Raw genomic sequence first — 114,039 nt, 5'->3', positions numbered from 1 at the left:
CTCAACGGCTGCGCCTTCTGCCTGGACATGCACGGCAGGGACGCGCGTGCCGGCGGCGAAACCGAGCAGCGCCTCTATGTGCTGCCGGCCTGGCGCGAGACGGACCTTTTCAGCGCACGCGAAAAGGCCGCGTTGGCGTGGGTCGAGTCGGTGACACGACTGGACCATGGCGGCATCACCGACGATGTCTATGAAACGGCACGGGCTGAATTCGGCGAGCGCGGCCTGCTCGACCTCAACATGGTGGCGATCCTGATGAATGCGTGGAATCGCATCGCCATCCCCTTCCGCTATTCCCCGGCCGCGGCCTGACGAAAAAAGCCCCGCCATCACTGGCGGGGCTTTCTCTTGTCCACCAACGGCGGATGACCGATCAGGCGGTGACGTGGGCCACCAGCGCGTCGGCGAAGGTTTCGGTCGTGCCCGAGCCGCCCATGTCCGGCGTCACCTTCTCGCGGTTCTGCTCCAGCGTCTCGCGAATGGCGGTGCGGATCTTGGTGCCCTTCTCGGCCATGCCCAGGTGGTCGAGCATGTCGGCGGCAGCCAGCAGCAGCGCGCAGGGGTTGGCCAGGTTCTTGCCGGCAATGTCCGGGGCCGAGCCATGCACGGCCTCGAAGATGGCCGCGTCCTTGCCGATGTTGGCGCCCGGGGCCAGGCCCAGGCCGCCGACCAGACCGGCGCACAGATCGGACAGGATGTCGCCGAACAGGTTGGTGGTGACCATCACGTCGAACTGATGCGGATTCATCACCAGCTGCATGCAGGCGTTGTCCACAATCATTTCGTTGAACTCGATCTCCGGATAGTCCTTGGCCACTTCGCGGGCCACATTCAGGAACAGGCCCGAGGCGGTCTTGATGATGTTGGCCTTGTGCACGGCGGTGACCTTCTTGCGGCCCTTGGCGCGGGCCATCTCGAAGGCGTAGCGCACGATGCGCTCGCTGCCGCTGCGGGTGACCTGGATCAGCGACTGGGCGACCTCGCCGTCCTCGGACAGGGTCTGGCCCTCGGCGCGATAGGCACCCTCGGTGTTCTCGCGCACGGTGATCATGTCGATCCCCTCATAGCGCGACTTGGTACCCGGGAAGCTGATCGCCGGACGCACGTTGGCGTACAGGTCGAAATGGCGACGCAGCGTCACGTTGATGGAGGTGAAGCCACCACCGATCGGCGTGGTCAGCGGGCCCTTGAGCGCCACCTTGTGCTTGCCGATGACATCCAGCGTGGCCTTGGGCAGCAGGTCACCATGCTGCTCAAGCGCGACCATGCCGGCATCGACGAAGTCGTAGGTCAGGTTGCAGTCCAGCGCGTCGAGCACGCGCAGGGTCGCGTTCATGATCTCGGGTCCGATTCCGTCACCCTTGATCACGGCAATGGTCTGGCTCATGGGGTACTCCTTGGGCTACGTGCCGCCGGCACGCGTGGGATGGGTATCAACCGCCCATTATAGCTCAAGCGCCCCGCGCACGCGGAGCGCCGAGCATGACACGTGCCTATTCGGCCGCTTCCGCGCCGGCCGCGTCCTGTTCCAGCCCGTCCAGGAAATCCACGGCGCGACGCATATGCGGAATGACGATGGAGCCACCCACCACCAACCCCACGCTGAAGGCCTCGAACATCTCATCGCGATTGACGCCGGCGCTCTTGCACTGCGCCACGTGGTAGCTGATGCAGTCATCGCAGCGCAACACCATGGACGCGACCAGGCCAAGCAGCTCCTTGGTCTTCACGTCCAGCGCGCCTTCGCGGTAGGTCTGGTTGTCCAGCGCGAAGAAACGACGCACCACCTGGTTGTTCTCGTCCAGGATGCGCTCGTTCATGCGCTTGCGGTAATCGGTGAACGCCTTGCTGGCCTCGCTCATGCGCCTGCATCCAGGATCTTGGCCAGCTCGCCGCTGCGATCGGCTGCGACCAGATCGTCATAGCCGCCAACGTGGGTATCGTTGATGAAGATCTGTGGCACGGTGCGGCGCCCGCCCGAGCGCTCCAGCATCTCGTCGCGACGCGCCGGATCGGTATCGATGCGCACTTCTTCCCACTCCAGCCCCTTGGACTTGAGCAGGTTCTTGGCAGCCACGCAGTAGGGGCACACGGCGGTGGAATACATCTGGACGTTGGCCATCAATGGTCTCCTAGAAAACGGTTTGGCGCGGGCCGCCGGGCAACCCGCTGGCAGGGGCGAAGATGCGGGTAGCTCCCCATTTTCACAAGAGCGGCGCGCGGTGGCCGGTGAACCGGGGCTGGGTTATCGTGGTCGAATCCCGCAGTGACGAAGCTCCGACCCGCCCTTGAAGCTGCCCGCCATGCGCCTTCGCGCCCTGTTCACCGCACTTTTCGCCGCCGGGCTCACCTTCGCCGTGGGCGCGCAGGATACGCGTCTGCCCGATCTTGGCAGTTCCGCCGACGCGCTGCTGTCGCCGGCCGAGGCCAAGGCCTACGGCGCAGCCATGCTGCATCAGATGCGTGCGCTGCACATGGTCATGGACGATCCGCAGATCGACGAGTACATCAACAGCGTCGGCTTTCGACTGGCCGCCGCCAGCGACGATCCCAAGCACCATTTCACCTTCTTCGTCGACTCGGACCAGGACATCAACGCCTTCGCCGCCCCGGGCGGTTACATCGGCGTCAATGCCGGTCTGATTGTCATCGCCCGCGACGAAAGTGAACTGGCAGCGGTGATGGCGCATGAAATCGGCCATATCACCCAGCACCACCTGGAGCGTGCCTTCGAGGCCTCGAAGAAGGATGCGCCGCTGATGGCGCTGGTCGCGCTGGGCGCGATTGCCGCCGGCGCGGCGGGCGGTCACGGCGATGCCGGTGCAGCGGTGATGATGGGCGGCCAGGGCCTGATCGCGCAGCGCCAGATCAATTTCACACGCAAGGACGAAACCGAGGCCGACCGCGTCGGCATCCACACCCTGGCACGCGCCGGTTACCACCCCGAAGCCATGGCGGACTTTTTCCAGCGCATGGAGAGCGTACTGTCGGCGAACGGTTCGGATACCGATGTACCGGAACTGCTGCAGACCCACCCTGTGACCGAGCACCGCATCGCCGACGCCAAGGCCCAGGCCCACGTCATCGAGCAGCAGGAAAAACGCGACCGGCTGAGCCTGAGCCAGAGCGACTGGTCGCATACCACCGCGCCCATTCCTTTCGTGAAGAACAGCAACGACCTGATCGGGCCACCCGACGATGCCAGCCACGGCCCCACCCTGTTCCACCTGATGCGCGAGCGCGTGCGCGTGTTGTCGGGCGATGCGACCCAACTGACCGGCTACTACGCGCGCAATCTGGCCGGCAGTCACGGCTTTGACACGCCCTCCAATCATTACGGTTACGCGCTGGCGCTGATGGGCGCCGGTCGCTTCCAGGCCGCGCGCCAGCAACTGGCGCCGCTGGCCAAGGCCTGGCCCGACTCGGTGCCGATCCAGCTGGCCATGGGCACGGTGCTGGCCCATCAGCACCAGATGGATCAGGCCGATGTCATCTTCGCGCGGCTACACGCCAACGCACCCAACGATCACGCCATCGCCGCCGAATATGCTGAAGCCTTGTTGCTGCAACCGGGCAAGGCCTCTGCGCGCAAGGCGGCCAACTTGCTCAAGCCGCTGCTCGACGACAGCGAGGACCCCTCGCTGTACCAGACCTATGGCCGCGCTACCGACCGTGCCGGACAGCCGGTGGAGTCGGGCATCGCCTTCGCCGACGCGGCCTATCTCACCGGCCGCCCGGTCGATGCCATGGAACAGTTGCGGCGCCTGCTCGATCGCCCCCATCTTGGCTACTATGATCGGGCCAAGGTACAGGCACGCATCGACGACCTGACGCCACTGGTGCTGCGCGAAGAGAAAGAACGCCGCGAACACGGCGCTGACGACGGGACCGATTAGCCATTTCGACACACGAACGTCATTTCGACGCACAGTTGTCACGGTTGCGTAACACTGTCCCGCTGCAATAATTGCGTCACAAGCAACCAACCGAGGCAGGTGGGGCGTGCACAAACGCATCCTGATCGTCGAAGACGAAGACTCGATCCGCGACATGGTGGCCTTTGCCCTGCGCAAGGCCGGCATGGACCCCATGCATGCAGCCGACGCACGCGCCGCGCAGCTGGCCATCGCCGATACCGTGCCGGACCTCATCCTGCTCGACTGGATGCTGCCCGGCACCAGCGGCCTGGAATTGGCCCGTCGCCTGCGTCGCGAGGAGCTGACCAGCGAAGTGCCGATCATCATGCTGACCGCGCGCGGCGAAGAGATGGACCGCGTCAACGGCCTGGAAGCGGGCGTGGACGACTACGTGGTCAAGCCGTTCTCCACGCGCGAGCTGATCGCCCGCGTCAAGGCCGTGCTGCGGCGCAGCCAGGGCGATGACGGCTCCGGCGTGGTCGAGATCGGCGGCCTGAAGATCGATGGCCCCGCGCATCGCGTGTTCGCCGGCGAGGAAGCCGTGCCGATCGGTCCCACCGAATACCGCCTGCTGTATTTCTTCATGACCCATCCCGAGCGCGTCTACTCGCGTGCGCAGCTGCTCGACCATGTCTGGGGCGGCAGCGTGTACGTGGAAGAGCGCACTGTGGATGTGCATATCCGACGCCTGCGCAAGACACTGGAGCCGTGGAACCTGGAAGGCATGGTGCAAACCGTGCGCGGGGCCGGCTACCGCTTCTCCGCCAGCGTCTGAGGGCATGCCGCCAACCGACCCACCGGCCAGCTTCAATCGGCGCCACGAACGTGAAAGACTCCGCTTCATGGACTCTTTGTTTCGCGTTCCCCGCTACCTCTACCCCGCCCTGCTGGCGGCATTTCTTGCCGCCTGCCTGCTGGATGTGTGGCTGGGGCGCGGACCCTGGATCGTGGCCGTGGTCGCCTGCGCGCAAATCGTCTTGCTTGTGTCGTTATTCCGTCATCAGCAGCGCACCATGATCGAAGCCGTGAATCACGCCACACGCCAGCAACACGAACGCTACATGACACGCTCCCGCCGCCTTGCCAATCAGCTGCGTGACCTGCGCAGCGCCGCCGGCTCGCTCCCCGATGCCGTGGTCCTGCTGGACCGCGACGGGCGCGTGCACTGGTTCAATCACGCTTCCGAGCACCTGCTGGGCCTGCGCCGACGCAAGGACCGCGGCGTGGTGCTGTCCGAGCGCCTGTCCGGCAGCGAGCTGGGCCAATGGCTGGCCGACGGCGCACGTGAGCCGCTCAACGAACTGGCCGCACCAGGCGACCCGACGCGCCAGCTCAACGTCATGATGATTCCCTTCGGCGGCCAGCAGCGCCTACTGCAGGCGCGCGACATCAGCAACCTGGCGCGACTGGAAAAAGTGCGCCGCGACTTCGTGGCCAATGTCTCGCACGAGTTGCGCACGCCACTGACGGTGATTCACGGTTACCTGGAGCTGCTCGATCCGGAGGATATTCCGGAGCTGTCCGACGTGCTCAAGGAAATGCGCGCCCAATCCAAGCGCATGGGCCAGATCGTCGAGGACCTGCTCACGCTCTCACGCCTGGAAACCCAGCAGCAGCTGCCCGATGAGCACGTCTCCATGGATGCGCTGATGGCCACCCTGCGCAAGGAGGCCGAGGCGCTCAGCCAGGGCCGCCACACCGTGGTGATGGAAAACGACGCACACGTCGATTTGCGCGGTTCGTCCAAGGAGCTACACAGCGCGTTGTCGAACCTGGTCAGCAACGCGGTGCGCTACACGCCCACCGGCGGCACCATCACCATCCGCTGGCAGCGCAGCGACGAAGGCGCCACCTATTCGGTCACCGATACCGGCTACGGGATTCCGGCCTCGCACCTGGCGCGCCTGACCGAGCGCTTCTACCGCGTCTCTTCCAGCCGCTCGCGCGAAACCGGCGGTACCGGCCTGGGCCTGTCCATCGTCAAGCACGTGCTGAACCTGCACCAGGCGCACATGACGGTGCAAAGCGAGCCGGGCAAGGGCTCCACCTTCGCCTGTGTGTTCGATGCCGAACGCCTGCTGGAACCGGGCAGCCGCCCGCTCGGTGACGACGACGAGGACGGGCTGGACTGACGGAACGGCAACGCAGTGCGTGTGCCTGTCATGCGCCGGCACTATCATTGATGGTCATGGAACCGAACATCGCCCCCAACGACACCTCCGCCACGGAACCGGCGATCGACCTGAGCGCGCCGGAGCTGTACCTGAACCGCGAACTGGCCGCGCTGGAATTCAACTTCCGCGTGCTGGCCCAGGCGCGCGACAGCTCGATACCGCTGCTCGAACGCCTGCGCTTCCTGTGCATCGCCAATACCAACCTGGATGAATTCTTCGAGGTGCGGGTGGCGGTGCTGCGCCACCATTACGCCTTTGGCGATGTGGCCAACGGTCCGGACGGCCTGAGCTACGCCGAGATGCTCTCGCGCATTCGCGAGCGCTCGCTGGAGCTGGTCTCCGAGCAGTACCGCATCTGGTACCAGGAACTGCTGCCGGCGCTGGATCAGGAGGGCATCCGCTTTCTCACCCGCGATCAGTGGAGCTCCAAGCAGCAACGCTGGCTGCAGGGCTACTTCCAGAACGAGATCCTGCCGGTGCTGTCGCCGCTGGGCCTGGATCCGGCCCATCCGTTTCCGCGCATTCTCAACAAGAGCCTGAACCTGGCCGTGGTGCTGGAAGGCCAGGATGCGTTCGGCCGCGAGGGCAACATGGCGCTGGTGCGCGCACCGCGCTCGTTGCCGCGCCTGATCCGCCTGCCGGACGAGGTGGCCGAGTCGCCGTATGACTTCGTGTTCCTGTCCGGCATGCTGCATCAGTTTGCCGACGAGATGTTCCCCGGCTTCGAGGTGAAGGGCTCCTACCAGTTCCGCGTGACGCGCAATTCCGAGCTGGTAGTGGACGAGGATGAGGTCGAGAACCTGGCCATGGCATTGTCCGAGGAGCTGGCCGTGCGTGGCTACGCCAAGCCGGTGCGCCTGGAAGTGGCCGACAACTGTCCCAAGCCGATCACCGATCTGCTGACGGCCAATTTCGGCCTCGGCGAGCACGATGTGTACCGCTGCGACGGCCCGGTCAACATCAACCGCGTGATGGCCATCTACGACATGGTCGACCGCGCCGATCTCAAGTTCCCCAAGTTCACCCCGCGCCTGGCACCTGCGCTGGCCCAGTATGGCAACCTGTTCGATGCCATCAGCCATCGCGACATTCTGCTGCACCATCCGTACGAGTCGTTCCAGACCGTGATCGAGCTGCTGCGTCAGGCCGCGCACGATCCTGACGTGCTGGCCATCAAGCAGACGCTGTACCGCGTCGGCAGCGATTCGCCGCTGGTCGAGCAATTGCTGGCGGCGGCGCGCAACGGCAAGGACGTCACCGTGGTGGTGGAGCTGCGCGCGCGTTTTGACGAGGCAGCCAACATCCTGCTGGCCACACGCCTGCAGGAAGCGGGCGTGCAGGTGGTGTACGGCGTGGTCGGGCACAAGACGCATGCCAAGATGCTGCTGATCGTGCGCCGCGAGGATGGCCGCCTGCGCCGCTATGCTCACCTGTCCACCGGCAACTATCACACCGGCACCACCAAGCTTTACACCGACCTGGGCCTGATGACGGCGCACCCGGACATCGGCGAGGACATGCACAAGGTCTTCCAGCAGCTCTCCGGTCTGGGCCAGGTGGTCAAGTTGAAGCGCCTGCTGCAGTCGCCGTTCACCCTGCACCGCGCGGTGATGGACAAGATCGAGCGCGAAATCGCACACGCCCGTGCGGGCAGGCCGGCACGCATCGTCGCGCGCATGAACGCGCTCAACGAGGGCCATGTGGTCGAAACCCTGTACCGCGCCTCGCAGGCCGGCGTGCAGATCGACCTGATCGTGCGTGGCGCCTGTACGCTGCGGCCGGGGCTTGCCGGCATTTCCGAGAACATCCGCGTGCGCTCCATCGTCGGGCGTTTTCTGGAGCACAGCCGCGTGTACTGGTTCGCCAACGACGGCTCGGCGGAGCTGTGGTGCGCCAGCGCCGACTGGATGGAGCGCAACCTGCTGCGGCGCGTGGAAGTGGCCTTTCCGGTACTCGATCCGCAACTGGCCGAACGTGTCTACGAGGAAACGCTGGCCGGGTATCTGGCCGACAACACGCAGGCCTGGACGCTGGGTGACGACGGCCGCTACAGCCGGGTGCCGACCGACGCCGACGCGCCGTTCTCGGCACAGCTGAGCCTGCTCGAACGTCTGTGCAGCTAGGCGGCAGCGCATTCTGAATCGCACAAGGGCCGGGCGCTTACCGCGCACGGCCCGCGCATGCCACAATCTGAACGCACATCCGTCGCGCCGCCCCACGCGCGATGCCCGCCTGCCGCCCCACCTGGAGGAAAGCCGTGAGCCCAATGAGCCCGACGCAGATCAAGGACGGTGAATTGATGGCGGCGGCGGATCTGGGTTCGAACAGCTTTCATCTGGTGGTGGCGCGCTGCGAGCACGGCGAGCCGCGGGTTATCGATCGCGTGCGCGACAGCGTGCGCCTGGCCGCCGGCCTGCACAGCGACGGCACCCTGGATGCCGAGCGCCGCGAACGCGCCATGGCCTGCCTGGCGCGCTTTGGTCAGCGCATGGCCGACATCCCCGCCACGCATGTTCGCGCCGTGGCCACCAACGCGGTACGTCAGCTGAAATCACCCGGCCGCTTTCTGGCCGACGCCGAGGGTGCGCTAGGGCATCCAGTGGAAGTGGTCTCCGGCCGCGAGGAAGGCCGACTGATATTCCTGGGCGTGTCGCACGCGCTGCCGCTGTCGCGCGAGCGCCGCCTGGTGATGGACATCGGCGGCGGCAGCACCGAGTTCATCATCGGCCGCCACCTGGAGCCGCAACTGACCGAAAGCGTGCAGGTGGGCTGCGTGGCTTCCTCGCTGCGCTTTTTCCGGGGCGGCAAGATCACCCGCAAGCGCTGGCAGCGTGCGCGCCACGAAATCGGCGTGCTGCTGCAACAGTTCACCGAGGATTTTCGTGATACCGGTTGGCTGGAGGCCTACGGCTCGTCCGGTACCGCCAAGGCCATCGGCAACGCGGTGACCGAGTTGCGCCTGTCCGACGACGGCATCACCGCGGAGGCACTGGCCGGGCTTCGCGAACGCGTACTGGAAGCCGGTCACGTCGATCGCATCAACCTGCCCGGCGTGAACGGCGATCGCAGCCCGGTGATCGCCGGCGGCATCGCCATTCTGGAAGCGGCCTTCGAGGCATTGGGCATCGAGCGCATGCAGGTGTGTGAAAGCGCCATGCGCGAAGGCCTGCTGTGGGATCTGTTGGGCCGGGCCGGCGGCACCGACCCGCGCGCCTCCAGCATCGACTCGCTGGCCACGCGCTACGGTGTGGACAAGGCGCAGGCACGCCGCGTCGAGGCCACCGCGCTGATGCTGTTCGACCAGGTGGCCAACGCCTGGCAGCTGGATGCCGAGGCACGCGAATGGCTGTCATGGGCCGCGCGTGTGCACGAGCTGGGTCTGGCCATCGCACACAGCCAGCATCACCATCACGGTGGCTACATTCTGCGCAACGCGGATCTGGCCGGATTCTCACGCCAGGAGCAGCATCTGTTGGCCGCCTGCGTGGAATGTCACCGGCGCAAGCCCGATCGCGATGTAATCGCCGCGCTGCCGCCGCGCCATCGCGAGCTGGCGCGCCACATCACTACCCTGCTGCGCCTGGCCGTGCTGCTGCGCCGTGGACGTCGTCCGGAGCCGCTGCCGGCCATTGGCCTGGCCGTGCGCGATGGCGCACTGCGCCTGAGCCTGCCGACCGAATGGATCGGTCAACACCCGCTTACCGAGGCCGATCTTAAACAGGAGCAGGCCCTGCTGGCCGACGTCGGTAGCCATCTGGAGCTGTGCCTTGTCTGATCTTTTTCCGCGCAGCATGGCCCGTGCTTGCGTATCATCAAACCTCACACGCTCTGCCCGCCCGCACCCCATGCTCAACAAGATTGCCGTCTTCGCCCTGTCGCTGCTCGCCCCCTTTGCCGTGATGGCCCAGTCGGGCACGGCGACCAAGCAGGCACCCGCCAGCGCCTCCAGTAGCGCCGAAGCCGGCCCGGTCGTGCATCCGGAAGTAAAGCTGCACACCAGCCAGGGCGATATCGTCATCGAGCTTTACCCGGACAAATCACCCAAGAGCGTGGCCAACTTCCTGCAATACGTGCGGGATGGCTTCTACGACGGCACGGTGTTCCATCGCTCGATTCCCGGCTACCTGCTGCAGGGCGGGCTGTACACACGCAACCTGCAGGCCAAGCGCACGCGACCGCCGGTGCCCGCCGAAGCCGACAACGGCCTTTCCAACCTGCGTGGTACGGTGGCCGTGGCGCGCGGCGCCGATCCGGACTCGGGCACCTCGCAGTTTTTCATCAACCTGGTCGACAACCGGCGCCTGGATTACGTCAGCAACCAGAGTGGTCTGACCTGGGGTTACACGGTGTTCGGCAAGGTGATTTCCGGCATGAATGTGGTCGACAAGATCGCCGGCCTGCCCACGCATGCTCAAGGTCCATTCGCCGGTGACGTGCCGCAACCGCTGCCGGTGATCGAAAACGCCAGCGTGGTCGGCGAGCAGAGCAACGATGCTGCCAGTGCCAGCTCGACCTCGGCGGCCAAGCCCAAAAAACCGGCCTCGGCCAAGTCATCGAAGAAATCCTGATCCCCACCACGGAAACCAAGACAGCCGCCGCATGACCACGCTTTTCATTTCCGATCTGCACCTGGACGACGAGCGTCCGCACATCACCGTCCTGTTCGAGCAGTTCATGGCCAGCGACGACGTCCGCGCGGCCGAGGCGCTCTACATACTGGGCGATCTGGTCGAAGCGTGGATTGGTGATGACGACGATGCCGAGCTGCCGCAACGCATTGCCGCCGCCACTCGCGGCCTGGCCGACAGCGGCGTACCGGTGTACTTCATGCACGGCAACCGCGACTTCCTGCTGGGCCAGGACTTCGCCCGGCGCGCCGGCATGCAGCTGCTGGAAGACGGCACCGTGCATGAGGTCGGTGGCACGCGCACGCTGCTTATGCACGGTGACACGCTGTGCACCGACGATGAGGTCTACCAGAAGGTACGCGCCGAAGTGCGCACCGAGGCCTGGAAAAAGCAGGTGCTGTCCATGCCGCTGGAGGCACGTCGCGCCTTCGCCGCCAAATCGCGTGCCGAAAGCCGCGAGCACACCGGCGCCAGCATGGCGTCGATGGAATCGATCATGGACGTCAACCGCGATGCCGTATGCCAGGCCATGCGCCAGGCCGGCGTCACTCGCCTGATCCACGGCCACACGCACCGCCCGGGCATGCACGACTTCACGCTGGATGGCCAAGCGGCCCAGCGCATCGTGCTGGGTGACTGGTACGACCACGGTTCAGTGCTGCGTATCGGTCCGGAAACCATCGAATTACGCGGCCTCCCGATTACTCGCTGAAGACTTCGCTGCACTGCAACTTTCCCGTTTTCGGCATCGGCGTATGCTGCGAGCCGTGAGGCCCGTCCCAGGAGGTTGCCGATGGCGCAAGACACCACTACGCCGAACGTTGCCCAGTTGTCCGATCAGGCGCTACTGGAACAGCTGCGTGCCGGCCAACTCGATGAACACGCCCACCAGTGGGTGCGGCGCGAAGCCTGCCGTCGCGGCCTGGTCGATGACGGACTATGCGACGAGGACCTGCTGGACGGCGATGTGGACGACGACCCGATGGACGAGCTGGTGCCGCTGCTGCGTCGCTTCACGCCCGCCGACGCGCGCGCCGTGCAGCAGCGCCTGCATGCGGCCGATATCGACGCGGTGATCGCCGATGCCCACCTGGCGCACACCAACTCGCTGCTGTTCTATGCCACGCGTGGTGTACGCGTGCTGGTGCCGGCCTCACAGGCGGACGCGGCCATGTACGTGGTACGCCTATTCCAGGCCAGCGAGGACGCTGACGATCCTGCCTCGGCCTCGGCGACACTCAGCCGGGGCGCCTAAGCCGACAGCGCCACCGGTCGGTGCTGGGTACCCTCGCCGGGCGTGATGAACAGCATCTGCGCCGGCCCCTGCAGACGCGCGGTATGCCAGGTGCCGCGAGGGACCACCACGAAGCTTCCCGCCTGATCCAGCGTGTGCGACCGCTCACCGTCTTCTTGAGCCAGCACCAGTTCCACGCGTCCGGACAGCAGGCACACAATTTCGTCACCCGCCGGATGCATTTCCCAGTGCGTCCAGCTTTGTGTGTAATGCTGACAGGACAGCAGGTATTCGTGATGGAAACTGCCCAGCTCGCCCTGGCCCAGGCGCGTCCAGAAATCGTCGCCCACCGGTAACGCCTCGCTGCTCAGATCGCTGCGCAGACGCACGTAGGTGCCCATCAAATCCAGGCTATGGTTGTTGCTCATGAATCTCCCCCGAGTCCATGCGTTGACCCCCACACCCTAGCACGCCTGCACTACACTGCCGGCCATGAGCGAATCAACTGCCGCGCCGCGCATCTGGGTGGATGGCGATGCCTGCCCCAATCCGGTGAAAGACATGCTGTTCCGGGCCGCCGAACGTACCGGTGTGTGCGTCACCCTGGTGGCCAACCGCCCCATACGCGTGCCCGCACTCAAGCACGTCACCGCCATGCAGGTGGCCAGTGGCTTTGACGCGGCCGACGATGCCATCGCCGAGCGCGCCGTGGCCGGCGATCTGGTGATCACCGCGGACATTCCGCTGGCGGCCAAGGTGATCGAGAACGGCGCGCAGGCACTCAACCCGCGGGGCCAGCTTTACGATGCCGGCAACATCGCCGCGCATCTGAGCATGCGCAACTTCATGGACGAGCTGCGCGGCTCTGGCGTCGACACCGGCGGCCCCTCCAGCTTCGGCCCGCGCGAACGCCAGGCCTTCGGCGCCCAGCTCGACCGCTGGCTGCGCAGTACCCAAAGTCAGGCGTAGGCACGCCAGCTTCGGTGATATGAAACATCACTGTGCAGCTCACCCCCTCCCAACCTCCCCCTGCCAGCAGGGGGAGGGGCAGTTACGCTGGCGTGGCCGATGTCAGATACGGCCCGATTCCAAGCAGGGTCATGCGCCCGTGGCGTTGCGCAACCTACCTTAGCCTAAGGCCCGGTGTGTGCCTGAAACCAAGGACAACCAACGTCTATTCAAGCGCGTGATTCGGCTGATACGTATAGAAATGGGGAGCCAACACTCGCCCTGGGCCTGACGCTCGACGCAAGCAAGCCAAGTAGTGAACCCAGGCCCCCCTCCCAGCCTCCCCCTGCCAGCAGGGGGAGGCTGGGAGGGGGTAAACACCTGGCCGCGCTTGTCCTGCCTTGCCTCCGTAGCAGCTCGCAGAGGAAACGGTGCAAGGAGCTAGCGGCCAAGTCGCGCCTGTGCATACAACGTCACATCAAAGCAGCATGTCGCCCGAGGCTTCAATGCGCTGACCTTTAACCAGCGTCAGTGAGCCGTGCGGCGATCATCAATCGATAACGCCCATACCCCCCATCGCACCACACTCCTCCCCCTGCCCGCAGGGGGAGGCTGGGAGGGGGTAAACACGTGGCCGCGCCTTTCCTGCCTTGCTTCGGTAGCAGCTCGCAGGGGAAACGGTGCAGGCGCTGGCGGCCAAGTCGCGCCCGCGCATACAACGTCACATCAAAGCAGCATGCCACCTGAGGCTTCGATGCGCTGGCCGTTGACCCAGCGATTGGCGTCACTGAGCAGCGCGACGATCATCGGCCCGATATCGTCCGGCACGCCGGCGCGGCCCAAGGCGGTGGCCTGCGCGATCTGGCGGTTCAAATCAGGATTGTCGCGCACCATGCCGCCACTGAAATCCGTTTCGATGGCACCTGGCGCCACGGTATTGGCGGTAATGCCCCGCTCGCCCAATTCGCGCGCCAGATAGCGCGTCAGCACTTCCACCGCGCCCTTCATGGAGGCATAGGCCGCGCTGCCCGGGAACGAGAATCGCGCCAGGCCCGACGACACGTTCACAATGCGCCCGCCGTCGTTCATCAGCGGGAGTAGCTTCTGGGTGAGGAAGAACACTCCCTTGAAATGCACCCGGTACAGATGATCCAGGTCGTCCTCGGTCACCTCGATAATCGGCGCGTGGTGCGAGGTGCCGGCGTTGTTCACCAGGTAGTCAAACCGTTCGGCACCCAGCGTGGTCAGCGCCTCGCGCACCTGGGCAACAAAACCATCAAAGCTGTCCGATTGGCTTACATCCAGCGCCAACGGCAGTGCACGGGCACCGGCTTCCTCGGCCAGCTTTACCACGGCCTCGGCTTCGGCACGGTTACTGTGATAGGTGAAGATGCTCGCCACACCATCACGTGCCAGGCTCAGCACGGTGTTGCGACCCAGGCCACGGCTGCCGCCGGTGACAATGGCAATTTTCGGGGTTTCTTTCATGTTCGTGCTCATGGGAATCTCCAGCTGGCGTCTCGGGAATCACCAGCCTAAGCGTGCCCCGCCGCCATCTGAATGCCCGAACCGCGCGCGTTCTTGCCTGATCCTGCCTGGCTCCGACTCGCGGCACACAAATCGCCGTACCATGCCGATACGCCCGATGGATCTTGCCCATGGCCGATACCCTGCTCGCCCTGACCCGACGCTACGTCGCCGCGCAAACCACACCCAGCCCCTACTTCACCGACGTACCGGGTCTGGTGGTGATGCACACCGAGCACGCCCAACCGCCCTCGCACCTGCTGATGAAGCCGGCGTTGTGCCTGGTACTGCAGGGTGCCAAGTGGAGCATGTTCGGTGGTCGTCGCCACCATTACGGGCCGGGCGATGCGCTCCTGGTCAGCGTGGAAATGCCTTCCGTGGGCAGCGTGGTGAAAGCCAGCCCGGAAGAGCCCTACCTGGCCCTGGCCATCGGTCTGGATATGAACCTGATGCGCGAGGTGCTGGAGCAACTGGAAAGCCCTCCCACCACCACGGGAAACACGCGCCACGGCGTGTTCGTCAGCCATTTTGACGGCGCCCTGGCCGATTGCGCCCGACGCCTGGTCGCGCTGCTGGACACACCGCAGGCCGCACCGGTAGTGCAGCCGCTGATCATGCGCGAGATCTGCTACTGGCTGCTCACCGGCCCGCATGGCGGCGACTTTGCGAACGTAGTGCTGGGCAACAGCCACGCGCAACGCATCGTCCGCGCCATTCACGTGCTGCGCGAACGCTACGACCAACCGGTGCGCATCGAGGAGCTCGCCGCCGTGGCCAAGCTCAGCGCCTCGGCTTTCCACCGCCAGTTCAAGGCGCTCACGTCGATGACCCCGCTGCAATACCAGAAACAGCTACGGCTGCTTCAAGCACGGGAGCTGATGCTCTCGGGCCAGACCAATGCCGAGACCGCCGCCAACCAGGTGGGCTACGAGAGCGCCTCGCAATTCAGCCGCGAATACACGCGCATGTTCGGAGCACCGCCTAAGCGACATACAGTGTCAGAAAGCTCTCACAGTCAACGACCTCCCTACTCATAGCTTACATTTGGCAACTTACTAAAATTATAATTTGACGCTGCTTGATACTCACCAGAGCTATCATAGTCAGATAAACTCAAGTTACGACAGACATCCAGCTCATAATCTACCCTGCCAGAAATAAGCAGCGCGGCCATGGAGCGCAACAAAGGAACACGCTTTAACCTATCTTCTATAAAAAGAAATTGACCCGCCTGGTTAACTTCCAAAAAGTAAATTCTCCCAGATCGATCAACAACCAGATCCACACAGCCAAATATAAGACCCAGCCTATTCATTAGGCATTTTATTCGATTTTCCCATACCAGAGGGAGGTCTATGAGATCCATGATCACATCAGAATCATTCATGTGCTCCCTCGGATCTACATGAGGATCACCCACGGCACGGCTTATAGCCACTGCGAACATTCTTTTCCCAATCACCGTCACACGTATATCTTTTGATTTAACAATGTACCGCTGAAATATCCCCGGACACATTGCAATCGAGGCATCCGGGAGATCCGAATGCTCGTCTAGTATTGAGACGCTAGCCGAGCGACACTTATCACCTTTCTTGGTCTGCCAAGTATGAGGGTGAAAGACCTTGTGGACCACGCGCCCATAGCTCTTGATCATGGATGCCACGTCCTCTGAGTGGTTAGAAACAAGGGTTTCCGGGAAGGGGATAGCCAATTCCCTCGCAGCATGTAGCTGAACAAGCTTGCTTTCCGCTTTCGCTGCTGATGAAGGACGGTTGACCCAAAGTGCCGGTGAAATTTTGCACGACAGATCAAAAATGTTTTTTTGAAAAATTGACCATTGTTTTTCCATGAACTCTCGATCTGGCTCATATCCGTTGACCAAATTAGGTCTCTGGGGACGACGAAACCATATGGAGCGCGCGTCAAGCTCCTTCGTATGCTTTTTCCCTGCCCGGAGCAGCTGATGCGAGCTATCGACTTCAATACTTAGCCGCGGGTATATATTCATAATATCTGCCGAGACGATAGTTGGAACATCGCTTTTCCGTAGCACCCACTCCAAGGCTGAGGCGTGAGGATCAAATTTTTCGGAAAAAAAAATGACCGGCTGAGTCATGGGTCCCCCGGAAGCTCAAATAAAAGGGCCGCACTTTCCCAGCGCGACCCTCATAAAGAAACAGAAAGCATCAACAGCCTCTGTTTAAAAAATCAATACTGCTCTGAATATTCAATGCCGCCCATATCTGGAATATCCAGGGGGCTTCCGCCAGAAATACGTGACATGAATGCCTTGCCACTTTCACAGCTCGAATCGTAAGGGGCCACCTCAGTTGCCATCAATCGACCAAAAGGGCGAACCTGCGAGCCTTCGTCAGCGCTATTCATTTCCATGATGCGATCTCCTTGACGCAAAAGACAATGGATATTTATGCATCCTACAGTGCTACCACGCGTTGAAACATAAGAGCCAAAACGCGCTTCGCGACATCAACCTATAGACATATACATTGTCGCGATGTGATGAATTTCTCAGAATGACTTAATGGCTCAGCCGATCCAAGGCGGCTCATCCATAATTGTGCAGCGCGCAAAAAAAAAAGCGCCTATCGGCGCTTCTTTCTTGCAAAGATCTAGTGGTCGGGGCGGGGAGATTCGAACTCCCGACCCCTACAACCCCATTGTAGTGCGCTACCAGGCTGCGCTACGCCCCGACTTGTAGAACTTGCAGAACAGCGATTGTAGCAGGCCAGGCGCCTGCTGCGGAAGCCGTTGAACGGGCTTTTTTGCACCTTCTTGGCGAGCGGCCAAAGCTGCCCGACCGTCAGTGGCGCAGTATGCCGAGCACTTCTTCCAGCTCCATGCGCACCTGGCGCACGATCTGGTGGGACATGCTCGATTCCATGCGCCCGGTTTCGCCTTCCAGTCGACCGCGGGCACCGGTGATGGTGAAGCCCTGCTCGTACAGCAGCGAGCGGATCTGGCGAATCATCAGCACGTCGTGGCGCTGGTAGTAACGCCGGTTGCCGCGACGCTTTACCGGGTTGAGCGAGGGAAATTCCTGCTCCCAGTAGCGCAGCACGTGCGGCTTGACCAGGCACAGTTCGCTGACTTCACCAATGGTGAAGTAGCGCTTGGCCGGAATCGCCGGAAGTTCGGCGTTATTGCCTTGGTCCAGCATAGCCTTCCACTCTCACTTTGAGTTTCTGGCCCGGACGGAACGTGACCACACGACGGGCAGAGATGGGAATCTCTTCGCCAGTCTTGGGGTTGCGTCCGGGTCGCTGGTTCTTGTGACGCAGATCGAAGTTGCCAAAACCCGACAGCTTCACCTGCTCGCCTTTTTCCAGTGCTTCACGTACGGCCTCAAAGAAGGCATCCACGAATTCCTTCGCTTCACGCTTGTTGAGACCCACATCGAGGAAAAGCCGCTCGGCCATTTCCGCCTTGGTCAGAGCCATCTTATCCTCGCAGTCTTGCCAATCCATCGCGACCCAGTGCGGCGATGGCCTCAGCCACACACAGGTCCGCGTCTTCGTCCGTTAGAGTGCGTGATTCGTCCTGCAAAATCAAGCCTATAGCGAGACTCTTTCGACCTTCGCCCAAACCCTTGCCCGCATACAAATCGAACAGACGCAAAGCCTTGAGACGCTTGCCCAACGTTGCCTGGATGCAATCGGCCACGGCGGCGTAGCTGACAGCCTGATCCATTTCCAGTGCAATATCGCGCCGCACCGACGGGAATCGCCCCACCACCTGCGCGCGCGGCAACGTGCCGACGCTGATGGATGCGACATCCAGCTCGGCCACATAGACGTCCTGTCCCAGGTCCAGCGCGTCGGCCAGACGCGGGTGCAGCGCGCCGACATAGCCGGCCGCCTCGCCGTTGCGCATCACGCAGGCGCTACGGCCGGGGTGCAGCCATTGGGGCAGGTCATCGGCACTGAAACTCCAGTCTTCGGGCGGCGCAGCCATCGCCAGCAGCGACATGACGTCGCCCTTGATGTCGTGGAAATCAACGGCGCGCGAGGCTTCGCCCCACTGTTCGTCGGCGGCCGAACCACAGGCGACCATGGCCAGGCGCTCGACTTCCTTCGGCGCGGCGCCAGCTTTGGCCGCGGCATGGAAGGTGCGCCCCAGCTCGAACAGGCGCACGCGCGGCTGCTGGCGGGCACGATTGTGCGCCAGTGCATCGACCAGCCCCGGCAACAGCGACGGACGCATCACCGCCAGGTCCGCCGATAGCGGATTGGCCAGCGCCACGGTAGCGTCGGACAGCCCCCAGGTGTGCAGCGTGTCGGCGTTGACGAAGGCCATGCACACGGCCTCGTAGTAATCGCGCGAGACGGCCTGCGCGCGCAAAGCATTGCGGCCGATACGGGCTTCCGGTTGCGGTCGCAGATCCAGCTGGCCGCCCGGCGCGTGCGTGGGGATGCGATCGTAGCCGTGGATGCGTGCCACTTCCTCGACCAGGTCTTCCTCACGCGAAATATCGAAACGGCTGGTCGGCGCGGTAACCTGCCAGCCTTCATCGGTGGCGTCCACGTGCATGCCCAGCGCAGTGAGCATGCGCGCGACATCGGCGTCGGCCACCTCGATACCCAGCACGCGCTTCAAGCGGCTGCGGCGCAGGCGCACCGGTTGCGGCAGCGGCAGATCGGCTTCGCGCTCGGCCACGGTAACCGGGCCGGCCTTGCCGCCGGCAATCGACAGCAGCAGCTCGGTGGCACGCTCCAGCGCACGCGCCGGCAGCGCCGGATCGACGCCGCGCTCAAAGCGATGCGAGGCATCGGTATGCAGGCCCAGCTTGCGCGCGCGGCCCATGATGGCGGCCGGGGCGAAATGCGCCGACTCAAGGAATACATCGCGCGTGTCATTGGTGACCTTGGAATCTTCGCCGCCCATCACGCCGGCCACGGCCAACGCCCGCGCGCTGTCGGCAATGACCATGAACGAGGCATCGAGCTTGGCGTTGTCGCCATCGAGCAGCTGCAGGGTTTCGCCGGATGCGGCCGGCCGCACCACGATATCGCCGCCCAGCTTGGCGTTGTCGAAGGCATGCAGCGGCTGGCCCAGCTCCAGCATCACGTAATTGGTGATATCGACCACGGCGCTGTGCGGACGCAGCCCGGCGCGGCGCAGGCGCTCGGCCATCCATAGCGGCGTTGCTGCGCTCGGGTCGATGCCCTCGACTACGCGACCCAGATAACGCGGGCAGTCGGCACCGGCGGCCAGCTGTACGCCGCGCACGGTATCGATGCTGATGCTGGCCTCACCAATCGGTGGCGGCTGCACGGTGCTGTCGAACAAGGCGGCGACATCGTGTGCCAGGCCCACCAGTCCGAGACAATCCGGGCGATTGGGCGTGAGCGAGAGTTCGATCGCCGCGTCCGGAAGGCCCAGATAGTCGGCCAGAGCCGTACCCAGCGGCGCATCGGCCGGCAGCTCCATCAGGCCCGAGGCATCGGCATCGACACCCAGTTCCTTGGCCGAGCACAGCATGCCAAACGATTCCACGCCGCGCAGCTTGGCCGGCTTGATCTTCATGCCACCGGGCAGCACCGCGCCGACGGTAGCCAAAGGCGCTACCAGGCCTTCGCGTGCGTTGGGCGCGCCGCAAACGATTTGTATCGTCTCGTCGCCGCCGGCATCGACGCGACACACCTTCAGGCGATCGGCATCCGGATGGGGTTCGGTGCTGACAATACGCGCCACCACCACACCGGTGAGCGGGTCGTCCATGGCCACGACCTCTTCCACTTCGAGGCCAGCCATGGTGAGCCGGTGCACCAGGGTGTCGCGGTCAGCGGGCACATCGACCAGTTCGCGCAACCAGTTTTCAGAAAATTTCATGGCAAGAGCCGGGAATCGAGATTAAGAAGGTAGTTGAAGGCGGCACGAGGAGATGGGATGGGAAGGCGGGCTTCGCCACGCAATGCGGGCGCGCTTGGCATGACCTTTCCAACGTCCCCTTCCCGCCCCTCACGCAAACTGCTTTAGGAAACGCAGGTCGTTCTCGAAGAAGGCGCGCAGATCGCTGACGCCGTAGCGCAACATGGCAAAGCGCTCCACGCCCAAACCAAAGGCAAAGCCGGTGTAGCGCTCCGGGTCGATGCCGCAGTTGGACAGCACATTGGGATGCACCATGCCGCAGCCCAGCACCTCCAGCCAGCGCTCGGAACCATCGGCCGTTTCCCAGCGGATATCCACCTCGGCCGACGGCTCGGTGAAGGGGAAGTAGCTGGGACGGAAGCGCATCTCGAAATCGCGCTCGAAGAAGGCGCGCACGAAAGTGGCCAGCGTGCCCTTCAAGTCGGCAAAACTGGAGGTTTCATCCACCAGCAGCCCCTCGATCTGATGGAACATCGGCGAGTGGGTCTGATCCGAATCGCTGCGGTAGACCTTGCCCGGCGCAATGATGCGGATCGGCGGCTGACGGCCATGCATGGAGCGAATCTGCACCGGCGAGGTATGTGTGCGCAACAGGCGGCCGTCACCAAAATAGAAGGTGTCGTGCATGGCGCGCGCCGGATGATGCGGCGGGAAATTCAGCGCCTCGAAGTTGTGCCAGTCGTCCTCGATTTCCGGACCGTCGGCACGCTCGTAGCCCAGCCGGGCAAAAATCTCGGCCATGCGTTCGAGCGCACGAGTGACCGGATGCAGGCCACCGCGCTCGGCGTGGCGCCCGGGCAGCGTGACATCCACCTTCTCGGAAGCCAGGCGCTGATCCAGCGCGGCCTGCTCCAGCGCCTCGCGCCGGGCATTGATGGCCTGCTGCAGGCGCTGCTTGACCTGGTTGACCTCGGCGCCACGCGCCTTGCGCTCATCCGGATCGAGCTTGCCCAGCGATTTGAGCGCAGCCGTCACGGCGCCGCTCTTGCCCAGAAGACTCACACGCAGGGCGTCCAGCGCTTCCAGCGAGGAAGCGGCGGCGATCTCGCCCAGCGTGTTGTCGATATTCCCCAATGCGTCCATCGTCGCCTCGTTTGCCGGCGGCAGTGAAAAATGCCGGCGCCAGAAACGCAAAACGGGGAGAAGGCGTAGGGCCTTCTCCCCGCTTGCTTGTCTTCAACTCACCGCGAGACGCCCCTCAAGGGCGCCACGACGATTCAAGCAGCCAGGCTGGCCTTGGCTTTCTCGGCCAGGGCGCCAAAGGCGGCAATGTCGTGCACGGCGATGTCGGCCAGAACCTTGCGGTCCACCGTGATGCCGGCCTTGTTCAGGCCGTTGATCAGGCGGCTGTAGGACAGACCGAACTGACGGGCCGCCGCATTGATACGCTGGATCCACAGGGCGCGGAACTGGCGCTTCTTCTGCTTGCGGCCGATGTAGGCGTACTGACCGGCCTTGATGACGGCCTGGTTGGCTACGCGGAAAACGCTGTTACGGGCGTTGTAATAGCCCTTAGCGCGACCGATGACTTTCTTGTGACGACGACGGGCGGTAACGCCACGCTTGACTCGTGCCATGGTTCGTTACTCCTGATCAGACGTACGGCAGCATGCGGGCCACGGACTTGGCGTCAGCGGCACAGACATGGTTGGTGGCGCGCAGACCGCGCTTACGCTTGGTCGACTTCTTGGTCAGGATGTGCGACTTGAAGGCATGGCCGGCCTTGAACTTGCCGGAGGCCGTCTTGCGGAACCGCTTGGCCGCGGCCCGGTTGGTTTTGATCTTGGGCATGTTGATGCTCCCTGATGCAATGTTTTTCGACTGACCCAGGCGGCCATTGCTGGCGCTTTCCGTCCTGCCCGAATCGGCTTGTAGCGACCCATCCCAGCGGGTCGAACCGGGGATTATACAAGTGCTGCGCTGCAAAAGGAATATGCAGCCGCCTCACCCGCGCGCCGCCCGTACGGCACGCGAAAAGACCGACACGCAAAGGGCTCCGACGCCAGGCGTCGGAGCCCCCGCAAAAGCGATGGCTCGCTCAAGAAGGAGGCTTACACCTTCTTCTTGGGCGGGGCGATCATCATCACCATCTGGCGGCCTTCCAGGCGCGGGAACTGCTCGACCACGCCGAGCTCGCCGACGTCTTCCTGCACGCGCTTGGCCAGATTGCGGCCCAGTTCCTGATGCGACATCTCGCGACCACGGAAGCGGATGGTCACCTTGACCTTGTCGCCCTCTTCCAGGAAGCGCATGAGATTGCGCAGCTTGATCGAATAATCACCCACATCGGTGGTGGGACGGAATTTGACTTCCTTGATTTCGATCTGCTTGGATTTCTTCTTGGCCGCGTTGGCCTTTTTCTGCAGCTCGAACTTGTACTTGCCATAGTCCATGATGCGGCAGACAGGCGGATCGCCGTTGGGCTGGATCTCGACCAGGTCGAGCCCAGACTCCTGAGCCATGTTCAGTGCCTCATCGCGCGACAGGATGCCGACCTGTTCGCCCTCGGCGTCGATCACGCGTACGCGCGGAACACGAATCTCGTAATTGCGGCGATTGCCTTTGTTGTCAGTGGTGGCGATACCCTCGTCCTCCCAGCATGTTTTTCTTCAAATGACCGATGGCGTTGGCGCCGGATTAGTGGCGCGCTTCGGTCTCCAGTCGTGCGGCGAAGTCCGACAGCGACAGGCTGCCAAGGTCTTCACCCGAACGGGCTCGCACGGACACGACACCCGATTCCTTTTCGCGGTCGCCGACCACGAGCAGGTACGGAACCCGGTTCATCGTATGCTCGCGGATTTTATAGCCGACCTTCTCGTTGCGCAAATCGGCCTCTACGCGGAAGCCTTTGCCAACAAGGGCTTGCGCTACGTCAGCGGCGTAGTCGGACTGCGCATCGGTAATATTGAGCACTACCGCCTGAACTGGCGCCAGCCAGGCCGGGAAATGGCCGGCGTGGTGCTCGATCAAAATGCCGATGAAACGCTCCATGGAACCGACAATGGCACGATGCAGCATCACCGGGTGCTGGCGCGCGCTGTGCTCGTCCACGTACTCGGCGCCCAGGCGCTCGGGCATCATGAAATCCACCTGCATGGTGCCCACCTGCCAGCCGCGGCCGATGGAATCGCGCATGTGGTATTCGATCTTGGGGCCGTAGAAAGCGCCCTCGCCGGGTAGCTCCTGCCATTGGACACCCGCCGCCGACAGCGCGCCGCGCAGCGCGGCTTCGGCCTTGTCCCAGACATCATCGGAACCGATGCGCTTTTCCGGGCGCAGCGCGATCTTCATCTCGATGTGCTCGAAACCGAAGTCCGAATAGACCTTCATGGCCTGGGTGTGGAAAGCGGTCACTTCCGATTCGATCTGCGCCGGGGTGCAGAACACGTGGCCGTCGTCCTGGGTGAAGGCACGCACGCGCATCAGGCCGTGCAGCGCGCCGGAGGGCTCGTTGCGGTGGCAGCCGCCGAACTCGCCGTAGCGGATCGGCAGATCGCGATAGCTGTGCAGACCGGACTTGAAGATCTGCACGTGGCCGGGGCAATTCATCGGCTTGAGCGCGTAGGTGTGCTTCTCCGATTCGGTGAAGAACATGTTTTCCTGGTAGTTGTCCCAGTGGCCGGACTTCTTCCACAGCGACACATCCAGCACCTGCGGGCAGCGCACTTCCTGGTAGCCAGACTGGCGGTACACACGGCGCATGTACTGCTCCACCTGCTGCCACAGCGCCCAGCCCTTGGGGTGCCAGAACACCATGCCCGGACCTTCTTCCTGCTGATGGAACAGGTCCAGCGCCTTGCCGATCTTGCGATGGTCGCGCTTCTCGGCTTCTTCCAGCTGCGTCAGGTAGGCCTTGAGCTGCTTGTCGTTGAGCCAGGCGGTGCCGTAGATGCGCGTGAGCATCTGGTTGTTGGAATCGCCACGCCAGTAGGCGCCGGCCACCTTCATCAGCTTGAACGCGCGCAGCTTGCCGGTGGACGGCACGTGCGGGCCGCGGCACAGATCGGTGAACTCGCCCTGGCTGTACAGCGACAGCTCCTCGTTGGCGGGAATGGACTCGATGATTTCGGCCTTGTATGCCTCACCCATGCCACGGAAAAAGCTCACGGCATCGTCGCGGCTCTTGACGGTGCGACGCACCGGCAGGTTTTCCTCGACGATCTTCTTCATCTCCGCTTCGATCTTCTCAAGATCATCCGGCGTGAAGGGACGCTCGTAGGCAAAATCGTAGTAGAAGCCGTTGTCGATCACCGGACCGATGGTGACCTGCGCGCCCGGAAACAGGCGCTGCACGGCCTGGGCCAGCAGATGCGCGGTCGAGTGACGCAGGATCTCCAGCGCCTCGGGGCTCTTCTCGGTGACGATTTCCAGGCTGGCATCGTGCTCGATGCTGTGGTCGGCATCGACCAGCTTGCCATCGACCTTGCCGGCCAGGGTGGCCTTGGCCAGGCCGGCGCCAATGGAGGCGGCCACGTCCTGCACGGTCACGGGATGGTCGAAGGGCTTCTTGCTGCCGTCGGGTAGCGTAATTTCAATCATGGTGTCTGGAACTTGGCCTGCGGGCGCCGGTGCCGACGCGCGGTAAAAAGTCATCGCTGGCAACCGGATGGCTGCGAAGCGGAATGTGCGGGCGGAAACCCGAACACAAAAAAAGGCGCGTGGCGCCCTCGGACTGACGATAACGATGGGCGGGGAGCGCTAGTTGGAAATGCCGGTAGTGTCCATGTCGCACGCTCGACCCGCGGTTACCCGCCGGCCACCTGAAAAAAGGTGAATGAATGGCGCAAAAACTAGCCCGGCGGTGACCGGGTGTCAATGCTGGGCGCGCGGCGTGGTGGTGACTGTCCGGCGCGATGCGCTGCTTCTACCCCTCCCCAACCCTCCCCTGCCAGCAGGGGAGGGAGTCAAACCTTTCAACGTCGATGCGGGGTGGTGACTGAGAGGTGAGGTGCACTTTTCGCCTGCCACGGCCGCTGGCGGCTATCGCCGAGCGCGCGGCGTGGTGGTGACTGTCCAGCGCGTCGCGCTGCTTCTACCCACCCGACCCTCCCCTGCCAGCAGGGGAGGGAGTCAAACCTTTCAACGTCGATGCGGGGTGGTGACTGAGGGGTGAGGTGCACTTTTCGCCTGCCACGGCCGCTGGCCGCTATCGCCGAACGCGCGGCGTGGTGGTGACTGTCCAGCGCGATGCGCTGCTTCTACCCCCCGACCATCCCCTGCCCGCAGGGGAGGGAGTCAAGCCTTCAAATATTGGTGCGGCGTGGTGTCCGAGGGCCGACGCGTGCTTTCTGCCTGACCACTTCGCCGGCGGCTACCGCTCTCGCGTCCCGAGCGGTGTGCTTCGCGCCCCCCTCTGGCGAGCACCCGAGGGCAGGAAGAAACCCTGCGCGCGCCATGGTGTTTGAGGTCCCTCGCACAAAACACCTCCCCCTGCTTGCAGGGGGAGGCTGGGAGGGGGTGAACCCTGCCGCTACCTCACACCCATGGTAGCGGCCATCAACAGCGGTGCTTAGAAGTAGAAGCCGAAGTTGATGTTGAAGCGATGCTCGACCTGACCGTCGCCGGCCATGGAGCCGCCGATGAACGGCTGGTTGCGGCCGGTGACGAAGTCGAAGTAGGTGTAAAGATCACCCGCCGACACGCCCACGCCCGTCACGTTCATGAAGGTGCTGGGCAGGGCCGCGGTCTTGTTGGTGACCAGCGAATAGTCGTTGTAGAAGTCCAGTGAGTGAATCGGACCCCACGACACCGGGTAGTGATACTTCACGTTGAGCGTGTACGAGTTGGCCGCGGCCGGAATGGTGTCGTAGAAGGCATATGCACCCACGGCCAGCAACTTGGCGTTGCTGTCGGTGGTGTAGTCATAGCGCGCCGCCTCGGCCTGGAAGTTCCAGCGCTTGTAGTCGACATTGGTGTGCAGCGCGAAGGCGCTGTACGAGCCGATGCGCTCGTCCGGGCTGTCCAGTCCACCGTGCAGGGCCGAGCCACCCACTTCCCACTTCAGGTCACCGGTGGGCTTGAAGGTGTAGGCCACGCGCGCGGCGGCGGTGTCGACACTGCCGGCCGAGTGCTGCGGATTGGCGTAGGTGCCCTCGCCCGGACCACGCACGCCGACCACGTTGTACGAGTAGCTGTTGGCACGACTGCTGGCACCGCTGTCCACACCGCCCTCGGCATCGTTCTTGAAGAACGCCAGCTGCACGTTCCACGGCCCGCCCTTGTACACGTACTCGGCGCCGGCGTGGTAGGTGTCTTCCAGGCCCAGATAGTAGTTGGAGCTGAAGAAGTAGTTGTGCGAGTTGTATGGCTGGTTGCCGAACGGGATGCGCGTGATGCCCAGCTGCAGCTGCTGGTGATCGTCGAAGTCGTAGCCGAGCCATGCGTACTTGATGGCGCTCATGTACTGGAACCAGCGCCACTCGGCCTTCAGCTCGATGTTGTCGACCTTGCCGCTGAAGTTGAGGCGGAAGATGTCGAAATCGGTATCACCGACGCGACGCTCGTTGCCCTTGTTGTAGTCCTCATACGAGTACTGAAAGCGCATGGCACCGCCCACCTTGATGCCATCGGCCACCTTGTCGACCAGCTTCTTCTGCTTTTTCTGCTTCTCGACCACGACCTTCTGTGTCTTGGCCGTTTCCAGCTGCTTGTCCTTGAGCTCGGACTGCTGCTCACGCATGGCCTGCAACTGCTGCTGCATTTGATCCATGCGCTTTTGCATGACGGCAATCTGCTGAGCCAGCTTGGCCGAATCGCTGTCGTTGTCGGACTGCGCGGCAGCGGTCATGGGGAGGGCGAGTGCGGCGGCCACGGCAGCGGCCAGCACCCAGTGCTTGTGTTGGTTTTTCATAGATTGTGATCCTGGATGTGTGGACCAGGACCCGCGTCACGCTCCCCCAAGCGTGACGCGGTCCCCTAGGATTTCCCCCCGTCTTTCGTTCAGCCGATCAGTGCTGGCCGGTCCAGCCGGACACCATGTCCGCGTGCTGGCCCACCCACTGCCTGGCATTGGCCTTGGCATCGGAGCCGGACTTCTGGTTGGCGGCCATCACCTGCTGCATGTCCTTGGGCGTCCAGTTGAAGGCGTCCAGGGTGGCGTAGGCGGCCGGCATGTCCTGCTTCAGGCCCTTGCGCACCAGGGTGTCGATTTCCTCGGCGTTGCCGTAGATGCCCTTGGGATCATCCAGATACTTCAGGTCCCAGCGCGCCCACATCCAGTGCGGCGTCCAGCCGGTGACCACGATCGGCTCGTGGTTGTCGATGGCGCTCTTGAGCGCGGCGGTCATGGTGGCGCCGGAGCCGTCGATCAACTTCATCGGCAGCTTGTACTGGTCGATCGCCTTCTGCGTCATGCCCATTTCGCCGGCACCCGGATCGATGCCGACGATGCGGTCGTCGAACTTGTCGGCCACCGACTTCTTGGCCAGATCGCTGATGGAGCTGACATCGACATACTTGGGCACGACCAGACCCAGCTTGGTGCCCTTCATGTTGGCGCCCAGGTTGGTGAGCTGGTCCTTGGTCTTGGCGTAGTAGTTGCCCTGGGTGGTCGGCAGCCAGGCACAGACGGTGGCATCGGCGTCGCCGTCGGCAATGGCGGTGTACATGGCCGCGGCCGAGACCGAGACGGTCTTCACGTCAAAGCCCTGCTTCTCGAGCGTGGCCTGCATGACATCGGTGGCGGCCACGCAGCTGGACCATTCCACGTAGGCCAGCTTGACGCTGCCGTGCGCCTTGGCCGGCGCATTGCCGGAGGCCTCGGTGGCGGCCTGGCCGTTGTCGGCCGCCTGGTTCTGGGTGGCTGCATTGTTGTTGTTGCCGTTCGAGCAACCGGCCAGCGCCAGCGCGCCGACCGCCACGGCGGCCATCAGGCCCTGGTGCAAGGCATGGCGTTTGATCTCCATGAGCATTCTCCTCTTTGGGTGTTCTTTCAGTGACTCTTGGCGTCGTTGCGACGCCCGATGCGCTGGGTGATCCGGTCAAGGATCATGGCCAGCACGACAATGGCGATACCCGATTCGAAGCCCTTGCCGGGCTCCAGGCGCTGGATGGCCTTCCATACTTCGCCGCCCAGGCCGCCGGCGCCGATCATGGCGGCGATCACCACCATGGAAAGGGCCAGCATGATGGTCTGGTTGACGCCGGCCATGATGGTCGGCACGGCCATCGGCAACTGCACCTTGAACAGCTTCTGCCAGCGCGTGGAGCCGAAGGCATCGGCGGCCTCGATCAGGTCGGCCGGCACCTGACGGATGCCCAGCGCGGTCAGGCGAATGGCCGGCGGCGTGGAAAAGATCACCGTGGCCACCGCTGCCGACACCGCGCCCAGCCCGAAGAACGGGATGGCCGGAATCAGGTACACGAAGGCCGGCATGGTCTGCATGAAATCGAGCACCGGCATGACAATGCGATTGGTGCGCTTGTTCAGCGCCGCGGCAATGCCCAGCGGCAGGCCGATGGCCACCGCGATCAGTGTCGAGATCAGCACCAGGGTAAAGGTCTGCACGGTGGGTTCCCACAGGCGCAGATCCCACAGAAACAGCAGGCCGACCAGAGTGCCGATGGCGACGCGGCGACCGGCCGCCCACCAGCCCAGCGCGGCGATGGCCGGAATCAGCAGCCAGGGCGGCACGAACAACAGGCCACTGACGATGGCATCGATGACCGCCGAGAGGCCGTGGCTCAGCGCCTTGGTGATGAAGGCAAAATGCGAGGTGGTCCAGTCAAGCGCCACATCGACGATGTGCGCCAGCGGAAACTTGGGAACGGTGGTGGCGAACATCATGCCTGCTTGTCCTCCTGGTTCGATGCCGATGCGGCGGTCTCGGCTTCCGCCGGCGCGACTGCTTCGACCGGGGCCTCACCGGCATCGCCGGCGGCCGTTTCGCTACTGCTGTCGGACAGGGCGGTCAGCACGCCGGCGCGGGTCACCACGCCCAGGACCTTGTCGGCCTCGTCGACCACCGGCAGCGACCAGCGCCATTCGGCCAGGATGCCAATGATGCTCATCAGTGGCTCGTCGGCCTTCACCGACGGGGTTTGCTCGATATAGCCCTCGATCGACTTGGCACCGTCCTTCACCGCCTTGTCGGCCTGCTCCAGGCTGATGGTGCCGACCAGGGTGTAATCGCGACGCACCACCAGCAGGCTGGCCAGGTTGTCGTCGTCCATCTTGTGCAGCACGGTGCGCGGACCATCGTGGGCAAAGGCGACCACACGGGCACGCCGCAGCACCGAGCGCGCGGTCAGCACGCGCGACATGTCCACGCTTTCGACAAAGCGCTCCACGTAGGCATTGGCCGGGTTGTTGAGAATGTCCTCCGGGGTGCCGATCTGCACCACACGGCCATCTTTCATCAGCACGATGCGGTCGCCGATCTGCAGCGCTTCGTCCAGGTCATGGGTGATGAAGACGATGGTCTTCTTCATGCGCTCCTGCAGCGAGATCATCTCGTGCTGCATGTCGCGTCGGATCAGCGGATCAAGCGCGCTGAAAGCCTCGTCCATCAGCATGATGTCCGGCTCCACCGCCAGTGCACGGGCCAGGCCCACGCGTTGCTGCATGCCGCCGGACAGCTGGCCGGGATAGGCATCTTCCCAGCCCTTGAGGCCCACCAGATCCAACGCCTCACGCGCCTTGCGACGGCGCTCGTCCACGCCCACGCCCTGAATCTCCAGGCCGTACGCGGCGTTATCGGTGACGCTGCGATGAGGGAACAGCGCAAAGTGCTGGAACACCATGCTGATCTTGTTGCGGCGCAACTTCAGCAAAGCTTCGTGGTCGAACTTTGTGATGTCCTTGTCATCGATAAAGATCGAGCCACGGGTCGGCTCATTGAGCCGGTTCAGGCAACGGATCAGGGTGGACTTGCCGCTGCCGGACAGCCCCATCACCACGAGCAGCTCGCCCTCTTCCACCTCGAAGGAGACGTCGGCCACGCCCACGGCATGCCCGGCTTCGCGGATGGTCTTGTTGTCCTTGCCTTCGTCCAGCATGCGCAGACCCTTCTGCGGCTGCGGGCCGAAGATCTTCGTTAGTTTCTCGACCTTTATTTTCGGCATCGATCCTCAAGCGCCAGAGCCGGCTGCATGCACGCAAAAGCGCGCCTGTCCGAACCCAACATCACCTTTGACGCGGGGACGAACACTGCTGCCGATTCAGGCTAATGGTTAAGGGAATTCACATACCTTAACACAAACAATCACTTAGACCGAAGCGTACGCCGTTCTCCATTGCGGAATCAGTCACCTATGCGAGCATTTTGTGATGGCAAGCCGATGCCTGTCGTGGCAGCCATTGCTCCGATAAGCCGCTTTCCCCAACCCATCCCATGCAGTGCTGCGATGTACCCCACGCCTGGGCCGACGTCAGCGCCGCGCGCCGCGATATCGGCGATGCGCCCTCGACCTCGATCGAGCACGGCGTGGCCCGCTTCGTGGCCTGGTATCGGGATTTCCACCAAACCTGCCCCCCGGCGATGGCTCAGTCGCGCGCCAGCGCCTGAAACACGCGCGCCACCGCCTCGGCGCCGGGATCAATGACCCCTTCAAGACTTCGGCGCGCACGTAGGCAGCCCTTCCTGCGCCGGCCTGCGTGATGTTCGCCGTGGCATCGGCACCCTCGCGCGCGGCCTTGGCGGCAGCGGTCAGATCGCCTCCTTCGCGCAGCGCATTCACTGCCGGCACCAGCGCGTCGAGCATGGTGCGATCGCCGGGCCTGGCGCCCCCATAGTGCTGCATGCGCGAAATGCCCTGCGCCAGCGCCTCCGGCCACAACAGCCCCTCATCCAGGGCGACCCCGGCGGCGGCAAACAGAATCGACAGCAAAACACCGCTGGAGCCGCCCATGGCCTGCGCCAGCGTGCGCCCCAGCTGACCACACAGACGTGCGTTGTCGGCACTGGAAAGCAGCCCTTCGTCAAGCAACTTGCGCACCGCCTTCGCGCCACTGGCGAAGGTGCTGCCGGTGTCACCATCGCCGCTCTCGGCATCCAGGGCATCCAGCGCCTCGCGCGCCTGGTCCACTGCAGCGAGCACGGCGCCGATGCGTGCCTCGATGGCCTCATCGCGCATGCCGGCGCTTTCGTAATTGACGCTCAGATGTGGCTCGAAATGCGCCACCGGTGCCGGCTTGAAGGCGCCCGGCCAGGCTGCCGGCGACGCCGGCTCGTCCAGCGCCTGCACATAGTCGGTGCGTGCCGGCAACAGGGTGACCGAAAAGCCATGCATGTTCATCGAGGTCATCAGCCGTGCCGGACGCACCAGACGTTCTATGCGCGCCACACCGAGACCATCGATCAGAGCGCGGGTCAGCACTGCCAACTCCTGTGGCGCGCATCCGCCCAGATCATTGAGCATCACGATCATCGGCATGTCGGCGCCGAAGCGTCGCTCGAATTCAGCCTTGAGCGGGGCCAGTACCTGGCCCATGGCCTCGCTGGCATCGCGTGGGTCGACCTGCTGCGCGCCAGATTCATTGTGGATACCCAGACCCAACTCCGGCTGCCGCGACTGGGTGGCCTGTCCCGGCACATGGCAAGCCTCCAGTGACAGTCCCAGCGAACACAGTTCATCGGCCACGCGCTGCGCGGCGGCGGTGACCGTTTCCAGTTCGTCGCCGCGTGCGGCGCAGGCGCCGGCGATCTTGTGCACCAGCACCGTGCCGGCGATACCACGTGGCTGGGCCACCTGCGGCAGCGCAATGTCATCGGCCACGATGACCGACGCCACGCGATGGCCTTCGCCGGCTGCGCGCTCTGCGGCCAGACCAAAGTTGAGGCGGTCACCGGTGTAGTTCTTGATGATCAGCAGGCAGCCGGCCTCACCGCTGACGCGTCGGATGCCGGCCAGCACCGCCTCGACGCTGGGCGAGGCAAATACCTCACCGGATATGGCTGCGGTCAGCATGCCGGACCCGACATAACCGGCGTGACTGGGCTCGTGGCCGGCGCCGCCTCCCGATACCAGCGCCACCTGGCCAAGGCGACGGTCCCAGTCGGCACGCGCCACGATGCGCACGCCGGCGGTGTCGGGCGCCGAACGCACCAGGCCCGAATCAGCGCACAGTGCGTCCAGTCCGGCATCGACCACGGCGTCGGGTCGGTCGTAGAAAAAATCCATGGGTGAGAGCCTCTACATGCAGGTGACCTGTCCATCCCACCATAACCGGCCCGGGTGCAAGCGCCATTGAACGAAGGTCACGCCTTGGGCCAGCCAGGCCGCGCGCCGTAGAATCATCGGCCGCCTATTGCCCGTGTTCCGCCAATGAAAAAAGCCGACATCCAGGAGATGTTCTCGCGCCTGCGCGAGCTCAATCCACACCCCACCACCGAGCTGGAGTACGACACGCCTTTCCAGCTGCTGATCGCGGTGATCCTGTCCGCGCAGGCCACCGACGTGGGCGTGAACAAGGCCACGCGGCGGCTGTTCCCGGTGGCCGGCACGCCGCAGGCCATTCTCGATCTGGGCGAAGACGGCTTGAAGGGCTACATCAACACCATCGGCCTGTACAACGCCAAGGCGGCCAACGTCATCGCCACCTGCCGACAATTACTGGAAAAGCATGGCGGCGAGGTGCCGCGTGAGCGCGCCGCGCTGGAGGCGCTGCCCGGCGTGGGCCGCAAGACCGCCAACGTCGTGCTCAACACCGCCTTCGGCGAGCCGACCATGGCCGTGGACACGCACATTTTCCGCGTCGCCAACCGCACTGGCCTGGCACCCGGCAAGACGGTACGCGCGGTGGAAGACAAGCTGGTGAAGGTGATCCCGGACCCGTTCCTGAAAGATGCCCATCACTGGCTGATTCTGCACGGGCGCTATGTCTGCGTGGCGCGCAAGCCCAAGTGCCCGGACTGCGCCATCATCGACCTGTGCCGCTACAAGCCCAAGACGCCGGCGGCCTGAGCGTCACCATCGCGCTTCGCCCGCCCGGCACCACTGGCCGCCGCACAAAAGCAAACGGCGAGCATCACGCTCGCCGTTTTCCATCCCTGGGTAGAACTCCCTCCGATGCCATCCGGAGGGCGCCCCGGCGTCGGGCCGGAGCGCTCTCGCAACTTGTAGCGCCAGATCAGAACGCGACCTGACCCCAGACGCCGATTTCGTCGGTCTTGCGGTTGGCATGCCAGCCAAACGGCACGCTCACCGGCACGCCCAGGTTCGGGTTGCCTTCCTGCTTCTCGTGCTTCCAGGCCACCGACAGCAGGAAGCCCTTGGTCACGTCGAACTCGACACCGGCGTTGTAATAGGTGTCCTTGGCCTTCGGATCGATGTCCTTGGACAGGTTGGCGTGGTCGTAGCGGGCGAACAGGTTCACGCGCGGCGCCACGGCGACGCTGCCCCACACCGAGTAACCGTCGGACTTGTCCTGGTAAGGCGTGGTGACATTGCCCCAGTTCTTGGCGGTGAAGTACTCGCCACCCAGGCGGAAGCTCTTGGAGGCGTAGGCGATCAGCGCATCACCACGGCTGGCGGTGTTGTCGGCGCTGGAGGTCTGCAGGTCATCGCCACGCTTGCCGGAGTAGCCGCCCACGGCCACGATCATGCCGTCCATCGGAGCGAAGCCGACGCGGCCTTCGAAGTCCACGCCCTTGCTGCGGCCCGGATGCTTGTAGCCACCACCGTTGACGGCGGACACGGCGTAGTCGACACCGCCACCCACCTTGCCCGACAGATGCAGACCCCAGTCGGCCGAGTTGGCCATGTGCAGGCGGTCGGTCAGGGTGTTCTCGACATAACGGAAGCCGTAGTAGCCCTCGACGAACGGGATCCAGGGCATATCGGCCGAACCGATGCGCAGCCGCGCGGCCTTGCTGAAGTCGCCCTGCACGTAGGCCTTCTTGACGAACAGGTTGGTCTCGCCGTCGTTGCCAACGTAGTTGAAGTCGGTGGTCAGATTGGCCGACCAGATGTCGTCGAACTGATGGCTGATGCTCAGGTAGAAACGCTTGACGTCAATACCGGTGCCCGAAGCATCGGTCTTGGCGCCGTTGTCCTTCTGGTTGATGTTGGTGAAGTCGAAGTACATCTTGCCGCCAATGGTGGTATCACCCGCGGCGGCGTGAGCGGCATTCACACCCATGCCGCCACAGGCGGCGATCAGGGCAACGGCAAGCAGTTTGCAGCGCATAGGAAAGACTCCAGTTTCGTTCGTATCTGCTGGCGTGCGGCACCTCGCCACACACCCGTGATTGGCCAGCATCAGCGGACGTTAAATCGCCGTGATGAGGCGCACTTTGCAGGTCGAATTTGACTGGCGTGTTGGCGCTGCGTGACAGATCCATGACAGCGCACCCCGGCAACCGGCGCCAAAGCCTTGCTCCATACGGGCTGGCGATGCCTTCACAAAGCCCTAACGCGGACATGCATTGAAACCAAAGTGTCACGGTTGGCGCCGTAAAGTGCCGCCCGTGAGCGCCGGCCAGGACGCCAACAGGGCTGTTGCCGCGCGCTTGTCCTTAATGCCCGCATTCCAAAGAGGAGTACCTCATGGCTATCGCACGTCCCCATCGTTCACGCAGCTGGCTGGCCGGCCTGATGCTGGGCACCCTGGCACTGGCGCCGAATCTTTACGCCAAGCCGCCGGCCACGCTGCAGGAACGCATGTCCTATGCGCAGTTCAAGCAGCTGGGCCTGGACAAGCTCAGTGATGAGCAGCTGAAAGGGCTCAACCAGTGGCTGGATACGCACGGCATGAGCGGCCCCAGCGTGGACGACGTGCAGCGCCAGGCCGACGATGTCGGTAGCGGCCGTCGCGAAGTGCGGCGTCATACCATCAACAGCACCCTGGTCGGCACCTTCAGCGGCTGGGAGGACGGTACCGTGTTCACCCTGGCCAATGGTCAGAAGTGGAAGGTGCAGGACACCTCGGCGCCGATCCATATGGCTGGCATCGACAACCCCAAGGTGACGGTGGAGCCGGGCTTCTTCGGCTCCTGGATGTTCAGTGTGGACGGCGTGCGCGATACCGTGCATGTGGTGCCGGCCAATTGAGCGGCCCTGCCGCGGACGCCGCGGCCCACGGTGCCGGCCAGAAAACGGCCGGCTCCTGCTATCCTCTCGCGCATGACTGAACCTGTTCCCCCGTTGTCGGCCAGGCGCATGGCCGATCGCTTCCGTGGCTTCCTGCCTGTCGTAGTGGATGTGGAAACCGGCGGCTTCGATCCGGAAAAGGATGCGCTGCTGGAAATGGCCGCCTCGGTGATCACCATGGGCGACGACGGCCTGGTGTATCCGGAGCCGGCCGTGTTGGTGCAAGTGCAGCCATTTGCCGGCGCCAACATCGATCCGCGTGCGCTGGAAATCACGGGCATCGATCCGGACCATCCGTTCCGCGACGCCTTGAGCGAACGCGACGCGCTGGATGCGATCTTCCAGCCGGTACGCCAGGCCGTGCGCGCGGCCGAATGCCAGCGCGCCATCCTGGTCGGACACAACGCCGCGTTCGACCTTTCCTTCATTAATGCTGCCGTGCGCCGCAGCGGCCACAAGCGCAATCCGTTCCATCCCTTCAGCTGCTTTGACACCGCCACGCTGGCAGGCCTGGCCTACGGGCAGACGGTGCTGAGCAAGGCCGCCACGGTCGCCGGTATCGAGTTCAATACCCGCCAGGCACACTCGGCCGACTACGACACCGCGCGCACCGCCGAGCTGTTCTGCGCCATCGTCAATCGCTGGCGTGCGCTGGAAGACCGCGCCCAGGGCGAGTTGCCCGCCGCCATCCCGTAACCTTTTGCTCACGCAGCCATCACGCCGGCTGCGTATCCATGGGTCCGGCGCGCGCCCCGGTCGACTTGGCCAGAAGCGCCTTAAAATCCAAATATAACAACACGTTGGATCACATGATGCGGCCTCCCTCAGGGAGACCGCACCGCCTTTGGACGATCCCGCCAAGCCACTGAAATGACGACCTGTCACACAGGTGCAACATTCAACTCATTTCATTGCAACATGGCTCACCTACAAATGGAGCCAGGCGGGCAACGCCTGTTGACCGAATCCAAGGAGCTACTCGTGTTCAAGTCCATGAAATCGCGCATTGCCGTCGCTGCCGCGGCGTCCATGATCTGCATGACCGCTGGCGCCACCGACATCACCGGTGCCGGTTCCAGCTTTGTGTACCCTGTCATCTCCAAGTGGTCGGCCAAGTTCGCCGAGAAGACCGGCAACCACGTCAACTACCAGTCCATCGGTTCGGGTGGCGGTATCGCCCAGATCAAGGCCGGCACCGTCGATTTCGGCGCCTCCGACAAGCCGCTGGACGAAGCCACGCTGGACAAGTTCGGCCTGGGCCAGTTCCCTGACGTGATCGGCGGCATCGTACCGGCCTTCAACGTGCCGGGTATCGACGCGGGCAAGCTGGTGCTGGACGGCAAGACCCTGTCCGACATCTTCATGGGCAAGGTGACGATGTGGAACGCCGCCGAGATTGCCAAGCTGAACCCGGGCATGAAGCTGCCGGCGCAGAAGATCACCGTCGTGCACCGCTCGGACGGTTCGGGCACCACCTACAACTTCACCCATTACCTGTCGCAGGTCTCCCCGACCTGGAAGAGCAAGGTCGGTGAAGGCACCGCCGTCAACTGGCCGGCCGGTATCGGCGGCAAGGGCAACGAGGGTGTGTCCGCCTACGTCAAGCAGATCAAGGGCTCCATCGGCTACGTCGAGTACGCCTATGCGCTGCAGAACCACATCGGCTACGCGATCATGAAGAACGCGGCCGGCAAGGTGGTCAAGCCGGAGACCAAGACCTTCCAGGCCGCCGCTGCCACCGCCGACTGGAAGCATGCCAAGAACTTCAAGCTGCTGATCACCAACGCCCCGGGCGCCAATGCCTGGCCGATCACCGCCACCTCGTGGGTGATCATGTACAAGCAGCCGAAGAACGTCGAGCACACCAAGGTGACGATGGACTTCTTCAAGTGGGCCTACGAGCACGGCCAGGACGACGCCCGTTCGCTGGACTACGTGCCGCTGCCGGCCAGCCTGGTCAAGCAGATCGAGACCTACTGGAAGACCGAATACAAGATGTAATCCATCGTCGGTTATCCTGTAACGGATAAACCGCGAAAAAGCCGGCGCGCGTGGTCGATAAGACCGCGCGCGCCGCGCCTTTGACCAGTCCCCGTCCGCGACAATCGTTCTAAGGTTTTCCGCATGCAAGCGAACCGGCCCGAGACCGCCGCTCGAGACATCGAGCACCGCTCCAGAAAAGATGCCCGCCACGACCGGATCTTCCGCGGCATCCTGCGCTTCTGTGCGCTGCTGGTACTGGCGGCCCTGCTGGGCGCGGCGCTGTCCACGCTGTGGGGCGGGCGCGAGGTGCTGTTCAAGGATGGCTTTCACTTTCTGACCAGCGACGCCTGGAACCCGGTCACCGACAACTACGGCGCGCTGGCGCCGATCTACGGCACCCTGGTCACCTCCATCATCGCCATCGTGCTGGCGGTGCCGGTGAGTTTCGGCATCGCCCTGTTCCTGACCGAACTGGCGCCAGGCTGGCTGCGCGGCCCGGTGGCCACGGCCATCGAACTGCTGGCGGCCATTCCGTCGATCATCTACGGCATGTGGGGCCTTTTCATCTTCGTGCCATTCATGGCCGACCACGTCGAGCCGCACCTGGCCGACACGCTGGGCAAGATTCCCTTCATCGGCGCCGTGTTCGACGGCCCGCCGCTGGGCCTTGGCATTCTCACCGCCGGCATTGTGCTGGCAGTGATGATCCTGCCGTTCATTTCCTCGGTGATGCGCGAGGTGTTCCAGACCGTGCCTTCGCGCCTGAAGGAATCGGCCTATGCGCTGGGCTCGACCACCTGGGAGGTGGTCTGGGACATCGTGCTGCCGTATACGCGTTCGGCCGTGATCGGCGGCATCTTCCTGGGGCTGGGCCGTGCGCTGGGCGAGACCATGGCGGTCACCTTCGTGCTGGGCAACTCGTACAACATCACCGCCTCGCTGCTGATGCCGGGCACCTCGATTTCCTCGTCCATCGCCAATGAGTTCAACGAGGCGGTGGGCCTGCACCGTTCGGCGCTGATCGCGCTGGGCTTCCTGTTGTTCGTGGTCACCTTCATCGTGCTGCTGATCGCGCGCCTGATGCTGCGCCAGCTGGCCAAGCGGGAGGGCAAGTAATGAGCGCCATCTACACCCGTCGCCATATCAAGAACATCGCCGCCAAGGTGCTGGCCACGGCGGCCATCATCATCGGGCTGGTGTTCCTGGTCTGGATTTTGTGGATCACGCTGGTCAACGGCATCAGCGCCTTCAACTGGCGCCTGTTCACCAAGATCACCGCTTACGGTCCGGACGGCGGCCTGTCCAACGCCATTGTCGGCAGCTTGATCATGGATCTGATCGCCATTGCGATCTGTGCACCGATCGGCGTGCTGGCCGGCACCTACCTGGCCGAGTGTGCATCCAGCTCCAAGTTCGGTGCCACGGTGCGCTTCCTGAACGATATTCTGCTGTCGGCACCCTCCATCGTGCTGGGTCTGTTCGTGTACGTGATCGTGGTCATTCCCAGCACCTCGCTGTCGGGTGGCGCGGTCAGCTTCTCCGGCTTTGCCGGCTCGGTGGCACTGGCGCTGATCGGCCTGCCGGTGATCGTGCGCACCACCGACGAAATGATGCAGCTGGTGCCGACCACGCTGCGCGAGGCGGCGCTGTCGCTGGGCATTCCGCAGTGGAAGATGACCCTGCAGGTGCTGATGCGCGCGGCCATGTCCGGCATCATCACCGGTATCCTGCTGGCGCTGGCGCGCCTGGCCGGCGAGACCGCGCCGCTGCTGTTCACCGCCTTCGGCAACAATTACATGAGCGTGCACCCGCTGGACAAGATGGCCAGCCTGCCGGTGGCGATCTACCAGTACACCAACGACCCGAACCCGACGCTGCACGCCATCGCCTGGGCCGGTGCGCTGTTGATCACCCTGTTCGTGCTGGCGCTCAGCCTGCTGACCCGACTTCTGTTTTCGCGCAAGAAGGTGAGCTATGACTAACCTCGCCGCCGCCGCCCAGACCCCGTCTGATACGGCCTCCGTCAACGAACGCACCAAGATCAAGGTGCGCGACCTGGACTTCTACTACAACGGATTCCACGCCCTGAAGGGCATCAACATGGATATTCCGGAGAAGAAGGTCACGGCCATCATTGGCCCGTCCGGTTGCGGCAAGTCCACGCTGCTGCGCATCTTCAACCGCATCTATGCCATGTATCCCAAGCTGGAGGCGCAGGGCGAAGTGGTGCTCGATGGCGAGAACGTGCTGGACAAAAGCTACTCCATGAACCGCCTGCGTTCGAAGGTAGGCATGGTGTTCCAGAAGCCGGTGCCGTTCCCGATGACCATCTTCGAGAACGTGGCCTACGGCATTCGCCACCACGAAAAGCTCAAGCGCAAGGCGATGGAAGCGCGCGTGGAAGAAGCCCTGCGCGGCGCGGCGCTGTGGGACGAGGTCAAGGACAAGCTGGGCCAGAGCGCGCTGGGTCTTTCCGGTGGCCAGCAGCAGCGCCTGTGCATTGCCCGCGGCATCGCGCTCAAGCCCGAAGTGCTGCTGCTGGACGAGCCGACCTCGGCACTGGACCCCATTGCCACCGGTCGCATCGAGCAGCTGGTCGAGGAGCTGAAGAAGGAGTACACCATCGTCATGGTGACCCACAACATGCAGCAGGCCGCGCGCGTGTCCGATTACACCGCTTTCATGTATCTGGGCGAGTTGGTGGAATTTGGCGTTACCGAGAAGATCTTCACCAAGCCGGACAAGAAGCAGACCGAGGACTACATCACCGGTCGCTTCGGCTGAACTTCCCGCAACGCCCGCGCGCGGCGCGCTCGCCCTGCCCGACGCGCGCCGCTACATTCCGAACGTTACTGCTACACAAGGCCGTGCCATGCACTCCAAAGACCACATCATCAAAAGCTACGACCAGGAGCTGGACCGCCTGACCGGCGAGATTGCCCGCATGGGCGAGCTGTCGGTCACCCAGCTTGAGGCCGCCATCGATGTCGTCGAGCGACGCGACGAGCGCGCCGCGCTGCGAGTGGTGGAGAACGACGACGCCATCGACGCCATGGAAACCGAGATCAGCCACGATGTGGTGCGTCTGCTGGCCCTGCGTGCGCCGATGGCCCGCGACCTGCGCGAGGTATTCGCCGCGCTGCGCATCGCCGCCGATATCGAGCGCATCGGCGATTACGGTGCCAATGTCGCCAAGCGCGCCATCCCGCTGTCGATGGTCGCGCCCATCACCCATGCGCGCAGCCTGCGTCGGCTTTCCGAACTGGCCGCCGTCGCCGTGCGCAAGGTACTGGCCGCCTACCGCGAGGGCGACGCCGAGGCCGCCTACCAGGTGTGGGAAGACGACGTGAAGCTGGATGAGGCCTACACCGGCCTGTTCCGCGAGCTGCTGACCTACATGATGGAAGATCCGCGCTCCATCACGCCGTGCACGCACCTGTTGTTCATGGCCAAGAACATCGAGCGCATCGGCGATCACGCCACCAACATTGCCGAGAACGTATGGTTCCTGGTCAAGGGTGAGGCGCTGGAAGCGACCCGCAAGAAGGGCGATGAAACCTCCGGCCCGGAGCTGGAAGAAGGCATCTGATAGCCGCCTTCCCGGGCACTAAAAAAAGGCGCGGCCGCTCAAGCGGACGCGCCTTTTTTCATGCTTGTCGAAAGCGCCGCAAGTCAGCGCCGCGAGGCGGACTCGGGCGGCGTCTCCTGCCGTGAGAGGCGACGCCGACGCGCCGCCACCAGCATGCCGTAGATGCTGATCACCAGCCACGCCAGCTGCAACGCGAATGCCGGCAGGTTGAACTGGCCAAACAACAGCGAGGCCATCACGCCGATGGCGCCCAGCGCGTTCATCAGCTGATAGACCAGCCCGTTGCCGCGCAGCTTGTGCGCCTGCAGCAGCAGAAAGGCCAACAGCACCAGCAATACTCCGGCAAAACCGGCCCACTCGTGCCAGGGCATGTTCACGTTCACGCCTGAGCCCCGCGCTGGCGCACCGCCTCGAACAAGGCCACGCCGGTGGCCACCGACACGTTCAGGCTTTCCATGGCACCCGGCATCGGGATACGCGCGACAAAGTCGCAGGTTTCACGCGTCAGTCGGCGCATGCCCTCGCCTTCCGAGCCCATGACGATGGCGATGGGACCTTTCAGGTCCATTTCGTACAGCGAGGCGTCGGTCTCGCCGGCAAGCCCCACCAGCCACACGCCGGCATCCTTCAGGCTGCGCAGGGTGCGTGCCAGGTTCGTGGCCGCCACCAGCGGCACGCGGTCGGCACCGCCGGCCGAGGCGCGACGCACGGTCGGCGTGACGCCTACGGCACGGTCCTTGGGCACGATCACCGCGGTCACCTGCGCCGCGGCGGCACTGCGCAGACAGGCGCCCAGGTTGTGCGGATCGGTGACGCCATCGAGCACCAGAAACAGCGCGCGGGAACCGGCCTGCTCGGCCAGCTCCGGCAACACATCCTCGCCCAGCGGTGCCGGTGCCTCGTAGCGGGCCAGCACGCCCTGGTGACGCGCACCACCGCCCAGGCGGTCAAGCTGCGCACGCGGCTTCATCGACACCAGCACGTGCGCCTTGCGCGCCATGTCGGCCAGCTCCTTGACGCGGGCATTGCGGCTGCCCTGCTCGATCACCACCTCGCGCACGCGCTCGGGGTCATTGGCCAGGGCGCCTTCCACGGGGTTGATACCGGCGATCCAGGATTCGCTCATCGGGTTGCCTAAAAGTTGCGTACTCGGCCGCGCATGATACCGGCATGGCCTGCTCGCCGGGAGCAGGCCATGCGCACGCATCACTTCTTCTTGCGCGCCTTGCTCTTGCCATCGCGCTTGGTGCGACGGTCACGGCTGGCCTTCTTGCTGGGCAACCCGTGTTCGGAGCTCTTGCGCTTTTTGTCGCCGCGTTTGGGCGGCGCCGTATCCGGCTCGTGAGCACCATCGCGGGTAGCCAGACGCAGGTCGATCTTGCGATCTTCCAGGCTGGCGCGCAGCACCTGCACACGCACGTTGTCGCCCAGGCGGAAACGCCGTCCGGTGCGCTCGCCCTCCAGCAGGCGACGCGTCGGTTCGAAGTGGTAGTAGTCGTTGGGCAGCTGCGAAATGTGCACCAGACCGGACACCTTGCTGGGCTCCATTTCCACGAAAAGCCCGAACGAGGTGACGCCGGTGACCACGCCCTCGAACACCTCGCCGACGTGCTTTTCCATCCACGCACACTTGAAGCGTTCGTCGACATCGCGCTCGGCCTCTTCGGCGCGACGCTCACGCTGCGAGCAATGCAGCGCCATGTCGGCCATGGCCTTGTCGGTGTACTCGTAGTCCTTGGGCTTGCCGCGCGTCAGCGCATAGCGAATGGCCCGGTGCACCAGCAGGTCCGGATAGCGGCGAATCGGCGACGTAAAGTGCGCGTACGCATCCAGCGCCAGGCCAAAGTGACCCTGGTTTTCCGGGTGATACACCGCCAGGCTTTGCGAGCGCAACAGCACCGACTGGATCAGGTCGGCCTCGGGACGGCCCTTCACCTTGCGCAGCAGGTCGGAGAAATCGGCGGGCGTCACTTCCTCCACGGGCGGCAGCGACAGCTTGAACTCGCGCAGGAACTCCAGCAGATCCTCGTACTTTTCGGCCGGCGGCGTCGGATGCACGCGGTAAAGCGCCGGAATCTTCTTTCGCGACAGGAACTTGGCCGCCTGCACGTTGGCGGTGATCATGCATTCCTCGATCAGCCGGTGCGCATCGTTGCGCGGCTGCGCGCCCATATCCTGCACCTCACCGGCGGCGTCCAGGCCAAACTTCACCTCCACCGTGTCGAACTCGATGGCGCCACGGCGACGACGCTGCGCGGCCAGGAGCTTGTACAGCGCATGCAGGTCTTCCAGCTGCCCCAGCACATCGGCCAGCTCTTCGCGCGCATCCTGATTGCGCTCACCGATGGCCTGCCACACGCGGTTGTAGGTCAGGCGTGCATGCGATCGCATCAGGCCGGGGTAGAACTTGGCTCGTTCCACCTCGCCCTGCGCGTCGATGTTCATGTCGCAGACCATGCACAAACGCTCGACGTTGGGGTTCAACGAGCAGATGCCATTGGACAACGACTCGGGCAGCATTGGCACCACAAAGCCCGGGAAATAGGTCGAGGTGCTGCGCTCGTAGGCCTCATCGTCCAGTGGCGTGCCGGTCTTCACGTAGTGAGAAACATCGGCGATGGCCACGATCAGGCGATAGCCACCGTTGCGGCGCGGCTTGGCGTAGACGGCATCGTCAAAATCGCGCGCGTCGGCGCCATCGATGGTGACCAGCGGCAACTGGCGGATGTCGACACGTCCGTCCTCGTCCTTTTCCGTCTCGGTGACCTGCGGCTCGACGGCCTCGGCCTGGCGCAGCACGGCGTCCGGAAACTGGTCCGGCAGGTCGTGGCTGGCGATGGCCATTTCCACCAAGAGTGAAGGCTGCAGGCGCTCGCCCAGCACCGACAGGATGGTGCCGATGGGCCCGCGATAGGCGGTCGGTGGCGTGGTGATCTCGGCGACCACAATCTGGCCGGACTTGGCGCCATGGCGCTCATCGGGTGGAATCAGCACATCCTGATGCAGGCGGCGGTCATCGGGCGTGACCACGGTCACGCCGTTCTCCACCACCACGCGCCCCACCAGGCGCGAGGAGCGGCGCTCCAGCACCTCGACCACGGCGCCCTGGCGGCGCCCGCGGCGATCCACGCCGACCACGCTGGCCAGCACGCGATCGCCATGCAGCACCGGGCGCATCTGCGCCGGCGACAGGTAAAGGTCTTCTCCGCCCTCGTCCGGGCGCAGGAAGCCATAACCGTCGGCATTGGCCAGCACCACGCCGCGAATCAGGTCCAGCTTGCTGGCCGGAGCGAACGCGCCGGAGCGGTTCTGCAACAGCTGGCCATCGCGCACCATCGCCCCCAGGCGCTTGCCCAGTGCCTCGGTATCGACCTCTTCGGTCAGGCCCAGCGCCTCGGCGATGGCCGGCGCCTTCATCAGTTCGCCACGCAGCTCCAGTAGCTGCAGGATGGCCTCACGGCTGGGAATGGGGCGGTCGTAGCGGCGCGCCTCGCGCTCGGCGAATGGATCGCGCGCGGCAGGCTTCTTGCCTCGCCGGGGGGCCTCCTTGGCGGCCATGTTCTTGTTTTTCTTTGTGGACCGGCGCGGGCCGGTCTTGGGTTTGTTTGATGACACATCGTTCCTTGGCTTGGATCGCGAATAATTTTTCCATTCGCGATGAAAAATTTGTTGACAGACCCGGGCCAGATCTCTATCTTACGCGGCTCCGCAGCGCTGAACAGCGCGGCACACCTGCCCAGGTGGCGGAATTGGTAGACGCGCTAGCTTCAGGTGCTAGTGACCGAAAGGTCGTGGAAGTTCGAGTCTTCTCCTGGGCACCATCTACATGTTTCAGAGTGTGTCACAACGACTCAGAAACTGCATGAAACCCGCCTTTATGGCGGGTTTTTTGTGTCTGCGTGTTTCATCCTGTTTCATTGCAGCTCGCAAAGTTTAGGGGTACAAGCGTGGGTACATTTCCGAGGGCAAACCCGGAGCACCCATGGCCGCCAGGCTCACCGATCTACAGATCCGCAACGCGACACCGCGCGGCAAAGCCTACAAGCTGACCGCCGCTCGCGGCCTCTGCGTGATGGTGATGCCCAATGGCGCCAAGTACTGGCGGATGCGCTATCGGTACGGCGGCAAGGAAAAGATGCTCGCGCTGGGAGTATACCCGCAGGTCGGCATCCGCAACGCCGAGCAGCAGGCCGATGAAGCCCGCGCCCTTCTACTGAGTGGCACAGACCCCGCCGAGCATCGCCGGCAATCGAAGCTGCAATTACGCGCCAAGGTGGCCCGAACCTTCGGCCAGGCTGCCGAAGCCTGGTTCGACTTCAAATCGCAGCGCTGGCGCGAGCCGACCCGCCTCAAGGCGCGCATGTACCTGGATAAGGACCTACTGCCGCCCCTTTCTCGCCGCCCCATTACGAATATCACGCCTGTCGAGTTGACCGTGGTTGTCGAGCGCATCGAGAAACGTGGCGCTCACAACGTGGCCAAAAAGTCACGGCAATGGCTGCACAGCATCTTTGACCACGCCATCGCCACCGGTCTGCTGGAGGGCACCAACCCCGCCCAGTATCTTTCAGCAGTGGCCGCACCGGCGCCGCAGACCAACCATCATGCCCACCTGACGCTCAAAGAGCTTCCCGACTTCCTGAGCAAGCTGGACGCCTATCCCGATACCAGCATTCCTAAAGCCGCTTGCAAGCTCGCCCTATGGACGGCAAACCGACCAGGCGTGACGCGCACGCTGCTGTGGTCCGAACTGGACCTGGATGAAGGCCTATGGGCGATCCCCAAAGACCGCCCAGGCATGAAGCGCGGCTATGCCCATGTTACCCCACTACCCCGGCAGGCCATCGCCATGCTGCGCGATCTACATGCATTCACGGGGCATTCGGTTTATGTGTTCCCCGGTCGCAATGATCCACGCAAGCCGCTGAGCGATGGCGGCGTGAACGTGATGCTGAGGAAGATCGGCTACGCCGGCCGGCAAACGGCCCACGGCTTTCGTCATCTGATCAGCACCGCCTTGAACGAACGCGACTACAACCCGGATTGGGTGGAGCGCCAGCTTGCGCACGGCGACCCCGACGAAATCCGCGGCACGTACAACAAAGCGCATTACCTGGAGCAGCGCCGGCAGATGATGCAGGACTGGGCCGACCTGCTGGATGAGATCAGGGGCAGCGGAAAACCGAGGCCCTGAAAACGGCGCCCGGCGTGCTGCAACACACCGGGCGCCAACCATAACCGCGAAATGAGGAAACGATCATGGCAAAGCCAACTGTACCGGTAATCCAAATAGGCTCCCAATTTATGAGCATGCCTGGAGCACCCGATGGCATGTTCAAGGTGGTCTCAGGGCAAACGCCTGCCCCACTGATAGAGCATCTTGGATGCCTGTTGAGCTGCCTTCGCCAGATGGCCAGCGATGGCGTCGAACACGGCCTGAGCGGTGACCAGGCCTGGTTGCTCTGGAGCCATCTGGAAATGGCCCAAGCCATGACCAGCAGCCTGGAGGGGATCAACTGGAACCAGGCAGACGCCGAGTCGCCAGCATCTGAAGAAGCCAGTGCGCAGGCCGGACCAGAGCAAGATCTGCCGATCGATGAGATCCGCGCCGCACTGGCAAATCAGGAGAGCATAAGCTCCATCTGCCGGCGCTTTGGAATTGATCGCCGCACGCTCTACAAGGTCAAATGGCCCTAGACCGCGTCGACTTGAGCCTCGCGGGAGCTTACCCATGGTTGCTCCCGCGACACATATAGACACTGGCCTCAACTCATGTCAGTTGAGGTCGGTATGAAACAGAAAACAATACCCAGCAGCCGCGATATGCCGAGCCATGCGGAGGGCAGCGGCATATCTTCATGCGCTCGCGTCAGCTTGGTTGTCGAAGCTGACGCGATACATACAGAAAATGGCCTCAACTCGTATCACATGAGGTCTCGATGATGCAGACAAAATCATCTAAGAAACCGCTGCTATACACAGTGAAACAGGCAGCAGAGCGGCTTTCTATCTCGCGCGTAACGCTGTACCGGCGTCTTCGCAGCGGTGAAATCAATGCGGTCAAGAACGGCCGTTTAACATACATCTCGCCGGCTGAGCTGGAGCGCTATGTAACTGAGCTGCGGCCGTGGAGGCCGGGTGTGGGGCGTTAAGCCATGCGCGCCAAGGCGACGGACCTGCGCGCGGTCATCGGGGATCTGTTCGCACAACCCATGGTGGTGAATATCTTCATCAACTCGGCCTCACCGAGTGTGAAGAACGTCAGCATGCCAAGGCTCGACACTGGTGCAAAGCGCCGGGAGCCGACAAGGCGCGGGGCATACCCCTGGCATCAGCATGGCATCGAGAAGCTGACGCAGTGGCTTGATGGCCAGGCAGCACCAGAGAAGTACGCGAAGGCCACCCATCGCGAGGGCGACGGTACGCTGGCGTCGGTCACCGTGCATGAATGCGTCGATGCCTTGGGGATCAAGGAATACGGCCGCTCCCGTGCAGGGGCCGCCCGCGTCCTTGCCTGCATGCTGCGTGACCTGGGATGGCAAAAGCGCTATGTGCAGTTCTCTCGGGCCAAGCGCAGCTACCGGTATTTCCGCCCCGACGGGCAGGACGGGCGCGTATGAGCCAGTCTGATAAGACCCCTGCTGCGCGCAAGGGGGTGTCGTTTCAGCGCCCCCTTGCAACACGCATGAGCCGGCCGGACAAGCGCTTTGCCGTTATCGCCGATGGGGTAGCGTTTCACTACCCCATCGGCATGCGCATGAGCGCGCCTGGCAAGCGCCTTGCTGTACGACATGGGGGCGTCGAGTCGACACCTCTCGCCCCCCGAACGCTGATCATCGATCAGGGCGCGCTCTTAACTACCGAGAGCCGTTCAACTGGTGGCTATGTGCTGCTAATTTCGCTGAAATTACATCTAAACCCCCGCCGCCCCTTGATGGGTAATAGGTCACGTTTCAGCGACGCCGAACAATTTTCGGCGCATCCGGTGATGGGTCCCTCTGTGCTCCGCTCGATGCGGGTAGCACGGCCGCAAAAAGCGTGTAGTCAGTGGAGCCTGAAGTTACTGAACCACTCGCTTGTGCGCCTACCTTGCCGCACTGTGCGCCATGGTCGTGCGGCCTCAAACCGTTGTGGCGCAACGGATGTGCGCCATGTGCGGTATCAAAACATTGCCCCCGTGCGCCCGTGTGCGAGCGCCGGCCCGAGCGCACCCGCGCACATGTGCGCACACGTAGACCCATACCGCATATACCGCACATGCAGCACTGACGCGGCGCATATGGCGCACAGGTTACCCGCACACCCGGCTGGCATGCCGCACACGCGCGCTCGCGCCGTCTTCTTCCATTTTCTTCCGAAAGGAAAAGTAGTAGCGGCCTTGATCGCTGCCGCTTAGCCCTGGAGCCCTTCCATGAATCAGACAGCAACGCTTCCCATCCCTGCCGGCATCCATCCGGACACCCTGAGCGATCCACGCCATACGATCGCCGACAAGAGCGGGCATCACCTGGTCTGCTACTGCCCGCGCCAACTAGCCGGCGGCATCTTCATCCGTGGCGGCAACATGTGGACTATCTGGACCCCTATCGACTTCGCCGCCTTCATGCCGGTGCTCCAGGCAACCGGCATCATCGTGGCAGAAGGCCAGGACCTGGCGGACTGGATTGAGGCCAGCACGTCGCCGGTGGCACAGCCCGGCCATGGGTCCGGCCGTGCCCACTGATTTCGCCCACAACCTGGCCCGGCTGCGAAGCCTAGCTCGCTCCGGACTTCCGCTCCCCCCTGATCTCGGGGGGTGGGTGTTGGAGGTTGTCGAAGGCAGTGTGAGTGACGAATACAAACGCGGCTTGCGTGATCGCCTGATATGCCATGCGGCTACGCTGCTGGATGGTTCCACATGGACCAAGGCACAAGCGCTTAGCGATGAGGCGGCCATCATTCGCCGTTGCTGGAACCGCTTTGAAACCAAACGCCCCACGTTCCTCTCCAGCTTAGGGGTACGGGGGCGGCTCATACGCGCGGCCCAAGTGCATGAACTTCCGAGCACGCAGAAGCAATTCAGCCGCATCCTGGGGCGCTACGGACATGCAAGCGGTGGTGATGTCCCTGCATTCGCATGGACGATGCCCTCAGACCTAGAGGGGCACCACGACGATGAAACGGACCAGCCAACCTGAAGCCGCCATGCCTGCGCTCAGTCGCGATATTGGGGCACCTTTGATGACGGTTCGCGCCCTCGCCAATGGCGAAGCCGAACTTCTTATCTACGGCAATATCGGGGACAGCTGGCTGGAGGAATCGGTCAGCGCCATCAGCGTAGCGCAGCAGCTGCAAGCACTGCCCGCCAACACGTCGCAAATCAACGTGCGCATCAACAGCTACGGCGGCAGCGTCAGCGATGGCATGGCGATATACAACGCGCTTCGCCGCCATCCGGCACGCAAGGTGGTTACTGTCGACGGCGTCGCGATGTCCAGCGCCAGCCTCATTGCCATGGCCGGCGATGAAGTGCAGATGCCGGCGCTATCTCTGTTGATGATCCACGCGCCGTGGGGCCTGGCTCAGGGCAACGCGCTGGACATGCGCGGTATGGCCGATGTGCTGGACCAGTACGCCACCACCATGGCTGCCGCCTATGCCCACAAAAGCGGGACCAATGAACCCGACATGCTGGCGCTGCTGCAAGACGGGGTAGATCACTACTACAACGGCGAGCAGGCACTGGAGGCCGGCTTTGCCGACACGCTTATCGGTGTGCCCACGAATACCGAAGACGCCAATGCTCAGGCGCTGGCCAATGCCCGCGCTTCGGACCTTGATCGCCTGCTTGATGATGCGCCCGAAGACATCCGCCAGCTCGCCCATGCTGCGGCGCGCCGGCACCCTTTGCAGCTTCCCACTGTGGAGAAGCCGCGCATTCGACTGGACGGAGAGACACGCATGAAACTCAAGACCCATCGCACGCAGCGATTCCAGGCGCCCGCCGACACTCACCAAGGGGGCGGGGGTGGCGCGCCTTCGGCCGCAGCCATTCGCGAGCGTAACCAGACCATTGTTTCGATGATGCAACCGTTTGTGGCGCGTGGCGGCCCCACCGGTGACCGCATTCAGGAACTGATGACCAGTGCGCTGGTTGATCCGAGCATGAGCGTCGAAGCCGTTCGCCAGCAGGTGATGGACATGCTCGGCCAGCGTGGCGAACCCCTGGCCGGGGTGCGTGACATCCATATTCACGAAGACCCACGCGTCGATTTCGTTCAGGCCGCCAGCGATGCCCTTCTGATGCGCAACGGCTACAAGGTGGAAAAGCCCCATGCCGGCGCCCGTGACTTTATGCGTACTTCGCTCATTGACATTGCACGGGCATCACTGAGTCGCAGCGGGCGCAGCCCTGAAGGCTTCGAGCACAAGCATTTGGTGAAGGCGGCTCTGAGCACCAGTGACTTTCCAGAGCTGCTGGCGAATACCACCAGCCGGGCTCTGAGCCAGGGTTACGAAAATGAGCCCAGTTCCCACAAGGCGTGGGTTCGGGCCGGTCGTGTTCCCGACTTCAAGCCACAGACCCGGATCGCGCTGGGGTCTGCGCCCGATCTCAAGAAGGTGCCCGAATATGGGGAATACCAGAACGGCGCCATGGATGAGAATGCATCGGTTCCCTTCTCGGTCGAGAAGTTCGGCCGCATCGTGCAGCTGTCCCGCGAGGCCATCATCAACGATAACTTTGGCGCGTTTCTGCGTATTACCAGCGGCATGGGCCAGGCGGCCAGCCGCCTGGAAGCGGATGAGGTATACAACCTGTTCGGCCTCAATGCTGGTACCGGCCAGTCCATGCAGGATGAAAAAGCGCTGTTCCATGTGGACCATGCCAATTTGGCCGGCGCCGTATCCGGCCTTGACGCGGACGCGCTCGGCGCCGCACGCACCATGCTGCGCAAGCAAAAAGCCGTAGGCGGTGGCTTGCTGAACCTGGTGCCGCGTGTCCTGCTGGTCCCGGCCGAACTGGAACAGACGGCCGAGGTGCTGCTTGCCGCCAGCGCGGCCCGAGCCAATCAGGGCTCGGATCAACAGATGGTGGCGCCCTGGATCAGCTCGCTGGAGCTTGTGGTGGAGCCCCGGCTCGCAGCCAGCGCCTTTTATTTGCTGGCGTCTACCACGCAGATCGATACCGCCGAGATGGCCACGCTTCAAGATGAGCCGGCGCCTCATATCGAAGAAGAGGACGGCTTCCGCGTCGACGCCCGTAGCTGGAAGGTACGTCACCAGTTTGGTGTGCGCTTCATCGATTGGCGAGGCATCGTCAAAACACCGATCAACTAACCAGCGATTTCCGTAGGCGGCCGGATCACCCTCATTGACCAGCCCGCCGGGTGATCCGGTGCGAAGTGGCGGGCTGGTCCCTATAAGGACCTAACTATGGCCAAGCGCGACTACCTGCTGATGCTCAAGGCCGGTGCCGATTTACAACCGGCCACGGCAGGGCTGTCCAAGCTCGACGCCAAATTCAAGACAACGGGCGCAGCAGGCGAACGCGCGGCGGCAAAAATCAACGCCGGTTTCGGCAAGCTCAACAAGCTGGCAGGGTCGCTGCATGGTGCTCTGCTGGCGCTGGGAGGCGGCCTTGTATTCAAGGATGTAATCGAGGCGACGACCCGCCAGGAGGATGCGCTACGCCAGCTTGGACAACGCCTCAAATCCACGGGTGGGGCTGCGGGCCTGACTAAAAAGGATCTAGTCGACTTGGCCGGGGCAATGCAGCAGGTGACCACATACGGCGACGAAGCCGTCGAGGAAATGGAAGCCCTGCTGCTTTCCTTCAAGAACATTCATGGCAATGAGTACAAGCGCGCCGTCGAGGCGACTCTCGACATGAGCGCCGCGCTCGGCCAAGACCTGAAGGCATCGGCGCTAGCGGTCGGACGCGCACTGGACAATCCAGTAAAGGGCCTGACGGCGTTGCAGCGCGTGGGCATCATCTTCACCGACCAACAGAAAGCCCAAATCAAGGCGCTAGTCGATGCCGGTCAAGCAGCCAAAGCCCAGGGCATCATCCTCGATGCGCTGGCTGGCAAAATGGGTGGCACCGCCCGTGCCGCTGCCCAAACTTTCGGCGGTGCACTCAAGCAGCTGAAAAACGCCTTCGGTGACTTGCTGGAAGGCGACGGCGGCAACCTTACCGACGCCGGTAATTCCATTCGCGAGTTGACCACTACGCTGCAAAGCCCCGACGTGAAAGCAGGCTTTGCAGCGATGGTGTCCGGGCTGGTGTCGCTGACATCTGAAACGGCAAAGGCCATTTCGGCGTTCAATGGCTTGCGGGTGGCCGTCACTGACGTATTCAGCCGCACGGCGGACAAAAGCTATAACGGCCTGCTGAACCAATATACGGACCTGAGCGAGCGCATCGCCGCCGTACAGAAGCGCCTTGACCAATCGGCCGGGCAGCGTTTCGTGAATGCGGCCAAGCCATCGGCGCTGTCGTCGTCCGGCTTTCTAGGCAGCGTCGCCAGCATCTACAGCGCGGTGCGTGGGTCATCCACTTCCAACCTGCGCGGCGAATTGGCGCGGCTTGAGAAAGAACGCCAGGAGGTGCAGGCCGAGCTGCAAAAGCGTCGTGATGCACCACTGAAGAATCAGATTGGCGGTGCCGCCGGTGACTTCATTGGCAGCATTTATGGCAATGGTTCGGGGTCCGCCAAACCCGTGGTCGACCCCAAGAAGGCCGCCAAGGCTGCCGCCGAGCTGAAAGCAGCCAATGACAAGCTGGCGGCCTCGGTGGATAGCCTGCGCACGCAGACACTGACGCCAACGCAAAAGGTGTGGGATGACTACATCAAGGCCGTGCAGCAGGCGGCCGAGGCGGGCGGCGAAGCCATCAAACACGGCGCCGATGTCGGCCAGGTGCAGCAGCAGGTAGCCGATGCGGTCACGTATGCTGCCAAGATCCGCGAAGGCGCGCTGACCAAGCTATCCGAGCAGGCCAAACAGGCTTACGAGCAGCTGCGCGAGGCGTTGCGCACGCCGGCCGAGGCCGCCACGGAAACCGCGCAGGCGCAGATCCAGACGCTCAACGATGCGCTGCAAAAGGGCATCATCAAGTCAGCCGAATACACCCAGCAGACCGGCCGCGTAGTCAACCAGGCATTCACCAAGGCGCCGCAATATCAGGGCCTGGCACCCGAAGTTGGCGGCGCCTTCAGCGAGCTGTTTCGCAACGATCAAGCCCAGGCCCAGCTTGAAAAGTGGTACCAACAGCAGATCGCCCTGTTGAATACGTTCCGCGAAAAGAAAATCGGCACGCAGCAGGAGTGGGACGCAAAAGAGATTTCCATCAAGCAGCAGCACGATCAGCAGATGACCCAGATCGAGCAGGCGAGGCAGCAGGCGCAGCTGCAAATATCCTCCAGCCTGTTCGGTCAGTTGGCACAACTGAGCACGAGCCACAACAAGAAAATGGCGCGCATCGGCAAGGCTACAGCCATTGCCCAAGCCATCATCAACACGTATCAAAGCGCCACCGAGGCATACGCGGCAATGGCATCCATTCCCTATGTCGGCCCCGCGCTTGGCGCTGCGGCGGCAGCGGCCGCCATAGCTGCCGGCTTGGAAAATGTCGCCCAAATCCGACAACAGTCAGTGACCAACGGTTACGCAGAAGGCGGATACACGGGGCACGGTGGCAAGTATCAACGCGCTGGCGACGTGCACAAGGGCGAAACCGTGATTCGCCGTGAATCCACCGCTCAGCCCGGCATGCTGCCCCTGCTATTGGACATCAACCAGCGCGGCATGGCCGCTGTAGAAGACTTTGCCGCAGAGGTCTATGGATACGCACAGGGGGGCCTGGTCGGTGCCAGGGACCTGCCTACGCCCCCAGTGAGGCCTCTGCGCATGCCTGCACAGATACCCTCACCCGCAAACAGTTCGGGACACGGTCACGCGACGCAATTCAAGATCATCAATGTCTTTGATCCCGAGCATGCAGCCCACGAAATAGCCACTACGCCTGTGTTCGAAAGAGCGGTCATCAACAAAGTGACGGAAAACCCAACGACGGTTAGGCACGCATTGTTCAAGTAGGCATTTATCAACCGTTCATATAGAGATTAGGCTGATTAACCCACCTCAGAGACCGACGCTAGTGAAGCGGATATTTCTGAGGGTACATCTACCAAGAAGAAACAATAAAAAACATCAATATCAATCGCTTATGATGTAATTTTGCGTCTTCTCCTGGCACCAATTCTAGATGAAGCCCGCCGAAAGGCGGGCTTTTTCTTTGTCTGCCGGGGACCTTTGGGGGCCAGCGAGTGATCGCGTTCCACGAGCCCGGCAGCAAAATCCCGCCCTCCGGCCGACCGTATTGTCCCATATCTGCAAGACGTGCGCGGCCAGACCGACGTTGCACGATTTAAGTCGACGCAAGGCGATTGGGCAGTCCACGCGAACCACTGGCCGAACCCATGCTGGCAAATGACCTGTCAGAGGCCCGCGCTCAGCTGTGACAGCGGCAGCCGAAACGCATCTTCCGGTCCCATGCCCGCGGTGCGCACGTGACGCGTGGAAATGAACCAGATCTCGTCGCGGTCGTTGCTCAGCATCATGTAGGCGTCTGATGTTTCAGCCGGGCTATACAGGCCCAATACGCGATATCCGCAATCGACGACGAAGCCACTCTGCAGCGGCCGGGGAACCGGCGCTCTCGGGCCGGTCATCTCTTCTATGCGGATAAACAAACCGCTCTCAAAGGCAATCATGCATCTGCTCCGAAGATGGCCGCGCCGGAGGGAAAACAGCGCTGCGGACCCGTGTTGTTTAGCAGGGGTCTGCTAACTGTTCGATGTATGAGAGCGTCACCTGCGCTTGCGCCATGGATGCACGCTTCAGGTACGGGCATGGCAGGCGTGCCGTGCAAACATTCAGCCACACGCAACTACCGCCAGGTCATACACCGCATGCTGCCTGCGCGAGGGGATATCTCCCCCGCGTTTGTCGCGCCTGGCAGACACCTCCCCGACGCGCCCGATCGCGTGCATCCGCTTGCAGGTAGCAGGCATACTCGGGCGCTATCACCGCCTTGATGATCCGCCCATGCCGCTGTATTTCCGACGCCAGGACCTGCCCGAACTGGCCGGTCTGTCCGATGCCGAAGCCGATCGCCGCCTGCGCGCGGCGCAAGACAAGCTGGGCCTGAAGACGGCACTGAAAGGCTCGGCGCTGTTCGCCACACTGACGCTTCTGGGCATTGTCATCGGCCGCGCCTTCGGCCAGCAGATGTATGGCGCCATCCTCGGCTGGCTGACCGGCTTTGGTGCCTATGGCCTGTACAAGCTCAATGCCGCCCGACCGTTCATCGAACGCCCGGACCCGCCCTCCGGATAAGCGCTCAGCCAGCCGGCAGATCGGGCGGCCCCTTAAGCTCCACGCGATTGCCGTCCGGATCGTTGATGTAGATCGATGGCCCCTGGCCTTCGGCGCCATAGCGCGAGCCGGTCTCGCCCACCTCGACGCCATGGCGCGACAGATGTTGGCGAATATCATCGGCCTCGAACGGCTCCACGCGCACGCACAAATGATCCATGTTGTGGCCCTCCTGGCCCGGCGCGGCGCCACCCTCACGCCCCAGGCGACCATCGACGCTGACCAGATCGATCAGCGACAGGCCGGCGCGCAGCTGCCACAGCCCCAGGTTGTCCTGGCGCTTTTCCAGCCGGCAGCCCAGCACATCGATGTAAAACGTCGCGGCGCGCTCCAGATCGCGCACGCGCAGCACCACATGATCCAGTCCACGGATGTTGATCATGACCCCTCCGTCTGCGGCCGTGGCGCCATGCGTCGCACCACCTTGCCGATGCTAAGCCCCTGCACCAGGATCGAGAACACCACGATGTAGTAGGTCATCGCCAGTACCAGATCACGGTTTTCGCCAGCCGGCAGCGACAGTGCCAGTGCCACCGAAATGGCGCCGCGTAATCCGCCCCAGGTCAGCACCAGCCACGAGCCCTGCGGCAAACGGAAGAAGCGTCGCAGCAGCCCCACCGGCAGGCCAGCGCAGAGCAGCCGCGCGGCCAGCGTGACCACGATCATCAGCCCGGACACGGCCAGCACCTGCGGCGAGAACGACACCGCAGTGAACTCCAGGCCAATCAGCACGAACAGCACCGCGTTGAGCATCCAGTCCAGCAGCTCCCAGAACATGTCATGGTGATGGCGCGTGGTGTCGGACATGCCGAACTGGCGGCCGCGATTGCCCACCACCAGGCCGGCACTGACCATCGCCAGCGGACCGGACACATGCAGTTGGCGCGCCAGTGCATAGCCGCCCAGCACCGCGGCCAGCGTGATCAGTGTTTCCACCTGATAGTTGTCGATCGAACGCAACAGGCGGTAGGTGACATAACCCAGCACCAGGCCGTAGACGATGCCGCCCCCCGCCTCGCGTCCCAGCAGTTCCAGCCCGTGGCTCCAGGAAGGCCCGTGGCCACCGGCGACCATGCCCAGCAGCAGCGTGAACAACACCACGCCGATGCCGTCGTTGAACAGCGATTCGCCGGAAATGACCGTGTTCTGAGCTTCCGGCGCGCCGGCCGAGCGGATGATACCGGCCACCGCTACCGGATCGGTCGGTGAGATCAGCGCACCGAAAATCAGGCACCACGGCAGCGACAGGTTCAGGTGCAGCAATGGCAACGCCCACCACAGCACGAAACCGATCAGCAATGTGGACGCCACCGTGCCCAGCACCGCCAGCGCGCCGACATGCCACCAGTACGAGCGCAGCTTGCTGATATCCACCTCCAGCGCGGCGGCGAACAGCAGGATCGAAAGCATGCCCTTGAGCACCACCTCCTGAAAGTCGATCTGCTTGAGCAACTGGGTTTCGTAGTGGTGCAGTCCGCCCACGCCCAGCGCATTCAAGATCACCAGCACCAGTGACAGCGCCAGGGCAATGGCCATCACGCCGATCGCCGAGGGCAGATGCACGAACCGATGGTTCACATACGCCAGCAATGCGGTGATCACCAGACAGATCACGGCCACATCAAACATGCCACGCTCCCTTGAGAACACTTGCCGCGCCCGCCGGCGCCCGAGAAGGCCCCAAGCCTAGCCCAAGGCGCGTCCCAGCGGTGTAGATGCGCCACCTTTCACGGGAGGCGAAATCCGCTGCCAAGCGCCGTATAATTGCGGCCCTTGAGACACACCACTCGGTGGGAGAAGCGGGCCGCAACGCCCGCTGCCGAAGGCGCAACGCCCGTAATCGCTCAGGCTCCCATACCACCGCGTGCACATACTCTGGAGAGACCGGTTCAATCCGGCGCCGAAGGGGCACGAAGCGTGTAACGCTTCCAAACTCTCAGGCAAAAGGACAGAGGGGCGCGTCAAGACAGGTTTCCGCCCAAGGCCCCATTGTGCCCAGTGCGGCGGCATGCCTTTTCGCCAATGTTTCGCCCCACATGCCCTTTGCAACTTTCGGATGCCGCCATGAGCCAGAACGCCCCCACCTTGCGTGATCTTGAGCATCACGACGCCTTCGTCGCGCGCCACATCGGCCCCAACGACGCCGAAATGGCGCAGATGCTTGAAGTCATCGGCTACGACTCGCTCGACGCCATGACCGACGCCATCGTGCCCGGCGCCATCAAGTCGCAGCAGCCAATGGCGCTGACCGGCGCGGTCACCGAGGAAGAAGCGCTGGCGCGCATCCGCGCCATGGCCGACCGGAACCAGGTGTTCCGCAGCTTCATCGGCCAGGGTTACTACGGCACCCACGTGCCGGCCGTGATTGCCCGCAACATCCTGGAAAACCCGGCCTGGTACACGGCCTACACGCCGTATCAGGCAGAAATCTCGCAGGGCCGCATGGAGGCGCTGCTGAACTTCCAGACCATGGTTGCCGACCTCACCGGCATGGAGATCGCCAACGCCTCGCTGCTGGACGAGGCCACCGCCGCCGCCGAGGCCATGACCCTGGCCAAGCGCTCGTCCAAGTCCAAATCCAACCTGTTCTACGTGGCCGACACGGTGCACCCGCAGACGCTGGAAGTGCTGCGCACGCGCGCAGAGAGCCTGGACATCGACCTGCAAGTCGGGCCGATCGAGAAGGCCATCGATGCCGACAGCTACGGCGTGCTGGTGCAATACCCGGACACCTTTGGCCGCATCGGCGATCATGCCGCGCTGGCCGAGGCCGTGCATGCGCGCAAGGGCGTGGTGGCGGTGGCCACCGACCTGCTGGCGCTGACCCTGATCGCCTCGCCGGGCAGCTGGGGCGCCGATATCGTCATCGGCAACAGCCAGCGCTTTGGTGTGCCGTTCGGCTTTGGTGGCCCGCATGCCGCGTGGCTGGCCTGTCGCGATGCCTACAAGCGTTCCATGCCCGGTCGCCTGATCGGCATCTCGGTGGATGCCGAAGGCAAGCTCGCCTATCGCCTGACGCTGCAGACCCGCGAGCAGCACATCCGCCGCGAGAAGGCCACCTCCAACATCTGTACCGCGCAGGTGCTGCTGGCGGTGATGGCCGGCATGTACGCCGTTTACCACGGCCCGGAAGGCCTGACCCGCATCGCCCGCCGCACGCATCGCCTGGCCGCCATCCTGGCCGGTGCGCTGCGCAGTGCCGGCGTCGAGGTCGGCAAGGATTTCTTCGACACGCTCTATGTCAGCGGCGTGGATGCCGAAGCGGTGCTGGCCAAGGCCCGCGAGCAGCACATCAACCTGCGCGGCATCGACGGCGGCCACATCGGCATCAGCCTGGATGAGACCAGCACACGCGAGGACGTCAAGGCACTGGCGGCGCTGTTCGGTGCGCGCATCGACGACATCGACACGCTCGACGCCAGCACCGACGACGCGCTGCCGCCCCAGGCGCAACGCCAGGATGCGTTCCTGACCCATCCGGTGTTCAACACCCACCACAGCGAAACCGAACTGCTGCGCTACATGCGCACGCTGGCCGACAAGGATCTGGCACTGGACCGCAGCATGATCCCGCTGGGTTCGTGCACCATGAAGCTCAACGCCACGGCGGAAATGCTGCCGATCACCTGGCCGGAATTTGCCAACATCCACCCGCTGGCGCCGGCCGAGCAGACGCTGGGCTACAAGCAGCTGATCGACGAACTGGAAGCGATGCTGGTGCAGTGCACCGGCTACGACTCGATCAGCATGCAGCCCAACTCCGGCGCGCAGGGCGAATACGCCGGCCTGCTGGCCATTGCCGCCTATCACCGCTCGCGCGGCGAGGGCCATCGCCACATCTGCCTGATTCCCGAATCGGCGCACGGCACCAACCCGGCTTCGGCGCAGATGTGCGGCATGAAGGTGGTGGTCACCAAGTGCGACGCCAACGGCAACGTGGACCTGGACGACATCCGCGAAAAGGCCGCAAAGCACGCCAACGACCTGGCCGCGATCATGCTCACCTACCCGTCCACGCATGGCGTGTTCGAGGAAGACGTGGTCGCCATCTGCGAGACCATCCACCAGCACGGCGGCCAGGTCTACACCGACGGCGCCAACATGAACGCGCTGGTCGGCATTGCCCAGCCAGGCAAGTGGGGCTCGGACGTCAGCCATCTGAACCTGCACAAGACCTTCTGCATTCCGCATGGCGGCGGCGGCCCCGGTGTGGGCCCGTGCGCGGTCAAGTCGCACCTGGCACCATTCCTGCCGCGCACGCTGGGTGGCGAAGGCGAGGTTGGCATGGTCTCGGCGGCCAGCTACGGCTCGGCCTCGATCCTGCCGATCTCGTGGATGTACATCGCCATGATGGGCCCGGTAGGCCTGCGCAAGGCCAGCCAGGCCGCGCTGCTCAACGCCAACTACGTGTCCAAGCGCCTGGCGCCGTACTACAAGACGCTCTACACCGGCCGCAACGGCCTGGTCGCGCATGAGTGCATTCTGGACCTGCGTCCGCTGGAGAAGTCCACCGGCATCAGCTCCGAAGATGTGGCCAAGCGCCTGATCGACTTCGGCTTCCACGCCCCCACCCTGAGCTTCCCGGTGGCCGGCACGCTGATGGTCGAGCCGACCGAGAGCGAATCGCTGTACGAGCTGGACCGCTTCTGCGATGCGATGATCCAGATCCACGAGGAAATCACCGCGATTGCCGATGGCAAGGCCGACGGCGAGGACAACCCGCTCAAGCACGCCCCGCATACGGCCACCATGGTGATGGCCGCCGAGTGGACGCACGGCTACAGCCGCGAGCAGGCCGCCTTCCCGCTGCCGGTGCTGAAAACGCACAAGTACTGGCCGCCGGTGGCGCGCGTGGACAACGTCTACGGCGACAAGAACGTGATGTGCTCGTGCGCGCCGATCGAGGCCTACATGGACGAGGACGCCTGAAGCGCCCTCTGCGCCTCACCTGGGTAAAGCAAAAGCGCGGGCCCTCACAGGTCCGCGCTTTTTTTATGCCCACCGGGATGGATACCGCCCGCCGGTAGCGTGATGACCGCCCGGGCAGAACGGCACGCGGCATAGCCGACGTGCAACACGATATAACTTTTGTTATAACGTGATTCTGACCTTTGCGGAGCCACTTCATGAAACTGAAGATCACCACCGTCGGCAATTCGGCCGGCGTGATTCTTCCGCGTGACCTGCTGGCACGTCTTCGACTTAAAAAGGGGGACGAGCTGCACGCGGTGGAGACGCCCGATGGCATCAAGCTGACCGCCTATGATCCGGAGCTGGCGCGGCAGATGGAGGTCGCCGAGCAGGTCATGCGTGAAGATCGCCAAGTGTTGCACAAGCTGGCCCAGTGAGGAGCACGCCGATGGTCGTCTGGATAGAAAAGACCCTGGCCCTCGCCATCCATGATCGTCAGTTGGCCGAGCATGGAGGTGCTAGCGGCATTCGTGATGACAGCTTGCTGGAATCTGCGTTGGCCCGACCAAAGCAGATGTTCGCCTATGGCCACCCACCACCAGATTTGGCCGATTTGGCCGCCTCACTGGCGCACGCCATTGCCCGCAACCACCCGTTTGTTGATGGCAACAAACGAACTGCTCATGTCAGTTATCGCGTCTTTCTCGCCCTTAACGATGCCAGCCTTATCGCAAGCGACGAAGAAAAATACGCAACCATGATGGGCCTGGCCGAAGGCACCCTGAGCGAACGCGAATTTGCCGACTGGCTGCGCCAGCATGTGCGGCTGGACAGCAGCCCCCAGGTCAACGAATCGGCGCCGGCCTTCGGTGATGCCTGAGACGGGCGCGGCTCACCCCTAGCCCACGGCCTTCTGCCCGACGATGTACTGGGCCATCTGCGAGAGCGGCACGGTGCGTTCGGCGGCACCGCGCGCCACCGCTTCCTTGGGCATGCCGTAGACCACGCAGCTGGCCTCGTCCTGCGCCAGCGTACGCGCGCCGGCCTGGCGCATTTCCAGCAACCCCGCCGCGCCGTCATCGCCCATGCCGGTCATGATCACGCCCAGCGCGTTGGCGCCAGCGCACTTGGCCACCGAGCGAAACAGCACGTCCACCGAGGGTCGGTGCCGGTTCACCGGCGGGCCGTCGACCACCTCGACGTGATACTGCGCGCCGGAGCGGCGCAACACCATGTGCCGGCCGCCGGGCGCGATCAGCACCCGTCCGGGGATCACCCGATCGTTGCTCTTGGCCTCCATCACCTGCACCTGGCTCAAGCTGTCCAGACGTTCGGCGAACGAGGCGGTGAATTTTTCCGGCATGTGCTGCACCACCACGATGCCCGGGCATACCCGTGGCAAGGTCGTAAGCACCGCCTCCAGTGCCTGTGTGCCACCGGTGGACGTACCCAGTGCCACCACCCGCTCGGTGGTGCGCGCCATGGCATTGCCTTCGCTGGCCGCGGCAATGGCATCGGCCGACAGCTTCGCGGCCACCTTGCCGTCACCGGCCGGCCCCACCGGCAGCAGTCTGCGCACATTGGCCGAGGATGCCGCACGCACGGCGGCCACCAGCTCGCGGCCACTGTCGACCAGAAACTGCTTGAGCCCGATCTTGGGCTTGGTGATGACGGTGAAGGCACCAGCGGCCAGCGCCTGCATGGTGGTCTGCGCGCCCTTCTCCGTCAGCGTGGAGCAAATGATGACCGGCGTCGGGCGCTCGGCCATCAGCTTGCGCAGAAAGGTGATGCCATCCATGCGCGGCATTTCCACGTCCAGCACGATCACATCCGGCCAGCTCATCTTCATGCGCTGCATGGCCAGCAACGGGTCGGCCACCGCCGCCAGAAGCTCCACCCCCGGCGCCTCGGCCAGCAAACCGCTGAGCACCTGACGCACCACGGCCGAATCGTCGACCACCATCACCTTGATGGCTGGCATCGCTCAGGTCCCCTTGCAATAGGTGGCCGGCGCCAGCGCGCGCAGATCCTGGGTGATGTCGTTCAGTGTCTCGGAATGGCCAATGTAGAAGTGCCCACCCTGACGCAATGCGGGAATCAGCCGCGCCACCACCTGGCGCTTGGTCTCGGTATTGAAATAGATCATCACGTTGCGCAGGAAAATCGCATCGAACGGCGCCATGTTCGGCAGCCGCTGATTGAGGTTGAGTGGTGCGAAGCGCACATGCTGGCGCAGCTCGCGATTGATCAGCAAGGTGCCCTCCTGGCGCCCGACACCGCGCAGGCAGAAACGGCGCAGGTACGGCTTGGGAATGTGCTCGGTCCGCTCCACCGAATACTGTCCGCGCGCGGCTTTTTCCAGCACGCGGTTGCAGATGTCGGTGCCGACCACTTCCCAGGGATTACCGCCCAGGCAGTCGGCCAGCACCATGGCGATGGAGTAGGCCTCCTCGCCCGACGAGCACGCCGCCGACCACACACGGAACGGCTGCCCGGGCCGATGCGTGGCCTCGGCATGACGGCGAAGCCAGTCAAAATGCTTGGCTTCGCGGAAGAAATAGGTCTCGTTGGTGGTCAGTACATCCACCGCCTGCTGGCGCTCGGCGTGGCCTTCCGGCGTCTGCAGGAAGCGGAAATACTCCGAGTAGCTGCGTGAGCCACAGGCGGCCAGCCGCTTGGCCAGGCGCCCGGCCACCAACTGCTTTTTCGCCGACGAAAGCGTGATACCGGCCGAGTCGTGGATAAAGCGCTGAAAGCGCATGAACTCCACATCGCTGATTGGCGTGACGGCAGCGTTCATCCTCAACCCCATGCGAGTTATTGCGCTGTATCGGCGTGCTCGGCGGCACGCGCCTGCGCGGTGCCCCCGGCCAGCGCGCCCAACTCCTCCTGCGCCAGCACATGGGCCAGATCCAGCACGATCACGAACCCGCCGTCACGCTTGCCCATGCCGGCGATGAACTCGCTGCGGATGCGTGCGCCGAAGGCCGGCGGCGGCTCGATATCCTGCTCGCTCATGTCGACCACGGCATGCACGGCGTCGACCACGATGCCCATGTCCTGGCAGCCTTCATCGTCCTGCACCTCGACGATGATCACGCAGGTGCGCTTGGTCACCGGCGAGGCGGCGCGTCCCAGTCGCAGGGCCAGGTCCAGCACCGGCACCACCGCGCCACGCAGGTTGATCACGCCGCGGATGCAGTCGGGCATCATCGGCACCGTGGTGATGCCGGTGTACTCGATAATCTCCTTGATCCGCAGGATGCTCACGGCGAAGGTTTCGCCGCCAATGGTGAACGTCAGGTACTGCCCCTGCTGCACCGCGCCGGCGGCTTCAGTCTCGCCGGCGGCCTGCTTTTCGCTTACGGCTGTCACGGCATCACCTTTCAGTAGCTGACAAATTCAAGCTCGTCGACGGCATCGCTCTTGGCCATGCCGCGTCCCGGCGGGCGCTTCGAATCACCGCGCTCGCCACGTGTTGGCTTGATGGTGGCGCGCAACGGCTTGCTGCTGTCGGTCCGCGTGCCACCGGCCAGCCGGAAGAACGCCATGGTGCGCTGCAGGGCCTCGGCCTGGGAATTCATTTCCTCGGCGGTGGCGGCCAGCTCCTCCGAGCTGGAAGCGTTTTGCTGCGTGGTCTGGCTGAGCTGATTGACCGCCGTATTGATCTGGCTGACGCCGGTCGCCTGCTCGCTGGAGGCGGCGGCGATTTCCTGCACCAGATCAGAGGTACGGGTGATGCTGGGCACCATGTTGCCCAGCAGCTCGCCGGCGCGTTCGGCAATCTCCACGCTGCCGCCGGCCAGCTCGCCGATTTCGGCGGCAGCCACCTGGCTGCGTTCGGCCAGCTTGCGCACTTCGGCCGCGACCACGGCGAAGCCCTTGCCGTGCTCACCGGCACGCGCGGCCTCGATGGCGGCATTCAGTGCCAGCAGATTGGTCTGGTAGGCAATGTCGTCGATGATCACGATCTTCTTGGCGATATCGCGCATGGCGCTGACCGTGGCCTCCACCGCCTTGCCGCCCTCGGCGGCATCGCTGGCCGCCTGGCCGGCCATGTCGTCGGTGACCTTGGCATTCTCGGTGTTCTGCGCGATCGAGGCGGTCATCTGCTCCAGCGAGGCACTGCTTTCCTCGACGCTGGCCGCCTGCTGGCTGGCCGCCTGGGCCAGCGACTGCGACGTGGTGGCCACCTGCTCGGAAGCACTGGCCAGCGAATCGGAGCCACTGTTGACCTCACTGACAACGTCCGAAAGCTTGGCCACCATGTTCTGCATGGAGCGCAGCAGGCGACCGGTTTCGTCATGTCCCTTCGCTTCCACCTTGACGGTGAGGTCGCCCTCGGCCAGACGGTCGGCCACGTCCACCGCATGGCGCAGCGGCTTGGTCACGCTACGGCTGATCAGCCATCCCAGCAGCAGGCCCAGCACCACGCCCACGGCGATGATGGCGATCATCTCCTGCCGGCTTTGCTGATACAGCGTCATGGTCTCGAGCTGCTCGTTGTCGGCATTGGTCTGACTGAGCTTGCCCAGCCGGGTCATGATGGTATCCAGCTGCCCGGAATGCGTGGACAGACTCTTGTTCAGCGCATTGAGCTGGCTATCGGCCTTGTGCAGCGGCTGCTGGGCCTCCAGCGCAAGTGCCTGCGCGGTTTCGGCGGCATAGAGCTTCCAGTTCTGCTCGAAGTTGTCGAACAGCGCCTTGGCCTCGCCGCTGACCAGCAACGGCCGTGCCTTCTCCAGGTTTTCCTTGAGCTTGGCCTCGGCGTCGGCCACTTCCGCCTTGCGCTGGGCGCGCTCTTCCTGCGTGGTGGCCAGCAGGAACTTGGCACGCGCCCGACCCATGTAGACCAGGTCGATATTGGCTTCCTTGATGTGCGACAGGCCCAGCAGCTGGCGACTGTACATGTCATTGGCCAGGGTGGTGATTTTGGCTTCGTGCGACATGCCGATCACGCCCACCACCACACTTACCGCCACCACCAGCATGAAGCCGGCAATCAGCCTGATTCCGATGCGAATATTGGAGAACATGGCCTGTCTCTCACCTCTATCCTTGCAGGTTAAGCCGCGCTCACGGCAGCCGATGCCGCGCTGGCGCGTGCCAGGGCAGCCTGTCCCGCCTGGTCGACCAGGGCGGGTACGTCCACGATCAGCGCCACCTTGCCGTTACCCAGCACGGTGGAGCCACTGACACAACGCACGCCGGCAAACAACTTGGCCAGCGGCTTGATAACCGTTTGAAACTCGCCCAGCAGGGCATCGACCACCAGGCCAAAGCTGCGCCCGGCATGACGGATCACCACGATGTTGCGACGCCCGGAACGCGCGCCGGTGCCCAGCCCGAACACCTGGTGCATGCCGATCAGCGGCAGCACCTGGCCGCGCAGGTTGGCAAAGTCGTTGTGCCCCACCTGCGAGAACTCCACGCACTCGTCGATGACATCCATCGGAATGACAAACGTGGCGTTGCCCACTTCCACCAGAAAGCCGTCGATGATGGCCAGGGTGAGCGGCAGCCGAATGCTTATCGCGGTGCCCTGCCCTGGTGTACTGTCGATGCTGATGCTGCCGCGCAACGCGGTGATGTTGCGCTTGACCACATCCATGCCCACGCCGCGACCTGACAGGTTGCTGACCTGCTCGGCGGTGGAAAAACCCGGCTCGAAGATCAATTCGTAGATCTCGCTATCCGATAGCTGGCGATGGGCATCGACCAGACCGCGATCGACGGCCTTGGCCAGAATCTTGTCGCGGTTGAGGCCACCGCCGTCGTCGGCAACCCGGATCACGATGGCGCCCGAGTCATGCCAGGCCTCCAGCGTGATGGTGCCGCGCTCGCTCTTGCCGCGCTGGCGGCGCACCTCGGCCGATTCGATGCCGTGATCCATGGCGTTGCGCACCAGGTGCGTGATCGGATCGGCCACCTTCTCGACCACCGTCTTGTCCAGCTCGGTGTCCTCGCCACGGATGATCAGGCCGATGTCCTTGCCCAACTCACGCGCGGTGTCGTGTACCACGCGCTGGAAGCGGTTGAAGGTGGCGCCAATGCGCACCATGCGCAGCTGCAGGGCGCTCTCGCGCACCGCCTGCACCAGCGAAGCCAACGTTGCGCTGCGCTCCTGCAATTCGGGATTACGTGTCTGGCGCGCGGCCAGACTGGTACCGGCCGAAGCGATGATCAGCTCACCGATCTGGTCGATCAGCTGATCCAACCGATCGGCATCCACGCGCACCGAGCGCGACTCGAGCGGCTTGGGCGGCAGCGCCTGAACCGGGGACGGGGCGGACGCAGCCAAAGCCGCGACTTCGCCCTTCACTTCACCGCCAGCGGGCAGTGCATCAGCGCGCGCATCCGTTGGCGATGTTTCCGCCTCGGCGGGCAGGCTGGCGCAGGCGATCAGCCACTGCCGTGCCCGTGCCGCGCCTTCCGGCAGCGCGTCGGCCAGCGCCGCGAACTGCTCGGCGGTGCTGCCCGGCGCCAGAATGCGCAACTCGCAGGCATCGAGCACGAACTCGAACACGCTCTCGATGGCGGCGTGATCGGTCTGCCCGCGCAGCGCGATCTCGAACCCCAGATAGCACGATTCGGCATCGAAGCTACCATCCAAAGGCAGCGCATCGGCCACCGTTTCCACATGCACGATCTGCCCGAGATTGCGCAGATAGAACAGGAACGACAGCGGGTCCATGCCGTGACGCAGCGTGTCGGCGTGAAAGCGCAGGGAGATATGCCAGTGGCCGTCTTCCGCGTCTGGCGTGGACGCGGCATCGGCCTGCGCGGCCAGCGCCTGATCGGCGACTTCGGCCACGGCGCCCTGCATGCACGCGCTGAGTGCCGTGGCCAGCTTGGCGCCCTGCTGCAGCACCGGCGTCGAGGGCTCTTCGCCCGCCGCTACGGCCTCGATCAATGCCACGATGTGATCGCGCGCCGACAACAGCAGACCGGCCATGTCCTCGGACCAGGCCTGTTCGCCACTGCGAAGCTGATCGAGCAGGCTCTCCACGATATGCGTGAACGCCACCACGCCATCCAGGCCGAACAACCCGGCCGAACCCTTGATGGTGTGCGCGGCCCGGAAGATGGCGTGGATATCCTCGCCCGGCTCGGTGGTGGCACCCAGCGACAACAGTGACTGCTCCATCTCCTCGAGCAGTTCGCGACTTTCACCGATGAAGGTTTGCAGCGCCTGATCCAGATTCACGACTCACCCTCCGTGGTCCGGGCTGCCACCCGCGACAGCCAGTCCCCATCCTGCGCGGCGCCGTAGCCCAGCAGCGCGAACACGTCGTTGACGGCCTCGCTGGCCGCGGTGACGTGAAAAGCCTTGCCACCGGCCGCGCCCAGGCGCGCCAGCAGTATCAGCAATTGCAGGCCCGCGGTATCGAACTCGGCCACCTGCGAAAGATCCAGGCACAGCGCCGGACCCGAATCGAACGCCTTGAGCAGCTCATCCTTCAGCTCAGCGGCGCGGTAGATGCTCATGTCGCCGCTAACGCAAAACGACGCACAGTTCCCTTCGTGTGGCATCGGACTCATGGCGCACCTCGTCAGGCCAGGCAGAGCTTCTGCACGGCGTTGAGCAACTGGTCGGGCTTGAACGGCTTGACCATCCAGGCGCGCGCGCCGGCGGCCTGCCCGGCCTTTTTCTTCTCGTCGGTGTACTCGGTGGTCAGCATCATCACCGGCGTGAACTTGTAGGCCGGACGCTGCTTGAGCTCGCGCACGAAGCTGAGCCCGTCCATGCCGGGCATGTTCACGTCGCTGATGATCAGGTGCACCTTCTTGCCATCCAGCTTGTTCAGCGCGTCCTGGCCATCGCTGCCTTCCAGCACCTCGTAGCCCGCCCCTTTAAGGGCAATGGCCACCACCTGGCGCATGGAGGCGGAGTCGTCGACGATCATGATGGTCTTGGCCATGTGCTTGGGTCTCTCTCAAAAAAACGTGATGTCGTCGTCGTTGTTGTTGTTATCGGCGGGCGTGTCCGTGCCGCCGTGATTGCGGTGTTCTTCCACCGTGGCGTAAGAGCCTTGCAGCGCCTGGCGCAGTGCCGACCAGTCGGCCGGCGCCTCGCGCCCCTCGGCCACGGCCTGTTCGTGTTCGGCCAGGTAACGCGGAAACGCCTGAATGTTGTCGCGCACGTGCGAAAGGATCTGGCTGACGCGATCCTGGAACTGCATCAGCACCAGCGCTTCGGCAACTTCACCGCGGATGTCCACACTGGTTTCGCGCAGCAGGTCGGTGGTGTTCTTCAAGCCACCGGTGACGTTGCGCACGTCATCCATCACCTTGACGATGCCTTGCTCGGCGCGATCGAACGCCGAGTGCTCGCTCGATGCCTGCGCGGCGGCGAACGCGGCGTCCATCGATTCGCTGATGGCGTCGATCTTCTTGCTGATCTGCTTGCTGGTCTCACCCGAGGTGGTGGCCAGCGTGCGCACCTCATCGGCCACCACCGAAAACGCACGCCCGGCCTCACCGGCACGCGCCGCTTCCACCGCCGCGTTGAGCGATACCAGCTTGGTCTGCTGCGCCATGGAATTGACCAGCCCGGACATCTCCCGCAGCTGGCTGACATCCTTCATCAGCCGATCCAACTGCTCGAACAGCACATCGCTGCGGTGCAGCGCCTGGCGCAGCGATTCAAGAATGGATTCCAGTTCGGCCTGGCTGGACTCGAACAGCGCCTGCACGTTGCCGGCGTCGCCTTCGTCCGACGACATCGAGGCCACTTTCACCGCCCTCTCCAGCCGATCGACCATGCCGGAAAAGCGCGCGGACAGATCCACCAGCGCCTGCTCGCTCTGGCTGCGCCCGGTCTCGATGTTGCGCACCCACAGCGAGGTGACCTCGCTTTCCAGCGCCTCGGCCGAACCGGCAAAGGAAAGGTGCTCGCTGGCGGACTCCGTACCCGCCGTGGCGCCCGGATCCGAGCGCAGGCGCAACGTCAACACCGTGGTGGCCAGCGCGGCCAGGCAGGTCAGCCCGCGCGTCAGCCAACCGCCGGGCAGCCAGGCCAGAATCGCCGTCAGCACACCGGCGGCCAACACCCACTCATGCGGGCGCGGCCTTCTCAACCGTTGGATGAACTTAAGGTCCATGATCCGTATGAATCCTCGCGACACTTCGAGGGTCAGCCCAAAATGGGAATCTAAAGTCGCGCGCGGCGCGCCTTGCGCCGATCCGTACCGCCATACTGCTGGCGGATGTCCTCTCCCTTTCGATCGCAGGCCGTGCGTGAGCCCACCAGCGATCGATACATCATGACTGCCATCAACGAGGACACGCCCCCGGCCGCTACGCCGTGACCCTAGTTATCGACGCTCCGGCGGATAAGTTGAGAGCTTGCGGGCATGCCATTCTTGTGAAATGCAACACAATTTTTGCAACAAGCCACGGCCATCGGGCCTCAAAGCTAGTGTGCATCGCACCATTACAAGGTTGTAAAAAAAGGCCCCGCCCTTGGGGCGAGGCCTTGTTCACAGGCTGAAATATCGACCGCTTCAGCGCTGCTTTTTGTTCGACTCCACCGGCGCGCCCGGCGGCGTCTTCGGCGTCTTGGTGATCGACTCACCGGCAAACGACTGGCCCTGCTCGGCATGCTTGATGCGCTCATCGTGCGTGCCGCCGCTTTGTGCGCCGGCAGTGTCGCGCACGTCGTCGGTCAAAAGCGGATCCTTCAGGCCGCGATGGCGCAGCGCCGGGTCCAGATCGGACTCGTCCACTTCCTGACCCTGCGGTGACACCGCCGTGCGCGGCATGCGCTCGCCGCGCGTGCCGGAAAGCTTGCTCGCATCCTTGTCGCGACGCGGCTCGTCGGCATTCACCTGATCATCGTGCCCATCGGGCAGCTTGCTGTTCTCGCTGTAACTCATGCTGCGTACTCCTGCGTGGGGGAAAGCTCGCAGGTTTTCGCGCCAGGGTGCCCGCCCTCGGCAGGCACCGGAAAACCCAACCGCAGGCGGCTTGGCGCCGCCCACATCCCCCACGCTACGCCGCCGTGCCTTGCATGGGCTGAATAACCGGTTGAGCTGTTCAAGTTACGGATAGGCGGGGAAACCCCTGCCCCGCGTACCTGGGCGGGCCGCCGCGCCGACACAAGCCGAAATCAGAGGAAGTCGATGAGCGAGCGTGCTGGCATGCGTGCGTATTCCGGGCCAAATGACCAGAGCGCGTTAATAAGTGCACCGCCAACTACTAAAGCATCCTTTAATAGCTGGCCCTAGCCAGCGCCTGCATGCTCCCGCGTGGTGATCAGGCGAGTGTTGCAAGGCCTGACTCACGGGTGCTGTGCATTGACTAGGTGGGCCTCAAGGCGGGAGCCCCGAATGGTTCGAGACGCACCTGTGAAGCGAACACTCGGCAGCGTTGTTCTTGGTGGTCAGCACCGCCAGAGTGATCAGCGATTGTCGAAACGCTAGTGAAGAGCTGCCGGAAGCCGAACATGCGCGCTCCACGCCAGCAAAATGAGCGAAGGGCATCACCGATGATGCCCTCCGCCCTACTCCAGCTACTGATACGTCGGGTGCTCTTGCATCAGGCACGACGTGTTGGCCGTGGGCGCATGTTTTGGCAGCGCCAGATAGCTGGCGTGGGCCTCCTGTACCTCGGTGCTTGACGTGTCGTCGGACTCTGGCGCCAAGTAGTAGATGTCGTCGACGATCTTGCGCAGGGCGGCCACATCCCGATAGATGGCGTCACCCATGATCGACAACGTGGCATCGGAGAGTTCGGCGTGGTCGGCGCAGGCGACCACGTTGCCGACGGCATGCAGGCTGGCCAGGAGCAGGTTCATCTGGTCGACCTGATCCAGGGTGGCGGTGTAACCGCGTGGCGAGGTTACCGCTGCTGCTGACTGGCCGGTTTGCGTTGCCGTGGCCTTGATCGCCGTTTCAGCCTCCTCCTTGGACTTGTGCGCAGGCGGCGCATCGGCATCTGTGGCCGTGGCCTCTTTTATCAGCAGGGCCGGCCAGCCAATCTCGTCCAGCACACCACCGATCTGCTCTTCGAAATGCTCCAGGCAGATGCCTACTTCGCCGGGGCGAATTTCCGCAAACCCTTCCAGGCTCGGGTCGGACTGGCGCGGTCGCGCCAGGTTGGCCAGAAACGTGGCGTACTCGTGCAGCTTCTTCAGCCGCAGCTGGGTTTCCTCCGGCAAGAAATAGCCGGTCGCTTTCGGATCTTCCACTTCGATCATCGACATGAGTGCCTCCTTGTTCCATGGAGTACCCGCGCGCCAGGATGGCGGACGGGAAGTCGGGAGGCTAGAAACCGCAGAGAGCCGGCGGGCTTATTCCCCAAAAGGGTGTTGTATTCACCGCCCTCCCGACGCAGGTGTCACGTCGGTTGTGCCCACGGATGCAGGCACAAAAAACCCACCGAATTGACGGAGGTGGGTACCGCTCTCTGCGGAGTTTCTAGGCTCCTTGCGCTTGAGTCTCCTACCGTGATGGCGAGGAGTCAAGGCGGAAAAGACATCTTTTGATCGCGGCGAACTGCTGGCCCTTCAAGGCATCACAAAGCAGCGGCGGCACCAGGTCGGACTCATCCCCCTCCAGGCCCCATAGCGACATCGCACTTAGCGCCAAGGCGTCCGCTCTCGACAGGAACTGGAAGACCCTACTGCAGGTAGGCGACCTTTGCTGTCTAAGTTCCCAACGCTAGGCTGCTAGGCCTTGCATGAGCTAAATAGTGGGTTGAGCTGATCAAGTTGCGGACAAGTGGAAGCGTCCAGACGGCATGGCATGCCGAGGGAATCCAATAGCCGCCTGCACCTCCCAAGCACTTTCGGGTTTCAACCACGAACCACTTGTTTAGCTGGCTAAGACCAGAAGGTGACCGCATCTGTACAACTAGGAAGGAACCCAATGGTTGGCAGCATCAGGCTGTGTGAATAAGCTTCCACTTATCCAGGGTGAAAAGCTATCCAGGCCTAAGCACTTCGGCAAGAGACGGTTACACTTTGTAGTGTTCAAGGTGAACAAGCGAAACCGCGCCTTCACCTGCACCGCTCCCGCATGGCCGCCTACGGCCAATTCATACACACACACGCTGGCACCCGACCTACGGCTGCTGGCCGAGAAAGCGCGCATCACACATGTTCGAAAACGCCTTCAACAACATCGACAAAGTCATGCGCAACGACGAGGGACTGGCGTCGGAGCTGGACTACGCCGAACAGACCTCCTGGCTGCTGTTCCTCAAGTACCTGGACGACATGGAAAAGGAGTGGCAGGACGAGGCGCTGCTGGAAGGCCGCGACTACACGCCAATCCTCGACGAACCCTACCGCTGGCAATCCTGGGCCATGCCCAGGACCGAAGACGGGGAGCCGGACATCAATGCGGCCTTGACCGGCGACGACCTCATCGAGTTCGTCAACGGCAAGCTGTTCCCCTACCTCAAGACCTTCCGCGAGTCGGTGGACGACCCGGATACGCTGGAATACAAGATCGGCGAAATCTTCTCCGAGATCGCCAACCGCTTCCGCTCCGGCTACTCGTTGCGCGACGCGCTGGAGATCGTCGACCAGCTCAATTTCGGCAGCACCGAGGCCAAGCACGAGCTGTCCGACCTGTACGAAACGCGCATCAAGCGCATGGGCAACGCCGGCCGCAACGGCGGCGAGTACTACACGCCGCGCCCGCTGATTCGCGCCATGATCAAGGTGGTCAACCCGCAGATCGGCGAGACCATCTACGACGGCGCCTGCGGATCGGCGGGGTTTCTGTGCGAGGCCTGGGAAACCCTGCGCCGCGACGACCTGTCCTCGGCCGACTGGGACACGCTGCAGCACCGCACCTTCTACGGGCAGGAAAAGAAGTCGCTCGCCTACGTGCTGGGCGTGATGAACATGATCCTGCACGGCATCGATGCGCCATCCATCCGCCACACCAACACGCTCACCGAGAACGTGATGGACATCCAGGAGAAGGACCGCCACGACATCGTACTGGCCAACCCGCCCTTCGGCGGCGGCGAGCGTAAGGAAGTGCAGCAGAACTTCCCGATCAAGTCGGGCGAGACCGCCTACCTGTTCTTGCAGCACTTCATCCGCAAGCTCAAGGCCGGGGGGCGCGGCGCCGTGGTCATCAAGAACACCTTCCTCAGCAACACCGACAACGCCAGCATCGCCCTGCGCAAGGAACTGCTGGAAAGCTGCAATCTGCACACCGTGCTCGACTGCCCCGGGGGCACCTTTCAGGGCGCGGGTGTCAAGACCGTGGTGCTGTTTTTCGAGAAGGGGGCAAAGACCCGCACCATCTGGTATTACCAGCTCGATCCGGGCCGCAGCCTAGGCAAGACCAATCCGCTCAACGATGAGGATCTGGCCGAGTTCGTCGCCTTGCAGAAGGACAAAACCGACAGCGACAAGAGCTGGACGGTGGCTGTGAAGCAGGTGGACAAGGCCACATGGGACCTATCGGTGACGAACCCGAATGCGCCCAAGGCCGAGCCCCTGCGCAGCCCTAAAGAGATCATCAAAAACATGCTGGCGCGTGACGCAGAGACGGCGAAGATCCTCGAAGACATCCGGGGCTTGCTGTGAACGCTGTCGCCCCAATGGCCCCGCCAAGCCAATCGCGATGGAGGACCGTTCCACTTTCTACCATTTGTACGTTCAAGCCGCCAAAAAGCATTCCCCGAAAAATGCTCACGAACGATACCGAAGTATCTTTCGTACCGATGAACGATCTCGGCGAGTTGGAAAAGCACTTCCAGCCAATGGAAGTCCGAAGATTTGCTGAAGTTGTAAAAGGCTACACCTACTTTGCAGATGGCGATGTTCTTTGTGCAAAAATCACACCCTGCTTCGAGAACGGCAAACTAGGCATTGCTCGCGAACTGAAGAACGGTGTCGGGTTCGGTTCGAGTGAATTCGTGGTGATGCGCCCGAAAGCGGAGCTTTTGTCGGAATTTCTGTACTACTACCTTTCACGCGACACGTTTCGCGAGAGTGGCGCTAGAGTCATGACCGGGGCGGTTGGACACAAGCGTGTACCGAAAGAGTATTTCGAAGACCTCTCGATCCCTCTCCCGCCGCTGGACGAGCAGAAGCGGATCGTTGCGGTGCTCGATCAGGCCTTCACCGCCCTCGACCGCGCCCGCGCCCACGCCGAGGCCAATCTGGCGGATGCGGAGGAACTTCTCGAAAACGGCGTCAACGAGATCTTTACCGCCCCTGCGGACACGTCGAAGGTCATTTCGTTGGCCGAAGCGGTTCATCCCGATTGCAAGCTTTCTTACGGCATCGTCCAGCCGGGCGACGAAGTCGAAGGGGGGCTACCGGTGGTTCGCCCTGTCGATCTGAAAATGCGGATTCTCTCGCCGGGTGGCCTGAAGAGGATCTCACCTGATCGCGCTGAGGGTTATGCCCGCACAAAGCTCGTCGGCGGCGAGTTGCTGCTCTGCGTCAGAGGAAGCACTGGCGAAATGTCGGTCGCTTCTGCGGAATTGGCTGGTGCGAACGTCACCCGGGGAATCGTTCCCATACGCTTTCCGGACGAGTCTGTCCTTCCAGAGTTCGCGTATTTTCAATTGCGTTCGAGGTACGCTCAGGATCAGATTGCAGCCGGAACTTACGGCGCAGCTCTCATGCAGATAAATATCAAGGACCTAAGGAAACTCCGGTTTATTGTTCCCAGCATTGAAGATCAGCAGGAAATCATTTCCCGGGCGGAACTGCTCTACGAGCGGGCTGGGAGTCTTCGAGATATATACGCCACGAAGCTCACGGACATTGCCGACCTCCGCCAATCCCTCCTGCAAAAAGCCTTCTCTGGCCAACTGACCTGAAAGCACCCCCATGGGAACTAAGATCACAAAGAAGCGGGCACGTCTCCTCGCGCAGCTCGAACAGATCGTCGGCAGCAACTGCTACAATGGCAGCATTCAGAACTATGGACCGGGAGGGTCTTTCGAGGGCGCGGGACGCGATTTCAGATATCCTCTCACAGTGGTTGATGCGGATGGAACCAAACGCAAAAAGCGTTCACCAGCGATAGACGAGACGCCTGAAGCCCTTTCTACAGGCTACTATTCTTTCGGTGCCAACCGTCTCCAAATTATTCATGCGCTCAACGAGGTGCTCGAATACCTTGAGACCAATGCCGAACTGAAGCTGTAGCTTATGACAGAGACCGAAGCCGACACACGCGCCAACCGCATCGACCCCGTCCTGCGCGACGCCGGTTGGGGCGTCGTGGAAGGCACTAAAGTCTACCGCGAGCTGATCTGTCCTGGCCGCATCACCGGCGGCGGCGGGCGGGCCAATCCTCTGTCGGCCGACTACGTGCTCAGCTACCGCGACCGCAAGCTGGCGGTGATCGAGGCCAAGCGTGCCGGCCTGGGACACACGGACGGCGTCGGCCAGGCCAAGGACTACGCAAGCCGCCTACAGGCGCGCTTCGCCTATGCCACCAACGGCATCGGTTGGTACGGCATCGACATGCAGACGGGCACGGAAGGCGACATCTACCTGCCTTTTCCCACCCCGCAGGAGCTGTGGGACCGTTGCTTTCCCGAAGGCAATGACTGGCGCGACCGCTTCGGCAAGGTGCCCTTCGAAACCGGCGGGGGCAAGTGGCAGCCGCGTTACTACCAGCACAACGCCATCACCGCCGTACTGGAGGCCATCGCCAAGGGCGATCAGCGCATCCTGCTCACCCTGGCCACCGGCACCGGCAAGACTTCCATCGCCTTCCAGATCGCCTGGAAGCTGTTCCATGCCAAGTGGAACCTGAGCCGTGACCCGGTGCGTCGTCCACGCATCCTGTTCCTGGCGGACCGCAACATCCTGGCCGATCAGGCCTACAACGCCTTCAGCGCCTTCGCTCCCGACGCGCTGTGCCGGATCAGCCCCGACGAGATCCGCAAACAGGGCAAAATTCCGCGCAACGCCAGCGTGTTCTTCACCATCTTCCAGACCTTCATGACCGGCGAGGGGCAATTCACCTTCGAAGGGTACGAGCCGGATTTCTTCGACTTCATCGTCATCGACGAGTGCCATCGCGGCGGTGCCAAAGACGAAAGCACCTGGCGCGGCATCCTCGAATACTTCGAGCCCGCCGTGCAGCTGGGCCTGACCGCCACGCCCAAGCGCGACGCCAATGCCGACACCTACGCCTACTTCGGCGAGCCGGTCTACACCTATGCCCTTAAGAAAGGCATCAGCGATGGCTTCTTGACGCCGTTCAAGGTACGGCAGATGGCCAGTACCTTGGATACCTATAAATTTGGGGACGGGGACAAGGTGATCGTCGGCGAGATCGACCCGGAGAAGGAATACACCGAGGCCGATTTCAACACCAAGCTGATCATCGACGCACGCGAGGAAAGCCGCGTGGCCGAGTTCATGGACCAGATCGACCAGCGCCAGAAGACGTTGGTGTTCTGCGCCACCCAGGACCATGCCGCGCGGGTGCGCAACTTCATCAACTCGATCAAGGACAACCCCGATCCGCACTACTGTGAACGGGTCACGGCGAACGACGGCAAACTCGGCGAGCAGCATCTGCGCGAGTTCCAGGACAACGAAAAGACCCTGCCGACCATCCTGACCACCTCGCACAAGCTGTCCACCGGCGTGGATGCGCGCAACGTGCGCAATATTGTGCTGCTGCGCCCGATCAAGTCGATGATCGAGTTCAAGCAGATCATCGGCCGCGGCACGCGCACCTTCGACGGCAAGGACTTCTTCACCATCTACGACTTCGTGAAGGCCTACGAGCACTTCAATGACAAGGAATGGGATGGAGAACCACTGCCGCCCGAGGAGCCGAAGCCGGGCCCTCGCGAGTACCCAAAAGGGACCAGAGGTGGAAGCGGCGAGATCAACGAGCCGCCGCCCGTTCAGAAAATCGTGGTCAAGCTCGCGGACGGCAAGGAACGGCAGATTCGCTATCTGACAGCGACGACCTACTGGTCACCCGATGGCCGCCCTGTCACCGCCCAGGAATTCATGCAGCAGCTCTTCGGCGATCTGGAATCGCTGGTGGCCTCCGAAGACCAGCTACGCACGTTGTGGAGCGACCCGGAGCGCCGCGAAGCCTTCATACAGCGCCTGACCGAGCTGGGCTACGACGCCGACCGTTTGAACGACATGCGCCGCCTGATCGACGCGCCGAATAGTGACATTTTCGATGTACTGGCCTACGTCCGCTTCACGCTGGCGCCCCTCGCCCGCGCCGAGCGTGCGACCGCCGCGCGCAAGTCCGGTCTCAACGGCTACGAGTCCGAGATGCGCGAATTCCTCGACTACGTACTCAACGCCTACGTTAACCGCGGCGTCGACGAACTCTCACCGCGCAAGATCGCCGACTTCCTGCGCATCCGCTACGGCGGCGTCAACGACGCCAAGCGCGTACTGGGTGCTGTCCCAGCCATCCGGCAGGCGTTCATCGCGGTCCAACGGCATCTCTACGAGTGACATGACATAGGCTTTGATCGAAGCAATAACGGTTACAACAAGGACATAAGGGGGTTCCAGGATGAACATTGATCTCGAAGATATCCGGCCAACGACGCACCAGCGAGTCATGGATCTAGTTGCGGACGCCGGTATCGATGTAAGCGACTGGGGCAATTACAAGCGCGGCCCGGATCACGCCGCGAGTAACCCTAAATACTGTTACGAATGGGCATTCGTAGAGCCCGAGCAGCGCGTGGTCCTTTGCCTGTGGTTCGACCATATGCTCGAGGAAGAAGGCTATGTGCGTCAGCGCCACAACTTCAGACGTTTTGCCATGGAACTGGAACGCATCTCCGGCAAAGGCACTTGGGCGAAACGGGCACGCGCGCTGGATACAGCAATCCAGGACGCTGCGCGTGACAAGCTGCCACTGCGGGTCATTATCTGCGAAGGCGAGATACGCGACGTGGAAGAAGAAGGATCCGAGGCGTCACGTGTACACCGGCGACTTCTGGACCCCCAGCCATGGGCTGTAACTGCTTACGACTGGATGACGGGTGATGCGGTGCTAACGCGATCTGCATCACCAAACGCCTTCGCTGATCAATTCACCTTGGCGGAGGAGCGTTCCGCCTCCGCTCAGCGAGTCGCTGTCTCGGGGGAAAAGTTCGTTCGTGATCCCGGCATTCGTGCTGCTGCACTGGCACGGGCTCAAGGGCAGTGCGAATTTTGTGGTGAGCGCGGTTTCTCGATGTCCGATGGCCGAACGTACCTAGAAACGCATCACATCATCCCTCTATCGGAAGACGGGCCTGACGCAACCGAGAACGTCATTGCTCTGTGCGCAAACCACCACAGGGAAGCTCATTACGGAATAGGCAGGCAGAAGATGCGTGAGACTCTCCAAGCCAAGCTTCGGAACAGGTCATGAGCGATATCCAACTCTTTCAGCTGAGTTCAGGCCACGCCACTGAACTGAAGGGCAGCGCATCAGACCTCGAAAAGCCGCTGCAAACGCTCATCGAGAGCAATCTCGATACTTTGCTCGGCATCCGCTTTCTCGCTACCGAGTACTCAACTGGCAAGACGCATGGTGGTCGGATCGATTCCCTGGGTCTGGACGAGAACCATTGCCCCGTGATCCTGGAGTACAAACGGTCAACGGGCGAGAACGTCATCAACCAAGGGTTGTTCTATCTTGACTGGCTGATGGATCATCAAGCCGAATTCAAGCTCTTGGTGATGGAGAAATTGGGCCGAGATGCCTCGGACTTGATCGACTGGGGCGCTCCGCGTCTTGTCTGTATCGCGGCAGATTTCACCCGCTACGACGGTCATGCAGTACAGCAGATCAATCGCAATATCGAACTCGTGCGCTACCGCAGGTTCGGCGACGACCTTCTGTTGTTGGAATTGGTCAACGCCTCAAGCACCACCCGGGGTAACGGCAAGCCCTCGAAAATCGCCGCACCAGTGACAGACTCTTCATCGTCTCCGACGCGCAGCAGCGGAACTGACAAGAGCTACGCCGAATGGAGTGCAACGCTACCTCAGGACATGAAAGATCTACTTACGTCTCTTGAGGACCATATCGGATCACTGGGTGACGATGTCCAACGCAAGGAACTGAAGCTATACGTCGCGTTCAAGCGTCTAAAGAACTTCGCCACGATCGTGCCTCAGAAGAGTCGATTGTTGCTGTTCTTGCATCTGAACCCCGATCTGCTTTCCGCGATACCTCCCAATGCTCGCGACGCTCGCCAATTTGGTCATTGGGGGACTGGAGACCTTGAGCTCTCCATCGCCAGCTACGATGACTTCGAAGCCGCAAAGCCGCTCATCCTTGCGGCTTATGAGGGTTTAAGCCCTTAAGCGTAGAGGAAGATGCTATGACAAAAAGCCCCACCGAAGCGGGGCTTTTTTGTATCGCAATACTGGCCCGCCCAGGCGAACGGGTCGTCCAGCACAGTGGAGTTGCTGCGGTCGGCGCCCGTGGCGATCAGGGCCAGGCGGCAGCCGGAGGGTTCTTTCACGGCGCGTAAGTAGCGCTGGCGGCGGCGAGCAGTTTGTTCGGTAAACCTTCTCATTACACCTTCCCCCCCCCCCCCAGAAGTGAAATTTTCTCGTACAAAGCGGGGATTGCTATCCGCTAGACTCGCCAAGAAAGGCGATGGCCCTGGGCAGAGGCAGGTTGCAACAACATTTCCTGCCGCATATGTCACAACAGCCCGCCAGGATCAAGGGTCGACCTGGTACATGCGCTCACGCAGCCATCCGCCCCGCGTATGGATGAGTTCCTGGAAATGTCCAAGCAAGCGACTGTGCTCGCTCAGGGATAGATCATTCGCCACGTTCGGCATCTGTTGGTCGATTGCGTTCAGCAGTCCCATGGCCCGCCGGCGGAGCTGGGTGAAGTTGAGACCTACGGCGTCGCACATGCGCTGCCAATGTCGGCCCATCAACCAAGCGGGCCGGCGTTCACCACCGATGGCCATGGCCAGCTTGTCGGCAAGGGCGGGCCAGTAGGCTGTGGACAGAAGGTCGTATGCTGGCGCCAGTCGCAGCCGCCCGTCAGGCGCAAAGAGCATCGCCATATTCTTGGCGTGTGCATCGGCGTTGCCGATGAGGTAGTTGAATAACGTCCAATCAACCAGCTGCAATCGGTCACGGGCCGGTAGCACGCTATGTGCGTCAACCAGGGCAAACAGGTCGCCCAGGCCAGGACCGCCATCCACTTCGTATTTTTGACCCGGGAGCACACCCGCCAGCTGGCAGAAGTCGAGCTGATGCAAGCGCTGTATGCTGCCTTCCTCGACGATGCGATCGAAGCGACGCACCAGCAACACCGGATCTGGCGCATGAATGATCTCGACCGGCGCTACAGGTAGTCCCACCGACTGTGCCAAGCGCAGGCAAAACGCCTCGTTGTAGACGGAATCCGGGTATAGCTGCTCGGGCTGCAAGGCGGGCTTGAGAATGTGCGTGGATGGCGCTCCGCCCATGGGCAACGAAAATTCCCCGTTGTCATAGCGCACGGGAATTTTGTTTTGCGCACCCGCCATGGACAGGCGCAATTGGCCATGCAGCTGCAGCAAGGGAATGTTGTCGTGCAAGGCCTTGAGGTCGCGACGCACATCTTCCATGAGATAGGGTCTATACGACCCTTCGCGGGGGAGGACCGCCTCTTCTTCCGGAACAATCTCAAAGGCGCCTGCACACTCGCGGCCGAATGCCTCGAGCAGGCGATATACGTTGGCGCGGGGCAATCGACGCAACCGGCATAGCGTGTCCAGCACGGGACCTTCCGGCAACAGGTTGGCGAAAAAGGCCAGAACTTCGTCGCTGGGAAGTTCATCGTCGCTCAACGGCAGGCGTGTTGAGAGGGGAAAGGCGGTGGGGCGTTGCAACCAATCGCGGAGGTAGTGAAAGACCAGCCGCCCTTTTCGCAGGTCGAGCTGCCCCACCGTATCGCCACCATATCGGACGAGCAGCATGCTCAGCGCTCCTTCACGACGACATGCAGGCCCAGTGCCTTGAGCACCCGAAGAGCGCTGCCCAAACGAACGCTTTCGCGACCGTTCTCTACGGCGATCAAGGTGTCTCGGCTTACGCCGGATGCAAGCGCCAATTGATCTTGGGTCAGCCCTGCCCCCACGCGCGTGGCACGCACGCGCTCACCCAAAGCGCGCAGCTCGGGATCATCGCCTTGGCGCGCATGGCGCCTGGCTCGTGCGGTAAAGTTGGTTGAATCCGACTTTTTCACTAACGCCCGGTCTCACGCCACATAAGTTGGCCAAAGCCGACTTTCCTTCCAGCAGGCCTTATTTGTCAACAAAAGTCGGCTACAAGCGACTTCTCACGCTACCGCTCAAGAAAAAGCCGCGCCGAAGCGGGGCGTTTTCATCCTAGCCCTGCCCCTTCCTCAGGGAGCAATCCACTGAAAGATCACAGCCAGCACCGGCTTGAACTGCACCAGCGACAGTGGCTCTGGCAACCCAAGCATCTCCACACCACGGCGCAGCACGTCCATCGTGTCGCGCTTGTTTAGGTTCTTGCGCACGCGCTCGGCGCGGCGCTCGGCGGCAGATGCACCGTGCGCTTTGCTGAGGCTGCCCCAACTGTCTGATTGCGTGGCCTCGATCCAGGTCGAGAGGTCCGGCAAATAGCGTCCGTACGCGATCAAAATGCTTCGCATCGCCGTCTTCGTGCGGCCAAGCGTGCATACCGAGGTACTCACAAATGGCCATCTGAATGAGAACGTCCTTGCGCAGATTCATCGCCCCCTGAGCAATTCAGGATTATTCGTGCGCAGCCACTGCTCGGTGTGCGCCAGAAGTTTGCCCGCCTCGTCCACGCAGGCGACGAGCGCGCCCTCCGTCACAGGGTCGCCTTCGTAGTCGCTGATGTTGCGTTGCTTGCGCAACCCATCCAGCACAACCAGCGTTGGATTCGGAATATCCATGGTCTTGGGCAACGACTGAATGGCTGTTCGGTGGTGTCCCGGTTTGCTGGTCACGGTGCGGTAACCGTTGGCCCAAAGGCCCAGCATGGCGCACTGCATGATGCACTTGTAGGCGGCATCAAAGCGGGTGTCGGTGCTGACGGCCTCGACCTTCGCATCCGTCAAGTTGCGCCTGGCCGCCTCCAGAAGCTTCACGACATCCTCCGCGCTTGCTTCAAAGGCTTGTAGCAGTTCGATCGCCAGCAAGTTTTGCAAGGTCATCCTTATCCCCTGTCAGAAACACGTAAGGGCGCTCCAGCACCCGCCGCACAAACGCATCACTGCGCTGCATGCGCTTGCGGAACTCGTCCGCCGAATACAGCACCGGGTTCACCTCACGCTGCAACATCTGTTGCGCCGGGTAAAGCGCCTGCATTAGATCGGCAAAGCCCAGTGCTCCCACCACCAGCACGTCGACATCGCTGTTTTCCGACTGGGTGCCACGTGCCATTGAGCCAAATACCAAGGCCAGATCGATTCGATCAAGCAACGGTGACAGCGCTTCCTGGAGTGCCGGGACCATGCCGTGCGTCTTGCGGAACATCGAGGCCAGGTCGTCGAACAACGGGCATAGAGGGTTCGCCTGATAGCGCACCTGATTGCCCTGTTCGCCGCGGCGCAACAGTCCGGCCTGACTCAACTTGTCCAGCTCGCGTGTCAACGTTCCCGGGTTCACTCCCGTCAGCCGCGCCAGCTCGCGCAGATGGAAGGCTTGCCCCGGATTCAGCAGCAGCTGCGCCAACACCCGCTGCCGGGTGGCCGGGAACAGAAGATCCATGAGGGCAGAAGTGTTGCTCATATAGCAACGATTGTTGCTCTTTTTGCAACACCCTGGCAAGCCACTGGCGCCAAAATTCCCTCGTGAGCATCTGGTAACGAAGGCGCGATTCGGGCCTTCGATGTGGCGCAAGCTCAGTTCTCGTTGTAGCCACGCTCCAGAAGCAGCAGCGCGCGCTTCAGATCGCGCCGGCGTTATCAGGGCACAGTCCCTTATTTGGAGCGACATCGCGTCCAGAACTCCAGGGGTACCGGCTTGCACTCGTCCCAGCCGTCGGCATCCATGCGTGGGTGTTGGTCCACGCCATGCTCATGCACTGGCCGCTGCCGGTTCGTCCTGCAGTTGCTGCTTCACGCCGTGGATCGCATCCTGGATTTTCCGCGTGAAATCGGAGTGCTCGCCGCAGTAGGTCATGATCAGGCGATCGATGGCGCGGGTCATGGCGACGTAGAGCAGGCGGGCATCGTCGCTTTCTTCCTCGCCTTGATGCGGCATCTCGGCCAATCCGGGGATCAACACCAGACCGAACTCCAGACCCTTGCTGGAATGCATGCTGACGATCTTGACGGCGTCCTCGGCGCCGTAGAGAGCGGCACGGCCGCGCGCGGAAACACCGGACGCGTAGCGGATGCCGGCCTGTGCCAGGGCCTTTTCCGCCGCCCGGCCCTGGCTCGCGGAACGATAGATGACGGCCATGTCGCTCAAGGCTCGCCCCTGGTCCTGCGCGTCTCGGATGCGCGCGACCAGGCATTGCGACTCGTCCCAGTCCGACTCGCAGCGGATCAATTCCGGAAAGGCGCCGCGGCGGCCGGCGCTTTCCGGCGCCACCACCGGCACGCCATCCTCGGCGGCGGCGCGCTCGCTCAACAGCTCGGTGGCAAAGGCGCGGGCCACCGACAGCACTTCGAGCGTGTTGCGATAGTTGAGGCGCAGGATGGTGGTACGCCCCTGCGCCTGGATGCCGACGCTGGCGAAACTGAAATCCAGGCTGCGCTTGCCGCGGTAAATCGCCTGCGCATCGTCGTACAGCACCAGCAATGCGTTGCTCTGCGGATCGATCATCTGCACCACCAGCTTGAACCAATCGGGCTGGAAGTCGTGTCCCTCATCGATCAGCACGGCCGCATACTGGGCGCGCGGAATGTGGTCCTTGTCGACACCGTCGATGGTGCACTCGACCATTCGCGCCATCTTCTCGTCGACGGACATGCGCCCTTCCGGCAGCGGCAGATGGTAGGTCTGCAGCATGTCGCGGCACCAGGCATGGAAGCTGCGCACACTGACCTTGTCCGCCAGCCCGCGCTCGGCCATCACCTGCTGCAGGCGCCCGGCCAGTGAACGGTTGTAGCACAGCACCAGAATGGGCTTGGTCGCGACCTGTGCCAGATGCGCGCAGCGATAGCCCAGGATCATGGTCTTGCCGCTGCCGGCCACGCCGTGGATGACGCGGTGCCCTTCGCCCAGCGAGCGCGCCAGTTGCTCCTGCTGCACGTCCATCACCTTGAGCAGCGACGGCAGCGGCGCTTCACTGTCGGCGAACAGGCCGAACTGGCCAGGCGCCGAGTTGACGCGCACCTCCGGATAAAGGTGATAACGGACGCGGTCTATCTGCGGCAGCGTCAGGCGGCAGGGGAATACCTGATGGAACATGTCCCACAGCCGCTGCTGGAACTGTTCCGCGTCCACCGATTCGGCCATCTCGTCCTGGAAGATGACGCGCTGCGGGTCGAGCACCTGCGCCAGGTCGGTGGTTTCGAACTGGCGCCGGGTAATGCGTGTCATGACCACGCCCCAGCCGTAGGGCATGACCAGATCGCCGGCGCGCGGCGCCCCCGGTGGCTGCAGCAGCGCCGGGTCTTTCTGCAACGCTACCTTCACCTGCAAGGCGTAGACGCGCGCCTGCGCCATGGGGTTACTGACCGTCTTGAGCCGGCCATCGACGAACAACTCGGCCCGGCCCTTATCCATGGAGCGGATGGTGTCCAGCTTCCAGTCCTTGACCTCCAGCACCAACACCCCGCGCTGTGGATGCAGGATCACGAAGTCCGGCTGCAGCGCCTTGGGCCCGACGGGTACGTTGAACCAGCACAGGTAATCCTGTTCCAGCTTCTTGTCCAGGCGTTCGGCCAGGCGGCGCTCGCCGCTGGTATCGAAGCGGCAGGCGCTTCGGCTGGGGAAAAATCGGGCCATGAGCGGTGCTCGTTCCTTGGCAAGATGACGATCCTAGTCGTTATCGGCCATGGCACGCCATGATTGAAGACACAACTTGCACAACCAGGGTGCACGCCGCCGCGTCACCTGATTCGGCGCCAGCAACAGCGATGACGACAACGGCCGCCGATCCAGTTTCGCGATGGTCGCTTTGGACCCGCGGGCGAAAGGCCATTCGCTTTATATGGCCAACAACGAAAAAGCCCCGCCGAAGCGGGGCTTTTTGCACCCTGACCCTCTCCCGCAGGCGGGAGAGGGCTGGTCGGAGATTTACGCGAACGGATCGTCCAGCACGATGGTGTCGTCGCGGTCGGCGCCGGTGGCGACCAGGGCCAGGCTGCAGCCGGAGAGTTCTTCCACGGCGCGCAGGTAGGCGCGGGCGGCGGCGGGCAGCTTGTTCCAGTCGCGGATGCCGGCGGTGGATTCTTCCCAGCCCGGGAATTCCAGATACACCGGCTTGCACTCGTCCCAGCCGTCGGCGTCCAGCGGCGCCAGCTCGCGGCGCTTGCCGCGGTATTCATAGGCGATGCAGACCTTGATGGTTTTCAGGCCGTCGAGCACGTCCAGCTTGGTGATGGCCAGGCCGTTGATGCCATTGATCTGCACGGCGCGCTTGAGCGCGACCAGATCGATCCAGCCGCAGCGGCGCGGACGGCCGGTGCTGGCACCGAACTCGTTGCCGACCTTGGCGATGGTGGCGCCGATGTCGTCATGCAGTTCGGTCGGGAACGGGCCGCCGCCGACGCGCGTGGCGTAGGCCTTGCAGATGCCCAGCACGTAATCGATGTCACAGGCGCCGACGCCGGTGCCGGCCAGCGCGCCGCCAACGGTGGTGTTGCTGGATGTGACGTACGGATAGGTGCCGTGGTCGATATCCAGCAGTGCGCCCTGGGCGCCTTCGTACAGGATGTTGCCGCCTTCGGCGCGCACGTCGTGCAGGATGGTGGCCACGTCGTCGACCATCGGGCGGATGAATTCGCCCCAGGCCAGCGCGTCGTCGAGCACGGTCTGGTAGTCCACCGGATCGCACTTGAGCCACTGGGTAAGCACGAAGTTGTGGTAGTCGACGGCGATCTTGATCTTCTCCGGCAGCTCGTGCGGATACATCAGATCGGCCACGCGGATGGAGCGGCGCGCGACCTTGTCTTCGTACGCCGGGCCGATGCCGCGACCGGTGGTGCCGATGGCCTTGCCGCCGGCGGCCGCCTCGCGCGCCTTATCCACGGCAATGTGGTAGGGCATGATCAGCGGCGTGGCCGGGCTGATCTTGAGGCGCTCGCGCACGGCCACGCCGTTGCCTTCCAGCTGCTCGATCTCTTCCTTCAGCGCGGCCGGCGACAGCACCACGCCGTTGCCGATCAGGCACAGCGCGTCATCGCGCAGGATGCCTGAGGGAATCAGGTGCAGCACGGTTTTCTTGCCGCCGATGACCAGCGTGTGGCCGGCGTTGTGGCCGCCCTGGAAGCGCGCCACCGCGCCCACGCGTTCGGTCAGCAGGTCGACGATCTTGCCCTTGCCTTCGTCGCCCCACTGCGCACCCAGAATGACTACAGACTTGCCCATGGTGTTTCTCGCTATGCCTTGTGATGCCCCGTTGCCGGAGCGTTTGATGCGATACCTGGCCTGGCGTTTTTAGCCCGGGGGCGCAGGTGGCGCACCTTGCCAATGACACACGCCGCCGCCTCGCTCAGTGAGGCGACCGCGCGATGGACGCACGAAGGCCCTCGCCGAGCCGCACACGCCCCCTTGTGCGTGCGGACGGGTCAACAGACGCCTCGTACCGTGTTTTCGTTGTGCTCAGCTTGTTATGGATGGTGATCCGGCAGCCTTCGGCACGCCGGGCACCGTGGCGAACGGGCCGCTGTACCCGTCACGTCCACTTTCATTTTTGCCGGCCCTACTTGACCAGCTGAAGCAGGGCCAGTCCACCGATGACCGCCACGGCGCCGGTGATGCGCAGCATGCGCGGCGGCATCTCGGCGGCCTGGCGCATCATGCGCTGCCAGCCGCGGGGCATGGCAAACAGCACCAGCCCCTCGATCACGGCGACCAGACACAGTGCCGCGGACAGCTCGTGCGACATCATGGCTTGCCGTCGGCGGCCTCAAAATATTTGAGGAACGGCGAATCGGGCTTCATCACCAGCACGCCCTTGCCGTCGCTGAAGGCCTTTCGATAGGCCTGCAAGCTGCGATAGAAGTCGAAGAACTTCGGGTCCTGATTGTACGCCTTGGCGTAGATCTGCGCGGCCTGCGCATCGCCTTCGCCACGGATCTTGGCCGCATCGCGGCGTGCGTCGGCCAGCATCACCTGGCGCTGGCGATCAGCATCGGCGCGGATTTTCTCCGAGGCTTCCTGACCGGTCGAGCGCAGCTCATTGGCCAGTTTCTTGCGCTCGGCGCGCATGCGGTTGTAGACCGAATCGGACACTTCCTCGGGCAGGTCGATGCGCTTGATGCGCACGTCCACCACGGTGATGCCCAGCGATTTCTGCGTGGACTTGTCGGCCAGTTGGCGCACACGCGTGGTGATGTCCTTGCGGCCGCCTGAGATCAGCTCGTCCAGATGGCGGGCGTTGACCTCGAAGCGCAGCGCATCCTTGACGATGGGCGTCAGGCGCTGCACGGCCTGCTGCATTTCACCGGCGGTGGCCTGATAGAAGATGCGGTTGTTGGAAATGCGCCACTTGACGTAGAAGTCGACGTTGACGCTTTTCTTTTCGACGGTGAAGTAGCGCTCGGGCTTGGCATCCAGGTTCTGGATGCGCGCATCAAAGCGCAGCACCTGCTGCACGAACGGCAGCTTGAAGTGCAGGCCCGGCTTGTCGTTGGTGCGCTCGATACGACCGAACTGCAAGACGATGGCGTTCTGCCCCTCGTGCACGATGAACATGCTGTTGAGGCCCAGCACCACAATCAGCACGGCAACAATGGCGGAGGTGATCTTCATTGGCTGCCTCCCTGCTTGCCGGTCTTCTTCAACACGCCCACACCAGGCAGCGAGGCGGAAATCTGCGTGGAGTCGTCATCGTCTGACTTGGCCTTGCCCTGTTTCAGGTGATCCATCGGCAGATAGATGACATTGCGACCACCGCTGCCGTCGACCACCTTGGCGTTGTCGGCCAGCACGCCCTCGACCGTTTCCAGCCACAGGCGCTCGCGGGTGACCTCTGGCGCCTGCTTGTATTGCTTGAGCAGCAGGTCGAAGCGCTCGGCATCACCCTCGGCACGGGCCACGCGCTCGGCCTTGTAGCCGGCTGCCTGCGCGCTGATGCGCGCCACTTCGCCACGCGCCTCGGGAATCACCTGGCTGGCATAGGCGTGCGCCTCGTTCTCGATGCGCTGCTTGTCTTCGCGCGCCTTGTTGACGTCATCGAACGCTTCCTTCACCTGGTCGGGTGGCGACACGTTCTGGAAGCTGACCTCGGTGACGACGATGCCGCAGTTGTAGCTGTCCAGCGTCTTTTGCAGCGCCTTGCGGGTGTTGGCGACCAGCGCGGCACCCTGCCCGGACAGCAGCGTATCCATGTTGGAACCGCCCACCACCGAGCGCACTGCGGCCTCGGCGGCCTGGTTCAGCGTCTCGTCCGGGCGCGACATGGAGAACAGGTACTTGAAGGCATCGGAGACCTGGTACTGCACGTTGAAGTCCACCGTGACGATGTTCTCGTCATTGGTGAGCATGCGCACGCGGTCGGACACCGAGCGCACCTGTGTGGTCTCGACCTTGTCCACCGATTCGATCGGCGAGGGCAACTTGAAGTGGAAGCCCGGCGGCAGCGTGCGCGAGAACTGGCCAAAGCGCAGCACCACGCCCACCTGACGCGCATCGATCACCGTGTAGGAACTGAGCAGCACCCAAGCCAGAATGATGGCCACCAGCACCGTGATGATGCCGCCGCCACCGCCGCCCATGCGTCCCAGGCGAGCCCGGATGCGCTTGAGGATGTCGTCCAGATTGGGGCCCTTGCCGCCGCCACCGGAGCCGGGTTTGCGGCTCCAGGGATCGCGCTGACCCCCACCAGGTTCGTTCCAGGCCATGTTCGCTCAGCCTCCTGCAGGCAGGTCCAGCACCGACGCGCTGCGCCGGGACGGGACACGATGCCAGGGTTGTGGGATTTTTCCGCTTCAAATGTCTTCCGCCTGATGCGCTGCAAAGCGCCGGCGGACATAAACAAACGCGGTAAAGTCTAGCAGATCGACGCTACCACTCGTCGTCCGATTCGGGCGCGATCAGCGTGTGCAGCACGCGCGCCTCTTCGCCGCGGCTCTCGCCGGCCAACGGCGCCAGCACCGAGTACGGTGCGTCGATGCTCAGGTGCCAGCCGTCCTCGTCGACGCGCTCGCCGGTGATCGCCCTCAGCGCGGTAAGCCGTGCATGCAGGCGTCCGGCCGACAACGGCAGGTCCAGCTCGGCCTGCACGCGGTGGCCACCCAGACGCTCGCCCAGCGCCTGGCGCAGCAGGTCCAGGCCCTCGCCACTGGCTGCCGACAGCCATACCTCGCGCGGCGAACCGTCGACGTTGCGATCCAGACGCGGTTCGGCGCCGGTCATGTCGATCTTGTTCATGACGCGCAGCTGCGGCACGTCGCCGGCGCCGATTTCTTCCAGCACCGAATCGACCACCGAACGCAAGCGGTCGCGCTCCTCGTCGGCGGCATCGCTGACGTGCAGCAGCAGATCGGCGTCGCGCGCCTCGGACAGGGTGGCGCGGAAGGCGGCAACCAGGTCATGCGGCAACTCGCGAATAAAACCGACGGTGTCGGCAATCACCGCCGGCCCGCAGGAAAGATCCTCGATGCGGCGCACGGTGGGGTCGAGCGTGGCGAACAGCTGGTCGGCGGCATACACGCCACCGGTGGTGATGGCGTTGAACAGCGTGGACTTGCCGGCGTTGGTGTAGCCGACCAGGGCCACGCGCGGCACCGTGTTGCGCAGACGCGCGCGGCGCTGCTGCTGACGCTGCGTGCCGACTTTTTCCAGCCGCTGGGTCAGCGCCTTGACGCGGACGCCGAGCAGGCGACGGTCGGTTTCCAGCTGGGTTTCGCCGGGACCGCGCAGGCCCACCGAACCACCGCGCTGGCGCTCCAGATGGGTCCAGCCGCGCACCAGGCGCGTGGCCAGATGCTTGAGCTGGGCCAGTTCCACTTCCAGCTTGCCTTCGTGCGAGCGCGCGCGCTGCGCGAAGATGTCCAGAATCAGGCCGGCGCGATCGACCACGCGCACCTTGAGGTGGCGTTCCAGGTTGCGCTCCTGCACGGGCGTAAGGATGTGGTCGACCAGTACCACATCAGCTTCGTTGGCCAGCACCGACTCGGCCACTTCGTCGGCTTTGCCGCTACCGATGTAGAAGCGCGGACTGGGCGACTCGACTCGCGCGCTGACGCGGTCCAACACCTCGACACCGGCCGAGCGGGCCAGCTCCACGAACTCTTCGGCGCGCCGCTCGGCATCGCCGTCGGCACGTGAGTGCGGCAGCACCAGCACGGCGCGCTCGCCTTTCTTCTGTCTATCAAACAGGGCTTATTACTCTCTTTATGCGGGAAAATGGCATAGGCACACCGTCACCTTGCGCGGCACGGCGTGAAACATGCGTAGTGTAGGCCCAGGACCCAGGCGCACGACAGCGCCGCCATGCCTTGGGTTGGCACGACGACGCGGCCGACACGAGCCCAAACAAGGCCCGTGCCGCGAACCGGAGCGCGCTTTTAAGCCTCGGCAGGCTGGGCCGGCGCGCCCTGGTGCTCGCTATGCGCTTCGTGCCCGCCCACGCGCACGTTGCGGCTGGGCACCACGGTGGAGATGGCGTGCTTGTACACCATCTGGCTAACCTGGTTGCGCAGCAACACCACAAACTGGTCGAACGACTCGATGGTGCCCTGCAGCTTGATGCCATTGACCAGGTAGATGGCCACCGGAACGCGCTCGCGGCGCAATGCGTTTAGAAATGGATCTTGCAATGACTGTCCTTTGGACATGATTGTTCTTCCTTATTTTCCCCTCACGACCACGGCCGGATAAATGAACCAGCGGGCGTCTCCCGTCTGGCTCCCAGCCCAAACGGCCACCGCTCCAGATCCCCCGCAGGAAGTGTTCGATGGCCCCCTTGGAGAATCTTAATCGCTTTTGAACGCGCGACAATCCCCAAAACGTCAAATGTCGCACTTTTAGAACGATTCAATGGGCAGATCGTGTAAACAGGTCCAAAGCGTCGGCGGCGCGCGGCAGGGCCGGCTGGCGATCCGGATCGATCACCCGCGCATCGCGCTCGGCGCGCAGCCAGGTGGTCTGGCGTTTGGCCAGCTGACGGGTCGCAAAAATGCCACGGTTGCGAAGCTCATCCAGACCGTAGGCGCCGTCCAGGTGCTCCCAGGTCTGGCGATAACCGACCGCGCGCATGGCCGGCATGTCCGGCGCCAAATCGCCGCGCGCCCGAAGCGCGCGCACCTCGTCGACCAGGCCAGCATCCAGCATCTGGACGAAACGCCGGGCGATGCGCGCATGCAACGCAGCGCGGTCCTCGGGCAGCAGTGCCAACTTCAGCACCCGATATTCAAACGGCACGGCATGGCCACCTTGCTGCTCGCTCAAGGGGCGACCGGTCAGCTCGATCACCTCCAGCGCGCGCTGCAGGCGCTGCGCGTCATTGGCATCGATGCGTGCAGCGGCCACCGGGTCCAGTCGAGCCAGGCGCGCATGCAGCGCCGCCCAGCCCTGCTCGGCGGCCTCGTCGGCCAGGCGCTGGCGCAGCCCGGCATCGGCCTCGGGCAGGCGTGAAAGACCTTTTTGCAGCGCGCGGAAATAAAGGCCGGTGCCGCCCACCAACAGCGGCAGGCGACCACGCGCGGTGATAGCCCGCATCGCGGCCAGCGCATCGCCGGCAAACTCGGCGGCCGAATAAGCCTGCGCCGGGTCGCGAATATCGATCAACGCGTGCGGATAGCGTGCCAGCGTGGCCGCATCGGGCTTGGCCGAGCCGATATCCAGCCCGCGATAGACCAGCGCCGAATCCACGCTCACCAGCTCCAGCGCAAAGCGCTCGCTGAGCGCGCAGGCAAGGTCGGTCTTGCCCGATGCAGTCGGGCCCATCAGGAAGATGGCAAGGGGGCGGTCATCAAGCTTGGACATCGCGCCATTGTAGCGGCGCCGGCGCGTTGGCGGGCGTCATGGCTGCGCCTTTCATCGCGCGCGCCGCGCATGTGCCAGTCGCCATCCAGCGGAGGTTGCCGGTGGCCGCGTATAATCGCCGCCAATTGCAGGAGGTACTCATGTCGCAAACGATGAAGGCCCTGGTCAAGCGCGAAGCGGCCGAGGGCATCTGGATGGAAGAGGTGCCGGTGCCGGAGATCGGCCCGAACGAGGTGCTGATCAAGGTCGAGAAAACCGCTATTTGCGGCACCGACCTGCACATCTACAAGTGGGACGAATGGAGCCAGCGCACCATCAAGCCCGGGCTGGTGATCGGCCACGAGTTTGTTGGCCGCATCGTCGAGATGGGCCCGGGTGTGACCGGCTACGAGATCGGCCAGCGCGTCTCGGCCGAGGGCCACGTGGTCTGCGGCATGTGCCGCAACTGCCGCGCCGGACGTCCGCATCTGTGTCCGAACACCGTGGGCATCGGCGTCAACCGCAACGGCGCGTTTGCCGAATATGTGGCAGTGCCGGCCTACAACCTGTGGCCGATCCCCGACCAGATTCCGTCCGAGCTGGCCGCCTTTTTCGACCCCTACGGCAACGCCGCGCACTGCGCGCTGGAATTCGACATGATCGGCGAGGACGTGCTGATCACCGGCGCCGGCCCCATCGGCATCATCGCCGCCGGCATCGCCAAACACGTGGGCGCGCGCAACGTGGTGGTCACCGACATCAACGATTACCGCCTGAAGCTGGCCGCCGACATGGGCGCCACACGCGTGGTCAATGTGTCCAACGCCAGCCTGAAGGAAACCATGGCCGAGCTGCACATGGAGGGCTTCGACGTGGGCCTGGAAATGAGCGGCAACGCGCATGCCTTCAACGACATGCTCGACTGCATGTACCACGGCGGCAAGATCGCGCTGCTGGGCATTCTGCCCAATGGCGCCGGCATCAACTGGGACAAGGTGATCTTCAAGGGCCTTACGGTGCAGGGCATCTACGGGCGCAAGATGTTCGAGACCTGGTACAAGATGACGCAGATGGTGCTGACCGGCTTCCCGCTGGGCAAGGCCCTGACCCACCAGATTGCCATCGACGACTTCCAGAAGGGTTTCGACCTGATGGCGGCGGGCACCTGCGGCAAGGTGGTGTGTAGCTGGTGAACTGCGTGGGAATCGGGCATGGGAAACGGGGCATCGACTTCGGTTCGCCCTGCGCCCTGCCCCTTTTCCCGTGGCGCCACTTGACCGCCATCTAGCCGCCCGATTCCCAACTCCCCTTCCCCATTCCCGTCCGCAGGAGACCCGACGTGGCCTACACCATTGCCGAACGCCTCAAGAACGAACTGGACTCGATCCGCAATGACGGCCTGTTCAAGGCCGAGCGCATCATCACCTCGCCGCAGTCCTCGCAGATCACGCTGGCCAACGGCGAGTCGGTGCTCAATTTCTGCGCCAACAACTACCTGGGCCTGGCCGATCATCCCGAGGTGATCGCCGCGGCCAAGGCGGCGCTGGACAGCCATGGCTTTGGCATGGCCAGCGTGCGCTTTATCTGCGGCACGCAGGATCTGCACAAGCAGCTGGAAGCGAAGATCGCCGAGTTCTTCGGCACCGAGGACACCATCCTCTATGCGGCCTGCTTCGATGCCAACGGCGGCCTGTTCGAGCCGCTGTTCGGGCCTGAGGACGCGATCATTTCCGATGCGCTGAACCACGCCTCGATCATCGACGGTGTGCGCCTGTGCAAGGCGCAGCGTTTCCGCTACGCCAATTCGGACATGGGCGATCTGGAAAAGCAGCTGCAGGCGGCCGATGCCGCGGGCGTGCGCAGCAAGATCATCACCACCGACGGCGCCTTCTCGATGGACGGCTATGTGGCCAAACTCGACCAGATCACCGCACTGGCCGACAAGTACGGCGCCATGGTGCATATCGACGAATGCCACTGCACGGGCTTTCTCGGCAAGACCGGTCGTGGCGCGGCCGAAGTGCACGGCGTGATGGACAAGATCGACATCTTCACCGGCACCCTGGGCAAGGCGCTGGGCGGCGCGGTGGGTGGCTTTACCACCGGCAAGGCCGAGGTTATCGAGATGCTGCGCCAGCGTTCGCGTCCGTACCTGTTCTCCAATTCGCTGCCGCCGCACGTGGTGGCCGCCGGCATCAAGGTGTTCGAGATGCTGGACGAGGCCGACGAGCTGCGCCAGAAACTGGTGGAAAATACCGAGTACTTCCGCCGCCGCATGACCGAGGAAGGCTTCGACATCAAGCCGGGCAACCATCCGATTGTGCCGGTGATGATCTACGACGCACCCAAGGCGCAGGCCATGGCCGAGAAGCTGCTGGACGAAGGCATCTACGTCACCGGCTTCTTCTACCCGGTGGTGCCCAAGGGTCAGGCGCGCATCCGCACGCAGATGAGCGCGGCGCACACGCGCGAGCAGCTGGACCGTGCCATCGCCGCCTTCGTCAAGGCCGGCCGCGAGGTGGGCGCGCTCAAGGGCTGAGTCTTTCGCAGCAGGCAGACTCAAAAAAAGCCGCGGCCTTTTCGGTCGCGGCTTTTTCATGCGCTTCAGACGCTTCAGTCGTGCAGCTTCAGACGCCGCCTGAGCTCGGCCACGCGCTCGCGCATCGGCGTGCGGTCGGGCGACCACGGCACGGTGGCCTCGGAAAGTGCATCGATGGCACGCACCTGGTCGGCCAGCGCCTGGTGGGCCATCTCGATGGCCGGCGTATCGGTCAGCGCCAGCAGCACTTCCAGCTGGCGGGTCAGGATATTCACGTTGCCGGGCGCATTCTGACGCACCTGGTTGAATGCCAGCGCGATGAAGTCGCTGAAGCCGGGCACCGCGTTGGTGACCCGCACAACGCCCTCGCGCGCCCAGATGCGCACCGGTGGACGCCGATATGCCATGCGCATCAGCAGCGCACCCTGCCAGTCCACGCACATGATCGCGGTGGTGGTTTCGTTGACGCCCGGCGACAGCGCCTTGAGCGCCACATCGACCAGCTGACGCAGACCGTAGCCGGGATCATTCTCCAGCGTGCGCCATACCGAATACGACCAGGCGGTGGCCACCTTGTGGCAGATCGCGGCATCAGGCTCGTCCGCGGCCACCCATTCGGCGATGATCTCACCGGCGCTGGCAAACTGCCCGGCGCAGCGCAGCACATTCACCCGCGCGCCTTCGGCTGCACTCAGTTCCATCAGTGCATCGACGCTGATACCGGTGATATAGCCGTTGTGTACCGAACGCACCGGCCAGGCCTTGCCCACCACGGGCTGCTCGTCCACTGGCAGTTCGGCGTGCGCGCCGCCCTGCATCGGCGGGAAGTGCCGATCGACGAAGGGCATCGCGTCATGGGCAATGGCCGCGACCACATTGCTGGCCTGCAGCGACTGCGCCAGATGGTGGATGTAGTAGATCAGCGCACCCACCGCCAGAACGGCCAGCAGCAAGGCCATCGCCATGGACAGGGCCGGCGCCTGATCCTGGCCCGGGCCATCGCTGGACAGCGAACGCAGCACCAGGATGCAGTACAGGAACACGCCCAGGAAAATACCCAGCACCGACTGGTTGGCGCGATCGCGAATGTAGTTGCGCAGCACGCGCGAGGTGTACTGGCCAGCGGCCAGGGTCAATGCGGCAATGGTGATGGAAAACACCACGCCGGCGATGGCCGCAATCGATTCGGCCAGTGTCTCCAGCATGGCCTGCGCCGCCTTGTTGCGCACGTCCAGTACCTGATCGAGCACCGGCAGCGCATGCCACCACTGCGCCGGTAGCGCATGGTCGAGCGCAATCAGCGCGTAGGCCAGCACCATCGCCCCCAGCACCATCAGCGACGGCACAAACCACAGACTGGTGCGAAGCGCATCCGCCCATAGTCGCGCGCGGGTCATCATGAGGCCATTCGCCCTTGTGAAAAAAATGTTGCGTACACCGTCACGCCCCGTGCACGCCAAGTGTCGATGATCAACGCGTTCCTGGCCGCATCTACCGACGCCGGAAGGCGCTGCCCCGGCTCGCCGCGGCCGTGATCGGAGCGCGGCCTATCCCGCCCCTTTCGGTGCAGCGGTAATGAAACCAGCCCGCGCGAATCGGGCAGACAGGGGCCTTGCATGGACGAATCAAGGACAGGCATGCCCGAAGCCTATAGAGCGACCATACGCCCGGCAAGGCGCGGCATGAACGGCTTTGCAACCGATTCGGCATATTCCATGCATCCAATGGCAGGCCTGCCTCGTAACTGCAGATGTATTCAAAGCGAGGAAGCGCAGCACCATGCAGCCTGATGCACGTCTCAACACACCGTATGCCACCTGGCCGGTGCGCCTGGCGCGGACCGTACGGTGCTGGTTCGACACCACTGCGCCGGGAGCCTGCGAGGATGGAAACGACGAGCGCATCGACTGGCCGCGCGTGATTCCTTTCATCGGCATCCACCTGATGTGCCTGGGCGTCATCTGGGTGGGCTTCTCGTGGATCGCGCTGAGTGTGTGCCTGGCGCTTTATGCCCTGCGCATGTTCGCCATTACCGCGTTTTACCACCGCTATTTCTCGCATCGCGCCTTCCGTACATCGCGCCCCGTGCAGTTTGTGTTCGGCTTGGCCGGGGCCAGCTGCGTGCAGCGCGGCCCGTGCTGGTGGGCGGCCCATCACCGTCACCACCATCGCCACTCCGACCAGCCGCAAGACCTGCATTCGCCGGTGCAACGCAGCTTTTTCTGGAGTCATGTCGGCTGGTTCCTGACCCGTCGCGGCTTTCGCACACGCTGGGAGAACATCCCGGACCTGGCCAAGTTTCCCGAGCTGCGCTGGCTGGACCGCTTCGACATCGTGGTACCGCTGTTGCTGGCGGTGGGCGTTTATGGGCTGGGTGCCTGGCTGGAAACGGCGCACCCGGGACTCCACACCAGCGGCATGCAGATGCTGATCTGGGGGTTTTTCCTGTCCACGGTGCTGCTGTTCCACGCCACGGTGACCATCAACTCGCTGGCGCACCGCTTTGGCAGCCGCCGCTTTGCCACGCGCGACAATTCACGCAACAACTTCGCCCTGGCGCTGCTGACGTTCGGCGAGGGCTGGCACAACAACCATCACCATTTCCCCGGCTCGGCACGGCAGGGCTTTCGCTGGTGGGAACTGGACATCACCTACTACGGCCTGCGCGCGATGGCGGCGCTGCGGCTGATCCATACCCTGAAGCCGGTCCCCAAGGGGCTGCGTCGTGTGGTCAGGGAGGACTGAGACCATGCGAATCGCGATCATCGGCTCGGGCATCTCGGGCCTGGCCAGCGCGTGGCTGCTCTCGCGCCGCCACGAAGTGAACCTGTTCGAGGCCAACGATTACCTGGGCGGCCACACGCACACGCATGACGTGGAGGTCGCCAGCGGCCGCTACGCCGTCGACAGCGGCTTTATCGTCAGCAATCGGCAGAACTACCCGCTGCTGTCGAGACTGTTCACCGAATTGGGCGTGGCCACGCAGCCGACCACGATGAGCTTTGCCGTGCGCGACCTGCGCTCGGGGCTTGAATACAACGCCACCTCGCTGGATCGCCTGTTCGTGCAACGGCGCAATGTATTCTCGCCACGCTTCATCGGCATGGTGCGTGACATCCTGCGCTTCTACCGCGAGGCGCCGGCGCTACTCGATCACGAAGACGGCAGCACCGGTCCCACATTGGGCGAGTACCTGCATCACCACGGTTACGGTGCGGCGTTCCGCGATCAGCATCTGGTGCCGATGGCCAGCGCGCTGTGGTCCTCGCCCAGCGCGCGCGTGCTGGATTTTCCGGCCGCCTACATGGTCCGTTTCATGGCCAACCATCACATGCTGCAGGTCGAAGACCGGCCCGAGTGGCAGGTGGTGCGCGGCGGCTCGCACCAGTACGTGCAGGTCATGCGCGCGCAATGGCAGGTCCACGAGCGGCTGAGCTGTCCAGTGCAGAGGGTTTGGCGCGACGGCCCGACGCAAGAGGTCTGCGTACGCCACGCGCAAGGCGAGGAACGTTTCGACCATGTCGTGCTGGCCTGCCACAGTGACCAGGCACTGGCGCTGCTGGGCGACGATGCGCGTGAACGCGAACGCGACATTCTGGGCGCCATCGGCTATCAGACCAATGATGCCGTGCTGCATACCGACACGCGCCTGCTGCCCCGCCGCCGCAAGGCCTGGGCAGCCTGGAACGCGTTGGTCGGGGAAGGCTCGGACCAGGCCTGCACCGTCACCTACGACATGAACCAGCTGCAGGGCCTGGATGCCCCGGAAACCTTTTGCGTGTCGCTCAATGCAGGCCACCGCGTCGATGCGGACAAGGTACTAGCGCGCATGCGTTATGCGCACCCGGTCTACACGCGCGCCTCGGTGGCGGCGCAGGCGCGCAAGGGTGAGATCCAGGGCCGCGAGCGCATCTGGTTTGCCGGCGCCTACTGGGGCTGGGGCTTTCACGAGGATGGCATGCGCAGCGCGGTGGCCGTGGCCTCGGCACTGGGGGTGGACTGGCCATGAGCGCGCCGCTTGCCAGCGCCATTTACGAGGGCCACGTGCGGCACCGCCGCTTTGTCCCGCGCGAGCATGCCTTCGACTACCGCATGGCAATGCTGTATCTGGATCTGTCCGAGCTGGACCGAGTCTTTGAGCATCGCTGGCTGTGGTCGGTGAACCGTCCCAACTTGGCCGAGTTCCGGCGCCGCGACTATATGGCGCCGCACGACGCGCCGCTGGACCAGGTGGTACGCGACCGTGTAGCTGAGGTCACCGGCCAGCACCCGCGCGGCCCGGTGCGCATGCTCACGCACCTTCGCTATTTCGGCCACTGCTTCAACCCGGTCACGTTCTACTACGTGTTCGATGAGGCCGACACGCAGCTGGACACCATCGTCACCGAAATCACCAATACGCCATGGAAGGAGCGCCACGCCTACGTGCTGCCGGCCAGCGCCGCCACGCGCCATGGCCGCGCCCTGCACTTTGGTTTCGACAAGCGCTTTCACGTCTCGCCGTTCATGCCCATGCAGCGCCGCTACGACTGGCGCTTCACACCGCCCGGCCAATCGCTGCATGTGCACATGAACGTGTTCGATCACGAACACCGCGACTTTGACGCCACCCTGAGCCTTGAGCGGCGCGCGCTCGATGGCGCGGGGCTGGCACGCGTGCTGACCCGCTATCCGGCCATGACCATGAAAGTGGTGGCCGCCATCCATTTCGAGGCGCTGCGCCTGTTCCTGAAACGCAGCCCGGTGCACGACCACCCGGCCAAGCAGGCAAACAGCCGCCTGAAGGAGTGATTCCATGGATATGCCCGTGACTTCATCCCACACTGCCCGCTACAGCCGCCTTGATCGCCTGCTGCGCCAGCGCTTGCTTGCGCAAATGGCCGCCCTGCGCGGTTGCCGGCTGAGCCTGACCGATGCGCTGGGCGAGAGGGTGCTCGGCGCGGATGCCGAAGAGGAATCGGCACTCAGCGCCAGCATCTACATTGACGATGCCGCCTTCTACCGGCTGGTGGCCGCCCATGGCAGCGTCGGTGCCGGCGAGGCCTACATGGACGGCCTGTGGCGCTGCGATGACCTGGTCGCGCTGATCCGCATCCTGGTGCAAAACCGCGACCTGCTCGATGCCATGGACAGCGGCCTGGCCCGCTTGGGCGGCGGTCTGCTGAAGGCCTGGCATGCGCTGCGCCGCAATACACGCGCCGGCAGCCGCCGCAACATCGCCGCCCACTACGACCTGGGCAATGAACTGTTCGCGCTGTTTTTGTCGCCGGACATGATGTATTCCTCGGCGATCTATCGCAGCGACTCGGACACGCTGGAAGAGGCATCCGCGCACAAGCTGGAGCGCATCTGCCAAAAGCTGGACCTCAAGCCGGCGGACCACGTGGTCGAGATCGGCACCGGCTGGGGCGGCTTCGCCGTGCACGCGGCGCGCCATTACGGCTGCCGCGTGACCACCACCACCATTTCGCGCGAGCAATACGAACTGGCCAGACAGCGCGTCGAAGAGGCCGGCGTGGCTGACCGCGTCACCCTGCTGCTGGACGACTACCGCGACCTTACCGGCCAGTACGACAAGCTGGTCTCCATCGAGATGGTCGAGGCCATCGGCCACCAGTACATGGATACCTACTTCGCCACCATCGGCCGCCTGCTGAAGCCCGATGGCATGGCGCTGATCCAGGCCATCACCATCGAGGATCACCGCTACGCGCAGGCGCTCAAATCGGTGGACTACATCAAGCGCTTCATCTTCCCGGGAAGCTTCATTCCGTGCGTCAGCGCATTGCTGGGCTCGGCTGCGCGCAGCTCGGACCTGCGCCTGTTCCATCTGGAGGACATCGGTCCCAGCTACGCGCTGACCCTGCGCGACTGGCGCCGACGCTTCATGGCGCAACTGGGGCGTGTGCGTCAGCTGGGTTACGACGAGCGCTTCATACGCATGTGGGAGTTCTATCTGGCCTACTGCGAAGGTGGCTTCCGCGAGCGCTCCATTGGTGACGCGCACCTGCTGCTGACACGTCCGCAATGCCGCCGCGCCCAGATCACCCCCGAGCTTGGCGCATGAATCGACACTCGCCCTGGCCGTCGATCATCGGCTACCAGGCCGTCTGGGTGCTGGCGGTATGGCAAGCCGGTGCCGGTCGCTGGTGGCCGGCGTGGTTGGCGATGCTGGCGTTCGCGCTATGGCAGTTCGTCCGCGGCCCGGCCGGTCACGCCGAGTGGCTGCTGATGCCCGTCGCCGCCTTGGCCGGTGCGCTGATCGACTCGATACAGGCGGCCAGTGGGCTGGTGCACTACGCGGCCTCGCTACCCAGCGCACACCTGGCTCCGCTCTGGATCATCGCCATCTGGCTGGCGTTTTCACTGACGCTCCGGCCCACCTTCGGCTTTCTGCGCGGGCACCCCTGGTGGGCTGCCTTGCTGGGTGCCGTGGGGGCACCGCTGGCCTACAACAGCGCGGCCGGTGGCTGGCACGCGGTGCAGTTCCCCGATGGACGCTGGCCGGCGAGCGCGCTGATCGCCGTGCTGTGGGCGCTGGCCTTCCCCGCCTTGATCGGCCTGGTCAGCAAACTTGAGCGTGACCACCACACATTGCCGGAGCCCGAGCATGGTTGATGCGTCTTTCCCCTGGCCGCTGCTGGTGGGCCTCTGGCTGGCCATGGTGCTGGTGATGAGTGCCGGCTGGTTGTGGCAGCGGCACACACGCAACGCCACCATCGTCGATGCGCTGTGGTCGCTGGGCATGGCCGCCAGCGCCGGCGCGTATGCCTGGCTGGCGCCGGGCGACACGGTAACCCGTGCGTTAGTGGGCATACTCGGAGCGCTTTGGGGCCTTCGACTGGGCCTGCATCTGACCCGGCGCGCCTTCGGTGAGGACGAAGATGGCCGCTACCGGTATCTGCGCCAGCACTGGCACGGCCATCAGGGCAAGTTCTTTGCCTTCTTCCAGGCCCAGGCCTTGATTACAGCGTTGTTTGCCCTGCCCTTTCTGGCCGCCTCCTGGGCCACACCCGGCGCCCCCCACTGGGCACAAGTGGCGGGCGTGCTGGTGTGGCTGATCAGTGTCGGTGGCGAAGCCCTGGCCGACCGCCAGCTGGCACGGCACCGCCAGGATCCGGCCAACAAGGGCCGCACCTGCCGCAGTGGCCTGTGGCGCTACTCGCGCCATCCCAACTATTTCTTCGAGTGGACGCACTGGTTCGCCTACCCACTGCTGGCCATCGGCGCGCCCTTTGCCTGGCTGAGCTGGGTAGGTCCCTTGCTGATGCTGGTCAGCCTGTACCGGGTCACCGGCATTCCCTTTACCGAGGCGCAATCGCTGCGCAGCCGTGGCGAGGACTATCGCGCCTACCAACGCAGCACCAGCGCCTTCATTCCCTGGATTCCCAAACGAGGATCACGCCATGAGTGAGACCGCCACTTTTGCCGGCCACATGCCGGGCACTGAACCCGAGCCGGGCCTGATCGGCCTGGCCGAACGCGGCCTGATTCCCGATCGTCTGCTGCGTCACGGCATCCGCCGTCTGTGCGCGCAGCGCCTGCGCGAGGAACGTGAGGGCGGCACCGAGGCAGTATGGGAGCGCTTCCGCGCCCTGCTGGCCGAGTTGCGCGAAAGCCCACTGGCGCTGCATACCGATGCCGCCAACGCGCAGCACTATGAGTTGCCACCGGCGTTCTTCGAGCTGTGCCTGGGCGAGCGCCTGAAATACTCCTCGGCGTACTTCGAACGTGGTGACGAAACCCTGGAGCAGGCCGAAGACGCCATGCTGGCGCTGTATGAGAAACGCGCCGGGCTGGCCGATGGCCAGGACATTCTCGAGCTGGGCTGCGGCTGGGGTTCGCTGACTCTCTGGATGGCCGAACGCTACCCCAACTCGCGCATCACCGCGGTGTCCAACTCGTCTCTGCAACGCAAGCATATCCAGGCGCGCTGCGCCGAGCGTGGCCTTGGCAACGTCAGCGTGATCACGCAGGACGTGAATCGCCTGCAGCTGGAGCCCGAGCAGTTCGACCGCGCCATCTCCATCGAAATGTTCGAACACATGCGCAACTACCAGACGCTACTGGGCAACATCGCTCAGTGGCTGCGCCCTGACGGCCGGTTGTTCGTGCACATCTTCTGTCATCGCGAGCTGATGTATCCGTTTGAGACGCAGGGCGATGACAACTGGATGGGTCGCTTCTTTTTCACCGGCGGACTGATGCCCGCCGCCGATACGCTGGCGCATTTCCAGCGTGACCTGCTGCTTGAACAACAGTGGCGCCTGTCCGGCACGCATTACGCGCGCACAGCCAACGCCTGGCTGGCAAATCAGGATACCCGCCGTCCGCAGGTGATGTCGGTACTGCGTGACGCCTACGGCGACCAGGGGGCGCGGCTTTGGAACCAGCGCTGGCGCATTTTCTGGATGAGCTGCGCGGAGCTGTTCGGTTTCGATCATGGCAACGAGTGGCTGGTTGGGCACTACCTGTTCCGACGCCACTGAAACCTCTTTGAAAACCAGACAGATAAAGCCGGGCAAATGCCCGGCTTTTTATTTTCGGGACGATGCACCTTGCTGTCGTGGCGATTTTTTGCGCACGATCAAAAATATATTTTTCCCATGGTGCCGTTAAATATTTGACGAACACAATATTTGATCAAGGCAAAGAAAAAGCCCGGCTTGCGCCGGGCTTTTTCAAGACCTTTCAAGGTCAACTCATGAAACAGGCGATTACATGCCCGAGTCGGAGTTGTCCATACCCTGATCGGAGTTACCGCTCTTGACCGTATCGGTCTCTTCCACCTGCAGCTCGGTGCGACGGTTCTGCGCACGGCCTTCCTTGGTGGAATTGGTGGCGATCGGGTCGTTCTCACCGTGACCGATCGGGCCATCCAGGCGGCTGGCGTCGATACCGTGCGAGGTCAGGTAGCTGTACACAATCTTCGCACGACGCTCGGACAGGCCCTGGTTGTACTTGGCCGTACCGATCGAGTCGGTGTAACCGGCGACGGTCACATGCACCTGCGGATAACGCTGCAGGGTATCGACAGCCTGATCCAACACGGACATCGACTCGGAGGTCGGCTCCTGCAGGGTCGGGGCGATGTCGGTCTCACCCTTCTTCGGACGGTCGAACTTGAAGTTCACACCACGCAGGTCGATAACCACCTTCTGCGGGCAGCCATCCGGGCCCACGATGGTGCCGGCCGGCGTATCCGGGCACTTGTCGTCACAGTTGTTGACGTTGTCGTGGTCCGAATCGAGCTGGTCGCAGGTCGGCTGCGGCGGCGGCGGCGGGGCGGCCGGCGGGGCCGGCGGAGCCGGCGGCTCGCCGAAGCGCGAGACGATGCTCAGGCCCAGGAACCAGTCACCGTAACCATCCTGCGACGGCTGGCTCTTGTCGTCCCAGTCGTAACGGTAGCCGGCTTCGACGCGGAAGTCCGAGCTCTTGGTGATGGTCTTGGACAGACCGGCACCCAGTTCGGCGGCCGGCGACCAGCCGTGGTCCATGGCGTTGCTGTGGTAGCTGCCCATCACGCCGACCAGGGCGTACGGACGCCAGGCGTTCCAGTCATCGCCACCGTAGAAACGGGCGGCCACGCCATAGTTGTTGTTGGCCCACTTGCCGGGACCATCGGAATCACGCGACGTGCGATCGATGAACAGATCCACCGACGCGTTCGGCGAGACGAACTTGCCGAAGCCCAGACCGTAATAGATCTGACGGCTGTTGGTATTGCGATCGGTATCGTTGTAGTAACCGCCGATCGTCGGCGCGATGTACCAACGGCCATCGTAGTTGGTCTGGCTCATCGAGGCGCTATCGGTCGACGGGGTGGTACCCATCGAATCCTGCGCGTGAACGGCACCCACGCCGCCCAGAGCCAGGGCAATCAGCAAACACAAGCCCTTACGTTTCATCGGAGTCTCCTCTGCAATAACTTTCCGCGTCCGTTCCACCCCAGACGGACATACTTGATATGTCTCTAGCTGGATGTACAGGTCATTATTTTTTTTGGTGACTTGTACATTTACCCCTGAACACGGGCAGGGAAAGTTTAGCAAAAAACAAACATTCCACCAGACGAACGTGAATTCCGTTCATCTAGCAGTCACGGCCTCGTTCAGGCCGCGAACAGCTCCATGAAGCGATGCACCGGCATGGCATCGAGCGTGGCCGAATCCCTGCACGCGTCGAGAATGCGTGCCACGCGATGGGCCGGCAGGTGGCCGCGCAGCGCATGCTCGAACTTTTCGAGCAGCACGGGAATACCTTCGTCGCGACGCTTGCGGTGGCCGATCGGGTAATCGATGGCCACGCGTTCGGTGCTGGAACCATCCTTGAAGAAAACCTGCACCGCATTACCGATATAACGCTTGTCGGCGTCGAAATAATCCTTTGTAAACTGCGGATTTTCCTTCACTTCCATGCGATCGCGCAGCGCGTCGATGCGCGGATCGGCGGCGACATCGTCGTTGTAGTCGGCGGCGGTCAGGCGGCCGAAGATCAGCGGCACGGCGACCATGTACTGGATGCAGTGATCGCGGTCGGCGTAGTTGGACAGCGGGCCGGTCTTGTCGATGATGCGGCAGCCTGCTTCCTGGGTCTCGATGACGATCTTCTCGATCTCATCGACACGACCGGCGACCTCATCGTGCAGTTTCATGGCGCATTCGACCGCGGTCTGGGCATGGAACTCGGCCGGGAAGCTGATCTTGAACAGCACGTTCTCCATCACGTAGCTGCCAAACGGGCGCTCGAACTCGAACGGCTTGCCGCCAAAGGCGACATCGTAGAAGCCCCAGGTCTTGGCGCTCAGCGCCGACGGGTAGCCGACCACGCCCTTGTAGACGGCATTGATGGCATGAGTGACGGCACGGCGACAGGCGTCGCCGGCGGCCCAGCTCTTGCGCGGGCCGGTGTTGGGCGCGTGGCGGTAGGTGCGCAGCGCGCCGTTGTCGATCCAGCTGTGCGAGACGGCGGTAATGATCTCGTCCTTGCCGCCGCCGAGCATCTGCGTGGTCACCGCGGTGGAGGCCAGACGCACCAGGATGACGTGGTCCTGGCCGACACGGTTGAAGCTGTTCTTGAGCGCGTAGCCGCCCTGGATCTCGTGCGCCTTGATGGCCGCGGTGAGCACATCGCGCACGGTCAGCGGCTGGCCGCCCTCGCGCTCGGCACGGCGCGACAGGTAATCGGCCACCGACAGGATGGCGCCCAGGTTGTCCGAAGGATGACCCCACTCGGCCGCCAGCCAGGTGTCGTTGAAGTCCAGCCAGCGCACCTGCGTGCCGATGGCAAAGGCTGCCTGCGCCGGATCGAGCTCGTGGCTGGTTCCGGGCACGCGCACGCCGCCGCGCATGTCCGCGCCGGGCACCATCGGGCCCAGGTGCTTGACGCACTCGGGGAATTTCATCGCCAGCATGGCGCAGCCCAGCGAATCCATCAGCATGTAGCGCGCGGTGTTGTAGGCCTCGGTCGAGTCGATGCTGGCGTCGACCACGTAATCGGCAATGTCGACCAGCGGCTGGTCCGGATCGGGACGCTTGGCGGAACGGATGTCGTAGCTACCCATGATGAATTCCCGTGAATCGGTGGAGATAAAAAAGGACAGACAGGGCGGCGCCTGCGGCGACCGCGAGGCCGGCCATTGTGCCAGAAGCCTGCCATTACGGCATGGGTGGCATGCACCATGAACATGCATCTCACGCGGCGCTTGCGCCGGCAAACGGCCATGCGACAATGGCCCCATTCCCAAGGGGGAGTAGCTCCTGACGTGCCACGGTCGTCATCACGGGTCGGCAGACCCCGGCCGCGGCAGCCGCACCATCGGCGGCGAGCGAGACCTTTGCGAACGGCCACGGCGGTCAGCGCGCGCGTGGACGTTTGCCAAAGGCATGCGCGCTACGATACGGATACGTTATGGATCTGCTTCCCGAGCACTTCTTCTCCGGCCTGATCGCGATCATCCTGATCGATCTGGTGCTGGCTGGCGACAACGCCATCGTCATCGCCCTGGCCGCGCGCAGCCTGCCGCATCGCCTGCAGACCCAGGCCATTTTCTGGGGCACCTTCGGCGCCATTGCCGTGCGTATCGTGATGACCGCCGCGGTGGTCTATCTGCTGAAGATTCCCGGTCTGATGCTGGTCGGCGGCCTGGTGTTGCTGCCGATTGCCTGGAAACTACTGGCCAGCGCCGAGGATGATCCGGACATCAAGCCGGCGGCCGGTTTCTGGGCAGCCATGCGTACCATCGTGGTGGCCGATGCGCTGATGGGTCTGGACAACGTGCTGGCCATCGCCGGCGCCTCGCGCGGGCATCTGGGGCTGGTGGTGATAGGTCTGCTGATCAGCGTGCCGCTGGTGGTCTGGGGCGCCAAGCTGATCCTGAAGCTGCTGGAGCGCTATCCGGCGCTGGTCTACATCGGCGCGGCGGCGATCGCCTGGACCTCGGCGCGGATGATCTCGCACGAGAAGTTCACCAAGTCATGGTTCGACCATCACCCCTGGTCGCCCTACCTTCTGGATGTACTGCTGGTCGGCACCGTCTGCGGGCTGGGCTACATCAGCCGGCGTCGACGTGAACAAAGCCGCGAGCAGGCTTGATCGCGACACCATCCGGGCGCGAGCATGCAAGGTCTCCCTCCTGCCCTGGATATCTCCATGAAGCTCTACTACCTGCCCGGCGCCTGCTCGCTGGCCGATCACATTGCCCTGGCCTGGACCGGCGCCCCGTACGAGGCCGAAGAAGTACCGCGCGACCAGCTCAAGTCACCGGCATTCCTGGCCAAGAACCCGGCCGGCTCGGTCCCGGTACTGGAAGATGGCCATTTCGTGCTGACCGAGAATATCGCCATTCTCAACTACATCGCCGAGCTGCACCCGGGGGCTCACCTCAATGGCGACGACAGCCCGCAAGGCCGCGCCGAGGTCAACCGCTGGCTGGGCTTTTTGAACTCCGACGTGCACAAGGGCTTTGCGCCGATCTTCGGGCCGGGCAAGTTCACCGATGACGAAAACCAGCATGAGCCCCTGAAGGCCAAGGCCCGCGAACGCCTGAGTGAGCTGTTCGGCCGTATCGACCAGCGCCTGGCGGCAAGCCCCTGGCTGGCCGGCGCGCAGCGTTCGGTGGCCGATGCCTATCTGTTCGTGGTGTGGCGCTGGGCGCGCGCCAAGCAGGTGAACCTGGGCGGCTACGACCACCTGGCGGCATTTGCCCAGCGCATGACCGACGACCCCGGCGTGCAGCAGGCCATGCGCGAGGAAGGGCTTTAAGCCATTCCCGTTGACACGCTCTTTTACATGAATTAATTATTCCTTTGCGATAATTTTTATTCATGGAAAGGGAATGTCATGGGAACGACGCACACCCCGCTGCAACGCCACGGCCATCGACTGATGTCGTTGGCCTCGCTGGCCTTGTTTGTCACCTTCATGAGCTGGCTGCTGGCCATGGCCGCGCAAGTGGCGCCTTCCGGCCAGCTGCATACCTGGTTCGAACCGATTGGCGTAAGCCTGCCGCGACACCAAGCGCCGCTGACGATGACACAGGGATTGGCGCTGGCCATCAGCACCCTGCTTTGCACCGCGGCCATGATGTGGCCGTGGTGGGAGCTGCGCCGGCTGGGCCGGGGCCTGTGGCAGGGCGATGTGATCAGCGCGCGACTGGCGCGCGTTGTGCGTCGGCTGGCGCATGCGCTGGTCGGCGCCTCGGTGGTACGGATGGTGGTGACGCCGTCGGTGGCCGGCCTGTTCGGCGCGCAGGTGAATGTGCGCCTGGACAGCGGCCTGTTCCTGCTGGTGACCATTGCCATCGTCGCCTACGCCATGGCGGCGATCATGCAGCACGCGGTGGCGGTGCAGGCGGAAAACCATGAGTTTGTCTGACGCTCGACATCACCTGCCAGCCGGAGCGCGCTGATGACCATCATCGTGGAGCTGGACGTGATGCTGGCGCGGCGCAAGATGAAGTCCAAGGACCTGGCCGCCGCCATCGGCATCACCGAAGCCAATCTGTCGCAGCTCAAGCAGGGCAAGGTCAAAGGTGTGCGCTTCGCCACCCTGGAAGCAATCTGCCGCGAACTGGACTGCCAGCCCGGCGACCTGCTGCGCTTCGAGAAGAATGCCGAACAGGCATGACTGGCATTGCCGCGCACCACGCCGCGCCGCATAATCAAACGATTGTTTGAACATACGAGTCCGCCATGACCGCAGCCGCCTACCCGACCCTGCTCAGCCCGCTGGATCTGGGGTTCTGCACCCTGCCCAACCGCGTGCTGATGGGCTCGATGCACACCGGCCTGGAGGATCATGCGCGCGACTTCGACAAGCTGGCGGCCTATTTCGCCGAGCGCGCCGCCGGTGGCGTCGGCCTGATGGTCACCGGCGGCATCGCGCCATCCATCGAGGGTTGGTTGAAACCCTTCTCCGGTCGCCTGTCCATGCCCTGGCATGTGGGCCGGCATCGCAAGGTGACGCGCGCGGTGCACGATGAGGGCGGCAGGATCTGCATGCAGATTCTGCATGCCGGCCGCTACGGCTATCACCCGCTGTCGGTGGCGCCGTCCAAGATCAAATCACCGATCACCCCATTCACGCCACGGGCGCTGTCCTCGCGCGGTGTCGAGCGCAGCATCGCCGCCTTCGTGCGCAGCGCCACGTTGGCGCGCGAGGCTGGCTACGACGGTGTCGAGGTGATGGGTTCGGAAGGCTATTTCATCAACCAGTTCCTGGCCGAGCGCAGCAACCAGCGCGACGACGCCTGGGGCGGCGATGCCGCGCGGCGCATGCGTCTGGCCATCGAGATCGTCACGCGCATGCGCCAGGCGGTCGGGCCGGATTTCATCATCATCTACCGCCTGTCGATGCTGGACCTGGTGCCCAAGGGCCAGAACTGGGATGAGATTGTCACCCTGGCCAAGGCCATCGAGGCCGCCGGTGCCACCCTGATCAACACCGGCATCGGCTGGCACGAGGCGCGCATCCCGACCATTGTCACCAGCGTGCCACGCGCCGGCTTCACCTGGGTCACGCGCAAGCTCAAGGCCGAAGTCGCCATTCCGCTGATCACCACCAACCGCATCAACATGCCCGAAGTGGCCGAAGCGGTGCTGGCCGCCGGTGACGCCGATATGGTCTCGATGGCCCGTCCGCTGCTGGCCGATCCGGACTGGGTGCGCAAGGCCGCCAGCGGTCGGCACGATGCCATCAACACCTGCATCGCCTGCAACCAGGCCTGCCTGGATCATGTGTTCGAGAACAAGAGCGTGTCGTGTCTGGTCAACCCGCGCGCCTGCCATGAAACCGAGCTGCGCATTGAGGCGGCGAGCACGCCGCGCCGCTACGCCGTGATCGGCGCCGGCCCGGCCGGCCTGGCTTGCGCCAGCACGCTGGCCGAACGCGGCCATGCGGTCACGCTGTTCGATCAGGCGGCCGACATCGGCGGCCAGTTCAACATGGCGCGACGTATCCCCGGCAAGGAAGAGTTTGCCGAAACGCTGCGCTATTTCCGTCACCGCCTGCATACGGCCGGCGTCGAGATGCGCCTGGGTACCAAGGCCACGCCGGAGCTGCTGCGCGGCTTCGATGCCGTGATCGTGGCCACCGGCGTCACGCCGCGCGTGCCGCGTTTTGAGGGCATCGAGCATCCCAAGGTGCTGAGCTACGTCGACGTGCTGGCCGGCGATGCCCCGGTCGGCCCGCGCGCAGCACTGATCGGCGCCGGTGGCATTGGCTTTGATGTGGCCGAATTCCTGGCCCAGCCGGCGCCCTCGCCGACCACCGATATCAGTCGCTGGACGCACGAATGGGGCATCGACATGTCGCTGGAAAAGCGAAGCGGCCTGACCCGCCCACAGGTGGAACCGGCCGCGCGCCAGCTCTACCTTTTGCAACGCACCGCCGGACGGCCCGGCAAGCGACTCAACAAAACCACCGGCTGGGTACATCGCGCCACGCTCAAGGCCAAGGGCGTGGAAATGCTTGGCGGGGTCAGCTACGACCGGGTGGATGATGCCGGTTTGCACATCCGCATCGGTGACGAGGCCCGTCTACTTGAAGTGGACCACGTGATCATCTGCGCTGGTCAGGAGTCGCGCCGCGAACTGGCCGATCAGCTGCAAACCGCCGGCGTCCAGACCCATGTCATCGGCGGCGCCAATGTGGCCGCCGAACTGGATGCCAAGCGCGCCATCGACCAAGGCACGCGTCTGGCAGCACGGCTCTAAGAGAGGCGTTTTTTGCTGGCAAAAAAACGCCCGCAAGACGCGGGCGTTTTCCAAGCTGCCGTGGGCCGCCTCGATCAGAAGCGGAAGGTGGCGAACACCGACGGCCCGTCCAGCTTCAGGTTGAGGCTGTCGCGGTAGGTGTCGTGCTCCTGGTGCAGGCGAATGCGGTTGATGCCGTATTCGGCGCTGATGCCGAAGTGCTCGGTCGCAAACCACTGCACGCCCAGCGAGGCGTTGTAGATGTGGCCGTACAGCTTGCCGCCGTTCTTCTTCACGCCCGAGGCATCGAAGTACATGCGCCAGTGATCATTGAAAGCGTGGCGCCAGCCCAGCTGAAGCAGCGGCGCCCAGGCATCGGCGTCGGTGGAGCTTTCGGCCGCCTGCGTGATGCCGTCAACGGTGGCATCGCCACGCATCGAGGCACGCACCTTGTAATAACCGGCACCGATGCCGATGCCGAAGGTGTCATTGCCCTTGCCGATCCACCAGCGGTAGGCGGCGCTGCCGAAGTCGAACTTCAGGCGACCATCGACATTGGCATGTGCATCGTAGGTGTTGCCGTCATAGCTGATGGCGCGGTCCAGTGCGCCCGAACTGGAACGGTTGTAACGGTAGTAGTCGAACGAGAAGCCTTGGCTGTCACCTATCAGCACGTCCAGGCGCGCACGCGGCGACCAGTCACGATCCTTGAAGCCCAGGTCCTTTTCCAGATTCAGGTCGCCGTTGAGCACATCGTTCTGGTCACGGGCATGCAGCGTGGTATCGCTGCGCGCGTCGTAGCCGCCCAGCCACAGGCTGACACGATCCAGTGCCGGCGAATGCTGGGCAAAAGCAGAGCAGCTGAGCAACAGGCCGGAGATGGCCAGCACGGGGCGCAGTCGGCGCGACACGGGGCGCGGATTCAAAGGCATCGGAACTCTCCTTGCATACAACTTGTTGGAAGGGGCGCGGACGGCTACTGCGAGCCCCCTCTCGAAGCCGTCTCGTGAGTTCGATGCTAAATGTTGGTGATGTGCAGAAAACGCCAAATGACGTCAAATGCTGCAGCGCACATCAGCGCGGGTTCATGGCGCTGGCCGGGTGCTGAATAGGCACTGTGACGAAGCGCTCAGTTGCGCCGCCAGTGCCGCTCCATTTCAAGGTAGGTAAAGGAAGCCGACCAGGTGATCAGCACAAAACCGGTCAGCGCTTCGGTGCCGACCAGGAAGCGGATGGGCCCGACCGGAATCACATCGCCAAAACCCACGGTGGAGAAAGTCACCGCGGAAAAGTACACGTGGTCGAGCAAGGCGTGCGGGTCGATGCCATGCACCTGGCCGAAGCGCGGATCCCAGGCCACCAGGGCGAACAGCGCCAGCGCGAAAACCCAGATTTCCGCCACGTGCACGGCGAGCACGCCGAAGATGCCGTGCAACACGCGTCGGCGTCCGAACCGCGACACGCGCGTCAGACTGCGCGAAAGCAGAGTCAGGCACTCATAGTGCAGCAGCACGCAGGCGGCCACCGCGAACATGGTCACCAGCGCGGTGATGGCGTTGATGCCCCAGTGCGGATAGGCACCGCTGGCCAGTATCGCCATGCCTGCCATGGCCTCGCGCATGCGTGGAATCCCTCAAGGTGGTATCGGGCCGCCCGGCAGGCACCGGACGGCCCGCCTCAGGTCAGCGTTTCTCGATCGGCGTGAAGGCGCGATCTTCCGGGCCGGTGTAGTTGGCGCCCGGACGAATGATCTTGCCATCCACGCGCTGCTCCATGATGTGCGCACTCCAGCCGGAGGTACGCGCAATCACGAACAGCGGCGTGAACATCGCCGTCGGCACGCCCATCATGTGATAAGCACTGGCCGAGAACCAGTCCAGATTCGGGAACATGTTCTTCAGTTCCATCATCACGTTCTCGATGCGCTCGGAGACCTCGAACAGCGGATCGTTGCCGCCCTCGTGGCACAGCTTGCGGCTGATCTCCTTGATGATCGGGTTGCGCGGATCGCCGATGGTGTACACCGGATGGCCGAAGCCGATGACGATTTCCTTGTTGGCCACGCGCTGGCGGATGTCGGCCTCGGCCTCGTCGGCGCTGCGATAGCGGCTGATGATGTCCATCGCCACCTCGTTGGCACCGCCATGCTTGGGTCCGCGCAGCGCACCGATGGCGCCGGTCAGCGCCGAGTACATGTCGGCGCCGGTGCCGGCGATCACGCGCGCGGTAAAGGTGGAGGCGTTGAACTCGTGCTCGGCGTACAGCACCAGCGACTTGTCCAGCGCATTGGCGTGCAGCTCGGACGGCGTGCAGCCGTGCAGCAGGTGCAGGAAGTGGCCGGCAATGGTGTCGTCATCGGTTTCGGTCTCGATGCGCTTGCCGTTGTGGCTGTAGTGGTACCAGTACAGCAGTACCGAGCCGAAGCAGGCCATCATGCGGTCGGCAATGTCGCGCGCACCGGTGACGTTGTGGTCGTCCTTCTCCGGCAACACGGTGCCGATCACCGAGCAGCCGGTACGCAGCACGTCCATCGGATGGGTGGCGGCAGGCAGCAGTTCCAGCGCGCTTTTCACCGGCGCCGGCAGGCCGCGCATGCGCTTGAGCTTGGCGCGGTAGGCGTTGAGCTCGCTCCAGGTCGGCAGCACGCCGTGCACCAGCAGGTGCGCCACTTCCTCGAAGCTGGCCTTGGTCGCCAGATCGTGGATGTCATAGCCGCGGTAGTGCAGGTCGTTGCCGCTGCGGCCGACCGTGCAGATGGCGGTGTTGCCGGCGGCCACGCCGGACAGCGCGACGGACTTCTTGCCCTTGGGGCGCGGCTGGGTCTCGGTATCGCTCATGGTTGCTTTTCTCCGTTGGCGCGCAGGTCCGAAGGGGCGGATCGGCGCTGGCGTTGAATCGATGACCACGACGGCGGCGCTTGGCGCCCGGCCGCCGCGGCCGGTATCACTTGGTGTCGCCGAACAACTGGTCCAGCTTCTGTTCGTAGTCCCAGTAACCGAGCGTGTCGTAAAGCTCGGTGCGGGTCTGCATGATCTGGGTGACGTTG

107 protein-coding genes, 2 tRNA genes, 1 pseudogene and 1 riboswitch (2 of these 111 only partly in view) are annotated in these 114,039 nt (G+C 63.5%); of the genes and pseudogenes, 50 read left to right on the top strand and 60 right to left on the bottom strand.

All coding sequences use genetic code 11. The features are described 5' to 3' along the window. On the top strand, positions 1-312 hold the 3' portion of the coding sequence (locus HBF24_RS14145; RefSeq protein ID WP_167174098.1) for a carboxymuconolactone decarboxylase family protein. The gene continues 129 nt to the left of window position 1, outside the view; the window shows 312 of its 441 coding nt (coding positions 130-441); its start codon lies beyond the left edge, outside the window; it ends in the stop codon at positions 310-312. A 61-nt stretch (positions 313-373) separates the two neighbouring features. On the opposite strand, the gene HBF24_RS14140 is transcribed toward HBF24_RS14145, so the two are convergent. From HBF24_RS14140 to grxC, 3 genes are all read right to left on the bottom strand, one after another. Further along, positions 374-1,387, bottom strand: coding sequence for an isocitrate dehydrogenase (locus HBF24_RS14140; protein ID WP_167174095.1), 1,014 nt, complete (start codon positions 1,385-1,387; stop codon positions 374-376). Positions 1,388-1,493: 106 nt separating this feature from the next. Next, positions 1,494-1,862 carry a carboxymuconolactone decarboxylase family protein gene (locus HBF24_RS14135; RefSeq protein WP_167174093.1) on the bottom strand — a complete coding sequence of 123 codons (369 nt, stop codon included), beginning with the start codon at positions 1,860-1,862 and terminating at the stop codon, positions 1,494-1,496. Continuing rightward, a complete protein-coding gene (gene grxC, locus HBF24_RS14130) occupies positions 1,859-2,122 on the bottom strand; it encodes a glutaredoxin 3 (protein WP_167174090.1) in 264 nt (87 codons plus the stop codon). Before grxC ends, HBF24_RS14135 begins: the two co-directional genes overlap by 4 nt. Before the next feature lie 181 nt (positions 2,123-2,303). On the opposite strand from grxC, the gene HBF24_RS14125 reads away from it, so the two are divergent. The 8 genes from HBF24_RS14125 to HBF24_RS14090 all read left to right on the top strand — a co-directional run bounded on the left by HBF24_RS14125 (position 2,304) and on the right by HBF24_RS14090 (position 11,974). Next, positions 2,304-3,896 carry a M48 family metalloprotease gene (locus HBF24_RS14125; RefSeq protein WP_167174087.1) on the top strand — a complete coding sequence of 531 codons (1,593 nt, stop codon included), beginning with the start codon at positions 2,304-2,306 and terminating at the stop codon, positions 3,894-3,896. 106 nt (positions 3,897-4,002) lie between these two features. After that, positions 4,003-4,692, top strand: coding sequence for a phosphate regulon transcriptional regulator PhoB (phoB, locus tag HBF24_RS14120; RefSeq protein WP_167174084.1), 690 nt, complete (start codon positions 4,003-4,005; stop codon positions 4,690-4,692). A 67-nt stretch (positions 4,693-4,759) separates the two neighbouring features. Further along, positions 4,760-6,049, top strand: coding sequence for a phosphate regulon sensor histidine kinase PhoR (phoR, locus tag HBF24_RS14115; RefSeq protein ID WP_167174081.1), 1,290 nt, complete (start codon positions 4,760-4,762; stop codon positions 6,047-6,049). A 56-nt stretch (positions 6,050-6,105) separates the two neighbouring features. Beyond that, a complete protein-coding gene (gene ppk1 / locus HBF24_RS14110) occupies positions 6,106-8,214 on the top strand; it encodes a polyphosphate kinase 1 (protein WP_240922579.1) in 2,109 nt (702 codons plus the stop codon). A 134-nt stretch (positions 8,215-8,348) separates the two neighbouring features. Then, positions 8,349-9,866, top strand: coding sequence for a Ppx/GppA phosphatase family protein (locus tag HBF24_RS14105; protein ID WP_167174075.1), 1,518 nt, complete (start codon positions 8,349-8,351; stop codon positions 9,864-9,866). Positions 9,867-9,936: 70 nt separating this feature from the next. Further along, entirely contained in the window at positions 9,937-10,659 is a 723-nt protein-coding gene (locus tag HBF24_RS14100) for a peptidylprolyl isomerase (RefSeq protein ID WP_167174072.1), read from the top strand. Positions 10,660-10,690: 31 nt separating this feature from the next. Beyond that, entirely contained in the window at positions 10,691-11,431 is a 741-nt protein-coding gene (locus tag HBF24_RS14095; protein WP_167174070.1) for a UDP-2,3-diacylglucosamine diphosphatase, read from the top strand. A gap of 81 nt (positions 11,432-11,512) precedes the next feature. After that, positions 11,513-11,974, top strand: a complete 462-nt coding sequence (locus HBF24_RS14090; RefSeq protein ID WP_167174067.1) for a DUF2007 domain-containing protein — start codon at positions 11,513-11,515, stop codon at positions 11,972-11,974. Here the strand turns inward: HBF24_RS14090 and HBF24_RS14085 are convergent. Next, positions 11,971-12,381: a cupin domain-containing protein gene (locus HBF24_RS14085; protein ID WP_167174064.1), complete on the bottom strand. Its 411-nt coding sequence runs from the start codon at positions 12,379-12,381 to the stop codon at positions 11,971-11,973. The two genes, HBF24_RS14090 and HBF24_RS14085, sit on opposite strands and share 4 nt — an antisense overlap. 64 nt (positions 12,382-12,445) lie before the next feature. Between HBF24_RS14085 and HBF24_RS14080 the strand changes: the two genes are divergently transcribed. Then, on the top strand, positions 12,446-12,922 hold the full coding sequence (locus HBF24_RS14080) for a YaiI/YqxD family protein (protein ID WP_167174062.1): 477 nt from the start codon (positions 12,446-12,448) through the stop codon (positions 12,920-12,922). 705 nt (positions 12,923-13,627) lie between these two features. Here the strand turns inward: HBF24_RS14080 and HBF24_RS14075 are convergent. Next, positions 13,628-14,401 carry an SDR family oxidoreductase gene (locus HBF24_RS14075; protein WP_167174059.1) on the bottom strand — a complete coding sequence of 258 codons (774 nt, stop codon included), beginning with the start codon at positions 14,399-14,401 and terminating at the stop codon, positions 13,628-13,630. 158 nt (positions 14,402-14,559) lie between these two features. Between HBF24_RS14075 and HBF24_RS14070 the strand changes: the two genes are divergently transcribed. Beyond that, positions 14,560-15,465, top strand: a complete 906-nt coding sequence (locus tag HBF24_RS14070; RefSeq protein WP_167174056.1) for an AraC family transcriptional regulator — start codon at positions 14,560-14,562, stop codon at positions 15,463-15,465. On the opposite strand, the gene HBF24_RS14065 is transcribed toward HBF24_RS14070, so the two are convergent. The 16 genes from HBF24_RS14065 to HBF24_RS13985 form a co-directional block, all read right to left on the bottom strand. After that, positions 15,456-16,547 carry a hypothetical protein gene (locus tag HBF24_RS14065; RefSeq protein WP_167174053.1) on the bottom strand — a complete coding sequence of 364 codons (1,092 nt, stop codon included), beginning with the start codon at positions 16,545-16,547 and terminating at the stop codon, positions 15,456-15,458. The two genes, HBF24_RS14070 and HBF24_RS14065, sit on opposite strands and share 10 nt — an antisense overlap. 92 nt (positions 16,548-16,639) lie before the next feature. Then, positions 16,640-16,822 carry a hypothetical protein gene (locus tag HBF24_RS14060; protein ID WP_167174051.1) on the bottom strand — a complete coding sequence of 61 codons (183 nt, stop codon included), beginning with the start codon at positions 16,820-16,822 and terminating at the stop codon, positions 16,640-16,642. Between the two features lie 243 nt (positions 16,823-17,065). Further along, positions 17,066-17,142, bottom strand: a tRNA-Pro gene (locus HBF24_RS14055). A 110-nt stretch (positions 17,143-17,252) separates the two neighbouring features. After that, positions 17,253-17,609 (bottom strand): MerR family transcriptional regulator, encoded by a 357-nt coding sequence (locus HBF24_RS14050; RefSeq protein WP_167174049.1) that lies wholly within the window; start codon positions 17,607-17,609, stop codon positions 17,253-17,255. After that, complete coding sequence (gene ihfA / locus HBF24_RS14045; protein ID WP_167174046.1) at positions 17,590-17,889, bottom strand: integration host factor subunit alpha; 300 nt, start codon at positions 17,887-17,889, stop codon at positions 17,590-17,592. Before ihfA ends, HBF24_RS14050 begins: the two co-directional genes overlap by 20 nt. A 1-nt stretch (position 17,890) precedes the next feature. Further along, positions 17,891-20,281, bottom strand: a complete 2,391-nt coding sequence (gene pheT, locus HBF24_RS14040) for a phenylalanine--tRNA ligase subunit beta (RefSeq protein ID WP_167174043.1) — start codon at positions 20,279-20,281, stop codon at positions 17,891-17,893. Positions 20,282-20,410: 129 nt separating this feature from the next. After that, positions 20,411-21,403: a phenylalanine--tRNA ligase subunit alpha gene (gene pheS / locus HBF24_RS14035; RefSeq protein ID WP_167174040.1), complete on the bottom strand. Its 993-nt coding sequence runs from the start codon at positions 21,401-21,403 to the stop codon at positions 20,411-20,413. A gap of 134 nt (positions 21,404-21,537) precedes the next feature. Next, complete coding sequence (rplT, locus tag HBF24_RS14030) at positions 21,538-21,897, bottom strand: 50S ribosomal protein L20 (protein ID WP_167174038.1); 360 nt, start codon at positions 21,895-21,897, stop codon at positions 21,538-21,540. A gap of 16 nt (positions 21,898-21,913) precedes the next feature. Continuing rightward, positions 21,914-22,111 (bottom strand): 50S ribosomal protein L35, encoded by a 198-nt coding sequence (rpmI, locus tag HBF24_RS14025; protein WP_167174035.1) that lies wholly within the window; start codon positions 22,109-22,111, stop codon positions 21,914-21,916. Positions 22,112-22,371: 260 nt separating this feature from the next. Beyond that, positions 22,372-22,902 (bottom strand): translation initiation factor IF-3, encoded by a 531-nt coding sequence (gene infC, locus HBF24_RS14020; protein WP_167174185.1) that lies wholly within the window; start codon positions 22,900-22,902, stop codon positions 22,372-22,374. Positions 22,903-22,957: 55 nt separating this feature from the next. Then, complete coding sequence (gene thrS, locus HBF24_RS14015; protein ID WP_167174032.1) at positions 22,958-24,859, bottom strand: threonine--tRNA ligase; 1,902 nt, start codon at positions 24,857-24,859, stop codon at positions 22,958-22,960. Positions 24,860-25,829: 970 nt separating this feature from the next. Beyond that, the gene (locus HBF24_RS14010) at positions 25,830-27,170 is read right to left on the bottom strand and encodes a porin (RefSeq protein WP_167174029.1); all 1,341 of its coding nucleotides are present in this window, start codon (positions 27,168-27,170) and stop codon (positions 25,830-25,832) included. A 97-nt stretch (positions 27,171-27,267) separates the two neighbouring features. Further along, entirely contained in the window at positions 27,268-28,224 is a 957-nt protein-coding gene (locus HBF24_RS14005; protein ID WP_167174026.1) for a glycine betaine ABC transporter substrate-binding protein, read from the bottom strand. Between the two features lie 26 nt (positions 28,225-28,250). Continuing rightward, entirely contained in the window at positions 28,251-29,105 is an 855-nt protein-coding gene (locus HBF24_RS14000) for a proline/glycine betaine ABC transporter permease (RefSeq protein ID WP_167174023.1), read from the bottom strand. Then, a complete protein-coding gene (locus HBF24_RS13995; protein ID WP_167174020.1) occupies positions 29,102-30,382 on the bottom strand; it encodes a glycine betaine/L-proline ABC transporter ATP-binding protein in 1,281 nt (426 codons plus the stop codon). The genes HBF24_RS14000 and HBF24_RS13995 overlap by 4 nt, the downstream gene beginning before the upstream one ends. Before the next feature lie 306 nt (positions 30,383-30,688). After that, positions 30,689-32,440 (bottom strand): dihydroxyacetone kinase subunit DhaK, encoded by a 1,752-nt coding sequence (locus HBF24_RS13985; RefSeq protein WP_206064343.1) that lies wholly within the window; start codon positions 32,438-32,440, stop codon positions 30,689-30,691. Positions 32,441-32,584: 144 nt separating this feature from the next. Here HBF24_RS13985 and nth point away from each other — a divergent pair, with 144 nt between their 5' ends. Next, a complete protein-coding gene (gene nth / locus HBF24_RS13980; RefSeq protein WP_167174014.1) occupies positions 32,585-33,223 on the top strand; it encodes an endonuclease III in 639 nt (212 codons plus the stop codon). A gap of 166 nt (positions 33,224-33,389) precedes the next feature. On the opposite strand, the gene HBF24_RS13975 is transcribed toward nth, so the two are convergent. Further along, positions 33,390-34,448, bottom strand: a complete 1,059-nt coding sequence (locus tag HBF24_RS13975) for a porin (protein ID WP_240922578.1) — start codon at positions 34,446-34,448, stop codon at positions 33,390-33,392. A 359-nt stretch (positions 34,449-34,807) separates the two neighbouring features. On the opposite strand from HBF24_RS13975, the gene HBF24_RS13970 reads away from it, so the two are divergent. From HBF24_RS13970 to phoU, 7 genes are all read left to right on the top strand, one after another. After that, the gene (locus HBF24_RS13970; RefSeq protein WP_167174008.1) at positions 34,808-35,311 is read left to right on the top strand and encodes a hypothetical protein; all 504 of its coding nucleotides are present in this window, start codon (positions 34,808-34,810) and stop codon (positions 35,309-35,311) included. A 72-nt stretch (positions 35,312-35,383) separates the two neighbouring features. Then, positions 35,384-36,046: a ribonuclease T gene (gene rnt, locus HBF24_RS13965; RefSeq protein ID WP_167174005.1), complete on the top strand. Its 663-nt coding sequence runs from the start codon at positions 35,384-35,386 to the stop codon at positions 36,044-36,046. A gap of 297 nt (positions 36,047-36,343) precedes the next feature. Then, positions 36,344-37,351, top strand: coding sequence for a phosphate ABC transporter substrate-binding protein PstS (gene pstS, locus HBF24_RS13960; RefSeq protein WP_167174182.1), 1,008 nt, complete (start codon positions 36,344-36,346; stop codon positions 37,349-37,351). Positions 37,352-37,474: 123 nt separating this feature from the next. Continuing rightward, positions 37,475-38,449, top strand: coding sequence for a phosphate ABC transporter permease subunit PstC (pstC, locus tag HBF24_RS13955; RefSeq protein ID WP_167174003.1), 975 nt, complete (start codon positions 37,475-37,477; stop codon positions 38,447-38,449). Then, positions 38,449-39,315: a phosphate ABC transporter permease PstA gene (gene pstA, locus HBF24_RS13950; RefSeq protein WP_167174000.1), complete on the top strand. Its 867-nt coding sequence runs from the start codon at positions 38,449-38,451 to the stop codon at positions 39,313-39,315. Before pstC ends, pstA begins: the two co-directional genes overlap by 1 nt. Continuing rightward, a complete protein-coding gene (pstB, locus tag HBF24_RS13945) occupies positions 39,308-40,117 on the top strand; it encodes a phosphate ABC transporter ATP-binding protein PstB (protein ID WP_167173997.1) in 810 nt (269 codons plus the stop codon). Before pstA ends, pstB begins: the two co-directional genes overlap by 8 nt. Before the next feature lie 88 nt (positions 40,118-40,205). After that, complete coding sequence (gene phoU / locus HBF24_RS13940) at positions 40,206-40,922, top strand: phosphate signaling complex protein PhoU (RefSeq protein ID WP_167173994.1); 717 nt, start codon at positions 40,206-40,208, stop codon at positions 40,920-40,922. An 83-nt stretch (positions 40,923-41,005) separates the two neighbouring features. On the opposite strand, the gene HBF24_RS13935 is transcribed toward phoU, so the two are convergent. The 3 genes from HBF24_RS13935 to rnr all read right to left on the bottom strand — a co-directional run bounded on the left by HBF24_RS13935 (position 41,006) and on the right by rnr (position 44,480). Further along, positions 41,006-41,293 carry a hypothetical protein gene (locus HBF24_RS13935; RefSeq protein WP_206064351.1) on the bottom strand — a complete coding sequence of 96 codons (288 nt, stop codon included), beginning with the start codon at positions 41,291-41,293 and terminating at the stop codon, positions 41,006-41,008. Positions 41,294-41,301: 8 nt separating this feature from the next. Continuing rightward, complete coding sequence (gene rlmB / locus HBF24_RS13930) at positions 41,302-42,048, bottom strand: 23S rRNA (guanosine(2251)-2'-O)-methyltransferase RlmB (protein WP_167173988.1); 747 nt, start codon at positions 42,046-42,048, stop codon at positions 41,302-41,304. An 80-nt stretch (positions 42,049-42,128) separates the two neighbouring features. Next, positions 42,129-44,480: a ribonuclease R gene (gene rnr, locus HBF24_RS13925; RefSeq protein ID WP_167173985.1), complete on the bottom strand. Its 2,352-nt coding sequence runs from the start codon at positions 44,478-44,480 to the stop codon at positions 42,129-42,131. A 176-nt stretch (positions 44,481-44,656) separates the two neighbouring features. Here rnr and HBF24_RS13920 point away from each other — a divergent pair. The 7 genes from HBF24_RS13920 (at position 44,657) to HBF24_RS13885 (ending at position 53,999) form a co-directional block, all read left to right on the top strand. After that, positions 44,657-44,743 (top strand) — tRNA-Leu (locus HBF24_RS13920). 161 nt (positions 44,744-44,904) lie between these two features. After that, positions 44,905-46,116: an integrase arm-type DNA-binding domain-containing protein gene (locus HBF24_RS13915; protein WP_167173982.1), complete on the top strand. Its 1,212-nt coding sequence runs from the start codon at positions 44,905-44,907 to the stop codon at positions 46,114-46,116. A 137-nt stretch (positions 46,117-46,253) separates the two neighbouring features. After that, positions 46,254-46,619: a helix-turn-helix domain-containing protein gene (locus tag HBF24_RS13910; RefSeq protein WP_167173979.1), complete on the top strand. Its 366-nt coding sequence runs from the start codon at positions 46,254-46,256 to the stop codon at positions 46,617-46,619. A gap of 458 nt (positions 46,620-47,077) precedes the next feature. Continuing rightward, positions 47,078-47,542: a hypothetical protein gene (locus HBF24_RS13900; protein ID WP_167173974.1), complete on the top strand. Its 465-nt coding sequence runs from the start codon at positions 47,078-47,080 to the stop codon at positions 47,540-47,542. Between the two features lie 791 nt (positions 47,543-48,333). Further along, entirely contained in the window at positions 48,334-48,645 is a 312-nt protein-coding gene (locus HBF24_RS13895) for a hypothetical protein (RefSeq protein WP_167173971.1), read from the top strand. Positions 48,646-49,076: 431 nt separating this feature from the next. Beyond that, a complete protein-coding gene (locus HBF24_RS13890) occupies positions 49,077-51,239 on the top strand; it encodes a ClpP-like prohead protease/major capsid protein fusion protein (RefSeq protein ID WP_167173968.1) in 2,163 nt (720 codons plus the stop codon). A gap of 96 nt (positions 51,240-51,335) precedes the next feature. Continuing rightward, a complete protein-coding gene (locus HBF24_RS13885) occupies positions 51,336-53,999 on the top strand; it encodes a phage tail length tape measure family protein (RefSeq protein ID WP_167173965.1) in 2,664 nt (887 codons plus the stop codon). A 401-nt stretch (positions 54,000-54,400) separates the two neighbouring features. Here the strand turns inward: HBF24_RS13885 and HBF24_RS13880 are convergent, their stop codons facing one another. Continuing rightward, positions 54,401-54,676, bottom strand: coding sequence for a hypothetical protein (locus HBF24_RS13880; protein ID WP_167173962.1), 276 nt, complete (start codon positions 54,674-54,676; stop codon positions 54,401-54,403). A 334-nt stretch (positions 54,677-55,010) separates the two neighbouring features. Here HBF24_RS13880 and HBF24_RS13875 point away from each other — a divergent pair, with 334 nt between their 5' ends. Then, positions 55,011-55,301, top strand: coding sequence for a hypothetical protein (locus HBF24_RS13875; protein WP_167173959.1), 291 nt, complete (start codon positions 55,011-55,013; stop codon positions 55,299-55,301). Between the two features lie 4 nt (positions 55,302-55,305). Here the strand turns inward: HBF24_RS13875 and HBF24_RS13870 are convergent, their stop codons facing one another. Both HBF24_RS13870 and HBF24_RS13865 read right to left on the bottom strand, forming a co-directional pair. Continuing rightward, a complete protein-coding gene (locus HBF24_RS13870) occupies positions 55,306-55,722 on the bottom strand; it encodes a VOC family protein (protein ID WP_167173956.1) in 417 nt (138 codons plus the stop codon). Next, entirely contained in the window at positions 55,719-56,969 is a 1,251-nt protein-coding gene (locus tag HBF24_RS13865) for a sodium:proton antiporter (RefSeq protein WP_167173953.1), read from the bottom strand. The genes HBF24_RS13870 and HBF24_RS13865 overlap by 4 nt, the downstream gene beginning before the upstream one ends. A 236-nt stretch (positions 56,970-57,205) precedes the next feature. Continuing rightward, positions 57,206-57,302, top strand: a riboswitch (glycine riboswitch). Between the two features lie 102 nt (positions 57,303-57,404). On the opposite strand from HBF24_RS13865, the gene gcvP reads away from it, so the two are divergent. The 3 genes from gcvP to HBF24_RS13850 all read left to right on the top strand — a co-directional run bounded on the left by gcvP (position 57,405) and on the right by HBF24_RS13850 (position 61,131). Then, complete coding sequence (gene gcvP / locus HBF24_RS13860) at positions 57,405-60,269, top strand: aminomethyl-transferring glycine dehydrogenase (protein ID WP_167173950.1); 2,865 nt, start codon at positions 57,405-57,407, stop codon at positions 60,267-60,269. Positions 60,270-60,466: 197 nt separating this feature from the next. Then, complete coding sequence (locus HBF24_RS13855; RefSeq protein ID WP_167173947.1) at positions 60,467-60,688, top strand: AbrB/MazE/SpoVT family DNA-binding domain-containing protein; 222 nt, start codon at positions 60,467-60,469, stop codon at positions 60,686-60,688. 11 nt (positions 60,689-60,699) lie between these two features. After that, positions 60,700-61,131 carry a type II toxin-antitoxin system death-on-curing family toxin gene (locus HBF24_RS13850; protein ID WP_167173944.1) on the top strand — a complete coding sequence of 144 codons (432 nt, stop codon included), beginning with the start codon at positions 60,700-60,702 and terminating at the stop codon, positions 61,129-61,131. 18 nt (positions 61,132-61,149) lie between these two features. Here HBF24_RS13850 and HBF24_RS13845 read toward each other — a convergent pair whose 3' ends face one another. The 11 genes and pseudogenes from HBF24_RS13845 to HBF24_RS13800 form a co-directional block, all read right to left on the bottom strand. Further along, positions 61,150-62,232 (bottom strand): chemotaxis response regulator protein-glutamate methylesterase, encoded by a 1,083-nt coding sequence (locus tag HBF24_RS13845; RefSeq protein WP_167173940.1) that lies wholly within the window; start codon positions 62,230-62,232, stop codon positions 61,150-61,152. A gap of 3 nt (positions 62,233-62,235) precedes the next feature. Then, positions 62,236-63,051 carry a protein-glutamate O-methyltransferase CheR gene (locus HBF24_RS13840; protein ID WP_167173936.1) on the bottom strand — a complete coding sequence of 272 codons (816 nt, stop codon included), beginning with the start codon at positions 63,049-63,051 and terminating at the stop codon, positions 62,236-62,238. A 17-nt stretch (positions 63,052-63,068) separates the two neighbouring features. Next, positions 63,069-63,572 (bottom strand): chemotaxis protein CheW, encoded by a 504-nt coding sequence (locus HBF24_RS13835; RefSeq protein WP_343162772.1) that lies wholly within the window; start codon positions 63,570-63,572, stop codon positions 63,069-63,071. A gap of 65 nt (positions 63,573-63,637) precedes the next feature. Further along, positions 63,638-64,708, bottom strand: a complete 1,071-nt coding sequence (locus HBF24_RS17500; protein WP_343162771.1) for a methyl-accepting chemotaxis protein — start codon at positions 64,706-64,708, stop codon at positions 63,638-63,640. Positions 64,709-64,753: 45 nt separating this feature from the next. Continuing rightward, a pseudogene (locus tag HBF24_RS17495) lies at positions 64,754-65,287 on the bottom strand (MCP four helix bundle domain-containing protein); the annotation flags it as partial. 29 nt (positions 65,288-65,316) lie between these two features. Then, the gene (locus HBF24_RS13825; protein WP_167173927.1) at positions 65,317-67,458 is read right to left on the bottom strand and encodes a chemotaxis protein CheA; all 2,142 of its coding nucleotides are present in this window, start codon (positions 67,456-67,458) and stop codon (positions 65,317-65,319) included. Continuing rightward, complete coding sequence (locus tag HBF24_RS13820) at positions 67,455-67,784, bottom strand: STAS domain-containing protein (protein ID WP_343162770.1); 330 nt, start codon at positions 67,782-67,784, stop codon at positions 67,455-67,457. The genes HBF24_RS13825 and HBF24_RS13820 overlap by 4 nt, the downstream gene beginning before the upstream one ends. A gap of 20 nt (positions 67,785-67,804) precedes the next feature. Continuing rightward, positions 67,805-68,173 (bottom strand): response regulator, encoded by a 369-nt coding sequence (locus HBF24_RS13815; protein WP_167173921.1) that lies wholly within the window; start codon positions 68,171-68,173, stop codon positions 67,805-67,807. 15 nt (positions 68,174-68,188) lie between these two features. After that, positions 68,189-69,355: a methyl-accepting chemotaxis protein gene (locus HBF24_RS13810; protein ID WP_167173918.1), complete on the bottom strand. Its 1,167-nt coding sequence runs from the start codon at positions 69,353-69,355 to the stop codon at positions 68,189-68,191. Positions 69,356-69,757: 402 nt separating this feature from the next. Continuing rightward, complete coding sequence (locus HBF24_RS13805) at positions 69,758-70,129, bottom strand: hypothetical protein (protein WP_167173915.1); 372 nt, start codon at positions 70,127-70,129, stop codon at positions 69,758-69,760. Positions 70,130-70,764: 635 nt separating this feature from the next. Further along, on the bottom strand, positions 70,765-71,457 hold the full coding sequence (locus HBF24_RS13800; protein WP_167173908.1) for a hypothetical protein: 693 nt from the start codon (positions 71,455-71,457) through the stop codon (positions 70,765-70,767). A gap of 894 nt (positions 71,458-72,351) precedes the next feature. Here HBF24_RS13800 and HBF24_RS13795 point away from each other — a divergent pair. The 6 genes from HBF24_RS13795 to HBF24_RS13770 all read left to right on the top strand — a co-directional run bounded on the left by HBF24_RS13795 (position 72,352) and on the right by HBF24_RS13770 (position 79,536). Further along, positions 72,352-73,803, top strand: a complete 1,452-nt coding sequence (locus tag HBF24_RS13795) for an N-6 DNA methylase (RefSeq protein WP_167173906.1) — start codon at positions 72,352-72,354, stop codon at positions 73,801-73,803. A 14-nt stretch (positions 73,804-73,817) separates the two neighbouring features. Continuing rightward, positions 73,818-75,050, top strand: coding sequence for a restriction endonuclease subunit S (locus HBF24_RS13790; RefSeq protein WP_240922585.1), 1,233 nt, complete (start codon positions 73,818-73,820; stop codon positions 75,048-75,050). Positions 75,051-75,060: 10 nt separating this feature from the next. Next, positions 75,061-75,381 (top strand): hypothetical protein, encoded by a 321-nt coding sequence (locus HBF24_RS13785; protein WP_167173900.1) that lies wholly within the window; start codon positions 75,061-75,063, stop codon positions 75,379-75,381. A gap of 3 nt (positions 75,382-75,384) precedes the next feature. Then, a complete protein-coding gene (locus HBF24_RS13780) occupies positions 75,385-77,682 on the top strand; it encodes a type I restriction endonuclease subunit R (protein WP_167173897.1) in 2,298 nt (765 codons plus the stop codon). 61 nt (positions 77,683-77,743) lie between these two features. Then, complete coding sequence (locus HBF24_RS13775; protein WP_167173894.1) at positions 77,744-78,595, top strand: HNH endonuclease signature motif containing protein; 852 nt, start codon at positions 77,744-77,746, stop codon at positions 78,593-78,595. Then, the gene (locus HBF24_RS13770; protein WP_167173891.1) at positions 78,592-79,536 is read left to right on the top strand and encodes a DUF5655 domain-containing protein; all 945 of its coding nucleotides are present in this window, start codon (positions 78,592-78,594) and stop codon (positions 79,534-79,536) included. The genes HBF24_RS13775 and HBF24_RS13770 overlap by 4 nt, the downstream gene beginning before the upstream one ends. On the opposite strand, the gene HBF24_RS13765 is transcribed toward HBF24_RS13770, so the two are convergent. From HBF24_RS13765 to miaA, 14 genes are all read right to left on the bottom strand, one after another. Beyond that, entirely contained in the window at positions 79,533-79,751 is a 219-nt protein-coding gene (locus HBF24_RS13765; protein ID WP_167173888.1) for a hypothetical protein, read from the bottom strand. The genes HBF24_RS13770 and HBF24_RS13765 overlap by 4 nt on opposite strands. A gap of 150 nt (positions 79,752-79,901) precedes the next feature. Beyond that, on the bottom strand, positions 79,902-81,158 hold the full coding sequence (locus HBF24_RS13760) for a type II toxin-antitoxin system HipA family toxin (protein ID WP_167173886.1): 1,257 nt from the start codon (positions 81,156-81,158) through the stop codon (positions 79,902-79,904). Between the two features lie 2 nt (positions 81,159-81,160). Continuing rightward, positions 81,161-81,427: a helix-turn-helix domain-containing protein gene (locus tag HBF24_RS17375; protein ID WP_206064342.1), complete on the bottom strand. Its 267-nt coding sequence runs from the start codon at positions 81,425-81,427 to the stop codon at positions 81,161-81,163. A 159-nt stretch (positions 81,428-81,586) separates the two neighbouring features. Continuing rightward, positions 81,587-81,859 carry a hypothetical protein gene (locus HBF24_RS13750; protein ID WP_167173883.1) on the bottom strand — a complete coding sequence of 91 codons (273 nt, stop codon included), beginning with the start codon at positions 81,857-81,859 and terminating at the stop codon, positions 81,587-81,589. 78 nt (positions 81,860-81,937) lie between these two features. Beyond that, positions 81,938-82,372 (bottom strand): DNA-binding protein, encoded by a 435-nt coding sequence (locus tag HBF24_RS13745; RefSeq protein WP_206064341.1) that lies wholly within the window; start codon positions 82,370-82,372, stop codon positions 81,938-81,940. Next, entirely contained in the window at positions 82,341-82,964 is a 624-nt protein-coding gene (locus HBF24_RS13740) for a nucleotidyltransferase domain-containing protein (protein ID WP_167173878.1), read from the bottom strand. The genes HBF24_RS13745 and HBF24_RS13740 overlap by 32 nt, the downstream gene beginning before the upstream one ends. Before the next feature lie 288 nt (positions 82,965-83,252). After that, positions 83,253-85,133 carry a 3'-5' exonuclease gene (locus HBF24_RS13735; RefSeq protein WP_167173875.1) on the bottom strand — a complete coding sequence of 627 codons (1,881 nt, stop codon included), beginning with the start codon at positions 85,131-85,133 and terminating at the stop codon, positions 83,253-83,255. A gap of 291 nt (positions 85,134-85,424) precedes the next feature. Then, complete coding sequence (locus HBF24_RS13730) at positions 85,425-86,717, bottom strand: adenylosuccinate synthase (RefSeq protein WP_167173872.1); 1,293 nt, start codon at positions 86,715-86,717, stop codon at positions 85,425-85,427. A gap of 334 nt (positions 86,718-87,051) precedes the next feature. After that, positions 87,052-87,240, bottom strand: coding sequence for a DUF2065 domain-containing protein (locus HBF24_RS13725; protein WP_343162769.1), 189 nt, complete (start codon positions 87,238-87,240; stop codon positions 87,052-87,054). Further along, positions 87,237-88,103: a protease modulator HflC gene (gene hflC, locus HBF24_RS13720; protein WP_167173869.1), complete on the bottom strand. Its 867-nt coding sequence runs from the start codon at positions 88,101-88,103 to the stop codon at positions 87,237-87,239. The genes HBF24_RS13725 and hflC overlap by 4 nt, the downstream gene beginning before the upstream one ends. Further along, positions 88,100-89,194, bottom strand: coding sequence for an FtsH protease activity modulator HflK (hflK, locus tag HBF24_RS13715; protein WP_167173866.1), 1,095 nt, complete (start codon positions 89,192-89,194; stop codon positions 88,100-88,102). Before hflK ends, hflC begins: the two co-directional genes overlap by 4 nt. Positions 89,195-89,357: 163 nt before the next feature. Next, entirely contained in the window at positions 89,358-90,674 is a 1,317-nt protein-coding gene (gene hflX, locus HBF24_RS13710) for a ribosome rescue GTPase HflX (protein WP_167174173.1), read from the bottom strand. Positions 90,675-90,862: 188 nt separating this feature from the next. After that, positions 90,863-91,132, bottom strand: a complete 270-nt coding sequence (gene hfq / locus HBF24_RS13705) for an RNA chaperone Hfq (protein WP_167173863.1) — start codon at positions 91,130-91,132, stop codon at positions 90,863-90,865. A gap of 199 nt (positions 91,133-91,331) precedes the next feature. Next, positions 91,332-92,282 carry a tRNA (adenosine(37)-N6)-dimethylallyltransferase MiaA gene (miaA, locus tag HBF24_RS13700; protein WP_167173860.1) on the bottom strand — a complete coding sequence of 317 codons (951 nt, stop codon included), beginning with the start codon at positions 92,280-92,282 and terminating at the stop codon, positions 91,332-91,334. Positions 92,283-92,434: 152 nt separating this feature from the next. On the opposite strand from miaA, the gene tdh reads away from it, so the two are divergent. Next, positions 92,435-93,454, top strand: coding sequence for an L-threonine 3-dehydrogenase (tdh, locus tag HBF24_RS13695; RefSeq protein ID WP_167174170.1), 1,020 nt, complete (start codon positions 92,435-92,437; stop codon positions 93,452-93,454). A gap of 146 nt (positions 93,455-93,600) precedes the next feature. Next, positions 93,601-94,800 carry a glycine C-acetyltransferase gene (gene kbl / locus HBF24_RS13690; RefSeq protein ID WP_167173857.1) on the top strand — a complete coding sequence of 400 codons (1,200 nt, stop codon included), beginning with the start codon at positions 93,601-93,603 and terminating at the stop codon, positions 94,798-94,800. Between the two features lie 74 nt (positions 94,801-94,874). On the opposite strand, the gene HBF24_RS13685 is transcribed toward kbl, so the two are convergent. Then, the gene (locus HBF24_RS13685) at positions 94,875-96,200 is read right to left on the bottom strand and encodes a DUF2254 domain-containing protein (protein ID WP_167173854.1); all 1,326 of its coding nucleotides are present in this window, start codon (positions 96,198-96,200) and stop codon (positions 94,875-94,877) included. Positions 96,201-96,579: 379 nt separating this feature from the next. Here HBF24_RS13685 and HBF24_RS13680 point away from each other — a divergent pair, with 379 nt between their 5' ends. The 7 genes from HBF24_RS13680 to HBF24_RS13650 are packed head-to-tail and all read left to right on the top strand — an operon-like array spanning position 96,580 to position 103,289. Continuing rightward, positions 96,580-97,545: an acyl-CoA desaturase gene (locus tag HBF24_RS13680; RefSeq protein ID WP_167173851.1), complete on the top strand. Its 966-nt coding sequence runs from the start codon at positions 96,580-96,582 to the stop codon at positions 97,543-97,545. 4 nt (positions 97,546-97,549) lie between these two features. Further along, a complete protein-coding gene (locus HBF24_RS13675; RefSeq protein WP_167173848.1) occupies positions 97,550-98,809 on the top strand; it encodes an FAD-dependent oxidoreductase in 1,260 nt (419 codons plus the stop codon). Further along, on the top strand, positions 98,806-99,591 hold the full coding sequence (locus HBF24_RS13670; RefSeq protein WP_167173845.1) for a DUF1365 domain-containing protein: 786 nt from the start codon (positions 98,806-98,808) through the stop codon (positions 99,589-99,591). The genes HBF24_RS13675 and HBF24_RS13670 overlap by 4 nt, the downstream gene beginning before the upstream one ends. A 4-nt stretch (positions 99,592-99,595) precedes the next feature. Beyond that, entirely contained in the window at positions 99,596-100,867 is a 1,272-nt protein-coding gene (locus HBF24_RS13665) for a cyclopropane-fatty-acyl-phospholipid synthase family protein (protein ID WP_167173842.1), read from the top strand. Then, a complete protein-coding gene (locus HBF24_RS13660) occupies positions 100,864-101,418 on the top strand; it encodes a DUF2878 domain-containing protein (RefSeq protein ID WP_167173840.1) in 555 nt (184 codons plus the stop codon). Before HBF24_RS13665 ends, HBF24_RS13660 begins: the two co-directional genes overlap by 4 nt. 19 nt (positions 101,419-101,437) lie before the next feature. Beyond that, positions 101,438-102,214: a DUF1295 domain-containing protein gene (locus HBF24_RS13655; protein WP_167174167.1), complete on the top strand. Its 777-nt coding sequence runs from the start codon at positions 101,438-101,440 to the stop codon at positions 102,212-102,214. Positions 102,215-102,236: 22 nt separating this feature from the next. Further along, positions 102,237-103,289 (top strand): cyclopropane-fatty-acyl-phospholipid synthase family protein, encoded by a 1,053-nt coding sequence (locus HBF24_RS13650; protein WP_240922583.1) that lies wholly within the window; start codon positions 102,237-102,239, stop codon positions 103,287-103,289. 228 nt (positions 103,290-103,517) lie between these two features. Here the strand turns inward: HBF24_RS13650 and HBF24_RS13645 are convergent, their stop codons facing one another. Both HBF24_RS13645 and HBF24_RS13640 read right to left on the bottom strand, forming a co-directional pair. Continuing rightward, the gene (locus HBF24_RS13645; RefSeq protein WP_167173837.1) at positions 103,518-104,708 is read right to left on the bottom strand and encodes an OmpA family protein; all 1,191 of its coding nucleotides are present in this window, start codon (positions 104,706-104,708) and stop codon (positions 103,518-103,520) included. A gap of 203 nt (positions 104,709-104,911) precedes the next feature. Continuing rightward, positions 104,912-106,363, bottom strand: a complete 1,452-nt coding sequence (locus HBF24_RS13640) for a bifunctional 2-methylcitrate dehydratase/aconitate hydratase (RefSeq protein ID WP_167173834.1) — start codon at positions 106,361-106,363, stop codon at positions 104,912-104,914. A gap of 347 nt (positions 106,364-106,710) precedes the next feature. On the opposite strand from HBF24_RS13640, the gene HBF24_RS13635 reads away from it, so the two are divergent. The 5 genes from HBF24_RS13635 to HBF24_RS13615 all read left to right on the top strand — a co-directional run bounded on the left by HBF24_RS13635 (position 106,711) and on the right by HBF24_RS13615 (position 111,014). Beyond that, complete coding sequence (locus HBF24_RS13635; RefSeq protein WP_167173832.1) at positions 106,711-107,394, top strand: TerC family protein; 684 nt, start codon at positions 106,711-106,713, stop codon at positions 107,392-107,394. 57 nt (positions 107,395-107,451) lie between these two features. Next, positions 107,452-108,063, top strand: coding sequence for a glutathione S-transferase N-terminal domain-containing protein (locus tag HBF24_RS13630; protein ID WP_167173830.1), 612 nt, complete (start codon positions 107,452-107,454; stop codon positions 108,061-108,063). A gap of 78 nt (positions 108,064-108,141) precedes the next feature. Further along, positions 108,142-108,675, top strand: coding sequence for a DUF2975 domain-containing protein (locus HBF24_RS13625; protein WP_167173829.1), 534 nt, complete (start codon positions 108,142-108,144; stop codon positions 108,673-108,675). Positions 108,676-108,708: 33 nt separating this feature from the next. Further along, a complete protein-coding gene (locus HBF24_RS13620) occupies positions 108,709-108,927 on the top strand; it encodes a helix-turn-helix transcriptional regulator (RefSeq protein ID WP_167173827.1) in 219 nt (72 codons plus the stop codon). 65 nt (positions 108,928-108,992) lie between these two features. Continuing rightward, positions 108,993-111,014 (top strand): NADPH-dependent 2,4-dienoyl-CoA reductase, encoded by a 2,022-nt coding sequence (locus HBF24_RS13615; RefSeq protein WP_167173825.1) that lies wholly within the window; start codon positions 108,993-108,995, stop codon positions 111,012-111,014. A 74-nt stretch (positions 111,015-111,088) separates the two neighbouring features. Here the strand turns inward: HBF24_RS13615 and HBF24_RS13610 are convergent, their stop codons facing one another. The 4 genes from HBF24_RS13610 to prpB all read right to left on the bottom strand — a co-directional run. Continuing rightward, the gene (locus HBF24_RS13610; protein ID WP_167173823.1) at positions 111,089-111,925 is read right to left on the bottom strand and encodes a hypothetical protein; all 837 of its coding nucleotides are present in this window, start codon (positions 111,923-111,925) and stop codon (positions 111,089-111,091) included. A gap of 197 nt (positions 111,926-112,122) precedes the next feature. After that, entirely contained in the window at positions 112,123-112,614 is a 492-nt protein-coding gene (locus HBF24_RS13605) for a potassium channel family protein (RefSeq protein ID WP_206064340.1), read from the bottom strand. Positions 112,615-112,675: 61 nt separating this feature from the next. Next, complete coding sequence (gene prpC / locus HBF24_RS13600) at positions 112,676-113,830, bottom strand: 2-methylcitrate synthase (RefSeq protein WP_167173821.1); 1,155 nt, start codon at positions 113,828-113,830, stop codon at positions 112,676-112,678. A gap of 106 nt (positions 113,831-113,936) precedes the next feature. Beyond that, positions 113,937-114,039: the 3' portion of a methylisocitrate lyase gene (gene prpB / locus HBF24_RS13595; RefSeq protein WP_167173819.1), read on the bottom strand. 782 nt of this gene lie beyond the right edge of the window; only the last 103 of its 885 coding nucleotides appear in the window; its start codon lies off the right edge, out of view; it ends in the stop codon at positions 113,937-113,939.

It is taken from the genome of Oleiagrimonas sp. C23AA (assembly GCF_011759385.1).
Classification (GTDB): domain Bacteria; phylum Pseudomonadota; class Gammaproteobacteria; order Xanthomonadales; family Rhodanobacteraceae; genus Oleiagrimonas.
This window is presented reverse-complemented; position numbering and strand designations above follow the sequence as displayed.

Excerpts from the sequence above, each read along its gene's own strand:
- HBF24_RS13625 (WP_167173829.1), top strand. The coding sequence starts at position 108,142 with ATGGGAACGACGCACACCCCGCTGCAACGCCACGGCCATCGACTGATG.
- pstB (WP_167173997.1), top strand. The coding sequence starts at position 39,308 with ATGACTAACCTCGCCGCCGCCGCCCAGACCCCGTCTGATACGGCCTCC.
- HBF24_RS13650 (WP_240922583.1), top strand. The coding sequence starts at position 102,237 with ATGCCGGGCACTGAACCCGAGCCGGGCCTGATCGGCCTGGCCGAACGC.
- HBF24_RS14125 (WP_167174087.1), top strand. The coding sequence starts at position 2,304 with ATGCGCCTTCGCGCCCTGTTCACCGCACTTTTCGCCGCCGGGCTCACC.
- pstC (WP_167174003.1), top strand. The coding sequence starts at position 37,475 with ATGCAAGCGAACCGGCCCGAGACCGCCGCTCGAGACATCGAGCACCGC.
- HBF24_RS14095 (WP_167174070.1), top strand. The coding sequence starts at position 10,691 with ATGACCACGCTTTTCATTTCCGATCTGCACCTGGACGACGAGCGTCCG.
- rplT (WP_167174038.1), bottom strand. The coding sequence starts at position 21,897 with ATGGCACGAGTCAAGCGTGGCGTTACCGCCCGTCGTCGTCACAAGAAA.
- HBF24_RS13740 (WP_167173878.1), bottom strand. The coding sequence starts at position 82,964 with ATGAGCAACACTTCTGCCCTCATGGATCTTCTGTTCCCGGCCACCCGG.
- HBF24_RS13785 (WP_167173900.1), top strand. The coding sequence starts at position 75,061 with ATGGGAACTAAGATCACAAAGAAGCGGGCACGTCTCCTCGCGCAGCTC.
- HBF24_RS13770 (WP_167173891.1), top strand. The coding sequence starts at position 78,592 with ATGAGCGATATCCAACTCTTTCAGCTGAGTTCAGGCCACGCCACTGAA.
- HBF24_RS13970 (WP_167174008.1), top strand. The coding sequence starts at position 34,808 with ATGGCTATCGCACGTCCCCATCGTTCACGCAGCTGGCTGGCCGGCCTG.
- phoR (WP_167174081.1), top strand. The coding sequence starts at position 4,760 with ATGGACTCTTTGTTTCGCGTTCCCCGCTACCTCTACCCCGCCCTGCTG.
- HBF24_RS13765 (WP_167173888.1), bottom strand. The coding sequence starts at position 79,751 with ATGAGAAGGTTTACCGAACAAACTGCTCGCCGCCGCCAGCGCTACTTA.
- HBF24_RS13735 (WP_167173875.1), bottom strand. The coding sequence starts at position 85,133 with ATGGCCCGATTTTTCCCCAGCCGAAGCGCCTGCCGCTTCGATACCAGC.
- HBF24_RS13680 (WP_167173851.1), top strand. The coding sequence starts at position 96,580 with ATGCAGCCTGATGCACGTCTCAACACACCGTATGCCACCTGGCCGGTG.
- miaA (WP_167173860.1), bottom strand. The coding sequence starts at position 92,282 with ATGTCCAAGCTTGATGACCGCCCCCTTGCCATCTTCCTGATGGGCCCG.
- HBF24_RS13630 (WP_167173830.1), top strand. The coding sequence starts at position 107,452 with ATGAAGCTCTACTACCTGCCCGGCGCCTGCTCGCTGGCCGATCACATT.
- HBF24_RS13610 (WP_167173823.1), bottom strand. The coding sequence starts at position 111,925 with ATGCCTTTGAATCCGCGCCCCGTGTCGCGCCGACTGCGCCCCGTGCTG.
- HBF24_RS13640 (WP_167173834.1), bottom strand. The coding sequence starts at position 106,363 with ATGGGTAGCTACGACATCCGTTCCGCCAAGCGTCCCGATCCGGACCAG.
- HBF24_RS13615 (WP_167173825.1), top strand. The coding sequence starts at position 108,993 with ATGACCGCAGCCGCCTACCCGACCCTGCTCAGCCCGCTGGATCTGGGG.
- HBF24_RS13865 (WP_167173953.1), bottom strand. The coding sequence starts at position 56,969 with ATGTTTGATGTGGCCGTGATCTGTCTGGTGATCACCGCATTGCTGGCG.
- ihfA (WP_167174046.1), bottom strand. The coding sequence starts at position 17,889 with ATGGCTCTGACCAAGGCGGAAATGGCCGAGCGGCTTTTCCTCGATGTG.
- HBF24_RS13775 (WP_167173894.1), top strand. The coding sequence starts at position 77,744 with ATGAACATTGATCTCGAAGATATCCGGCCAACGACGCACCAGCGAGTC.
- HBF24_RS14065 (WP_167174053.1), bottom strand. The coding sequence starts at position 16,547 with ATGACTCAGCCGGTCATTTTTTTTTCCGAAAAATTTGATCCTCACGCC.
- HBF24_RS14000 (WP_167174023.1), bottom strand. The coding sequence starts at position 29,105 with ATGATGTTCGCCACCACCGTTCCCAAGTTTCCGCTGGCGCACATCGTC.
- HBF24_RS13870 (WP_167173956.1), bottom strand. The coding sequence starts at position 55,722 with ATGATCAACATCCGTGGACTGGATCATGTGGTGCTGCGCGTGCGCGAT.
- HBF24_RS13750 (WP_167173883.1), bottom strand. The coding sequence starts at position 81,859 with ATGCGAAGCATTTTGATCGCGTACGGACGCTATTTGCCGGACCTCTCG.
- HBF24_RS13910 (WP_167173979.1), top strand. The coding sequence starts at position 46,254 with ATGTTCAAGGTGGTCTCAGGGCAAACGCCTGCCCCACTGATAGAGCAT.
- rnt (WP_167174005.1), top strand. The coding sequence starts at position 35,384 with ATGACTGAACCTGTTCCCCCGTTGTCGGCCAGGCGCATGGCCGATCGC.
- HBF24_RS14070 (WP_167174056.1), top strand. The coding sequence starts at position 14,560 with ATGGCCGATACCCTGCTCGCCCTGACCCGACGCTACGTCGCCGCGCAA.
- HBF24_RS13820 (WP_343162770.1), bottom strand. The coding sequence starts at position 67,784 with ATGCCACACGAAGGGAACTGTGCGTCGTTTTGCGTTAGCGGCGACATG.
- HBF24_RS13790 (WP_240922585.1), top strand. The coding sequence starts at position 73,818 with ATGGCCCCGCCAAGCCAATCGCGATGGAGGACCGTTCCACTTTCTACC.
- prpC (WP_167173821.1), bottom strand. The coding sequence starts at position 113,830 with ATGAGCGATACCGAGACCCAGCCGCGCCCCAAGGGCAAGAAGTCCGTC.
- HBF24_RS14010 (WP_167174029.1), bottom strand. The coding sequence starts at position 27,170 with ATGAAAAACCAACACAAGCACTGGGTGCTGGCCGCTGCCGTGGCCGCC.
- HBF24_RS14080 (WP_167174062.1), top strand. The coding sequence starts at position 12,446 with ATGAGCGAATCAACTGCCGCGCCGCGCATCTGGGTGGATGGCGATGCC.
- HBF24_RS13845 (WP_167173940.1), bottom strand. The coding sequence starts at position 62,232 with ATGCCAGCCATCAAGGTGATGGTGGTCGACGATTCGGCCGTGGTGCGT.
- HBF24_RS13985 (WP_206064343.1), bottom strand. The coding sequence starts at position 32,440 with ATGGATTTTTTCTACGACCGACCCGACGCCGTGGTCGATGCCGGACTG.
- HBF24_RS13645 (WP_167173837.1), bottom strand. The coding sequence starts at position 104,708 with ATGAAACGTAAGGGCTTGTGTTTGCTGATTGCCCTGGCTCTGGGCGGC.
- pheS (WP_167174040.1), bottom strand. The coding sequence starts at position 21,403 with ATGGACGCATTGGGGAATATCGACAACACGCTGGGCGAGATCGCCGCC.
- HBF24_RS13855 (WP_167173947.1), top strand. The coding sequence starts at position 60,467 with ATGAAACTGAAGATCACCACCGTCGGCAATTCGGCCGGCGTGATTCTT.
- HBF24_RS13935 (WP_206064351.1), bottom strand. The coding sequence starts at position 41,293 with ATGCCCTGGCACGAGTGGGCCGGTTTTGCCGGAGTATTGCTGGTGCTG.
- rlmB (WP_167173988.1), bottom strand. The coding sequence starts at position 42,048 with ATGAGCGAATCCTGGATCGCCGGTATCAACCCCGTGGAAGGCGCCCTG.
- HBF24_RS13815 (WP_167173921.1), bottom strand. The coding sequence starts at position 68,173 with ATGGCCAAGACCATCATGATCGTCGACGACTCCGCCTCCATGCGCCAG.
- HBF24_RS14060 (WP_167174051.1), bottom strand. The coding sequence starts at position 16,822 with ATGGAAATGAATAGCGCTGACGAAGGCTCGCAGGTTCGCCCTTTTGGT.
- rnr (WP_167173985.1), bottom strand. The coding sequence starts at position 44,480 with ATGGCCGCCAAGGAGGCCCCCCGGCGAGGCAAGAAGCCTGCCGCGCGC.
- HBF24_RS13995 (WP_167174020.1), bottom strand. The coding sequence starts at position 30,382 with ATGCCGAAAATAAAGGTCGAGAAACTAACGAAGATCTTCGGCCCGCAG.
- HBF24_RS13890 (WP_167173968.1), top strand. The coding sequence starts at position 49,077 with ATGAAACGGACCAGCCAACCTGAAGCCGCCATGCCTGCGCTCAGTCGC.
- HBF24_RS14100 (WP_167174072.1), top strand. The coding sequence starts at position 9,937 with ATGCTCAACAAGATTGCCGTCTTCGCCCTGTCGCTGCTCGCCCCCTTT.
- nth (WP_167174014.1), top strand. The coding sequence starts at position 32,585 with ATGAAAAAAGCCGACATCCAGGAGATGTTCTCGCGCCTGCGCGAGCTC.
- HBF24_RS17500 (WP_343162771.1), bottom strand. The coding sequence starts at position 64,708 with ATGATCGCCATCATCGCCGTGGGCGTGGTGCTGGGCCTGCTGCTGGGA.
- phoU (WP_167173994.1), top strand. The coding sequence starts at position 40,206 with ATGCACTCCAAAGACCACATCATCAAAAGCTACGACCAGGAGCTGGAC.
- hflC (WP_167173869.1), bottom strand. The coding sequence starts at position 88,103 with ATGAAGATCACCTCCGCCATTGTTGCCGTGCTGATTGTGGTGCTGGGC.
- grxC (WP_167174090.1), bottom strand. The coding sequence starts at position 2,122 with ATGGCCAACGTCCAGATGTATTCCACCGCCGTGTGCCCCTACTGCGTG.
- HBF24_RS13805 (WP_167173915.1), bottom strand. The coding sequence starts at position 70,129 with ATGAGTTACAGCGAGAACAGCAAGCTGCCCGATGGGCACGATGATCAG.
- HBF24_RS13685 (WP_167173854.1), bottom strand. The coding sequence starts at position 96,200 with ATGATGACCCGCGCGCGACTATGGGCGGATGCGCTTCGCACCAGTCTG.
- rpmI (WP_167174035.1), bottom strand. The coding sequence starts at position 22,111 with ATGCCCAAGATCAAAACCAACCGGGCCGCGGCCAAGCGGTTCCGCAAG.
- HBF24_RS13810 (WP_167173918.1), bottom strand. The coding sequence starts at position 69,355 with ATGGACCTTAAGTTCATCCAACGGTTGAGAAGGCCGCGCCCGCATGAG.
- HBF24_RS13635 (WP_167173832.1), top strand. The coding sequence starts at position 106,711 with ATGGATCTGCTTCCCGAGCACTTCTTCTCCGGCCTGATCGCGATCATC.
- HBF24_RS13900 (WP_167173974.1), top strand. The coding sequence starts at position 47,078 with ATGCGCGCCAAGGCGACGGACCTGCGCGCGGTCATCGGGGATCTGTTC.
- HBF24_RS13675 (WP_167173848.1), top strand. The coding sequence starts at position 97,550 with ATGCGAATCGCGATCATCGGCTCGGGCATCTCGGGCCTGGCCAGCGCG.
- HBF24_RS13795 (WP_167173906.1), top strand. The coding sequence starts at position 72,352 with ATGTTCGAAAACGCCTTCAACAACATCGACAAAGTCATGCGCAACGAC.
- HBF24_RS13670 (WP_167173845.1), top strand. The coding sequence starts at position 98,806 with ATGAGCGCGCCGCTTGCCAGCGCCATTTACGAGGGCCACGTGCGGCAC.
- HBF24_RS13760 (WP_167173886.1), bottom strand. The coding sequence starts at position 81,158 with ATGCTGCTCGTCCGATATGGTGGCGATACGGTGGGGCAGCTCGACCTG.
- hfq (WP_167173863.1), bottom strand. The coding sequence starts at position 91,132 with ATGTCCAAAGGACAGTCATTGCAAGATCCATTTCTAAACGCATTGCGC.
- HBF24_RS13665 (WP_167173842.1), top strand. The coding sequence starts at position 99,596 with ATGGATATGCCCGTGACTTCATCCCACACTGCCCGCTACAGCCGCCTT.
- HBF24_RS13895 (WP_167173971.1), top strand. The coding sequence starts at position 48,334 with ATGAATCAGACAGCAACGCTTCCCATCCCTGCCGGCATCCATCCGGAC.
- tdh (WP_167174170.1), top strand. The coding sequence starts at position 92,435 with ATGAAGGCCCTGGTCAAGCGCGAAGCGGCCGAGGGCATCTGGATGGAA.
- HBF24_RS14140 (WP_167174095.1), bottom strand. The coding sequence starts at position 1,387 with ATGAGCCAGACCATTGCCGTGATCAAGGGTGACGGAATCGGACCCGAG.
- HBF24_RS14090 (WP_167174067.1), top strand. The coding sequence starts at position 11,513 with ATGGCGCAAGACACCACTACGCCGAACGTTGCCCAGTTGTCCGATCAG.
- pstA (WP_167174000.1), top strand. The coding sequence starts at position 38,449 with ATGAGCGCCATCTACACCCGTCGCCATATCAAGAACATCGCCGCCAAG.
- HBF24_RS14135 (WP_167174093.1), bottom strand. The coding sequence starts at position 1,862 with ATGAGCGAGGCCAGCAAGGCGTTCACCGATTACCGCAAGCGCATGAAC.
- HBF24_RS13850 (WP_167173944.1), top strand. The coding sequence starts at position 60,700 with ATGGTCGTCTGGATAGAAAAGACCCTGGCCCTCGCCATCCATGATCGT.
- pstS (WP_167174182.1), top strand. The coding sequence starts at position 36,344 with ATGAAATCGCGCATTGCCGTCGCTGCCGCGGCGTCCATGATCTGCATG.
- HBF24_RS13660 (WP_167173840.1), top strand. The coding sequence starts at position 100,864 with ATGAATCGACACTCGCCCTGGCCGTCGATCATCGGCTACCAGGCCGTC.
- HBF24_RS13840 (WP_167173936.1), bottom strand. The coding sequence starts at position 63,051 with ATGAACGCTGCCGTCACGCCAATCAGCGATGTGGAGTTCATGCGCTTT.
- ppk1 (WP_240922579.1), top strand. The coding sequence starts at position 6,106 with ATGGAACCGAACATCGCCCCCAACGACACCTCCGCCACGGAACCGGCG.
- HBF24_RS13800 (WP_167173908.1), bottom strand. The coding sequence starts at position 71,457 with ATGTCGATGATCGAAGTGGAAGATCCGAAAGCGACCGGCTATTTCTTG.
- HBF24_RS13885 (WP_167173965.1), top strand. The coding sequence starts at position 51,336 with ATGGCCAAGCGCGACTACCTGCTGATGCTCAAGGCCGGTGCCGATTTA.
- hflK (WP_167173866.1), bottom strand. The coding sequence starts at position 89,194 with ATGGCCTGGAACGAACCTGGTGGGGGTCAGCGCGATCCCTGGAGCCGC.
- pheT (WP_167174043.1), bottom strand. The coding sequence starts at position 20,281 with ATGAAATTTTCTGAAAACTGGTTGCGCGAACTGGTCGATGTGCCCGCT.
- HBF24_RS14075 (WP_167174059.1), bottom strand. The coding sequence starts at position 14,401 with ATGAGCACGAACATGAAAGAAACCCCGAAAATTGCCATTGTCACCGGC.
- gcvP (WP_167173950.1), top strand. The coding sequence starts at position 57,405 with ATGAGCCAGAACGCCCCCACCTTGCGTGATCTTGAGCATCACGACGCC.
- HBF24_RS13915 (WP_167173982.1), top strand. The coding sequence starts at position 44,905 with ATGGCCGCCAGGCTCACCGATCTACAGATCCGCAACGCGACACCGCGC.
- HBF24_RS14085 (WP_167174064.1), bottom strand. The coding sequence starts at position 12,381 with ATGAGCAACAACCATAGCCTGGATTTGATGGGCACCTACGTGCGTCTG.
- thrS (WP_167174032.1), bottom strand. The coding sequence starts at position 24,859 with ATGATTGAAATTACGCTACCCGACGGCAGCAAGAAGCCCTTCGACCAT.
- HBF24_RS13975 (WP_240922578.1), bottom strand. The coding sequence starts at position 34,448 with ATGCGCTGCAAACTGCTTGCCGTTGCCCTGATCGCCGCCTGTGGCGGC.
- HBF24_RS13730 (WP_167173872.1), bottom strand. The coding sequence starts at position 86,717 with ATGGGCAAGTCTGTAGTCATTCTGGGTGCGCAGTGGGGCGACGAAGGC.
- HBF24_RS13875 (WP_167173959.1), top strand. The coding sequence starts at position 55,011 with ATGCCGCTGTATTTCCGACGCCAGGACCTGCCCGAACTGGCCGGTCTG.
- HBF24_RS13880 (WP_167173962.1), bottom strand. The coding sequence starts at position 54,676 with ATGATTGCCTTTGAGAGCGGTTTGTTTATCCGCATAGAAGAGATGACC.
- HBF24_RS13620 (WP_167173827.1), top strand. The coding sequence starts at position 108,709 with ATGACCATCATCGTGGAGCTGGACGTGATGCTGGCGCGGCGCAAGATG.
- HBF24_RS13780 (WP_167173897.1), top strand. The coding sequence starts at position 75,385 with ATGACAGAGACCGAAGCCGACACACGCGCCAACCGCATCGACCCCGTC.
- HBF24_RS14050 (WP_167174049.1), bottom strand. The coding sequence starts at position 17,609 with ATGCTGGACCAAGGCAATAACGCCGAACTTCCGGCGATTCCGGCCAAG.
- HBF24_RS14005 (WP_167174026.1), bottom strand. The coding sequence starts at position 28,224 with ATGGAGATCAAACGCCATGCCTTGCACCAGGGCCTGATGGCCGCCGTG.
- HBF24_RS13605 (WP_206064340.1), bottom strand. The coding sequence starts at position 112,614 with ATGCGCGAGGCCATGGCAGGCATGGCGATACTGGCCAGCGGTGCCTAT.
- HBF24_RS13725 (WP_343162769.1), bottom strand. The coding sequence starts at position 87,240 with ATGATGTCGCACGAGCTGTCCGCGGCACTGTGTCTGGTCGCCGTGATC.